The organism is Desulfovibrio faecalis, assembly GCF_053570625.1.
Genome location: NZ_JBRBQR010000001.1, coordinates 1,923,015 through 2,038,357, shown reverse-complemented (window position 1 = coordinate 2,038,357; position 115,343 = coordinate 1,923,015). Strand labels below are relative to the sequence as shown.

97 protein-coding genes and 1 tRNA gene (1 of these 98 only partly in view) are annotated in these 115,343 nt (G+C 58.7%); 50 read left to right on the top strand and 48 right to left on the bottom strand.

Going from position 1 to position 115,343, the window contains the following annotated elements; all coding sequences use genetic code 11:
• On the bottom strand, positions 1-1,489 hold the 5' portion of the coding sequence (locus ACUZ79_RS09050; RefSeq protein ID WP_449251375.1) for a homocysteine S-methyltransferase family protein. Its footprint begins 908 nt before the window's first position; only the first 1,489 of its 2,397 coding nucleotides appear in the window; its start codon is at positions 1,487-1,489; its stop codon lies off the left edge, out of view.
• Positions 1,490-1,786: 297 nt separating this feature from the next.
• On the opposite strand from ACUZ79_RS09050, the gene ACUZ79_RS09045 reads away from it, so the two are divergent.
• The 17 genes from ACUZ79_RS09045 to ACUZ79_RS08965 all read left to right on the top strand — a co-directional run bounded on the left by ACUZ79_RS09045 (position 1,787) and on the right by ACUZ79_RS08965 (position 17,168).
• A complete protein-coding gene (locus ACUZ79_RS09045; protein WP_449251374.1) occupies positions 1,787-3,049 on the top strand; it encodes an RNA polymerase factor sigma-32 in 1,263 nt (420 codons plus the stop codon).
• A gap of 1 nt (position 3,050) precedes the next feature.
• On the top strand, positions 3,051-4,835 hold the full coding sequence (locus ACUZ79_RS09040) for a tetratricopeptide repeat protein (protein ID WP_449251373.1): 1,785 nt from the start codon (positions 3,051-3,053) through the stop codon (positions 4,833-4,835).
• Positions 4,832-5,617, top strand: coding sequence for an outer membrane lipoprotein LolB (locus ACUZ79_RS09035; RefSeq protein WP_227117907.1), 786 nt, complete (start codon positions 4,832-4,834; stop codon positions 5,615-5,617). Before ACUZ79_RS09040 ends, ACUZ79_RS09035 begins: the two co-directional genes overlap by 4 nt.
• A gap of 142 nt (positions 5,618-5,759) precedes the next feature.
• Complete coding sequence (rpiB, locus tag ACUZ79_RS09030; protein ID WP_240824447.1) at positions 5,760-6,203, top strand: ribose 5-phosphate isomerase B; 444 nt, start codon at positions 5,760-5,762, stop codon at positions 6,201-6,203.
• 9 nt (positions 6,204-6,212) lie between these two features.
• Positions 6,213-7,664 carry a cysteine--tRNA ligase gene (gene cysS, locus ACUZ79_RS09025; protein WP_449251372.1) on the top strand — a complete coding sequence of 484 codons (1,452 nt, stop codon included), beginning with the start codon at positions 6,213-6,215 and terminating at the stop codon, positions 7,662-7,664.
• Positions 7,665-7,723: 59 nt separating this feature from the next.
• A complete protein-coding gene (locus tag ACUZ79_RS09020; RefSeq protein WP_240824449.1) occupies positions 7,724-9,133 on the top strand; it encodes a beta-barrel assembly-enhancing protease in 1,410 nt (469 codons plus the stop codon).
• Positions 9,133-9,669, top strand: coding sequence for an ATP-dependent protease subunit HslV (hslV, locus tag ACUZ79_RS09015; RefSeq protein WP_449251371.1), 537 nt, complete (start codon positions 9,133-9,135; stop codon positions 9,667-9,669). Before ACUZ79_RS09020 ends, hslV begins: the two co-directional genes overlap by 1 nt.
• Positions 9,670-9,698: 29 nt before the next feature.
• Entirely contained in the window at positions 9,699-10,577 is an 879-nt protein-coding gene (ispE, locus tag ACUZ79_RS09010; protein ID WP_449251370.1) for a 4-(cytidine 5'-diphospho)-2-C-methyl-D-erythritol kinase, read from the top strand.
• A gap of 5 nt (positions 10,578-10,582) precedes the next feature.
• Positions 10,583-10,657: transfer RNA gene (locus ACUZ79_RS09005), tRNA-Gln, on the top strand.
• Between the two features lie 147 nt (positions 10,658-10,804).
• Positions 10,805-11,752 carry a ribose-phosphate diphosphokinase gene (locus tag ACUZ79_RS09000; protein ID WP_240824451.1) on the top strand — a complete coding sequence of 316 codons (948 nt, stop codon included), beginning with the start codon at positions 10,805-10,807 and terminating at the stop codon, positions 11,750-11,752.
• Positions 11,753-11,861: 109 nt separating this feature from the next.
• Entirely contained in the window at positions 11,862-12,452 is a 591-nt protein-coding gene (locus ACUZ79_RS08995; RefSeq protein ID WP_240824452.1) for a 50S ribosomal protein L25/general stress protein Ctc, read from the top strand.
• A gap of 95 nt (positions 12,453-12,547) precedes the next feature.
• Positions 12,548-13,417: an alpha/beta hydrolase gene (locus ACUZ79_RS08990; RefSeq protein WP_449251369.1), complete on the top strand. Its 870-nt coding sequence runs from the start codon at positions 12,548-12,550 to the stop codon at positions 13,415-13,417.
• 21 nt (positions 13,418-13,438) lie between these two features.
• Complete coding sequence (pth, locus tag ACUZ79_RS08985; RefSeq protein ID WP_449251368.1) at positions 13,439-14,035, top strand: aminoacyl-tRNA hydrolase; 597 nt, start codon at positions 13,439-13,441, stop codon at positions 14,033-14,035.
• 307 nt (positions 14,036-14,342) lie between these two features.
• Positions 14,343-14,858, top strand: coding sequence for a CarD family transcriptional regulator (locus tag ACUZ79_RS08980; protein ID WP_240824455.1), 516 nt, complete (start codon positions 14,343-14,345; stop codon positions 14,856-14,858).
• Positions 14,859-15,041: 183 nt separating this feature from the next.
• The gene (rho, locus tag ACUZ79_RS08975; RefSeq protein ID WP_240824456.1) at positions 15,042-16,337 is read left to right on the top strand and encodes a transcription termination factor Rho; all 1,296 of its coding nucleotides are present in this window, start codon (positions 15,042-15,044) and stop codon (positions 16,335-16,337) included.
• Between the two features lie 160 nt (positions 16,338-16,497).
• Complete coding sequence (locus ACUZ79_RS08970) at positions 16,498-16,707, top strand: twin-arginine translocase TatA/TatE family subunit (RefSeq protein ID WP_022659359.1); 210 nt, start codon at positions 16,498-16,500, stop codon at positions 16,705-16,707.
• A 29-nt stretch (positions 16,708-16,736) separates the two neighbouring features.
• A complete protein-coding gene (locus tag ACUZ79_RS08965) occupies positions 16,737-17,168 on the top strand; it encodes an ACT domain-containing protein (protein WP_449251367.1) in 432 nt (143 codons plus the stop codon).
• Positions 17,169-17,342: 174 nt separating this feature from the next.
• On the opposite strand, the gene ACUZ79_RS08960 is transcribed toward ACUZ79_RS08965, so the two are convergent.
• The 5 genes from ACUZ79_RS08960 to ACUZ79_RS08940 all read right to left on the bottom strand — a co-directional run bounded on the left by ACUZ79_RS08960 (position 17,343) and on the right by ACUZ79_RS08940 (position 26,064).
• Entirely contained in the window at positions 17,343-18,716 is a 1,374-nt protein-coding gene (locus ACUZ79_RS08960; RefSeq protein WP_449251366.1) for a surface lipoprotein assembly modifier, read from the bottom strand.
• A 12-nt stretch (positions 18,717-18,728) separates the two neighbouring features.
• Positions 18,729-19,778 (bottom strand): FecR family protein, encoded by a 1,050-nt coding sequence (locus tag ACUZ79_RS08955; RefSeq protein WP_449251365.1) that lies wholly within the window; start codon positions 19,776-19,778, stop codon positions 18,729-18,731.
• 26 nt (positions 19,779-19,804) lie between these two features.
• Complete coding sequence (locus ACUZ79_RS08950) at positions 19,805-22,003, bottom strand: CHASE2 domain-containing protein (RefSeq protein ID WP_449251364.1); 2,199 nt, start codon at positions 22,001-22,003, stop codon at positions 19,805-19,807.
• Complete coding sequence (locus ACUZ79_RS08945) at positions 22,000-24,054, bottom strand: HD domain-containing phosphohydrolase (RefSeq protein ID WP_449251363.1); 2,055 nt, start codon at positions 24,052-24,054, stop codon at positions 22,000-22,002. Before ACUZ79_RS08945 ends, ACUZ79_RS08950 begins: the two co-directional genes overlap by 4 nt.
• A 231-nt stretch (positions 24,055-24,285) precedes the next feature.
• Positions 24,286-26,064 (bottom strand): formate--tetrahydrofolate ligase, encoded by a 1,779-nt coding sequence (locus ACUZ79_RS08940; protein WP_240824462.1) that lies wholly within the window; start codon positions 26,062-26,064, stop codon positions 24,286-24,288.
• Between the two features lie 255 nt (positions 26,065-26,319).
• Here ACUZ79_RS08940 and lpdD point away from each other — a divergent pair, with 255 nt between their 5' ends.
• Both lpdD and ACUZ79_RS08930 read left to right on the top strand, forming a co-directional pair.
• The gene (gene lpdD, locus ACUZ79_RS08935; RefSeq protein ID WP_449251362.1) at positions 26,320-26,688 is read left to right on the top strand and encodes a prenylated flavin chaperone LpdD; all 369 of its coding nucleotides are present in this window, start codon (positions 26,320-26,322) and stop codon (positions 26,686-26,688) included.
• Positions 26,676-26,885 carry a hypothetical protein gene (locus tag ACUZ79_RS08930; RefSeq protein ID WP_022659350.1) on the top strand — a complete coding sequence of 70 codons (210 nt, stop codon included), beginning with the start codon at positions 26,676-26,678 and terminating at the stop codon, positions 26,883-26,885. Before lpdD ends, ACUZ79_RS08930 begins: the two co-directional genes overlap by 13 nt.
• 51 nt (positions 26,886-26,936) lie before the next feature.
• Here ACUZ79_RS08930 and bioA read toward each other — a convergent pair whose 3' ends face one another.
• From bioA to ACUZ79_RS08900, 6 genes are all read right to left on the bottom strand, one after another.
• Entirely contained in the window at positions 26,937-29,030 is a 2,094-nt protein-coding gene (gene bioA / locus ACUZ79_RS08925; protein WP_449251361.1) for an adenosylmethionine--8-amino-7-oxononanoate transaminase, read from the bottom strand.
• Positions 29,017-29,967: a biotin synthase BioB gene (gene bioB, locus ACUZ79_RS08920; protein ID WP_240824465.1), complete on the bottom strand. Its 951-nt coding sequence runs from the start codon at positions 29,965-29,967 to the stop codon at positions 29,017-29,019. Before bioB ends, bioA begins: the two co-directional genes overlap by 14 nt.
• Positions 29,968-30,144: 177 nt before the next feature.
• Positions 30,145-30,555 carry a MucR family transcriptional regulator gene (locus ACUZ79_RS08915; RefSeq protein ID WP_240824580.1) on the bottom strand — a complete coding sequence of 137 codons (411 nt, stop codon included), beginning with the start codon at positions 30,553-30,555 and terminating at the stop codon, positions 30,145-30,147.
• A gap of 332 nt (positions 30,556-30,887) precedes the next feature.
• Positions 30,888-31,628 carry a DUF4851 domain-containing protein gene (locus ACUZ79_RS08910; RefSeq protein ID WP_449251360.1) on the bottom strand — a complete coding sequence of 247 codons (741 nt, stop codon included), beginning with the start codon at positions 31,626-31,628 and terminating at the stop codon, positions 30,888-30,890.
• Between the two features lie 281 nt (positions 31,629-31,909).
• Positions 31,910-35,188: a tetratricopeptide repeat protein gene (locus ACUZ79_RS08905; RefSeq protein WP_449251359.1), complete on the bottom strand. Its 3,279-nt coding sequence runs from the start codon at positions 35,186-35,188 to the stop codon at positions 31,910-31,912.
• Between the two features lie 211 nt (positions 35,189-35,399).
• Positions 35,400-36,518, bottom strand: a complete 1,119-nt coding sequence (locus tag ACUZ79_RS08900; protein WP_240824468.1) for a sigma-54 interaction domain-containing protein — start codon at positions 36,516-36,518, stop codon at positions 35,400-35,402.
• 116 nt (positions 36,519-36,634) lie between these two features.
• Between ACUZ79_RS08900 and hrpB the strand changes: the two genes are divergently transcribed.
• Positions 36,635-39,415 carry an ATP-dependent helicase HrpB gene (gene hrpB, locus ACUZ79_RS08895; protein ID WP_449251358.1) on the top strand — a complete coding sequence of 927 codons (2,781 nt, stop codon included), beginning with the start codon at positions 36,635-36,637 and terminating at the stop codon, positions 39,413-39,415.
• A gap of 64 nt (positions 39,416-39,479) precedes the next feature.
• Here the strand turns inward: hrpB and ACUZ79_RS08890 are convergent, their stop codons facing one another.
• Positions 39,480-40,481 (bottom strand): YheT family hydrolase, encoded by a 1,002-nt coding sequence (locus ACUZ79_RS08890; RefSeq protein WP_449251357.1) that lies wholly within the window; start codon positions 40,479-40,481, stop codon positions 39,480-39,482.
• Between the two features lie 111 nt (positions 40,482-40,592).
• On the opposite strand from ACUZ79_RS08890, the gene ACUZ79_RS08885 reads away from it, so the two are divergent.
• On the top strand, positions 40,593-42,035 hold the full coding sequence (locus ACUZ79_RS08885; protein WP_449251356.1) for an NAD(P)/FAD-dependent oxidoreductase: 1,443 nt from the start codon (positions 40,593-40,595) through the stop codon (positions 42,033-42,035).
• A 39-nt stretch (positions 42,036-42,074) separates the two neighbouring features.
• Here the strand turns inward: ACUZ79_RS08885 and ACUZ79_RS08880 are convergent, their stop codons facing one another.
• On the bottom strand, positions 42,075-42,278 hold the full coding sequence (locus ACUZ79_RS08880) for a dual CXXC motif small (seleno)protein (RefSeq protein ID WP_022659339.1): 204 nt from the start codon (positions 42,276-42,278) through the stop codon (positions 42,075-42,077).
• Between the two features lie 359 nt (positions 42,279-42,637).
• Between ACUZ79_RS08880 and ACUZ79_RS08875 the strand changes: the two genes are divergently transcribed.
• Together ACUZ79_RS08875 and ACUZ79_RS08870 are read left to right on the top strand one after the other, a co-directional pair.
• Positions 42,638-42,874, top strand: coding sequence for a hypothetical protein (locus ACUZ79_RS08875; protein WP_240824472.1), 237 nt, complete (start codon positions 42,638-42,640; stop codon positions 42,872-42,874).
• A 313-nt stretch (positions 42,875-43,187) separates the two neighbouring features.
• Positions 43,188-43,454 (top strand): RNA recognition motif domain-containing protein, encoded by a 267-nt coding sequence (locus ACUZ79_RS08870; RefSeq protein WP_192111928.1) that lies wholly within the window; start codon positions 43,188-43,190, stop codon positions 43,452-43,454.
• A 447-nt stretch (positions 43,455-43,901) separates the two neighbouring features.
• Here ACUZ79_RS08870 and ACUZ79_RS08865 read toward each other — a convergent pair whose 3' ends face one another.
• The 16 genes from ACUZ79_RS08865 to ACUZ79_RS08790 form a co-directional block, all read right to left on the bottom strand.
• Positions 43,902-44,249, bottom strand: a complete 348-nt coding sequence (locus tag ACUZ79_RS08865; RefSeq protein WP_240824473.1) for a DsrE family protein — start codon at positions 44,247-44,249, stop codon at positions 43,902-43,904.
• 604 nt (positions 44,250-44,853) lie between these two features.
• Entirely contained in the window at positions 44,854-46,167 is a 1,314-nt protein-coding gene (ftsZ, locus tag ACUZ79_RS08860) for a cell division protein FtsZ (protein WP_240824474.1), read from the bottom strand.
• Positions 46,168-46,212: 45 nt separating this feature from the next.
• Positions 46,213-47,448, bottom strand: coding sequence for a cell division protein FtsA (gene ftsA, locus ACUZ79_RS08855; protein WP_022659333.1), 1,236 nt, complete (start codon positions 47,446-47,448; stop codon positions 46,213-46,215).
• 69 nt (positions 47,449-47,517) lie between these two features.
• The gene (locus ACUZ79_RS08850; protein WP_240824475.1) at positions 47,518-48,402 is read right to left on the bottom strand and encodes a cell division protein FtsQ/DivIB; all 885 of its coding nucleotides are present in this window, start codon (positions 48,400-48,402) and stop codon (positions 47,518-47,520) included.
• Positions 48,387-49,277 carry a UDP-N-acetylmuramate dehydrogenase gene (gene murB, locus ACUZ79_RS08845; RefSeq protein WP_449251355.1) on the bottom strand — a complete coding sequence of 297 codons (891 nt, stop codon included), beginning with the start codon at positions 49,275-49,277 and terminating at the stop codon, positions 48,387-48,389. Before murB ends, ACUZ79_RS08850 begins: the two co-directional genes overlap by 16 nt.
• Entirely contained in the window at positions 49,270-50,643 is a 1,374-nt protein-coding gene (murC, locus tag ACUZ79_RS08840) for a UDP-N-acetylmuramate--L-alanine ligase (RefSeq protein WP_240824478.1), read from the bottom strand. The genes murB and murC overlap by 8 nt, the downstream gene beginning before the upstream one ends.
• Positions 50,644-50,718: 75 nt before the next feature.
• A complete protein-coding gene (murG, locus tag ACUZ79_RS08835; RefSeq protein WP_240824479.1) occupies positions 50,719-51,783 on the bottom strand; it encodes an undecaprenyldiphospho-muramoylpentapeptide beta-N-acetylglucosaminyltransferase in 1,065 nt (354 codons plus the stop codon).
• A complete protein-coding gene (ftsW, locus tag ACUZ79_RS08830; RefSeq protein ID WP_240824480.1) occupies positions 51,765-52,943 on the bottom strand; it encodes a putative lipid II flippase FtsW in 1,179 nt (392 codons plus the stop codon). Before ftsW ends, murG begins: the two co-directional genes overlap by 19 nt.
• Positions 52,940-54,244 carry a UDP-N-acetylmuramoyl-L-alanine--D-glutamate ligase gene (gene murD / locus ACUZ79_RS08825; RefSeq protein WP_449251354.1) on the bottom strand — a complete coding sequence of 435 codons (1,305 nt, stop codon included), beginning with the start codon at positions 54,242-54,244 and terminating at the stop codon, positions 52,940-52,942. Before murD ends, ftsW begins: the two co-directional genes overlap by 4 nt.
• 11 nt (positions 54,245-54,255) lie before the next feature.
• Positions 54,256-55,332, bottom strand: coding sequence for a phospho-N-acetylmuramoyl-pentapeptide-transferase (gene mraY, locus ACUZ79_RS08820; protein WP_240824482.1), 1,077 nt, complete (start codon positions 55,330-55,332; stop codon positions 54,256-54,258).
• A gap of 152 nt (positions 55,333-55,484) precedes the next feature.
• Positions 55,485-56,933: a UDP-N-acetylmuramoyl-tripeptide--D-alanyl-D-alanine ligase gene (locus ACUZ79_RS08815; protein ID WP_449251353.1), complete on the bottom strand. Its 1,449-nt coding sequence runs from the start codon at positions 56,931-56,933 to the stop codon at positions 55,485-55,487.
• Complete coding sequence (locus ACUZ79_RS08810) at positions 56,924-58,378, bottom strand: UDP-N-acetylmuramoyl-L-alanyl-D-glutamate--2,6-diaminopimelate ligase (RefSeq protein ID WP_449251352.1); 1,455 nt, start codon at positions 58,376-58,378, stop codon at positions 56,924-56,926. Before ACUZ79_RS08810 ends, ACUZ79_RS08815 begins: the two co-directional genes overlap by 10 nt.
• Positions 58,379-58,493: 115 nt before the next feature.
• The gene (locus tag ACUZ79_RS08805; protein ID WP_449251351.1) at positions 58,494-60,635 is read right to left on the bottom strand and encodes a penicillin-binding transpeptidase domain-containing protein; all 2,142 of its coding nucleotides are present in this window, start codon (positions 60,633-60,635) and stop codon (positions 58,494-58,496) included.
• 91 nt (positions 60,636-60,726) lie between these two features.
• Positions 60,727-61,032: a hypothetical protein gene (locus ACUZ79_RS08800; RefSeq protein WP_022659322.1), complete on the bottom strand. Its 306-nt coding sequence runs from the start codon at positions 61,030-61,032 to the stop codon at positions 60,727-60,729.
• Entirely contained in the window at positions 61,029-62,012 is a 984-nt protein-coding gene (rsmH, locus tag ACUZ79_RS08795) for a 16S rRNA (cytosine(1402)-N(4))-methyltransferase RsmH (RefSeq protein ID WP_449251350.1), read from the bottom strand. Before rsmH ends, ACUZ79_RS08800 begins: the two co-directional genes overlap by 4 nt.
• Before the next feature lie 8 nt (positions 62,013-62,020).
• Positions 62,021-62,467 carry a division/cell wall cluster transcriptional repressor MraZ gene (locus tag ACUZ79_RS08790; protein WP_240824487.1) on the bottom strand — a complete coding sequence of 149 codons (447 nt, stop codon included), beginning with the start codon at positions 62,465-62,467 and terminating at the stop codon, positions 62,021-62,023.
• Between ACUZ79_RS08790 and ACUZ79_RS08785 the strand changes: the two genes are divergently transcribed.
• From ACUZ79_RS08785 to ACUZ79_RS08775, 3 genes are all read left to right on the top strand, one after another.
• Positions 62,451-62,750: a hypothetical protein gene (locus ACUZ79_RS08785; protein ID WP_449251349.1), complete on the top strand. Its 300-nt coding sequence runs from the start codon at positions 62,451-62,453 to the stop codon at positions 62,748-62,750. The two genes, ACUZ79_RS08790 and ACUZ79_RS08785, sit on opposite strands and share 17 nt — an antisense overlap.
• A 99-nt stretch (positions 62,751-62,849) precedes the next feature.
• Positions 62,850-64,268, top strand: coding sequence for a pyruvate kinase (pyk, locus tag ACUZ79_RS08780; protein ID WP_240824488.1), 1,419 nt, complete (start codon positions 62,850-62,852; stop codon positions 64,266-64,268).
• A 3-nt stretch (positions 64,269-64,271) separates the two neighbouring features.
• Positions 64,272-65,321 (top strand): HD-GYP domain-containing protein, encoded by a 1,050-nt coding sequence (locus tag ACUZ79_RS08775; protein WP_240824489.1) that lies wholly within the window; start codon positions 64,272-64,274, stop codon positions 65,319-65,321.
• A 203-nt stretch (positions 65,322-65,524) separates the two neighbouring features.
• Here the strand turns inward: ACUZ79_RS08775 and ACUZ79_RS08770 are convergent, their stop codons facing one another.
• From ACUZ79_RS08770 to carB, 5 genes are all read right to left on the bottom strand, one after another.
• Positions 65,525-66,337, bottom strand: coding sequence for a 4Fe-4S binding protein (locus ACUZ79_RS08770; protein ID WP_449251348.1), 813 nt, complete (start codon positions 66,335-66,337; stop codon positions 65,525-65,527).
• A gap of 103 nt (positions 66,338-66,440) precedes the next feature.
• Positions 66,441-66,680, bottom strand: coding sequence for a glycine zipper domain-containing protein (locus tag ACUZ79_RS08765; RefSeq protein ID WP_240824491.1), 240 nt, complete (start codon positions 66,678-66,680; stop codon positions 66,441-66,443).
• Between the two features lie 39 nt (positions 66,681-66,719).
• The gene (locus tag ACUZ79_RS08760) at positions 66,720-67,154 is read right to left on the bottom strand and encodes a hypothetical protein (RefSeq protein ID WP_022659315.1); all 435 of its coding nucleotides are present in this window, start codon (positions 67,152-67,154) and stop codon (positions 66,720-66,722) included.
• Between the two features lie 250 nt (positions 67,155-67,404).
• Entirely contained in the window at positions 67,405-68,535 is a 1,131-nt protein-coding gene (gene carA / locus ACUZ79_RS08755; protein WP_449251347.1) for a glutamine-hydrolyzing carbamoyl-phosphate synthase small subunit, read from the bottom strand.
• Positions 68,536-68,538: 3 nt separating this feature from the next.
• On the bottom strand, positions 68,539-71,781 hold the full coding sequence (gene carB, locus ACUZ79_RS08750; protein WP_240824493.1) for a carbamoyl-phosphate synthase large subunit: 3,243 nt from the start codon (positions 71,779-71,781) through the stop codon (positions 68,539-68,541).
• A gap of 279 nt (positions 71,782-72,060) precedes the next feature.
• Between carB and ACUZ79_RS08745 the strand changes: the two genes are divergently transcribed.
• The 14 genes from ACUZ79_RS08745 to ACUZ79_RS08680 all read left to right on the top strand — a co-directional run bounded on the left by ACUZ79_RS08745 (position 72,061) and on the right by ACUZ79_RS08680 (position 88,680).
• Positions 72,061-73,266: an argininosuccinate synthase gene (locus ACUZ79_RS08745; protein WP_192111948.1), complete on the top strand. Its 1,206-nt coding sequence runs from the start codon at positions 72,061-72,063 to the stop codon at positions 73,264-73,266.
• A gap of 218 nt (positions 73,267-73,484) precedes the next feature.
• Entirely contained in the window at positions 73,485-74,885 is a 1,401-nt protein-coding gene (gene argH, locus ACUZ79_RS08740; protein ID WP_449251346.1) for an argininosuccinate lyase, read from the top strand.
• 17 nt (positions 74,886-74,902) lie between these two features.
• The gene (locus ACUZ79_RS08735) at positions 74,903-75,775 is read left to right on the top strand and encodes a hypothetical protein (RefSeq protein WP_449251345.1); all 873 of its coding nucleotides are present in this window, start codon (positions 74,903-74,905) and stop codon (positions 75,773-75,775) included.
• Positions 75,776-75,966: 191 nt separating this feature from the next.
• Positions 75,967-78,006, top strand: coding sequence for an elongation factor G (gene fusA, locus ACUZ79_RS08730; protein ID WP_449251344.1), 2,040 nt, complete (start codon positions 75,967-75,969; stop codon positions 78,004-78,006).
• A 6-nt stretch (positions 78,007-78,012) separates the two neighbouring features.
• Positions 78,013-78,834: a 16S rRNA (adenine(1518)-N(6)/adenine(1519)-N(6))-dimethyltransferase RsmA gene (gene rsmA, locus ACUZ79_RS08725; protein WP_449251343.1), complete on the top strand. Its 822-nt coding sequence runs from the start codon at positions 78,013-78,015 to the stop codon at positions 78,832-78,834.
• A 111-nt stretch (positions 78,835-78,945) separates the two neighbouring features.
• Positions 78,946-79,218 carry an HU family DNA-binding protein gene (locus ACUZ79_RS08720; RefSeq protein WP_022659306.1) on the top strand — a complete coding sequence of 91 codons (273 nt, stop codon included), beginning with the start codon at positions 78,946-78,948 and terminating at the stop codon, positions 79,216-79,218.
• A gap of 311 nt (positions 79,219-79,529) precedes the next feature.
• The gene (gene rpsU / locus ACUZ79_RS08715; RefSeq protein ID WP_183718206.1) at positions 79,530-79,733 is read left to right on the top strand and encodes a 30S ribosomal protein S21; all 204 of its coding nucleotides are present in this window, start codon (positions 79,530-79,532) and stop codon (positions 79,731-79,733) included.
• Between the two features lie 156 nt (positions 79,734-79,889).
• A complete protein-coding gene (locus tag ACUZ79_RS08710; RefSeq protein ID WP_240824581.1) occupies positions 79,890-80,357 on the top strand; it encodes a GatB/YqeY domain-containing protein in 468 nt (155 codons plus the stop codon).
• A gap of 281 nt (positions 80,358-80,638) precedes the next feature.
• On the top strand, positions 80,639-83,038 hold the full coding sequence (locus tag ACUZ79_RS08705) for an endonuclease MutS2 (RefSeq protein ID WP_449251342.1): 2,400 nt from the start codon (positions 80,639-80,641) through the stop codon (positions 83,036-83,038).
• A 17-nt stretch (positions 83,039-83,055) separates the two neighbouring features.
• Positions 83,056-84,789, top strand: coding sequence for a DNA primase (dnaG, locus tag ACUZ79_RS08700; protein ID WP_449251341.1), 1,734 nt, complete (start codon positions 83,056-83,058; stop codon positions 84,787-84,789).
• The gene (gene rpoD, locus ACUZ79_RS08695) at positions 84,776-86,545 is read left to right on the top strand and encodes an RNA polymerase sigma factor RpoD (protein ID WP_022659301.1); all 1,770 of its coding nucleotides are present in this window, start codon (positions 84,776-84,778) and stop codon (positions 86,543-86,545) included. The genes dnaG and rpoD overlap by 14 nt, the downstream gene beginning before the upstream one ends.
• A 112-nt stretch (positions 86,546-86,657) precedes the next feature.
• Positions 86,658-87,380, top strand: coding sequence for a thermonuclease family protein (locus ACUZ79_RS08690; RefSeq protein WP_449251340.1), 723 nt, complete (start codon positions 86,658-86,660; stop codon positions 87,378-87,380).
• Entirely contained in the window at positions 87,377-88,135 is a 759-nt protein-coding gene (gene queC, locus ACUZ79_RS08685; RefSeq protein ID WP_240824501.1) for a 7-cyano-7-deazaguanine synthase QueC, read from the top strand. Before ACUZ79_RS08690 ends, queC begins: the two co-directional genes overlap by 4 nt.
• Positions 88,135-88,680, top strand: a complete 546-nt coding sequence (locus tag ACUZ79_RS08680; protein ID WP_449251339.1) for a serine/threonine protein kinase — start codon at positions 88,135-88,137, stop codon at positions 88,678-88,680. The genes queC and ACUZ79_RS08680 overlap by 1 nt, the downstream gene beginning before the upstream one ends.
• Before the next feature lie 143 nt (positions 88,681-88,823).
• Here ACUZ79_RS08680 and dxs read toward each other — a convergent pair whose 3' ends face one another.
• The 7 genes from dxs to ispG form a co-directional block, all read right to left on the bottom strand.
• Entirely contained in the window at positions 88,824-90,725 is a 1,902-nt protein-coding gene (dxs, locus tag ACUZ79_RS08675) for a 1-deoxy-D-xylulose-5-phosphate synthase (RefSeq protein WP_449251338.1), read from the bottom strand.
• Positions 90,726-91,619: a polyprenyl synthetase family protein gene (locus tag ACUZ79_RS08670; protein WP_449251337.1), complete on the bottom strand. Its 894-nt coding sequence runs from the start codon at positions 91,617-91,619 to the stop codon at positions 90,726-90,728.
• 3 nt (positions 91,620-91,622) lie between these two features.
• On the bottom strand, positions 91,623-91,883 hold the full coding sequence (gene xseB, locus ACUZ79_RS08665) for an exodeoxyribonuclease VII small subunit (protein ID WP_240824504.1): 261 nt from the start codon (positions 91,881-91,883) through the stop codon (positions 91,623-91,625).
• Positions 91,880-92,812 carry a M23 family metallopeptidase gene (locus tag ACUZ79_RS08660; RefSeq protein ID WP_449251336.1) on the bottom strand — a complete coding sequence of 311 codons (933 nt, stop codon included), beginning with the start codon at positions 92,810-92,812 and terminating at the stop codon, positions 91,880-91,882. Before ACUZ79_RS08660 ends, xseB begins: the two co-directional genes overlap by 4 nt.
• A complete protein-coding gene (gene xseA / locus ACUZ79_RS08655) occupies positions 92,812-94,353 on the bottom strand; it encodes an exodeoxyribonuclease VII large subunit (protein ID WP_449251335.1) in 1,542 nt (513 codons plus the stop codon). The genes ACUZ79_RS08660 and xseA overlap by 1 nt, the downstream gene beginning before the upstream one ends.
• Positions 94,354-94,524: 171 nt before the next feature.
• Positions 94,525-96,255 carry a proline--tRNA ligase gene (locus ACUZ79_RS08650; protein WP_449251334.1) on the bottom strand — a complete coding sequence of 577 codons (1,731 nt, stop codon included), beginning with the start codon at positions 96,253-96,255 and terminating at the stop codon, positions 94,525-94,527.
• On the bottom strand, positions 96,255-97,328 hold the full coding sequence (ispG, locus tag ACUZ79_RS08645) for a flavodoxin-dependent (E)-4-hydroxy-3-methylbut-2-enyl-diphosphate synthase (protein ID WP_240824508.1): 1,074 nt from the start codon (positions 97,326-97,328) through the stop codon (positions 96,255-96,257). The genes ACUZ79_RS08650 and ispG overlap by 1 nt, the downstream gene beginning before the upstream one ends.
• A gap of 442 nt (positions 97,329-97,770) precedes the next feature.
• On the opposite strand from ispG, the gene ACUZ79_RS08640 reads away from it, so the two are divergent.
• The 4 genes from ACUZ79_RS08640 to ychF all read left to right on the top strand — a co-directional run bounded on the left by ACUZ79_RS08640 (position 97,771) and on the right by ychF (position 100,745).
• A complete protein-coding gene (locus ACUZ79_RS08640; protein ID WP_449251333.1) occupies positions 97,771-98,430 on the top strand; it encodes a FlgO family outer membrane protein in 660 nt (219 codons plus the stop codon).
• 12 nt (positions 98,431-98,442) lie between these two features.
• Complete coding sequence (locus ACUZ79_RS08635) at positions 98,443-98,796, top strand: hypothetical protein (RefSeq protein ID WP_192111967.1); 354 nt, start codon at positions 98,443-98,445, stop codon at positions 98,794-98,796.
• 8 nt (positions 98,797-98,804) lie between these two features.
• On the top strand, positions 98,805-99,413 hold the full coding sequence (locus ACUZ79_RS08630; protein ID WP_449251332.1) for a FlgO family outer membrane protein: 609 nt from the start codon (positions 98,805-98,807) through the stop codon (positions 99,411-99,413).
• A 231-nt stretch (positions 99,414-99,644) separates the two neighbouring features.
• Positions 99,645-100,745 (top strand): redox-regulated ATPase YchF, encoded by a 1,101-nt coding sequence (ychF, locus tag ACUZ79_RS08625; protein WP_215647852.1) that lies wholly within the window; start codon positions 99,645-99,647, stop codon positions 100,743-100,745.
• Positions 100,746-101,096: 351 nt separating this feature from the next.
• On the opposite strand, the gene ACUZ79_RS08620 is transcribed toward ychF, so the two are convergent.
• Positions 101,097-102,431, bottom strand: coding sequence for a UDP-glucose dehydrogenase family protein (locus ACUZ79_RS08620; protein ID WP_449251331.1), 1,335 nt, complete (start codon positions 102,429-102,431; stop codon positions 101,097-101,099).
• A 164-nt stretch (positions 102,432-102,595) separates the two neighbouring features.
• On the opposite strand from ACUZ79_RS08620, the gene ACUZ79_RS08615 reads away from it, so the two are divergent.
• The 4 genes from ACUZ79_RS08615 to ACUZ79_RS08600 all read left to right on the top strand — a co-directional run bounded on the left by ACUZ79_RS08615 (position 102,596) and on the right by ACUZ79_RS08600 (position 106,400).
• A complete protein-coding gene (locus ACUZ79_RS08615; protein ID WP_449251330.1) occupies positions 102,596-102,967 on the top strand; it encodes a holo-[acyl-carrier-protein] synthase in 372 nt (123 codons plus the stop codon).
• 1 nt (position 102,968) lies between these two features.
• Positions 102,969-104,636 (top strand): NAD(P)H-hydrate dehydratase, encoded by a 1,668-nt coding sequence (locus ACUZ79_RS08610; protein WP_449251329.1) that lies wholly within the window; start codon positions 102,969-102,971, stop codon positions 104,634-104,636.
• Positions 104,624-105,115 carry a tRNA (adenosine(37)-N6)-threonylcarbamoyltransferase complex ATPase subunit type 1 TsaE gene (tsaE, locus tag ACUZ79_RS08605; protein WP_240824513.1) on the top strand — a complete coding sequence of 164 codons (492 nt, stop codon included), beginning with the start codon at positions 104,624-104,626 and terminating at the stop codon, positions 105,113-105,115. Before ACUZ79_RS08610 ends, tsaE begins: the two co-directional genes overlap by 13 nt.
• 61 nt (positions 105,116-105,176) lie before the next feature.
• Positions 105,177-106,400: an aspartate kinase gene (locus tag ACUZ79_RS08600; RefSeq protein WP_027180909.1), complete on the top strand. Its 1,224-nt coding sequence runs from the start codon at positions 105,177-105,179 to the stop codon at positions 106,398-106,400.
• A 107-nt stretch (positions 106,401-106,507) separates the two neighbouring features.
• Here the strand turns inward: ACUZ79_RS08600 and ACUZ79_RS08595 are convergent, their stop codons facing one another.
• Both ACUZ79_RS08595 and ACUZ79_RS08590 read right to left on the bottom strand, forming a co-directional pair.
• Positions 106,508-107,152 (bottom strand): HAD-IA family hydrolase, encoded by a 645-nt coding sequence (locus tag ACUZ79_RS08595; protein ID WP_240824514.1) that lies wholly within the window; start codon positions 107,150-107,152, stop codon positions 106,508-106,510.
• A 36-nt stretch (positions 107,153-107,188) separates the two neighbouring features.
• The gene (locus ACUZ79_RS08590; RefSeq protein ID WP_240824515.1) at positions 107,189-108,226 is read right to left on the bottom strand and encodes a polysaccharide deacetylase family protein; all 1,038 of its coding nucleotides are present in this window, start codon (positions 108,224-108,226) and stop codon (positions 107,189-107,191) included.
• 338 nt (positions 108,227-108,564) lie between these two features.
• Here ACUZ79_RS08590 and ACUZ79_RS08585 point away from each other — a divergent pair, with 338 nt between their 5' ends.
• Entirely contained in the window at positions 108,565-109,716 is a 1,152-nt protein-coding gene (locus ACUZ79_RS08585; protein ID WP_276612849.1) for an HD-GYP domain-containing protein, read from the top strand.
• Positions 109,717-109,962: 246 nt separating this feature from the next.
• Positions 109,963-110,184 carry a hypothetical protein gene (locus tag ACUZ79_RS08580; protein ID WP_449251328.1) on the top strand — a complete coding sequence of 74 codons (222 nt, stop codon included), beginning with the start codon at positions 109,963-109,965 and terminating at the stop codon, positions 110,182-110,184.
• 139 nt (positions 110,185-110,323) lie between these two features.
• Here ACUZ79_RS08580 and ACUZ79_RS08575 read toward each other — a convergent pair whose 3' ends face one another.
• The 3 genes from ACUZ79_RS08575 to ACUZ79_RS08565 all read right to left on the bottom strand — a co-directional run bounded on the left by ACUZ79_RS08575 (position 110,324) and on the right by ACUZ79_RS08565 (position 114,824).
• Positions 110,324-112,864: a glycosyltransferase gene (locus tag ACUZ79_RS08575; RefSeq protein WP_449251327.1), complete on the bottom strand. Its 2,541-nt coding sequence runs from the start codon at positions 112,862-112,864 to the stop codon at positions 110,324-110,326.
• A 315-nt stretch (positions 112,865-113,179) separates the two neighbouring features.
• Entirely contained in the window at positions 113,180-113,326 is a 147-nt protein-coding gene (locus ACUZ79_RS08570) for a hypothetical protein (RefSeq protein ID WP_449251326.1), read from the bottom strand.
• A gap of 235 nt (positions 113,327-113,561) precedes the next feature.
• The gene (locus tag ACUZ79_RS08565) at positions 113,562-114,824 is read right to left on the bottom strand and encodes a diguanylate cyclase (protein ID WP_449251325.1); all 1,263 of its coding nucleotides are present in this window, start codon (positions 114,822-114,824) and stop codon (positions 113,562-113,564) included.
• Positions 114,825-115,343 lie beyond the last annotated feature (519 nt).

Here is a 115,343-nt window from a genome sequence, read left to right as displayed (position 1 = left end):
TTTCCAGGCACTGGAGGGCGCTGTCCGCGCTGGAGGATACAGCCAGCGCCAGAATATCCACCATCATCAGCCGCCGTGAAATGCCCATGCCCTCGGCCCTTTCGATCAGGCTCTCCACCGTGCTGATGCGCTCTGCGGCTTTTTCCGGCAGATGCGCCCCCTGGAGGGGCAGCAGAATAAAGGGCGCGCCAAAATCGCGGCACAAGGGGCCGAGCGCTTCCATGCGACCAGTCTCGCCGCTGATGGAATTCACCAGAAACGAACCGGGACAGTACGGCAATGCGTTGGCAATGGCATCCGCATTGGAAGAATCTATGGAGAGCGGCAGGGGCAGCCGCCCCACAAGACGCTGCACCAGTTCGGGCAAAAGCTGGGTTTCGTCCACCAGGGGCGCGCCCACGTTCACGTCAAGCACAGTGGCCCCGGCATCCACCTGAGCATCGGCAAGTTGCATGGCAACGTCAAAAGCTCCAGCCTGAAGCTCCTGCGTAAGAGCTTTTTTCCCCGTGGGGTTGATGCGTTCGCCAATGATGGTCAGGGGCTGGCCCACAGCGATGCGCACCATCTGGGAGCGGTTGGTCAGGCAGATGCCCTTGCGCGATACCGTGGGGGGCGTGACGCTGTCCATGCCGCGCAAGGCCTGCGCAAGCGCCGCCAGATGAGCGGGCGTTGTGCCGCAGCAGCCGCCAAGTATGCGCGCGCCAAGGTGGGCGAAGGGGGCGGTTTTTTGCGCAAAATCTTCCGGCCCAAGAGGGAACACGGTTTCGTTGCCGCGCAGCTCGGGCAAACCGGCATTGGGTTCGGCCATGACCGGGCATTCGCACACGCTGAGCAGTTCCTGCACCACTGGCAGCATCTGATCCGGCCCGAGGCTACAGTTGGTGCCGACCACATCCACGCCCATGTTCTGCATGGTTTCGGCAAAAATTGCGGGGGTAGAGCCGGTAAGGCTCACGCCCTGTTCAAAAGTCATGGAGACCATGACGGGCAGGTCGCATTCCTGCCGGGCAGCCACCACGGCAGCTCTTGCTTCGGCAAGGTCGAACTGTGTTTCAATAAATATGAGGTCGGCCCCGCCCGCCACAAGCCCGCGAATCTGATTGGCAAAAGCCGCGATAAGATCGCGCGGTTCCACCGGGCCGAGGGGCTTGGCAAAATGCCCAGTGGGGCCCACATTGCCCGCCACAAAGACAGGGCGGCCAGCCTGCGCGGCGGCTTCTTTGGCAATTTCGACCATGCGCCGGTTAAACGAAAAAACGTCCAGACTTTTTGGCAGCTTGTAAATATTGCCGCCAAAGGTGCACGACGTCAGCAGATCAACGCCCGCGTCCAGATAGGCCTTGTGGATGCCGCGCAGGGTGTCGGGGTTTGCCATGCAAAATTCTTCGGGAGTCGCGCCGGCGGGCATGCCCGAGGCCTGAAGCATGGTACCCATGGCACCGTCGAGCAAAAGAGGCCTGCCAAGGCCGAGGGCTTGTCGAAATGTCATCGTCGTCTCGCTCTGTTCCCAGCACAGTCGCCGCAAGCCAAAGTGCACCTTTGCCTTCCGCCTGCAATACCTGTATGCTGGGGCTTCCGTTGTTTGAGGCCGCTGATTCCGTAAGGATTTTGCGAACCGGAACATGCGGGCCGAACCGGGGCTGAACGCCGCCGGGGCCGCGAAACCGCGCCGCGCATTAAACCCGGCAGGCCTTTTACTACTGAAAAACACTGAAAAGAACAAACCAAAACTATAGCATTAAACATTGCGGCCCGTTGAAGGCAGCGATGCTCAGACATAAATATCATGAAAAAAGATAGTCCGATAGCTCCCAAAAACCCGCGCAGCGCGCAAAAAGCGGAAGAAACCGAGATTTCCTCGCCTGAGGTGGAAATTCTGGATGCTCCCCCTTCGCGCAAGCGGGCAGCCCCTGCCGGGGGGGGCACCCGTGGTGGTGCCGCCAAGACACGCGCCCGCGCGACCGAAGGCAAGGCCGCCAAGCAGAGCATCCTTGATGTGGATGGCTCCGCCGTGCGCGAGGTTCCAGCAGATTCCGTATCTGACGATCAGGACGATGATGACGCGATTGCTGATTCTGCGGAAGATGTGGACGTTGAGCTGGACGCCAGCGATCATGACCTCGACCCCATTGTTCTTGAAGACGACCATGAGGGCCTGCCTGCGCCGTCCACAACGCGCCTGCCTGCAGTTGGCCCGCGCGACAGCCTGCACCTTTACCTGCGCGAAGTAAGCCGCTTCCCCCTGCTCAAGCCGGATGAAGAACACGAGCTTGCCCTGCGTGTGCGCGACCACAACGATGCGGACGCGGCCTTTCGGCTTGTTTCATCGCATCTGCGGCTTGTGGTGCGCATTGCCATGGACTTTCAGCGCAGATGGATGCAGAACGTGCTCGACCTTGTACAGGAGGGCAATGTGGGGCTCATGCGTGCGGTCAACAAATTTGACCCCGACAAGGGCATCAAGTTTTCGTACTATGCTTCGTTCTGGATCAAGGCCTACATACTCAAGTTCATCATGGACAACTGGCGCATGGTCAAGATCGGCACCACCCAGGTGCAGCGCAAGCTGTTCTACAATCTGAACCGCGAGCGTCAAAAGCTGATCATGCAGGGCTTTGACCCCGATGCGGCCATGCTTTCCGAGCGCCTCGGCGTTACGGAAGACCAGATCAACGAGATGGATCAGCGCCTCGCCTCCACAGACATGTCGCTGAACGTGCCCGTGGGCGAGGATGCCGGCGGTGCAACGCGCATGGACTTTTTGCCCGCGCTCGGCCCCGGCATTGAAGACAGCCTTGCCAGCGATGAGATTGCCGGGCTTGTGCGCAGCAAGCTCAAGACCATACTGCCCAAGCTGAACGAAAAAGAGCTGTATATTCTGCAAAACCGCCTGCTCACGGATGAACCTGTAACCTTGCGCGAGATAGGCGAACGGTATAACGTCACGCGGGAACGAGTCCGCCAGCTTGAGGCGCGGTTGCTGGAAAAGATCCGGCAGCATCTAGCTGTGGATATCAAAGACTTTTCAGACACATGGATACAATCCTGATATGAAACGTAACCACGTTGCGCTGCTATGCGCCCTGGCCCTGACTGCCGCTACCTCCTTTTCATTGCTGGGATGCGGCGGCTGTTCCGGCGCCAGGCACCAGACTGCTGAAAAATCGGACACTTCCGCAGCGGAATCTACCGCGCCTTCTGCCACGGCAAAGGCCCAGCAGCACGACCTCAAGGGCGTATCGCTGCGACCGGTTGAGGCAGAGCTTACGCCCAATGCGCTCAACACATATGCCTTTCTTGTTTTTGCGCAGGCCATGAACAATGAGGACGACAACGCCCTTGCCGCCGCATCGCCACTGCTGGCCAAGGCGCACATGCCCGTCAACATCTGGCTTGAAGGCGGCGTGTGGCTGCTCAGCCGCAAGTCTCCCCATACCGCGATGGTCATGGAGCAGGCCTTGAGTGTCTGGCCCGATGATATTTCGCTCAATCTGCTTTACGCCGAAGCCCTCATGGAAAAAGGTTCGCCCGAGCTTGGCGTCAAGCTCATGCGCGAATACCTTAAAAAGCATCCCGATTCCGTAGATGCCCGCATGGAGCTGGCCCTGCTGCTGGTCAAAACCAAGCAGTATCCCGAAGCCGAAAAGCTGCTCAACAGCGTTACGGGCAAGCAGCGCACCCCGCTGGTGGACTATTACCACGCCCGGGCGCTCATTGGCATGGACAGGCCCAGCGAGGCCGTGGCCTACCTGCAGCGCGCCATCAAGGATACGCCCGATTTTGTGGAGGCCCTGGCGGAACTGGCCTTCATCTATGAGCAGAAGCCCGACCTCAAAGCCGCGCGCGGCGTTTATGAAAAGCTGCTCAAACTCAATTTTTCATCGCAGGATGTTCTGCTGAGGCTCATCAATATCTCGCTGCGCATGGGCCAGCCCGAACGGGCGCTCAAGTATATGCAGCAGGGGCCGGACAGTACGCCTTTCAAACTGACCGTCGCCAGCATGTTTATGGATTCACGCCACTTTTTGCAGGCGGAAAGCCTGCTCAAGCAGGTAGTGGCCCAGGGCGATGCGCCCCACGATGTGTATCTTCTGCTGGCCGAGCTGGCATACGACCAGCGCCGCGATCTGGATATGGCCTTCTCCTGGCTGGATAAAATCCCGGCCTCCAGCAAGGCTGCCGTGCGGGGCGTGCTGCTGCGCATCCAGCTGCTGGCAGAGGCTGGCCGTGATGCCGAGGCCCTTGACGCCGTGCGCAAAGCCACAAGCGCCAATCCCGACTCCTCCGAGCTTGTGGAGGTCGAGGTGCGCCTGCTTGCGCGGCAAAAGCAGATGAAGCAGGCCCTGGACGTTGCCCAGAATGCCATAAAGCGCTGGCCCAACAATGCGGAAATGTTCTTTCTGCTCGGCTCTCTTCAGGATGAAACCGGCGACAAAAAAGCCGCTTTCAAAACCATGGAGAAGCTTCTGGCTCTGCATCCTGACAATTATCAGGCGCTCAACTACGTGGGCTACACCCTGGCCGAAGAAGACCGCGACCTTGACCGCGCCCTGACGCTTCTTGTGCGGGCCAACGATCTGGCCCCCAACCAGTCCTATATTATAGATTCTCTGGCCTGGGCCTATTTCAAGGCTGGAAAACTCGATGACGCCCTGAAGGAAATCCGCCGCGCCGTTACGCTGGACGAGCATACGTATGCCTCCATATGGGAGCACTACGGCGATATCGCCGCGCGGGCTGGCCTTAAGGATGAAGCCCGCACTGCCTATCAAAAGGCCATGGAACTCAAACCCGACAATGCGGAAGCATTGCGGCAGCGGCTTTCACATCTATGAAAAAATTAGTTATTTTTTGTTGTCTGGCGCTGCTGTGCGCCTGCGCCCGTCAGCCTGTACTGGAAACATCGCCCGAAAACCGCGCGGTGCTTGAACAGCGCTGGCAAAAGTTTGCGGCTGTCAGCTCTGCCGACAAGTCTGAACCCTATCGCCTGCAACTGAGCCTGCGCTTTGGCACCGAGGGCGATACGCGGCGCGTCACGGCCCTGTTCTGGGGCAATAGCCAGCGTCAGCTGCGGCTGGACGTTATGGCGGGCGTGGGCACCACTGTTGCCAAGATACTTGAAGACGGGCAGCATTTTCTTGTGTACAGCCCCAGCGAAAACAAGGCCTACTTCTATCAGGGCGCTACCAAGCCCCTGCTTCAGGTTGGCGTGCCGGTTCCCTTCAACCTTGTGCACCTGGCCGACCTGCTCAATGGCCGTTACACGGCGGTATTTGGCAACCAGTTTGACAAAACCGCCTTTTCCGCCGACGGCAAGGCCCTGTACGACCTTCAGGGCCAGCCTGGAGGCCGCCTGATCATCAACGAGCAGGGGCTGCCCGTGGAATGGCAGGAACAGGCCAACGGCAAGGGCTGGAGCATGGAAATCCTGTATTCGGATGATCCCAAGCCGCTGCCCCGCCGTCTGAACCTTGCCCACAGCAACGGCAAACGCGCCATTGTGCTTATCAAGGAAAGAGAAAAGGTTTCCCAGCCCTTTACAAAAGAGCAAATGGCCTTAACCCTTCCTGATGACGCACCCCTGCTGCCGCTCGCCAAGTTCAAGCAGCAGCAATAGTTTTGGCCTGTCGGGCCGCGCCTGACGGCTGCGGCCCGGTATCGGGGCAACCCGCCTTAACCGCCACTACAGAAGTGTTAAATGCTCTAGCGGTGCGTCCGGCCAGTCCGGGCGCACCGTGCGTACCTTTGCAGGAGTATACATGCAGACCATTCACATTGCCTCAGACCACGCTGGCTATGCGCTGAAAGAACACCTTGTCCAGTTTCTTGCCCAGAAGGGCATAAACGTGGTGGACGACGGCACCCACTCCACCGAAAGCTGCGACTACCCCGTGCTGGCGCACAAGCTTTGCGCCGCTGTGGAAAAAGAGCAGGGCGCAGGCATTCTCATTTGCGGTACAGGCATTGGCATTTCCATTGCCGCCAACCGCCACGCCGGCATCCGCGCGGCCCTGTGCGCCACAGAGCTTCAGGCGCGCCTTTCGCGCCAGCACAACAACGCCAATGTGCTCTGCCTCGGCGCGCGCATCATCGGCGTGGAGCTGGCTCAGGCCATTGTGGAGGCATTTCTGGGCGCTTCCTTTGAAGGCGGCAGGCACCAGCGCCGCATCGACATGATCAATCTTCCCGGTCAGGCCGGGTAAGGGATATACATGCTGCTCTACAATACCCTGGGCCGTAAGAAGGAAGAGTTTGTTCCCGTTCATCCGGGCAAGGCAAACATGTATGTTTGCGGCATAACGGCCTATGATCTTTGTCATATCGGGCATGCGCGTTCCGCCCTTGTTTTTGATGTGCTCGTGCGGCAGTTGCGCCATACAGGGCTTGAGGTCCGCTTTGTGCGCAATTTTACGGACGTGGACGACAAGATCATCAACCGCGCCAACAAGGAAGGCCGGGACTGGCGCGAGGTTGCCCAGACCTACATAACAGCCTTCCACGAAGACATGGATCGGCTCGGCGTGCTGCGGGCCGATGAAGAACCCCGCGCCACCGACTTTATCCCGCAGATTCAGGCCATCTGCTCCACGCTTATTGATTCGGGCAAGGCCTACTCCACGCCCTCCGGGGACGTGTATTTTCGTGTGCGGGCTTACGAACCCTACGGCAAACTCTCTGGCCGCAGCCTCGACGATCTGCTCTCCGGCGCGCGCGTAGCGCCCGGCGAAGAAAAAGAAGACCCCCTGGATTTCGCCCTGTGGAAGGCCGCCAAGCCCGGTGAACCTTTCTGGGAAAGCCCCTGGGGCAAGGGCCGCCCCGGCTGGCATATTGAGTGCTCTGCCATGAGCCAGCCCTACCTGCCGCTGGACATTCACGGCGGCGGACAGGATCTTATCTTCCCGCACCACGAGAACGAGATCGCCCAGTCCGAAGCCGCCTGCGCCTGCTCGCTGGCCCGCTACTGGGTGCATAACGGCTTTGTGCAGGTAAATGCGGAAAAGATGTCCAAATCCCTGGGCAACTTCAAGACCATCCGCGATATTCTTGAAAACTATCTGCCTGAAACCCTGCGCTTTTTCCTGCTGGGCAAGCACTACCGCAGCCCCATCGACTTTACCGCCGACAGCATGGATGAAGCGGAAAAAGCCCAGCACCGCGTGTATACAGCCCTGCACGAGGCGGGCAAGGCCCTTGCCCGCGACAAGTGGAAAAAAACGCCCCTGCCGCAGGAAATGAACGAGGAATGGGCCGCGCTGCCCAAGGCTTTTGACGCCGCCCTTGAGGATGACATCAATACGGCGCAGGCTCTCGGACAGGTTTTTGCCCAGGTGCGCCTTGTGAACCGTCTGCTGGAAGACAAGGCCCTGCGCGCTGCCGAAGCCGGACGCGACCTCCTTCAGGAATTTCTTGCCCGCGCGCAGGAATGGGACAAGCGCCTTGGCCTCTTTGGGCAGGCTCCGCAGGATTTTCTGGCTGATTTGCGCGGTCAGCGCGCCACACGCGGCAAGATTGACGTGGCCCGAGTGGAAGAACTGATGCTCGCCCGTCAGGAAGCCCGCGCCAGCAAGGATTTTGCCCGCTCGGATTCGCTACGGCAGGAAATTCTTGATCTGGGCGTCAGCGTACGCGACACCCCCGAAGGTCAGGTTTGGGATCTGGAATAAGCCGCTGCCCGCGTCGGTCTCCGGCGCGGGCGCTTTTACTGCGGCATCATGAGGACGCCATGTTACATCGTGTTGCCCTGCGCCGTGTTATGGCGCTCTTTGTTCTGCTGGCATTTCTGTCAGCCCAGCTTGTGGCCGTACCGGCCCAGGCCTTCTTTTTCGGCGGCGTCACCATCAAGGACGAAAAGGAGATGGGCCACAAGTTTGACGTGATGATCCGCGCAAACATGCCCATTGTGGAAGACCCTGAGGTAAGCCAGTACGTCAACCAGATAGTGGATCGTCTGGTCAAAAAGATTCCGCCGCAGCCCTTCAGCTTCAAAGCCGCCGTTATCCTGCACAATTCGCTCAACGCCTTTGCCATTCCCGGCGGCTACGTCTACGTGTTCACCGGCCTCATCATGAACATGGAAAAGGAAGAAGAGCTCGCGGGCGTTCTTGCCCACGAACTGGCGCACGTAACCCAGCACCACGTGGCCTCACGCCTTGAGCGCGCGCAGTTTGTGACCCTTGGCTCCCTGCTGCTGGCCATTGCGGGCGTGGCGGTGGGCGGCTCCAGCGGCGGCGCCATTGCTGTGGGCGCGCTGGGGGCCGGGCAGTCGGCCATGCTCAACTACAGCCGCATGGACGAAACCGAGGCCGACCAGATTGGCCTGCAATACCTTGTGGCTGCGGGCTATCCTCCGCAGGGCATGGTGGGCGGCTTCAAGGTGCTGCGCCAGAAAAGCTGGATGAGCGGTACCAGCGTGCCGACCTACCTTTCTACCCACCCTGCCATCGGCGACCGCATCAACGGGCTTCAGGCCCGCATTGAGGGCATGGGCAAATCCGTTCAGGGGCGTACGCAGGACAACACCAAATTTGTCCGCGTCAAAACGCTCCTCTGGGCGCGCTATGGCGACGCGCAGGCTGCGCAGCAGCGTTTTTCGGGCAAGGACGGCCTTTCGTGCATGGGGCGCGGCATTGTGCTGGCCCGCACCAACCGCGTTAACGAGGCCAGCAAGGCTTTTGACGAAGCCCTCGCCGCTTCGCCCAACGACCCTCTGGTGCTGCGCGAGGCTGGCGCATTCCACTACCGCAAGGGCGACATGAGCCGTGCTGATGGCCTGCTGCGTCAGGCCATGCGCCTGGATCCGCGCGACTATATGGCCTCTTTTTTCTATGCCCGCATGCTTGACGAAACGGGCAGGCAGGCGCAGGCCGCGCAGTATTATAAAGATGTGCTGCGCTACGTGCCGGAAGACGCCGAAGTTCACGAGGCCTATGCCCGCTCGCTCGGTAAAACGGGCGACACTGCCGGGGCCTATATCCACATGGCGTACAGCGCCCTGTATTCCAACAACAAAAAACAGGCCGAGCGTTACTTTAATCAGGCCAAGGCCTTGTCGGGCAAATCTGCGAATCCGCGTGATTTTCAGAAGCTTGAGGCCGCCTATAAAGAACGCAAGGAAATATGGGAAAAGAACTGATGCTGGATACGCATGCCACAACCATACTGGCAGTAAGAAAGAATGGCCGCGTGGCCATTGCTGGCGATGGTCAGGTGACCCTGGGCCAGAATATGATCATGAAGCACGGTGCGCAGAAGGTGCGGCGGTTGTACGACGGCAAAATCCTGGCGGGTTTTGCCGGGGCCACAGCCGATGCCTTTACACTGTTTGAGCTTTTTGAAGCCAAGCTCAAGGAATTGCGCGGCAACATGGTTCGCGCCGCCGTCGAAATGACCAAGGAGTGGCGCAAGGACAAATACCTGCGCAAGCTTGAGGCCATGCTCCTGCTGGCGGACAGCGAACACATTCTCGTTCTGTCTGGCACGGGCGATGTCATTGAACCGGACGACGAGGTTGCAGCCATTGGCAGCGGCGGCCCCTATGCCCTAGCGGCAGCGCGGGCGCTTGCCCGGCACAGCAACATGGACGCGGAGGCCATTGCCCGCGAGGCCATGCGCATTGCCTCGGAAATCTGCGTGTACACCAACGGCAACCTTACGGTTGAAACGCTGTAGCCATCACTGCCACAGGAGCGGAAAAATTCATGAGCGTAGTTGTTGCCGGGTGCAAGGTTAACCTTGGTTTGCGCATCACGGGCGTGCGGGAAAACGGGTATCATGAGCTGGATTCTCTTTTCTGGCCCCTGCCCCGCCCCTGCGACCGTCTGCACATACGTGAAACCGGCACAGCCGGTCTGGTTGTACAGTGTGATACGCCCGGCATTGACCTTGAGAACAACACCCTCACCAAGGCCTACGCCGCCCTCGCCAAACGTGTGCCCAACCTGCCCGGGCTTGAAGTGCGCCTGAACAAGGGCATTCCCGCTGGTGCAGGGCTTGGCGGCGGCAGCAGCGATGCGGCGGCCCTGCTGCGCTGGCTCAACAGCAGGTTATCCAGCCCGCTTGACGATCAGGCGCTGGCAGAGGTTGCCCTCACAGTTGGCGCGGACACGCCGTTTTTTCTCATAAACAAACCCTGCCGGGTGCGTGGCATTGGCGAGATCATCGAGCCTTGCAGGGATGATGCGCTTGCAGGCATACACCTTGTTCTGGTATGCTCCCAAATTCATGCATCCACCCCCCAGGCATACGCCGATTATGACGCCGCGCTCAAGGCCTCAAACACGGTTTCTGGGCAAAATTGCTTGACAAAGACAGAAAGCAAGGCTAATGGAACTTTTCTCTCCGGGGTGCGGACAGAGTTGAGCATTCACAACGACCTTGAGGACGTTGTATTTTCTCGCCATCCACAGCTTGCAGAAATCAAGGCGAACTTGCTGCGCCTTGGGGCTGGAGCCGTAGCCATGAGTGGCAGCGGCTCAAGCATTGTGGCGCTTTTCGCACACGAATTCCATGTGGAATCGCAGGCGGCTGCCGCCATGCTGCAAGGAGAGAACAGGCGCGTATACGCGCACGTGCTGTGAAATACTGGGATGTAGCCAAGTGGTAAGGCAACGGGTTTTGGCTCCGTCATTCGAAGGTTCGAACCCTTCCATCCCAGCCACACGCTGCTGTATCGCGCCTGGGGCGTCTGACCGCGCCTTCCGTCGATTTGTCGGCGGCCTGGCAATAAAGCGCCGCCTTTCTTCCGGCGACGGCAGCAAGGATGTATAACCGTAAGTGCTCTTTGGCGCGCAAGGCAGGGCGGTTCATGTACAGCGATCTTAAGATCGTCACCGGGTCTTCCAATCCGGATTTGGCCAAGGCCATCTGCAACCATCTGGGGTGTCAACTCACGCCCACGCTGGCGACCACGTTCAGCGACGGCGAGTTGCGGATCGAAATAGGCGACAATGTTCGCGGTGATGACGTTTTTGTGGTGCAGCCCACCTGCCCCCCGACCATCAACCGCAATCTGGTGCAGCTCTGCCTCATGCTTGATGCCCTCAAAAGGGCCAGCGCAGGCAGGATTACCGCCGTTATTCCTTACTACGGCTATGCGCGCCAGGATCGCAAGGTCAGCCCCCGTGCGCCCATCAGCGCCAAAATGGTGGCCGATTTTATCAGCGTTGCCGGTGCGGAACGCGTGGTCACCATTGACCTGCACGCAGGACAGATTCAGGGCTACTTTGACTGCCCGGTGGACAACCTGTTTGCCGTGCCTGTCATGCTTGAATCGCTGCGGCGGCTGCACGACGACAACATCGTGATTGTGTCGCCCGATGCTGGCGGTGTTGAACGCGCCCGCGCCTATGCCAAAAGGCTCAACGCGCCGCTGGCCATTGTGGACAAGCGCCGCGACAAGCCCAATCAGGCTCAGGCCATGCATGTTATCGGCGATGTGAAAGGCCGCCTTGCCATTGTGGTGGACGACATGATCGACACCGCTGGCACATTGTGCGCCGGTGCGGAAGTGCTGCTCAAAAACGGCGCTACCAAGATTGTGGCCTGCGCCACCCACGCTGTTTTGTCCGGCCCCGCCATTGACCGCATCAACAGCACCGAGGCGCTTTCGCAGGTATTTGTCACAGACACCATCCCCATGGGCGACAAACTTGAACGTTGCCCCAAGCTGGAGGTTGTTTCTGTGGCTGCCCTTCTGGGCAAGACTATCCACAACATCCATACCGGTTCATCGGTAAGCGTGTTGTTTGTGTAACCCGCTTTATGCGGATTGCGTATAGACCCAAGCCTGCCCGCAAGGGCCGGTTCCATAATAACAGAACTTTTTCCGCACGCTTCGGCTGCGGTAAGCCAAGGAGCAGGACATGAATATTGAAAAGACTTTGAGCGTGCAGAAGCGCGATGGTAGCGGCAAAGGCGCCAGTGGCCGTCTGCGTACCCAGGATCTGATCCCCGGCGTGTTCTACACCGCCAAGGGTGACAACATCTCTGTGCAGGCTCCTGCCCTGCCGCTGGAAAAGATTTTTGCCGAAGCCGGTCGTACCTCGGTGTTCAACCTCGAGATTGACGACAACGGTCAGAAGTCCGTGCATCCTGTGATCATCTGGGACGTGCAGTACCATCCCTACAAGAAAGAATTCAGCCACATCGACTACTACGGCGTGGATCTGGAAAAGCCCGTCACCGTTGACGTGCCCGTGGAATTCGTGGGCGTGTCGCGAGGCGTGAAGCTCGGCGGCCAGCTTGAAACCTACCGCGAAATCGTGCGTCTGTGCAGCAAGCCCCTGGACATGCCCAAAAAGATCGTTGTTGATGTGACCCCCATGGACATCAACACCACCATCTGCGTGGGCGACCTGCCCCTGCCCGAAAACGTCAAGGCCGTTTACGACCAGAACTTCGCCATCGTCAGCGTTCTTTCCAAGGCCAAGGAAGCCGCTGAAGCCGCCGAATAAGACTGTTTGACGCAAAGCCCGGTCATCGGGCCTTTGTGCGACTGTATTGGCCGGTTCCTTGCGGGACCGGCCTCATTTTATGTACGCATGGCGCCATGAATAAACCAGCCTTTGTTACGCACAAGCTGTCTGCCCATAACCGGGAACTGCGGCTCGAACTCTGGCCCAATCATGGGGCCGGGGTCATGCTGTTTTATCCTGGCACCATGCTGTCGCCCATTCAGTATCGGCCCATGATTGCCGCCTTTCAGCAAGCTGGCTTTGCCGTTGCCGCAGTGCATTTTACCGGGCACGGTCTGAACCGCCACAGCGTGAGCTTCAGCTTTGACGACCTGCGGCAAAACTGCCTGGACGCCGAGGCATGGCTGCGTGGTGCAGGCCATGCCCACATTGCGGTGTGCGGGCACAGCCAGGGCGGCATACTCGCATTGGCGCACGCGGCTGCATCCCCCGGCCTTACAGCGGCATTTCCCATTACCGGGGTGCTGCCCCAGATGCGCGAAGCTGTCTATCTGACACGCTTTGCCGGGCTGGCTGACCGCAGAGCGGATATTGAACGTATTTTCTGTAGGCTGGCACGCTGGCTGCCGTGGCTGCCCATGCCCTTGCAGGCCTACCTTGATTCCTGGCGGATCATTTCCGGAGCGCGGCGAACTGTGAGCAACCGCCGCAAAACACGGCTGACATATCCCCTGAGTTTTCTGGCCAGCCTGTTTAGTACGCGTCTGCCCGAGAGCCTGCAGTGCCCCCTGTATTTTTTCAGCGCTCGAAATGATGCCCTGTTTACGCCAGCCATTATTCGGACCACCTTTGACTGCCTCAAGGCACCGTCCAAAAAACTGGTCTGGCTGCCCGGCGGCGGGCATCTGGCCGCCATGAATCCCCCGCTGTGCCATTTTATGGCACGCACCGCAGCAGCGACATGCGCGGGGCTTGGTCTGCCCCTGCACCTTGAGCGCATATAAATCGCCTCTGGAGGCGTACTGATGGACTATAAAGGCGTTATCGTAGGCCTGGGCAATCCCGGAGCCAAATACGACCACACACGTCATAATTGCGGCTTTGATTTTGTGAGCTATCTTGTGGAACTTGCCGCCAGAGACGGCGAAGCGAGCCAACAAAACGGCGGCAAATTTTCTTGCGAATTGTGGCGCTTGCGCCTGCCAAAGCTTGGGGGCTTATGGCTTGCGGCCAAGCCGCAGACATTCATGAACCTCAGCGGCCAGTGCGTGCAGCCGCTGCTCGCCTGGCACAAACTCAAGCCGCATGATCTTGTTGTTGTGCATGACGAGCTGGACATCCCCGCCGGGGAACTTCGCTTCAAGCTTGGCGGGGGCAATGCCGGGCACAATGGGCTGAAATCCATCACAGAACTCTTGGGAACGCCAGATTTTTACCGCTTGCGCATGGGCATTGGCCGGCCCCCTCACAAGGGTGACGTGACAAACTGGGTACTGGGCCGACCGGAAGGCGAAGATGCAAAAAACATTGAAGAATCGATGGAACTTGCCGCCGATACATTGTTTGCCTTTGCCGATAAAGGGCTCGACAGTGCTGTTCGTGCTGCGCGAAAGGCATCCTGAGCGGTACCGTGCAGTGCTGCCTTTTGATAATGGCTTTCTGTAACCGCCGGTTTTGCAATCAATTTGCATGGGGCCAATGCTGTAAACACGCTGCAACAGTACCTGCGCACTGCCTTGCTGGCCCGGTCAAATGCCCATTGCCCCAAATATGAGCAAAATACTTTTTCAACTGGACTCCTGCTCATTCTTGGACTAGGATATTTGAAGAGTCGGTTTCCGACCCTTCAATACTTCATTTAATTCGCGACTTCCAGCTATCGCTCCAGGTCTCGTTTATTTGCGCCTTTTGGGGCGTTTTGGTGGCATCATGTTCACTCCGGACGATCTCGTTGTATATCCTGCCCAAGGTGTGGGCCAAATAGAACGCATAGACAGCAAAACCGTTGGGGGGCTTGTCTGTGAGCTCTATATTGTGCGCATCCGGGCAAACAACGTAACGCTGATGGTTCCGGTGAATAATGCCGCGCATGTGGGCCTGCGCACCCTCACGCCCAAGGATGAAGCCTCCACGATTCTTGAATCGCTTCGCAATGATTCGGGCAAGGTTGTGTACACGGGCCAGAACTGGAACCGCCGCTTCCGCGAATACTCCGAGCGGCTCAAAAGCCCCAGCCTTGCTATTGTGGCCGAAGTGCTGCGCGAGCTGCTGCTTATTGGGCGCAGCAAGGAGCTTTCTTTTGGCGAACGGCGGCTTCAGGAGCAGGCCATGGGCCTTGTGACCGGAGAACTGTCAGAAGTTCTGGAAATCGCAGAAGACAAGGTGCGCGACGAACTGCTTGAAATTTATGCCCCCCCGCCAGCCCCTGAAGAAACAGCCAGCTAGCCCGCTCACACCCAGACCGAATTTTTTGTGAACAGCGACGTATTTTTTCCTTGCCATTACAGAAAAGATGGGCTAATCGCATTTTCACACATCTTTTTTGTTCCCAATATCATCCGCCTACCACGCTACAATATGCAAATGTTGTAAGCGTTACCCTGTGTCTTATCAAAATATCGGACTGTTATGCGCAAAAAGAAAGCTACTTCCACACTGTTGACCGACAGCGCCTTGAGCCTCACGGATCTGAAGACGCGTAGCATGCAGGAACTCATGGAGCTGGCTGAGCAGTATGAAATTGAAAATGCCAGTTCCATGCGTAAGCAGGAACTCATTTTCGCTCTGCTTTCCACCTGTGCTTCACAAAACGGCGCCATTTACGGTGATGGCGTGCTTGAAATTCTGCCCGATGGCTTTGGCTTTTTGCGGTCGCCGCTGTGCAGCTACATGCCCGGCCCGGACGACATCTACGTGTCGCCCTCGCAGATCAGGCGGTTTTCTTTGCGCAAGGGAGACATAGTTTCCGGCCAGATCCGCCCCCCCAAGGAGGGCGAACGCTACTTTGCCCTTCTCAAGGTCACCGAGATCGGCTTTGAACCGCCGGAACACGCCAAGAACCTCGTTCTGTTTGACAACCTCACGCCCATCTATCCCGACCGCCAGCTCGTCATGGAAAATGGCGAGAAGAACCTTTCCAACCGCGTTATCGACATCATGGCCCCCATTGGCTGCGGACAGCGCGGCCTTATCGTGGCCCCGCCGCGCACGGGTAAAACAATCCTGCTCCAGGCGCTGGCCAATGCCATTAATGCCAATAACCCCGATGTATACCTCATTGTGCTTTTGATTGACGAGCGCCCGGAAGAAGTTACCGACATGGAGCGCACAGTCAAAAAGGCCGAGGTCATCAGCTCCACCTTTGACGAACCGCCGCAGCGCCACGTGCAGGTGTGCGAGATGGTGCTTGAAAAAGCCAAGCGCCTTGTGGAACGCAAGCGCGACGTTGTCATCCTGCTGGACTCCATCACCCGTCTGGGGCGCGCGTATAACGCTGTAACCCCTTCTTCCGGGCGGGTGCTCTCCGGTGGTCTTGACGCCAACGCCCTGCAACGGCCAAAACGCTTTTTTGGTGCGGCCCGCAATATTGAAGAAGGCGGCAGCCTCACCATAATTGCTACGGCGCTTATCGACACGGGTTCCCGCATGGATGAAGTTATCTTTGAAGAATTCAAAGGTACCGGCAACATGGAAATCTACCTCGACCGCCACCTTTCGGAAAAACGCGTTTTCCCCGCCATCGACATCAACCGCACGGGCACCCGCAAGGAAGACCTGCTGCTGGCCGACGATGTGCTCAACCGCGTGTGGATTCTGCGCAAGATTCTTGCGCCCATGTCTTCCATCGACAGCATGGAATTTTTGCTGGACAAAATGCGCGCGACCAAATCCAACAAGGATTTCATGAACGCCATGGGCAAGTAAGGCACCGGCAGCCAATCAAGGCAAATGGCCGCTCTGCGGCGCGTGGATGGAGCTGGCAACCCGGTCGGCTCCAGGTTTCGCCTTGACCTTGGGTTTAGCAAGGCTTATCTTTTAGGGTGTAATTTGCATTATTGCCCAACTCTCAACGGAGGCTCCCCGCATGTTCGGCGTAAGCATGCCTGAATTATTGCTCTTACTTGTTGTGGTTCTGCTTGTTTTCGGGTCGAACAAACTGCCGGAAATCGGCGGCGGGCTGGGTCGGGCAATCCGCAACTTTCGCCGCTCTTCAACCGAGCCGGATGAAATTGACATAACCCCCAAGGATAAAAAGCAGCCCACGTCTACTGACGATCCCAATCACAAGGCATAGAACCGCCCGTCGAAACATAAGGATTTGTCATGAAAACGGAACAGCTTTCAGTTTTTCTGGAAAACCGGGCCGGGCGTCTGGCCGAGGTTACGCATACACTGGCAGAGGCTGGCATCAACATTCGCGCGCTCTCTCTGGCCGATACTTCTGATTTCGGCATTTTGCGCATGATTGTATGCGACCATGATAAAGCCAAGATTGTTTTGAAGGAAAAGGGATTTACCCTTGGCCGCACAAGCGTTGTGGCCGTGGAAGTTCCCGATGTTCCCGGCGGCCTTGATTCCGTGCTTCAGACGGTTTCCAAGAACGGCATCAACGTGGAATACATGTACGCATTTGTGCAGCGCGAAGCTGAAAGCGCCGTCATGATCTTCCGCTTTGACAAGGTCGATCAGGCCATTGAAGTGCTCAAGGCACACGACTTTGTCATTATCCCGGCTGAGCGCCTCTGCGCCCGCTAGGGCATTTACGCAGGCCACAGAATTTTCAAGCTGAAAGAGCCGCAGTAACCTGCGGCTCTTTTTATTCAAGCTCTTTGGCAGATTTTACGCAAAATGGCTTGTGGTTTTCCACAAGCCATTTTTTCTTGCGAATAACGTGCCCCTTGGGCGTCAATACCACTATTCTAACCGACCCTAAAACGACCAGGCAACTCCCAGCGAAACAAGGGACTGGTCGTATCTGTACAGCGGGCTTTCTGAATTATTGTGGGTATACTGGTACGAAGTTTCAACAGACCAGGCATCGGTAATATGCCACGTAAGGGCCGCGCCGGTGCGCCATTTCTGATCAAGCCTGTTGGACGTTTCAAGGGCCGTTGCCGGGCCGTTGTACCAATCGTTTTCAAAGGAAACAAAGGGGGCAAGCTCAAAGCCCTTGGGCAGTTTGAGTGAAAGCCGCGCGCTGGCTTCCCATCCGGTGTAGCAGTAATCAGCCTTTTCAGGCGTATTGCCGCCCACATAACTCAGCCCAACCATGATTTCATGGTTGCTCTCGCCAAAAAAACGCCGCACGTACTGGCCTAGTGTCCAGTACGCGCCGTTGCGGTCGCCATCTCTGGAGTATGCCCGCGAATCCAGGGTACCACGCGTAATGAGCTGCCATGACGGCGTGACCGCCCAAAGCCATGTGGCTTCCGGGCCGGATGCCGTGACATTCTGGTACCACTGATAATCAAAAACTTCGCTCTTTAGGCGCAGATCAAACATGGTTGTAGGCGTGAGATGGCGAAGGCCCACAGCCGCCCTGCCCCATTCGGATGTGCGGCTGTGCACATCATCCAGCGAGGAATCTCCATTACCGCGCGCCATGCCCTGCGCATCGCCTACGATCCACCATGGCGTATCCCGCTCGGACTTCCAGCCCACATCGAGATTTGCCCCAAGATACGCGCCAAAGGTGCTTTTGGCTTCCGCATCCGGCAGTGTTACGCGCCAAACCCCCATGTCCATTGTGGTACTTGAGGGGCCAAATGTCGCGTTTGAGTCATACAACAGCCCAGTACGGAGTTTGCCGTGCACCTGCCAGTGATCGTAGCGCTTTTCAAGCGAATCCAGAAGTCGGTCATTATCAGCCTTGCTGATGTTGGGATTCAGCGATCGCATGGTTGCCATGGCTTGCTCCGCGCTTACGCGGTCTTCAAGCGCCATGTAGGCCTGCGCCAGTTCGCTATAGAGTACTGGTTCCGAAGGATACTTTTCCGTGAGGCGTTCATAGGCCATTACAGCCTGATTGTACCGCCCGCTGCGCATGGAGCTACGCGCCAGGTTAAGGTTGATTTCATCATCGTCCGGTGCTTCACGCAGCAGGCGCATGTACATATCATATGCGGAAGCATATTTGCCCTGCTGCATGAGGGCAGCGGCATCTGCCTTGGCGGATCCCACCGCCGTGCGCAGTGCAGGGGAATCATCCGCAGCGATGGCCGCACTGACCAGTAAAAGCATGCACAGGGGCACAAGCGCGAACCTACAGCAGAGCTGCAACGGGTGGAATGGATTACGTATCATTGTTTGTTCCACCTATCGTTGTTTGCCAGAAAATGAACCAGATTCAAGAACTCCATCAGTATTGCTGATCTGGTACCCACCAGCAACAGACAGCCCCGAGGAGGAGCGCGCGGCAGTTCCGTTCATGGAGCCTGTCACTCCATCAGCAGCAAATCCCCCCACATTCAGGCTTGAACCGCTGATGCTGCCCGTACCTCCAGTAAGCGCATTGGGAATGTCAGAGTTGCCAGACCGCATGACCCCGTTGCTCACACCGCCGTTTGTCAGATTAACCTGAAAGCTGAACGAGCCGGAGTACATATCACTTGTCAGCCCGCCAGATACGTTGGCGTTGCCCGTTTGCCGGAATCCCTCGCCCAGCCCCTGCGCTACAATGGGCGTCTGCGCCAGGCTCGTTGGCGTAATTGGGTTCCCCATTGCGGGGAAAGGCGGCGCCAGCTGCGCGGTTCCGCCAGAGGCGGGTCTGTTGGCTGCCACGCTTTCAGATACCAGGTTGTGGTCTGCTGGCGTCATGGGGGCAACCGTACCCTGCGGCAGGGTGATCTTGAAACCGGACGGCACCCGCACACCGTTAACAAAAACCTCTTTGGAGGTATTGGCTACATACACGGTTGTGGCGGCGTTATCCACTTTAACGGAAAGCATGGTGCCCCGGATGCCTACGGTAGCATCCGGCGTAACCACAGAAAACCCGTCAGGATTCTTTTCCACAATTTTGCCCGTGATAAACCGGGCTATGCCCTGCCCCATTCTGGCCTTGAAGGCAGGATTTGCACCTTCTGCGACTACAGTTTCAAGGCTCAGTGACGTGTTGGAACCAAGCGACACTGTAGTGTCGTCGTCAAAAAGAATCTGCGCCCGGCCCGTGGCGTCTGTCGTCAGCGTATCCCGATCCCCGACCGGACTTTTCATGTCCAGCGGCACGGCCTGTCCATCCCTTTGGGCAGTAACGCCAGCCTTGAAGGAAATAACCTGTCCCACATCCTTGGCCGTGCATACGCCCCCAGCCAGCAAAGTTAGGCACAGGGCCAAAGCCCCGCGCCCCAGCATTGAACGAATCATGTTTCCCCCACAGCAACAGGATGTTTCTACTTGCCTTCCATTGTCCAGATGCCGTCCCACAGGGCAGGCGGATTCTGCGCAAGCATGAGCGATCGCTCATGGTACAGACCAAACAGGCGCACGGCTGGATACCTTTTTGCCAGCGCGGCAAAGCCAGCCGCAGCCTCTGCAAAATCCCCATTTTCATACAGCGCGCGCGCCGCGCTCCATTGCGGCATGGACTCCTGAAAAATTGCATCCGCGCCCGACCTCATGGGCCAGTAGATGCTGACAGGCTTCGTCTTGCCCTTGACCCGCAGCACGTCAAGATGAACAAAGGCAAAGGCGTCCCCGCAGCCTTCCCTGGTATCCCCACTCACCACCACGGGCGCGCCATAGCGTTTACACAGCCCCTCAAGGCGCGAGGCAAGATTCACATTATCGCCTATGAGGGTGTAGTTGATAAGGTCTTCTGACCCCATGTTTCCCACATAGGCCTGCCCGGTGTGAATGCCCGCGCCCATGGCAAGGCGTATTCCAAAGCTCGCCTCTATTTCGCCGTTCAGTGCCTCAAGCTGCTCCTGCATGCTCAATGCGGCGTCCACCGCCAGCGCGGGATGGCCAGGCACATCAAGGGGCGCGTTCCAGAAGGCCATGAGCGCATCACCGATGAACTTGTCCAGCGTTCCCTGCCGACTGCGCACAATGGCCGTCATGGGCGTAAAATAACGGTTCAGCAGTTGCACCACATCCTGCGGCGAAAGCGATTCAGAAAGGCTTGTAAAACCCCGAATATCCGTGAACAGGATGGAAAGCTCACGATTTTCACCCGCCAGCAGATCACCCTGCCGCCTGCTGATCCGTTTGACAACCTCCGGCGATACATAGCGCGAAAACGCACGGCGCAGAACGATCTTCTGCTTTTCCTCCTGCCAGAAGCGCACGCTCAGCAGCAATCCGCCGCACAGCATTGTGGTGAGCAGACCATACAGGGGCGAAAGAAACAGACCGCCCATAAACAGCTGCCGTGAGGCCGCGACCGTAGCGCCCATCAACGCCAGCGAGGACGGCACATATACGCGCGGCCCGGCAAAGCCAAAGGCAAGCGTTGCCGCACAGGTCATAAAGGCGATTATCAGCGCCTGCGCCCCCGGCCCCCAGGATGGCAACTGCACAAAATTTCCGCTGATCATGGCGTCTATGGCCGCCGCATGCACCTCCACCCCCGGCATCACCCTGTCAAAGGGCGTTGCGCGGATGTCGGCCAGACCGGGTGCAGACGTGCCCACAAAGGCGATACAACCATCAATATCAGCCCGTTTTGCACTGCCATCCAGCACCTTGGCGGCACTGATATACCGATAGGTATGCCGCCCCCCCTGAAAGGGAACCAGCATATAGCCTTCGCGCGAAACCGGAATCTTGAACTCCCCCGCCGCCACGCTGAAAAGCCCGTCTGGCCCGGTATACAGCCGCAGGGCATCTGTCCCCAGCGCGCGCATGAGGGCCTGCAAGGCCAGCGAGGGATAAACTGCATCCCCAAGCTTGAGGAGAAGTGGTACCTGCCGCACAAGGCCATCCGCATCGGGCGATACATTCACAAAACCCACGGGGGCCTCTGCAAAAAGCTGCGGCAGGGGCAACACAGCACCACGGGCTGTCGGCAAATAGGCATCGAATGGGGGGGCATCCTTGCCGCCCCGCGCTATCATGGCCGGAGGCTGCGGCATGGGGCCGGAATACGGCTCGCCCGCATAGCGGGCAAATGCGCCCAGCACCACAGGCGCGGCGCGCACTGAGGCGGCAAACAGCGTATCAAAATCCGCCAGAAAAGAAGGCAGGCCCACGATTTCGAGCGTTACGCCCCGCTCCAGATAAAGGCCCTCGCGTAGACGTGTCGGCGAGGTTCTGTCCGGCTCAGCAAACATGATATCCAGCCCGATGGATGCAGCGCCATTCTGCGCCAGTCTGTCCACCAGGTCGGCCACCAGATACCGGGGCCAGGGCCACTGCCCGTAACGGGTCAGGGATTCTTCGTCTATATCGACAACAAGAGGAACTGGAGAAGGCTCGCTTTGCCGCCGCAGGGGCAGCAGCGCATCGTAAATTCTCAGATCAAGGCGTTGCAGCGCCACTGGCTGCAGCACATACAGCGCCAGCATGGCAAGGCCACCGCACAGCCCCACAAGGGCTGTGAAAATCCACGGCTGCCGCAGCAGCCGTTTCAGGGCATCGGCAATGCTCATGAAGCAGTATCGCGGTTTGTCTGTTCCGGCTCCGCATCAGGAAATCGCTCATAAATCTTGGCCACAACGTCCATGATTTCTTCAAGGCATTCCACAAGCTGCGGGTCGAAATGACTGCCCGCCTCCTCGCGCAGGAGTGCAAGAGCCTTTTCGTGCGGCCATGCGGCCTTGTACGAACGGGGAGAAACCAGCGCGTCAAACACATCGGCAATGGCGGTTATACGCGCCGCTAGGGGGATATCCTCCCCTTCCAGCCTGCCCGCGTCGCTTGGGCCTGCATAGCCCTTGCCATTCCATTTCTGGTGGTGATGGTGGGCTATCTCGCGGGCAAAGGTCATGAATCCCCCGCTTTGGGCCTCTGCTTCCAGAATGCCCGCGCCAATAATCGTATGCGACCGCATGATAGCCATTTCATCATCTGAGAGTTTGCCCGGTTTTTTCAGCAGCAGATCGCTCACGCCTACCTTGCCTATGTCGTGCAGCATGGCGGCAAGGCGTATCTGGCTTTTGACGTGCAGGGTCACGTCCGGGTCAAGGCACAGGCGGTTGGCCCGCGCCTGATACATTTCTGCGGCGATGGCGCCCACGCGCTCGGCATGGGGGCCAGTTTCAAGCGGGTCATGCACGGAGGCCAGCCGCACAAGCCTGTTGATGCTTGCCCGCACCAGATGGCTGCGTTCAAGGATATTGGCGATTTCGCGGGCCAGCACCCGTATGTGCCGCTCCATGTCGTGGGTGAACTTGCGGGGCTTGCCCGTGCGCGGATCAAGGCTGTTGATGAGCTGCATCACACCGGATATACGCCCCGCGTGGTCATGAAACGGTACCACGAGCATGGATTCCGTATGATATCCCGTGGCCTTGTCAAAATCATCACGGAACGAAAACGGCAAATCCTTCGGCATGGCGCGCACATCCACAATATTGAGCATTTCGCCCGTACAGGCCGCATAGCCCGCAATGGAATGGGGATTGATGGGCAGCCGCGCCGAAGAATAGGCGAACTTTGAGGCAGTATTTACAGAAAACAGACTGTCGTTGTGCGTATAGGCAAAGAGCAGATCTTCCCCATCAACAAGAAAAATGGTTCCGGCATCTGCCCGCGTGATCTCTCGGGATTTGGCGAGTATGCGGTCGAGCAGCGTGTTCTCGTCCTGGTACTGCGAAAGGTCGTCCAGAAATCTGTCGAGCCAGTCGCTGAACTGAACCAGACCACATTCTCCACAGGCCTGCTGCCTGGGCATGGGCAGGCTGAACCGCATGCCCTCCCGCGCAAAGCACAGGCGCTGCCCGCTTGTCTGGCAACTGTGCAAGGCCTCGCGCTGTAGGGCGTCTATCTGCGCATCCGTCATATCCGGCGCATGGTGTGAAAGCACAATGCATCCTGACCCGGCAGCATGGCCCAGGTCACGCCAGTCTTCCCAGCGGGAATGCCCCCAGCCTTCGATATAGCTGGCATTGCTGTACATGCTGTCCACAACAGCCAGATCCGCGCCTTCAAGCAGTTCGCGGGCCGCCTGCTGCACTTCGGGGGCGCGGGTGATTTCATAATCGCCAGAGTACACAAAAACGGCTTTGTCGGCGCAAACCCTGTAGGCGAGCGCGCCTCCGGGATGATTGGCCGCTATGGCCGCAACCGCGACGCCATCGGCGGGATGCACCTCGTCACCGGGTTCAAGGCTGTGCCGCACAACGTTTCCGGCAAAGTCGCTGAAGGATATGGGGAACATGCCGTGGGCAAAGTGATTGTCCAGCACGTCTTCGAGCCAGGCGGGAATATAGATGTGGGTTGTCCAGCGTGGGGAATGCAGGGGCGGAAAGAACCCCAGTCCCTGAATATGGTCTGTATGCCCGTGCGAAATAAAAAGATGGCAGGTGCCGCTTTCCGGCAGGTTTTCGCCAGCCTGCCGCAGCCCTGTACCAGCATCAAAAAAAATAAGCGCCCCGTTGTCGGAGCGCAGCTCAACGCATGAGGTGTTGCCACCGTAAAATGACATGGCCGGAGCTGGCACAGCAATACTGCCGCGCACGCCTCTGAGCACTACTTCCATGTGATCCTCCTGATGGATCAATACGGTGTTTTTATAGCGCTAACCCTATGACTTTTGTGATTTTTTTCAAGTGCTAAAAACTGAAATATCTGATATTCGGTAAGACTATTAGCTATGAATAAAGCAGGTTGGAAAAATATTTCTGAAAAATTTTTTTTTGTTTATGAAAGGCAATAAAAGCGTTATCCGGCCAACCAACTGACCGGATAACGCTTTTATTGTATTGCTCATCTAGAACACGCCGGTTACGCGCCCGGTTGCCACATCCACATCGATGTTGCGGAAGGAGGGCCTGGAGCCAGTACCGGGCATAAGGCTGATATCGCCCGCCACCGGGGCCACAAGGCCAGCGCCGCCAAAAAGCAGCACATCGCGCACGTGCAGCCGCCAGGATGAAGGCACGCCCTTACGCTTGGCATCGTCCGAAAGCGAATACTGGGTTTTGACCATGCACACGCCAAGCTCGTCCGCATCGGGGCGTTCCTGAAGCGTCTTGAGCCGCTGGGCGGCCATGGGTTCAAAATCCACGCCGTCAGCGCCGTACACTTCACGGGCAATGCAGACAATGCGTTCGGCAATGGGCAGCTTCCAGTCGTAGAGCGGGCGGAAGTTCCGCTTGGGCGAATTGCAGGCGTCCATGACGGCATCTGCCAGTTCGAGCGCGCCTTCGCCGCCCTTTTCCCAGTGTTCCGAAACTGCCACGCTTGCCCCGGCCTTTTCGCAGATACGGCGGATAGCGGCAATTTCAGCGGGCTTGTCGGTATAAAACTTGTTGATGCACACCACAGAGGGCACGCCGGAACGGCGCACAATGCCGATATGGTGCAGCAGGTTGACGCAACCAGCCTCCACCAGACCCACATCTTCCCGCAGGTATTCTTCGGGCAGGGGCTGACCGGGGCGGGGCTGCGGCGCGCCGCCGTGGTGCTTGAGCGCCCGCACGGTGGCCACGATCACCGCCGCGTCAGGCGCAAGGCCGCTGTATCGACACTTGAGGTTCCAGAATTTCTCGTAGCCCATTTCTGCGGCAAAGCCGGATTCTGTCACATGGATGTCGCCAAGCTTCAGCCCAACCCTGTCGGCAATAACCGAACTCTGGCCCAGGGCGATATTGCCGAAGGGGCCAGTATGCACCAGCACGGGCTGGCCCTCGATGGTCTGGATAAGGTTGGGCTTGATGGCCTCCACCAGCCAGGCGGTCATGGCGCCGTCCACTTCAAGATCGGCTGTGGTCACGGGCCTGCCGTTGCGGTCAAGGGCAAGCACCATGCGGCCCATGCGCTGCCGCAGATCGGCGAGGTCGCGCGCCACGGAAAGAATGGACATGACCTCGGAAGCAACGGTGATGTCGAAGTGCGAGCGCATCATAAAACCGTCGTTGCGTCTGCCGTCGCCTTCCATGCCGATAATCACGTTGCGCAGGGCCTGGGCGCAAAAATCCATCACCCAGCCGGTGCTGACGCGCGTGGGGTCAATATCCAGACGGCGCATGCCCGAAAGCCGCTCAAGCGTTGCGTCGTCATAGTTGCGCTCATGCTGCATGCGGGACGTGAGGGCCGTCATGGCAAGATTGTGGGCCGCGCCCACGGCATGGATATCACCCGTAAAGTTGAGGGAATACGGCGTGAGCGGGATGCACTGCGAAAGGCCGCCGCCAGCGGCGGAACCCTTCATGCCCATGGTGGGGCCGCCCGAAGGCTGGCGGATGGCGGCAGAAGACCGCAAACCGCGCCGCGCAAGCCCCTGCACCAGACCAATGGTGGTGGTGGACTTGCCTTCGCCAAGGGGCGTGGGGGTGATGGCCGTAACGTCAACATACTTGCCGTTGGGCCGGTTCTCAAGCCTTTGCAGCACTTCCTGCTGCTCAATCTTGCCCATGTATCGGCCATAGGGCAGCACTTCTGAAGGTTCCAGCCCCATCTCGGCGGTCAGTGCTTCAAAAGTTTTCATATTCTGTTCGGCATCCAGGGCTATCTGCCAGTCCGGGTGCTTGGTGGGATCAAGAGTCATGCTGTCTCCATACAACAAAGAATTGGCAAAATGGTACGGGCCGCCCGCTGGGGCGTCAAGTCCGAGGCATCAGGCATAGTGGCGGCCTTGCGGCTGTAGACCGCATCATATATATACCACAACAATTCCGCCATGTTCATGGGCGGGTTTGCCTGCCGTAACTGGCAGGCTGGAAATTTCACCGGGCGCATGGCAAAAGGCCATAAAGCCCCAACGGCTCGGCACCCAATTTGCCGCCAAAGCACAGGAGCAGCCATGCGATTCACCGCCCAACAGGGCCGCCTGAGCGTACATCTGCGCGTTTTCCGCCAGGGGCGCGACTTGCAAGTGCTCTGCGGCGGCGGCGCAACCCATATCGGCGCTGTGGCTCTGGCCGCGCCCGCGCATGGTCAGGCAGAGGCCCAAAGCCATCTGGCAGGCCTGCCCGGCCACAAGGAAGCCGCCCTCGCCCAACGCATGGCCGAGCGCATGGCTCATGCCCTGAACTGCGCCGTGTGCGTCAGCGCGGGCATCCACTACGACAACATAACCCGCGAAGAAATCCGGCAGGTCGAGCAGATGGTCCACGACCTGACGGAGCGTTGCATCTCCGCGCTGCAAAAGGATTCTCCATGCTCACGGTAAAAGACCTTACAGAACTGGAAAACTACATACGCAGCGGCGAACTTGAAGCCGATTTCAAGGACGGCTGCGAAAACGACCGCTTCTACCTGCTTGAACTGCTGGAAAAGCTCATGGACGTCTCAGAACTGGCAGACGCCGCCGCCACACGGCTCATCTTCAAAGGGTTGCCCGTTCCGCCGCCGCCCACAGAAAAATAACCTGCGAGACTGACTTTAGAAGCCGCCAGCCGGAGGCCAGGGCGACAGCCTTTATCCTTGCAGATGCGCTCCAGATTCCAAGGCCCCTGTCACCACTGCGCAGAGCCGGGCCACATCCTCAGCCGGGGTAACATACGGCGGCATAAGGTAAACGAGGCGGTTAAATGGCCGCACCCAGACGCCGTGCTGCACAAAGTATTTCTGTAATGCCAATGTATTGACGGGTTCGCACGTTTCCACAACGCCTATGCCGCCCAGCACGCGCACATCGGCAACGCCTTGCAATTCCGCACAGGGGGCAAGCCCTGAGCGCAGTCCGCTTTCAAGATTTGCCACCTTCTGCCGCCAGTTTTCCTCCTGCAGCAGGTCAAGGCTGGCGCAGGCCACGGCGCAGGCCAGAGCATTGGCCATAAAGGTGGGGCCGTGCATAAACACATTGCCCCCGGCGCAGATGCTCTCCGCCACACTGGCTGTGCAGGCCGTGGCAGCCAGGGTGAGCACCCCGCCCGTGAGCGCCTTGCCGCAGCAGAGAATATCGGGCGAAACACCGGCCCATTCCGCAGCAAACATCTTGCCAGTGCGCCCAAAGCCCGTGGCGATTTCATCAAATATCAGCAGCGCGCCAGCCTCGCGGCACAGTTGCGCAAGGCCGCGCAGGTATTCGGGATGGTAAAACCACATGCCTCCCGCGCCCTGCACCACTGGTTCAAGAATCACCGCCGCGATCTCGTGCCCGCGCCCGGCAAAAACGCGCCGGGCATCGTTCAGGCTCGCGGGATCAAAGGGCTGGTCAAAGCGGCAACTTGGCCGTTCCATAAATATCTGTTGGGGCAGCATGGTTGTAAACAGGCTGTGCATGCCCGTCACCGGATCGCACACAGACATGGCGCCAAAGGTATCCCCATGATAACCGCCGCGCGGCGTTAGAAACTTGCTGCGCCCGGTCTGGCCCCTGCCCTGCTGGTATTGCAGAGCCATTTTCAGCGCAACCTCCACCGCCACCGAGCCAGAATCGGCAAAAAACACGCGCTCAAGCCCCGCAGGCATGAGGCGCAGCAGCCTTTCGGCCAAATTGACCGCCGGTTCGTGCGTCAGGCCGCCAAACATTACGTGGGGCATACGCCCGGCCTGTGCGTGCAGGGCATCCATGAGGCGCGGATGATTGTATCCATGGACGGCAGCCCACCAGGATGACATGCCGTCCACAAGTTCCCTGCCGTCTGCCAGCACAATACGGTTGGTTCTGGTGCATGCCACCGTGCTGAGCAAGGGCGGTTGCATGGCCGAGGCGTAGGGGTGCCAGATGGTCTGATGATCGCGGCGCACAACATCCGCGCCACAGTCGCAAGCAGCATCCTGTGAGGATTGCAGATGCAGCACCAGCGGCTCAAGCCCCTGAGCCAGCGTCTGCCAGCCCTGTGCATCCAGCTGTGCTACACGCGGCAATTCCACCAGAGGCGCAGTCAGGCCCTGTTGCGCCAGCCGCCCATGCAGCATGGCGGCATTGTCGGCCAGCATGGCGTCCACATCCACACCGGGGCAACCCGCTGCCGGATCGGCAGAGGGGACGAGCACCACTCCAGCCAGTTGCAGGCCGTTATGCCGCAGCGCATCCAGCGAAAGCAGAATATGGTTCAGCCCACCCAGATAGTTGCCGCCCACAAGCAGCACGGGCAGGCCCACCGAGGCCATGAGGTCGAGCATGTCCTCACGCTCGTTGAGCGGCACCCGCAAGCCTCCAGCGCCCTCAAGAAGCAGCATTTCAGCGGTGCTGGCGCGGCTGTGGCAAATCATGTCGTTGCGCAGCCCTGCGCAGGTCAGGCGAGCGCCTTCGCGGGCGGCGGCCAGATGCGGTGAAGCAGGCAGGCTGAAGCAATGCAGGGCCGTGGCAGGCAGCATGACGGCGCTTTGCGACATGCCCGCAACGGCGGCAGCGTACACGCGCGCATCGGCCAGGGGAGCCGTAGTGGCCTGCTCCGGCGCAACACCTGTCTGCACAGGCTTTACAGCCTGCGCATTGACTCCGGCCAACAGCAAGGCCCGCAGCAGGGCCGCCGTCACAACGGTCTTGCCCACATCAGTGCCGGAACCGGATACAAAAAGGCCCCTTAGCGGCCGATCAGTTTTTCCCTCAGCAGTTTGCATTGCAGCGAACCTCAAGCCCTTGCGCGGCGATCATTTCAAGATCATGCGCAAGGCTCTGCCCGTGGGTTGTAAGATAATCGCCCGTCATGAGGGCATTGGCCCCGGCGGCGAAAATTTCATTCTGGCGGTTGCCCAGCACCAGGGGCCTACCCCCGCAAATGCGCAAGGTCGCCTTGGGCAAAATGTGCCGGAACACGGCGATGAGCGTCAGCGCTTCATCAGCGGTGAGGGGCTTCTGCCCTGCCAGCGGCGTTTCCGGGTGCGGATGCAGAAAATTCATGGGCACATGGCCTACGCCCATCTTTTTAAGACTGAAGGCAAAATCCACGCGGTCTTCCCAGCTTTCACCCAGGCCGAACAGGCCGCCGGAACATACGCTCAGGCCCGCCTCGCTGGCTCGCAGCACAGTGTCGCGCCGCTGCTCCCAGGTTTGCGTGGTGCAGACGCTGGAGTAAAAACCCTGCGAGGTTTCCATATTATGATGAAACCGGGTAAGCCCGGCCCCGGACAAAAGCGCAAAATCTTCGGCAGTGAGTTTGCCCAGCGATGCGCAGACGCGCGGGCGCACGGCATCCGGCAGGCCGGAAATTACCGTGCGCAGGCGCTGCAATTCGCTGCCGCTCAGGGCCGAACCGCTGGTAACAACGCCAATGCGCGCCACAGGCAGGGCTGCGAGATGCAGAATGCGCTCGCGCAGTTCATCGTCCGGCAAGAGAGGAAAAACCTCAATGGGGGTGTGATTGTGCCTGCTCTGGGAGCAGAAACGGCAATCCATGGAGCAGTTGCCGCTTCTTGCATTGATGATGGCGCACAAAACAATACCGCGCCCAAAGGCCGCTTCGCGCAGCGCAGTGGCCCTGGCAAACAAGTGTTCCTGCGGCAGGGACAAAAGCGCGAGGGCTTCGGCGGGCGTTGCAGCCGCCTGTGATTCAATCATGATATAACCCTGAAAAAGAACAATGATGCAGAGCAAAAATCATTTGCTGCCCGTAACCGCCCTGAATGGCAGCCATGCCGTCATACAGGCAGGTACAATGCCATTTTTTGGCCTAAAAAAAAAGCCCGCCTCAGGGGCGGACTTTCAGACCAATGACAAAGCCTGCTATTGCGGGTTTTATGCCGGAGATTCTTGAACCTTGCGGCGCTTTTCCCACAGCTTCATGTCTTTCATCTTTTTGCGGCGTTCGCGCTGCAGGGCTTTGCACACCAGAGGTGCATCTTTCTTGAAGCCCCACTTTTCGCGGTATTCAGCCGAGGTCATGCCGTGGCTGGCCAGATGACGCTTGGTAAGGATCTTAAAACTCTTTCCACACTCAAGGCAGGTGACGGACTTTTCTTTGACCGACTTGCGTGCTTCAACGGCCATTTCGCCGCTGTCCAGTTCCACAGGCGTTTCGCCTTCAGCAACTGCTTTAATGCCCTGCGCCACTTTCTGTATAAAGGCGGCTATTTCTTCTTCGCTCATAACGCGAACGCCAGCTTGTGCTCTGGTAATTTCCAGCGCCTCTTTCAGATAATCATCCATAACTACCCCTTTATTGTCTTCAACATACTCAATCTGACGCGCTGCGTACCCGCCTGATCGGCTCATTGACAGAACAGTCGGTCCCCCTCCCATCCTGATGGTGAGAACATACACAGCAGCTATTGTTTCGTCAATGTACTATACCCTATAATATAAAATTGTGTTGCAAATTTTACATAACCATTAATCCAGAATGTATTAACTTGTTGCAGTTACTTAGTGTCGGTGCAGGCGCAACAAACGTAAAAAACAAGGAGGCCGCTTGAAAAAACTTTCCCAAGCGACCTCCCGGACGGAATCCCGGTGTAAAGTCAGATTACCGCGAGAACATGCTACTTTAAGACAAATGTGTCATACTTTGATGCAGTTCCCCAGAAGCGGTGATCCAGATACTGCCCACGAATGTTCTTTGCGTATCCTTGCGTAATTCCAGTCAGATCTTCGGATACAGAAGCAACGGCAAAGGCGGCGCTTGCACGCTGCTCAAAGGCACGGAGCTGGTCTGTCTGGCTTTCTGTCAGGCTTTCCTGCCCGGCAAGATTTTCAGGCAGGGGTTCTCTGTATTCCAGTATGACCTTGGTGTCATTAAAATTGTATCTGGCGGCAAAACCGCGCGTCAGCCAGCGCATGGGCTTTGCGTCGTCCGTCAGCCCTGCAATGGCTGAAAATGCATCCCTTTTGCTGTCCACAATATAGGTGCTGGCCGCAAAGCCGTCATTGTTGAAAATCTCCACACCCTTATCAACGCTAAAGGGGCGCTGCCCGTCGCTGTCCCAGTACCAGCCGCGCGGCACCTCAGCCAATCCCACAATGGCCAGGGGGCTTTGGGGATCGCCCTTGCCGTAAACAGCAACCCAGGCATGCAACGGCAAGCCGCCGATAATGCCCGCGTCATCAAGGCTGACGCTTGTCTCGCCGCCGGTAAGCAGGGGCATGTTCACGGCCTTGATGCTGATGGCCGGACGTGCTGTGGAAATATAGGCCGTGTTCTGCATTCCCCTTTGCAATGCGCCGGTGCATCCGGCCATCAAGGCAAGCAGGCCGAGTGTAACACAAAGAAGCACTCTGTTCATATGCCCTCCAAGGCTGACGGCGCACATTACGTCCTGCGTCATCGTGTGAAGCTTGCGGGACGTTCCATCGCACTTATCCATTAAAATTGCATCCGACAAACAATTCCACCCCACGGCGGAACTGCTGTCGTGCCTTATCATATTCCAAGGAGTGAACGCATGCAATGCGCCCTCCCATGCCTGACCGGCATATGGAAGGGTTCAGTGCCCTCATGCATGACGCGCCGGGGTCGGCAGCTGCAGGCAAGGGGCACAGACACAAAGGATGAAAACCGGGGAAGCTAGGGAGCAGCGGGCTTTGCGGCGGGCGCAGCCTGACTGCCCGCCCCGCCTGGCAGGTAGTTTTGCAAATCGCGCGAAACCTCAAAGGTGTGAAGTTCCGCCGTGGCTGCCCTGGCAAAAGGCGAATCGGCATAGTTGCGCACGATATCCTCAAGCAAAGCCTGAGCCCGCGTGGCATCGCCCAGCTTGCGATACAGCCGGGCCTCGCGGAAGCGCAAGCCCGGATATTCCGGCGATTCCTTGGGTACAAAGGCATTGTATCGTGCAAGCCATTCCAGGGCTTCCGGTACACGGTTGCCCACCTCGCAAATATCCATCAGTGAAAGAATGGCATCCTTGATGCGCTGCGGGTCGGCCTTGTCGGAACGCTCGTTCTGCAACTGGGTAAAGAGATCAATCACCTTGCGGTTCAGCGTGTAGGAATTGCGAATGTCCTTGCGCTGTTCGGCATCACGGGCAAGAAAGTATGTGGCGTAGGCCCGCTGATAGAGCGGGATATCCTGCCGCTCGGCAAGCTTTTGCCACATGGCAAGAGCAGCCCCGTTCAGATTGAGGTTCTGGGCCGAGAGCGCCATGGCGTAGTCAAGCTGGGTGCGCAATTGGGGGTTCAGCGGCCAGGTAGACACCAGTTTGCCAAGATCAAGAATCTTTGCCCAGGCCCCGGCCTGAAGATAGCGGTTGAAAAATTCCGTAAAAGTCGCTTCCCCATACTGGGGATCCATGGGCGACTTCAAAAATTCCGCAAGCATGCCAAGGGCCTGTTCCGTATCGCCCCGTTCAAGCAATCCCTGCGCCAAGGCATAGCGCATGCGCGGGTCTATAGCCCCGTAGCGCTCGCGCACCAGGGGAAAGCCATTCCACAAAATGAGAATGCGCCCATAATTTTTTTCAGCCATGGAATTGGCAAGTTCTTTTTGAAAAGCAAGCCAGATAATATCGCGGGCCTGCGCCACGTTGGCGTTTTCTGGGTAGCCATCAATAAAATCTGCGGCCTTGCCCATGGCCTCGGTATAACGCTTGCTCCAATAGAGCCACATGGCCTCCTTGAGCCGCGCAAGTACAGACTCCGGCGCAGTGCGCGAGGCCGCCGCAAGGTTGGCGTAAACCTTGGGCAGATTACCACTGGCGGCTCTGGCAAAAACCTGGGTCATGGCCTCGTAATTGATGGGCGAATCATAAATGCCGCCCTCGGCCAGACGCAGATTTGCCATATTTGCCGCATGAGTTCCCGCAAAGTGCCGCGTCAGATAGGAGTACAGAAATTCTGCCCCGCTCTTGTTGCCAAGGCGAGTGTACATGTCGCCCATTTTAAGGAGCAGGTCGTCATTGCCCTTTTGCCCGGGTACAAGGTTGTAATACAGCCAGTACAGGGTCAGGGCCGCAACGGGTTTGTCCAGAGCTTCATCATTGGCGCCCTGCAAAAACAGGAATGTAGGGTCTTCAATATAATAGCGGGGCCAACGTTTGCTTATAAAGTCGAGAATAACCTGGGCATTGGCGTACTTGCGCTGGTTGTTCAGCGCCTGGGCAAGCCCCACGGACGCCTCCTGCAAAAAGGAAGATTCAGGGTACTTGTCGAGCACGATGGCAAAGGACTGCTCCGCCTGGGCATCCATGTGTCGCTTGAGCTGCGCCTTGCCCAAGGCTGTAAAACCTTGTGCTACGCCAGGATAATCCGGATAGCGCCGATACATGGCCACAATGTAGCCCCCGGCGTCTACCAGATTGCCCACATTGACGTTTACCAGCCCCAGCCGCAGGAGGGCCTCCGGCACGCGGGGAGAACGCAGGTCAAAATTCATGGCTTCACTGGTGGCTGAAACAATAGGCTCAAAGCCAGCCAGCGGATTATCGGCATATCTGGCCCATACGCAATCGCTGATGTAATACAGCGTCTTGAGGCGCATTTCGGCGCTGATGGTGGGCATTTCCTTCAGTTTTTCCAACTGCGGCAAGGCCTCAACGAACTTGCGTTCCTTGATGAGCCTCTCTGCCTCTTCCATCATTTTTTCCGGGTCAGCAGGCTTGGCAACAGGATTGCCCTGTTCGTCCACATAGACCACGGGCCGGGGTTCTTCCTTGGGAGCAGCGGCCCCGTGACCGCCTTTTTCTTCGGCATGGGGCAGACCTACCACATTGTCCGAAACCTTGCCGGATACATTGCCGCCCGCGCCGTTCGGCTTTGCCTGACCGACCACGGGGACAGGCGCAGGTGCGGAAGCTGCGGCGGGCGCAGGTTGCTGAGCCGGTGCAGTTTTTACCTGCGGCGCTGGTTGCGGCGCTGGTTGGAGTACAGGCTGCGGTATGGCCTGCGGCACAACCTGCTGAACAGGTTGTGGAACGGGCTGAGCTTGCGGTTGTGCAATGGTCGGCGCTGCGGGCGCTGCCGCGCGCTGGACTCCATTTTGCGGGGCAGGCGCAGGCTGAGTTCCGGGTTGGCTCGCAGGCGCAACCGGAGCCGCTGGTGCCGTCGTTGCCGCTGTGGCCGGAGCCGCAACAGGAGCATTGCTGGGAATTGATGTAGAAAGCCCCTTACTGTCAGGCCAATTTTCCGGCCCGCCGGGGTTCACCCGGCTCATAAGGCTTTGGCCGTCCAGCGTCACGGCGAGGCTGCCCGCACCGCCTGCGGCTTGCGGCACCTCGGCGGCTTCGGCGGTTTTGGTCGAACCAAGGGCAGAAAATTTCTGGCTCAATTCCGCCAGCTTTGCCTTGCCCGCGTCAAACAGGTCAGCGGTAAACAGGCCAGCGATGGGCAAGGCCTTTACACCCTGCTGCACATCGGCCAGCAGCTTTTGGGTCTTTTGCAAAAAACCCACTGCGGCATCTGCAGGCAGGTTAACGGCAAAAGAAGCACCCTGCCCTTCTGAATCAGCAGAGGCGTTGCCCGCCGGCACACCCGCCGCATCCAGGCGAGAGGAATTTTCCCCTTTCTGGGTTCCGGCGGCAAAAATTTCTATATCCAGTTCAGAAGGAGAAGGCCGACGCATGACATGGTTAACGGCCTTGGGAGAAAGCGTAATGCGCAACTGGCCGTTGGAAAGCCCGATGCTGTCGAGCAGCGCGCCCGCAGAAGGCGCTGCACCGCTGCGTTCAAGCGTTGCGGAAGGATCGTCAAGGTAGAGAAGCAGGGTATTGCCGGTGCGCAAGAGCCTGTGCACCTGACCGGGGCTGTCGAGCGTGAGGCGCAGCCTTTCCCCAGCTGGCTGTGAACTTTTTGACTGTTGCCCGGCAGCAGCGGCTGCGTCAGTATCTGCAATGGGCGCCCAGTTCCAGCTCATGCTGTATGAAGGCTGGACGGGCAGCAAAAGACTCGCAATCAGCAGCAAAGCCCCAACACGTGAGCAGCGTTGGGGGATCGCACCCTTGCGGGCAGAAATATGAGGCCGTGGCGCGGCGGCGAAAAGTTGTGTGTTCACTTGCACTTCGCAGGATATGTCGTGGCGTCTGAGCCGCAAAATCCAACGCAAATTTTATGCAAATTTTATGCCGCTACATACTGCGTTTCTTGAGCTTTTCAATAAGCGTTGTCCGCTTGATGCCCAAAAGCTCGGCGGCCTGATTTTTTACTCCCTCTGCCTTGGCCAGAGCCTCATCAATAAGGCGGCTTTCCACAGCATCAAGAAAATCTTTCAGGTTCTGCCCCTGAGCCGCCAAAACCCCCAGATTGGGCCACACAAAAGCTCCGTTGGCTGCAACGGGCATTGCGGCTTCAGCCTGCGGCACTGGGGCGGGTGCCTGCTCCACGCCGTCATCAGCGGTGGGTTCGGCGAGAGGCTCCGCCTCAGGTTCGCACGCCGGGGCATCCTCCGCCACCGGGGGCAGCAGCGACACATCACCTACCTGATCCAGAATCTTGTGCGGCAGATCATCCATGCACACCGTGTCGCCATCCACAAGGATGCTCAGGCGCTCCATGAAGTTTTCAAGCTCGCGCACATTGCCGGGCCAGTTGTAGGCCGCCAGAATACGCCGCGTTGTTTCATCAAGCAGCATGGGATCGCGCGCTTTTTTGGTGCAGAAATGGTTGAGAAAATAGCGCGCAAGCAGCAGTACATCGTTACCGCGCTGGCGCAGCGGCGGCAAGTGCAGGGGAATGACGTTCAGGCGATAGTACAGATCCTCGCGGAAGCGCCCGGCGGCAACTTCCACCTCAAGATCGCGGTTGGTGGCGGCCACAATGCGCACATCCACCTTTTTGCAGCCAGTGCCGCCCACGCGCTCGATTTCCTTTTCTTGCAGCACACGCAGAATCTTGACCTGAAGACTTAACTCCATCTCGCCGATTTCATCCAGAAAGATGGTGCCGCCGTCAGCCATTTCAAAACGGCCTTGCCGCGAGCGTATGGCGTGCGTAAAGGCGCCCTTTTCGTGACCGAAAAGTTCGCTTTCAAGCAACTCTTTAGGGATGGCCCCACAGTTGATGGGTACAAAGGGCTTGTCAGCCCTGCGACTGTTGGCGTGAAGCGCGCGAACCAGCAATTCCTTGCCAGTTCCCGATTCACCAGTTACAAGCACAGTGCTGTCCGTGGGCGCAACCTTTCCGAGAACCTTGAAGACTTCGGCGAGGCTGGTGCTCTGGCCGATAATGCCGCTGGTATTCAACTCCATGTGTGCATTCTCCGCGTGCATATCCTTTCCTGTGTCAATACACTGACACGCATTGGATTACCAGTAAAAATGCGCCTATTCTACCGCATTTACCCTCAGCCATGCCGCATTTAGCCATGACCGATTTGCCGATACGCATTGCCGCCCCCTCAAATACCCTTGCCTGCTGCCCGGCCCTGCCACAGTGCCCACTCGACGCTTCGCGCGCAGAAGTTCTGGAATCACTGGCTCAGGGCCACAATCTGGTGCTCAGCGCCCTGCCGGGAGCGGGCAAAAGCAGCCGCGTCCCCCTCTGGCTCATGGGGCAGTCCTGGCTTGAGAATCGCCGCATTCTGCTGCTTGAGCCACGGCGCGTGGCGGCCCGTGCGCTGGCGCGCTATATGGCGGCCCTGCTGGGTGAGGAACCGGGCGGCACGGTGGGCTACCGCATGCGTGACGAAAGCCGCGTCAGCAGCCGCACCTGCGTGGAGGTTGTCACCGAGGGCGTGCTCACGCGCATGTTGCAGGAGGATCCCGAGCTGCCGGATATAGCCTGTGTGATTTTTGACGAGTTCCATGAACGCTCGCTCACTGCCGATACCGGCCTTGCCCTCTGCCTTGAGAGTCAGGCGGCACTGCGCCCAGACCTGCGGCTGATCGTCATGTCTGCCACTCTGGATGTGCAGGCCGTGGCAACACTCATGGGAAACTGCCCTTCTGTTGTGTGCGAAGGCAAGACCTTTCCCGTGCAGATGCGGCACCTGCCGCCTAAAATTCGCGCGGGGCAGATTGTGGGCGGCCCTCTGCCTGCTGCCGGAGCAGGGCCGCTGCTGTGGCGGCATATGGTTGATGTCATTTTGCATCTGCTGCGCACAGAACAGGGCAGTCTGCTGGCTTTTTTACCCGGCGCAGGCGAAATCCGCCATCTTGCCAGCCTGCTTGAGGGCGCTTTGCCCGCTGATGTGGCCCTTTGCCCGCTCTATGGCAATCTTAGCGCCAGAGAGCAGGATGCGGCCATCGCGCCCGCCCCGCAGGGGCACCGTAAGGTGGTGCTTGCCACATCCATTGCCGAAACCTCACTGACCATTGAGGGCGTGAGGCTCGTGGTGGACAGCGGCCTTGCGCGCCTGACGCGCTTTGATCCGGCCAGCGGCCTCACCCGCCTTGTGACAGAGCGCGTGTCGCTGGCTGGCGCTGCCCAGCGGGCCGGACGCGCCGGACGCATTGAACCTGGCATCTGTTGCCGACTTTGGGCAAAAGAGCAGGAAAACGGCATGCGCCCGCACATCCGCGCTGAAATTCTGGATGCCGACCTCACCGGGCTCGCCTTGCAACTGGCGGTCTGGGGCGTGACAGATCCGGCCTCGCTCGCCTGGCTCGACACGCCGCCCTCGGCCCATCTGGCTGTTGCCAGACAAAACCTTCTGGCATTGGGCGCGGTGGATGACCAGTTGCGGCCAACGGCTTTGGGCCGCAGCATGGCCGCATTGCCCCTTGCGCCGCGCACGGCGCGCCTGCTGCTGTGGGGACGCGACAAATCCCTTGCCGCATTGGCTGCCTGTATCGCCGCGCTACTGGAAGAACGCGACCCTCTGGCCTTTGCCGCTGGTAAAAGCAAGGGCGGCATGCCTGCCGCTGGTGCGGGATGCGATGTGCTGCGCCGCCTCGACTGGCTATGCCGCGATAACGCAGCGGGCAAGAATGCGGATGCCGCCCGCGAGCGGGTACGCCGTCTGGCGCAACGGCTCATGCGCCAGATTGATCGGCATGAGGAGAAAGGTTCCCGGTCTGCGGCACAGGGGCAATCCAACAAAACGGGCAACATTTTTTCCGCAGCTCTTGCTCTGGCCGCAAGCCTCGGGCAACTACTGGCTGTGGCGTGGCCGGAACAGGTCGCCATGCGGCAGACAGACGGTCAGCCGCAGAGCAGCAATGGAAATTTTGCGGGAGGGGCGGCTCCCATGACGCCCTATCTCCTGCGCAGCGGACGGGCCGCCCAGATAGCCAGCGAGGATCCCTTGGCGCGCCTGCCCTTTCTGGCCATTGCAGAAGTTGACGGCGCAGCGCCACGCGGGCGCATCCGCCTTGCCGCCGCACTTTCGCCCGATGATCTTGCAGCGCTTTTCAGCGCTGATATTTGCAACGAAGACAAACTCACGGTTTCGGATGCCGGGCTGGTCAGCGCCCGGCGGCAGCGAGTTCTGGGATCTCTGGTTCTTGAGGATGCCCCCCTGCCCCGACCTCTACCCGATCAATGCGCGGCTGCCCTGTGCGCCCATGTGCAGAACAAGGGGCTGGAATGTCTGCCGTGGGATGATGCCGCAAAGCAGTGGTGCGCGCGGGTAAGCCTGCTGCGCGAGCTGGAGGGCGAGGCATGGCCCGATGTTTCTGGCGCCGCGCTGCTGGCGACTCTTAGTGATTGGCTTGCGCCAGCCTTGCAGCAGGCACTCGAAAGGTCAGCCGGGCAAGGCAAACAGGGACGCGCCAATTCGCTGGCGGCGCTCGGGCCGGAGCAATTGCTGGATGCCCTGCGCCGTCTACTGCCGGGTAATCTTCACCGGATACTAGAACGGCAGGCCCCCACGGAGTGGCAGGTACCGTCAGGGGCCATGCGACCCATTGTGTATGGTGAAGACGGCGGCCCCTGGCTGGCCGCCAAGTTGCAGGAATTATTCGGCTGCGTGGACACGCCGCGCATAGCTGATGGACGCGTAGCTCTGGTGCTGCGTCTCAATTCGCCCGCAGGGCGCCCCTTGCAGGTTACACGCGATCTGGCCCACTTTTGGCGCAACGGCTACCCCGCAGTGCGCGCAGAAATGCGGGGCCGCTATCCCAAGCATCCCTGGCCGGAAGATCCGGTTAACGCCGTGGCCACGGTTCTGACCAAGAAACGGCTTGCCGAGCGGCAAAAAAGCTGACGCGCCCGCAAATTTCCATCGCAGCAAGCCCTTTGCTGTTGCGCCCGGTCGCGATACCAAGCGCCTAAAAAACATCGCGCTCTGTCAACTGGCGCACAAATTCGCGCGCGCGTTGCTCGCTGTAGTATTCCTGCTTCTGTTGCACAAAACCCACATGCCCGCCGTGCGGGGCAACCTCAAGATGCAGGTGCGCGCTCTGCTCCGCCGTCTGCCACGGATAACACGAAGGCGCGCAAAAAGGGTCGTCCGCTGCCATAAGCAACAGGGTCGGCACGTCTATGAAGGGCAGGTCGGGCAAAACCGTGTTCTTTTCCCAATAATCTTTGGCTGATGCAAAACCAAAGGCAGGCGCGGTAAAACGCTCGTCAAACTCCGCAAAAGTATGAATTTTTTCCACACCGTCAACTGAAGGATAGGAAGGAAAACGCTCGGCCTTCTCTCGGACTTTTTTACGTAGTGTGCGCAAAAAATAGCTCATGTAGATGCGGCAGGCAGGGCCGTCCATGACCGGTGCAGCGGCGGAAAGATCGCACGGCACAGACACAACCACAGCCGCCCGCACCAGTGGCGAAACCGGCCCACGTCCCAGATAACGGCAAATCTGGTTGCCCCCCATGCTAAAGCCAGCCAACAGCAGGGGGCGGTCAAACTGCTCGGCAAAGCGCACCACAGTTCCCAAATCTTCAATCTCACCCATATGATACAGGCGTGCAGTACGGTTGCTCTCACCCGAGCAGGAGCGCATGTTCCATGCCAGCACGTCAAAGCCTTCGGCCCGCAGGGCATTGGCCATGCCCAGTACATACTTGCGGCGGCTGTTGCCCTCGAGCCCGTGCGAAATAACAGCCATGCCCCTGCCCTGCCCAAAGGGGCGCTCCGCCCTGTCCTTTCCAAGCGAGGGATGCTGATCAACATCAAGAAAGTCGCCATCAGGCGTTTCCAGGCGCACCCGGCGCACAGAGGGCGACATTTGCGGCTTTTCACGAAAAAGCACGGGCCACATGGTGTTGGCGTGGCCGTTGCGCACAAACCACGGCGCAATGTATGTTGAAACAAGAACTGGCATGACAATCCCGGTAAAAGATGGCGGCGCAGCCGCGCTGGCAGATTCAGACAATGACGGTTTGACGGCATACAAGGGCTTGGCAGCCGCCAAGGCCTCGTATACCTTCGCCGCATGCACAACAAAGCTCCCCAAAATAGCGCCACGCGCAAAATTCTGTCAAATCCGGCACGTCAGGCCTTTACCCAGCAAATACCCAGCCCCAAGGCCGCACCCGCTGCGCCTGCGGCAGCGGCTGTAAGCGCGCAGCCAGCCCAGCCCAGAGGCAAGGATGCTGTACAATCCATGCACCCCAAAAGAAAAAGCGCGCCGCCCGTGCACAACGGCGGGCAACGCTGCCCGGATATGGCAGATGTGCTGATTTTAGGCGCTGGCGCTGCGGGGCTTATGTGCGCCCGCGAGGCGGCGTCAAAAGGCTTGAGCGTTGTATTGCTTGAGCGTGGGTCTGTGCCCGGGCGCAAGCTGGCTGTGAGCGGCGGCGGCAAGGCAAACTTTACCAACCGCACAGTCAGCCCCAAGGACTATCGGTGCGACGGAAGCAGGGGCAATGCATTTTGCGCCCCAGCACTCAAAGGCTTTACGCCGGAGCGCATGCTGCGTCTTGTGCAGGAATGGAACCTGCCCTTTGAAGAACGTACCCACGGACAGCTTTTTCTGACTGTTTCTGCGCAACGGCTGGTCAGAGCGCTGACAGACGACTGCCGCAAACACGGCTGCGTTATTGCCTGCGGCACTACAGTATCAGCAGTGGAGGCGCAGGGGGATAGCTTTTCTGTGCAGACGGAGGGCGGCTCATGGCGCGGCAAGGCTCTGGTGCTGGCGCTAGGCAGCCCGGCATGGCCTCAGGCTGGTGGAAGCGGTGCTGGCTATCGGCTGGCGGAAGAACTGGGGCACAGCATTGTTCTGCCACGCGCAGTGCTCACGCCGCTTCGCCTTAATTCGGATTCACCCCTGCTCGACCTGACGGGCATCAGCCTGCCTGCGGGAGTTACACTTGGGCAACGCCACTGGGAGGACGACCTGCTCTTCACCCATGAGGGACTCAGCGGGCCAGCAGCCCTCAAAGCATCCCTCTATTGGGCTGAAGGCGCTGCAATCACGCTGAATTTTTTACCGGAGCAGGATGTTGCCGCGCTTATGGATGCGCCGCAGGCGGGCAAGCAAACCCCGCGCGCCCTGCTGGCAAGGCTTCTGCCCCAAAGGCTTGTGGACGCCCTGCTACCGGAGGAAACCGCGAGGCGCAAAGTTGCGGAGCTTTCGCGCGCGGCCCGTTTGGCGATTGTGGAGGCAGTGCAACGGTACGCGGTGACGCCGCAGGCAACTGCGGGGCTAAAAAAGGCGGAGGCCTGCTCCGGCGGCGTAAATACCGACGAAATAGACCCCAAGACCATGCGCAGCCTGCTGCAAAAAAATCTGTTTGTGGTGGGCGAACTACTGGACGTTACAGGCCTGCTGGGCGGCTACAATCTGCATTGGGCATGGGCCAGCGGCATGGCGGCTGCCAGAGAACTGACCCGCAGCACTACCGCTCAGGCAGTTGCGCCTGTCACGGATTAAACGGCTGGCAGCTCACTGCATGCCCCTAGAGTGGCAACGCTAGATGCGGTTGCAGTAGACGTTTTCCAAAAAATGCTCCATGGCTTCATCCGCCTGACGAATGTAGTCCTGGAGCGGAAACTGGGCCTTGCAGGCCGGGCAGTACATATAGACTTCGTGGCAGGTGCGGGCGATATGCAGGGGCGCGCCGCAGGTCGGGCATACAAGCGTAGTCTTGACATCACGGGGTGCAAAAAAAGCCATGGCGATTCTTTGTGTTAGAAGTATTGTTTGAAGTGCTGGCCTGTCTGAGGCTGGCGCTGTAAGGGCTGCTTTTATCCCCCAGCAGGGCCATTGGTCATGAAACTGGGGCAAACCGCATCTGCCCTTCAAATCCGGTGGCGCAGCGTAGCTTATCCTTAGAGCATTTGCCCCATATTTTTGTCAACATGGGCCAGATGCAGCAACCCCCCTGCCACCATGTTGGGCAGGCCATAAAAAATGCCCGCAAATGCCCGGCTCCCTAGGCTCAAATTTGTTATTGCGTCCGCCGTCCGCTCATGCCATAGACGTACAGCCATATTGTTGTAGATGTGGCATAACCAGAAGAAACGGATACGAACATGAAAAAGCTCCTTATGGCTGCCGTGGCCCTTTCGCTGATGACTGCTCCCTGCCTCTTCAGCACTGAAGCCAACGCCGCTAACACCGCTCCGGCAACTGTTGCAAGTGGAACCAAGGCACCCAAAGCCAGCAAGGCCAGCAAGGCAAAGGCTCCCGCCAAAGCAAAAAAAGTTTCTGCCAAGGCTCCCGCCAAGGCAAAGAAAGCTCCTACAAAGAAAAAGACGCAGGCAATCTAGTTCTTGCTGTCAAAAAGGCCGGTTAAACCGGCCTTTTACAGTTTATATTAATGCGCTATTGAGTGCATAATCAGCTAACAGCAGAATAATGCACGCGCGGGAATGTAAAAATACCACCTAATGCGGAGCAATTTAGTCAAAGTTCATCGTTTGGCAATCATTTTTGAAGCCAATGCAGATAATACTTGACGATTTTTTTGCTTAACAGTACTGTTCGCCCTTATTCATAGGGTGCAGTATTTCTTTTTGCCAGAGACTTTGCGTGGGTAAGGCTTCAAGCGGAAAGTTTACCCACCTCAACAACGGAGTCGTTATGGCTGTTTCCATTTATGTCGGCAATCTGCCTTTTTCCGCCACCCAGGAAGGCGTTGAAGCCCTGTTCGCCCCCTACGGCGAAGCCCTTTCCGTCAAGCTCATCATGGATCGCGAAACCGGTCGCCCCCGTGGTTTCGGTTTTGTTGAAATGGACGAAGCCGATGCCCACAAGGCCATTGAAGCCCTGAACGGCGTTGACTTTGGCGGTCGCACCCTGCGCATCAACCAGGCCGAAGAACGTCGCCCCGCGCCCCGCCGCTGGTAGACCACAAATTTCCTTGAAAAAAAGCCGCTGCTCACGCAGCGGCTTTTTTTATTTGTAGCAACGAACCACTTCTAGCCTTTCTTGCCCTCGCTCTGGGCAGGCACGTTCTGTTTTTTGCTCTCTTGCCCAACCACAGCGCCAGAATCAGAAGCGTTGAACTGACATGCGCCGATACAACGGATGCCGCCGCAGTGCGGACAAGCATTGCGCCGCTGCGGCAAAAACATACACCGCAAAATTGTCAAAATATGCTTGATTGCCATGCAACCACCAAGAGCATCCTTTTGTAATGAAAGCCACACGGTTTAATCCATACGCTGCAAAAATCCGCACCTAGCATAATGAGGTTCTGTCTCCCAGACCTGCCACGCCGCAAAAACAAATATAGACCTGCCAGCCTGATCAATGGAACCCTTTCCATGGACAGGCCTTAATTATATGGCTGAGCTAAATGGTAATAAGCTTTTCATCATCCTTAAGGATTTTCGTAAACGCCTCCCCAATGTAAAAGACTTCATCAACACCTTCCAGCGTTTCTAGTTGCTCAAAGAGGCCGAGGTTTTCAGCGCACTTTCTGCATGCTGAAACATGCCCGCCAGCATCATGAAATTTTTTTAGAAGACCCTGCAGCTTCACGTCTTCACAAATCAATTGAACGGTTGCACCCCAGAGAATCAGATGCACTTCTCCCCACCAGCCTTGCAGCAAGGAATTTGTGGCATACATGAAGACCATATTCTCAGCGGTGACAGGATTATCGTTAATCCATAGTATATGCAGACACTTTTTACTCATGAATATACCCCATCGGTCAAGGGGTTGGGCGAGGAGTGTCAGAAGGACCACTCCCAAGAAGAAACACATACCTCACAATACCAGCTAAATATGGCAAGCACGACAGGTGCACAAGCGCATTTTTGCTAACGCACAAAAACAGTCCAATATTTAGCCAGGTGTAAAAAGGAATGCTGTGCCTACGTTGTGGATTTTACCGCTCTACATGCCCGCAGCTTTTCCATGCAACGCTCAGGCTGGCGGCCGTGCAAATCTACGCTTTGCGACGCGCAAATGTCTGTCTGGTACATGACAATGCCAATCATGCTGCGCAAGGACGGTGTTATTAGCACTGATTCCCGTCCTTCTTTGGCAAATCATGTATCCTGAGAGCAACACGAGTCCAGTCTATTTTAAATGGTGGACGGAATCCCGTGGACAGCTCCCCAACAAAAAAGTCCGTGAAACCTAGGTCTCACGGACTATAGCGGACATTTACGCCCAGCTCTGGGAGGCCCCCAATGGGCCTCCCGGCGGGCATTTCAGGGCCGAAGAGGCAAGCCCTGAAAATCATGGGCCTTCATGGCAGAAAGCATTCTGCCATGGCGCTCAGGCAACAACAGTATTAGTCTGCCTGGGTGCGGATGAAGGTAGGAATTTCAAAATCATCCTCATCGTAGGTGAAGTCTTCGTGGCCGGGATTATGCGCACGGCGGCGCGGCTGGCCCACAACTTCACGCTTGAGCAGATAGGGAGGACGGTTACTGTTTTCATCGTACCAGCGCTCCACTTCAGTGCGGCGGGCAGACTGCGGCAAACGTGACTCGGCGCGTTCCTGCTCGTCCATCATGCTCTGCTGGGCTGCGCGGGAATTCATGCGGCGCGGTTCGGCAACCACGGCGTCAGGGCCGGGCTTGCGGAAGTTGGTGACAGTGGCCGCAGGAGCCTGCACGGGCTGAATAACCTGAGGAGAATCAATGCCGGTGGCAATAACGGTGAGGCGGATTTCGTCGCCGATATTGTCGTCAAACACAACACCAAAGATGATGTTGGCTTCTTCAGGCGTAGCGTCGCCGATGATGTCGCCGATTTCGGCAATTTCCTCGGCCGTGATGTCTGTGGGGGCGGTGATGTTGTACAGAACCGCCTTGGCGCTCTCGAGCGAAACATCTTCAAGCAGCGGGCTCATGATGGCGCGCTGGGCTGCCTCGCGGGCGCGGTTTTCGCCAGAGGCGATGCCCGTGCCCATCAGGGCCATACCGGCTTCGGCCATCGTGGTGCGCACGTCTGCAAAGTCGAGATTGATAAGGCCTTCACCCACAATGACGTCAGAAATACCCTTGACGGCGTAGTACAGCACATCGTTAGCCTTCTGAAGCATTTCGGAGAAAGGAGCCTTCTTGGGGGCAAAGGCGAGCAAACGGTCGTTGGGGATGGTGATCAGGCAATCCACATGCTGCTTGAACTCTTCAAGCCCGGCTTCAGCAGCGCGCTTGCGCTTGGCGCCTTCAAAGCTGAAGGGCTTGGTCACAACACCCACGGTGAGGACGCCCATTTCCTTGGCAGCCTGAGCAACCACAGGAGCAGCGCCGGTACCGGTGCCGCCGCCCATGCCAGCAGTAACAAAGACCATATCGGCATCGCCGATGGCTTCACGAATGCTGCCAACGCTTTCCACCGCCGCCTCGCGGCCAATGGCGGGATTGGCGCCAGCGCCAAGCCCCTTGGTGAGTTTTTCACCAAGCTGCACCTTAACGGAGGCACCGTTCTTGTTCAGCGCCTGCACATCGGTGTTGGCGCAAACAAACTGCACTCCGCGCAGGCCAGAGGCAATCATGTTCTGCACTGCGTTACCGCCGCCACCACCTACGCCAATAACTTTGATCTTGGCATTGCTGGCCAACGAGGTATCGATATCATCAACGATAGACTGAGCCATTACACCTCTCCTCTGTGCTATCCTCAAAATGCCCGCTTGAGGTTGTTATGAAATGTCCGCAAACCACTTTTTCATTCGCGAAAGCACGCCGTCAAAAACGCCGCTTTCACTACGTGTGGTAAATTTTTTCTGGCCGGAAAGTTCCTTTTCCGCGCCGTAACGCAACAGTCCGACCGCTGTGGAAAACTTGGGGCTGTTGACCACGTCTTTCAGACCCCCGATGTTGCGCGGGTAGCCAATGCGCGTGGGCAGATTGAAAATCTGTTCGCCCAGTTCCTGGCAACCCTCAATCAGCGCCGTACCGCCCGTAAGTACCACGCCAGCACCGATCATGTCCTTGTAGCCGGAGCGCACAAGGGTCTGATCCACAAGGTAAAGAATTTCTTCCATGCGGGGTTCGCATATTTCGGCCAGCACCTGGCGCGAAAGCCTGCGCGGCTCGCGCCCCCCCACGCTGGGAACTTCAATAAATTCATCGTTGCGCACAAGGTCGGCAAGGGCGCAACCATACTTGAGCTTGATTTTTTCGGCAGAGGCTATGGGAGTACGCAGACCAAAGGCAATGTCGTTGGAAAGGTTCTGCCCGCCAAGCGCCAGAACAGCCGTATGTTTGATGGCATCGTTGGCAAAAACGGCGATATCAGTGGTGCCGCCGCCCAGATCAACAAGAGCCACGCCGATTTCGCGTTCTTCTTCGGTCAGCACGGCTTTGGCCGATGCCAGCGATTCAAGGGCAATATCGGCAACTTCAAGCTGGCTGCGGTGGCACGAGCGCACAATGTTCTGGGCCGAAGAAACAGCACCGGTAACAATGTGCACCTTCACTTCAAGGCGCACACCTGCCATGCCGAGCGGGTCGGCAATGCCGCGCTGGTTATCAACAATGTATTCCTGAGGCAGAATGTGGATGACCTCGCGGTCGGCAGGAATGGCCACAGCCCTGGCTGCGTCAAGTGCGCGTTCAATATCGCGCTGTGCAACCTCGCCGCCCTTGACGGCAATGACGCCGTGGCTGTTGATGCCCATGATGTGACTGCCCGCAATCCCCACGTATACCGAGTGGATTTCGCAGCCTGCCATAAGTTCCGCATCTTCCACAGCTTTGCGGATGGACTGGACGGTCTGTTCAATGTTGACCACTACGCCCTTGCGCAACCCTGTGGAAACACTGGTGCCGATGCCCACCACATCTACAAGACCCGACTCCGACAGCTCGCCCACCACAGCGCATATCTTTGTGGTGCCGATGTCGAGGCCAACGATGAGCTCGGACTTATTCATGCCATTCTCCTCAAAACGCCTGTCTCCGGGTCGCAACGGCATACCACTCTGGCGCATGCCGCAAGTTTCTTACGCTGGCTGGTTAAGTAAAACCCAAACATTGCCGTTAACAGACCGAATTTCGCGAACATTGCGCAGTTCGTGTCTGCGGGCCAGATCGCCCAGGGTCAGACTCAACCGGGAAAGATTGCCCTCCCAATCGTCAGTTGCGATGGAAAGCCGCATCTCCCTGTCTTCAAGATAAATTTCGATGCCCTTGCCGGGGCTCACGCTGACGGACGAAACCGCCCCCGCCTCTATGGGAAGCAAACCGCTTTGCATGCCCTTCATCAGGCGCGTCAGGTACGGCAGGGCGTCTTCTGCCCCCTGATCAACACGCAAGGTGGGCAGCGAGAGAAAGTTCTTGCTCTCAACCGGCGCTATAATTTCTCCAAGCTCGTTGGCGTAATACAGCACCCCGTCCTTATGCACCCAAAAAGAAGGCAACCGCTCTTTCAGCCGTATAACAAACCTGTCCGGCAGAAGGCGCTTAACAGAAACTTCCTCAACCCAGGGTGTCTTGCGCAGGTTTCTTTCAACCTTGGCAATACTGACCGCAAGGCTGTTGTCGCCCTCGCGTATGCCGCCGTATTGCAGCACCATATCGTGCGAGAGGCGCACATTGCCGGTCACGTCAACATGGCGTGTGGTGAAAAAATCGCTGGTTATGGCCTTGTTGTAGAGCCAGAGCGATGAATAACACACACCCGCAAGGATCATCCCCAGGCAGGCCAGCAGCACTGTCAGTGCGGCAAGGCTTTTCAGCCCGCTAAAGCCCTTGAGCTTCTTGAAAATCCCCGCAATAACACCGCCCCCACGCACTTTTGATCCACCGCCGCTTTTCTTTACTGGGGCAGATGCTCGTGTGTAGGAGTTACGGGCCTTGCGTCCGCTTTTTTTCAGGGCAAGGGGCATGGCACTATCCTGACCTCCGGCTCAAGCTCAATGCCAAACCGTTGCCGCACAGCTTGCCGGGCCTCTTGCAACAAGGCCAAGGCCGCAGTGGCGCTGCCCTTGCCTTCATTAATCAAAAAATTTGCATGCAGGCTTGAAAAAGCCATTCCCCCAAGCTGTCTGCCCTTGAAACCAGCCTCGTCAAGAAGCCTCCCGGCAGACATTTCCGGCGTGGGATTTTTGAATACGCACCCCGCGCTCCAGGCCGTCACAGGTTGTTTAGACTTTTTCTTAAAAAAGTTGTGACGCATGCAATTACAGATGCCATCCCTTTCAGCAACGGTCAAGCCAAATGTGGCTTCCAAGACGATAAAATCATTCTTTTTCCCGTTAATTTTGAGGGTACGATAGCCGTACTGCAGTGCATTTCCGTTGATGCGCTCAATGGTGTTGTCAGCAAATATCTGAATGTTATAAATATTTTTACATGTTTCCGCGCCATGCGAGCCAGCATTCATGGCAACAGCCCCGCCCACGCTGCCGGGTATTCCCACCAGCCCCTCAAGGCCGGAAAGCCCGTTTACAGCGCAGAAACGCAGCAGCCGGGCCATGGGAACGCCCGCTCCTGCACGAACCAGAACCTTGCCTTCGTGCTCGCCCACAATGACCGGGCCGTCATTGAAAAAAGGACGAATCAGAACCAGCGGCAATTCGCCGTCCTGTGCAAGAATATTGCTGCCCGCACCCAGTACCAGAGGCGTGCCGCCAAGGGCCTTGAGTTTATCGGGCAGCAGATAAAGATCTTCACTCCGCTCGAGTATTATCTCCGCAATGGCGGTACCCCCCACTCTCAGCGTGGTGCGGGGGGCAAGAAAAGGAGCGGGCATCTCACGCATGGTCTTGTCCCTCCAGCCACGCGGGGCCAAGGCGGGTGATGCTGCCAGCGCCAAGGGTCAGCAGCACATCACCCTCGCGCAACACATTGGGCAGGGCTGCGGCAAGGTCATTAAGGGTCTGGTAGTATTCCACCGGAGTTGTGGAAACCTGACGGATGCCCTGAGCGAGACTCTGGCCTGAAACGCCGGGAATGGGCTTTTCAGACGCGGCGTAAATTTCGGTGAGAAGCAGCTGATCCACACTGTCAAAGACTTTGCAGAACTCGCCAAAATGGGCCTGTGTGCGGCTGAAACGGTGCGGCTGAAAAGCCGCCACAATGCGCCGACCGGGAAAAACCTGCCGCGCTGTCGCAAGAGTAGCCGCAATTTCCGCCGGGTGATGACCGTAATCGTCAACCACGGTCACACCGCCCTTTTCTCCCTTGAATTCAAAGCGCCGCCCCACGCCGCCAAAACCATTCAGGCCCTCGGCGCATTTTTCAAAGCTGATGTCCACTTCCATAGCCGCGCCAATGGCGGCCAGAGCGTTGAGCATATTGTGGCGGCCTGGCTGCGGCAGGCTGACCTGACCGAGCTTGACGCCATTGCGCCACACTTCAAAGTTGTTGCGCACGCCGCAGTCAAGAGGCACGGCGCGCAGCACGTTGTCTTCCGCAAAGCCATAGGTAAGCACAGGGCGCTTCACACGGGCAAGCAGGGCACGCACGCCAGGGTCGTCGCCGCAGACGATATTCAGGCCATAAAAGGGCACGTTGTTCATGAATTGCACAAAGGCATCATCAATGCCCTGCCGGGTTTTGTAGTGGTCCAGATGGTCTTCGTCCACGTTGGTCACAACATTGATGATGGGCAGAAGGCACAAAAAAGAGCCGTCTGATTCGTCAGCTTCGGCTATCAGATATTCGCCGTGCCCAAGATGCGCGTTGGTACCATACGCATTGAGCCTGCCGCCAATAATAACTGTAGGATCAAGCCCCGCAGTATCAAAGATTGATGCCGTAAGCGATGTTGTAGTGGTCTTGCCATGCGTACCGGCAATGGCGATGCCCTGCCGCAAACGCATCAGCTCGGCCAGCATTTCGGCACGGGGGATTATGGCAATATTACGGCGGCGGGCTTCCACAAGCTCTGGATTTTCATCGTTGATGGCGGTGGACTTTACCAGTACCTGAACATCCCCCACGTTTTCCGCTGCATGGCCCACGGCAACGTGTGCGCCAAGGTCGCGCAAATGACGCACAACGGCAGAATCACTCATGTCAGAGCCGGAAACTTCGTAGCCCTGATTAAGAAGAACCTCGGCAATGCCGCTCATGCCCGCGCCGCCAATGCCCACCATATGAATACGCCGAATCTTGCTGTTCATGCTCTACCTTTAAAGAAAGTCTAGATAATTTAAAGGGTTGAGTCCACCCTTGGATATTGAAAGCTGAAGCCCTGTTTACGCTGTTTGTTCCAGAACGGCGACCACGCGCTCTGCCGCGTCAGGCCGGGCTGCGGCAAGCGCGGCTGCGGCCATGGGTTCGCGTTCGCCGGGCATGGTCAGGAGCCGCAGCAGGATGTCAGACATCCCCTGTACGGCCATGCGCCCTTCCGGCACCAGTACGGCAGCACCGCTGCGGGTCAGCACTTCGGCGTTGCGGGTCTGGTGATCGTGAATGGCATAGGGAAAAGGCACAAGAACCGAGGGCAGGCCTGCGGCGCAAAGCTCCGCCACCGTGCTAGCTCCGGCGCGGCACAGGGCCACGTCGGCCCAGGCATAGGCCCCGGCCATGTCGTCAATAAAGGCGGAAACGCATTCGGGCGCATACCCCGCCGCCACATAGGCCGCGCGCGCACTCCCCTCATCGGTTATGCCGGTCTGGTGGCGAATCTCCACCCCGGCACCGCGAAATTCCGCCAGATTTTCAAGCATAAAGGCATTGAGCGCATGTGCGCCCTGCGAACCGCCCACGACCAGCAGACGGCGCGTCTGCCGGTGGCGATCCACCTGCCCCACCGCGCTTACGGCCGCCCTCACAGGGTTGCCCGTAAACACGCATTTTTTCATATCAAAGCCGCTTGTGTTGGGCAGAGAAATACACACGCGCCGCGCAAGCCGCGCCAGAAAACGATTGCTGGCACCGGCTATGGCGTTCTGCTCGTGCAGCACGCCGGGCACGCCAAGAATACGTGCGGCCAGCATGGGCGCAAATGCGGCATACCCGCCGAATCCAGCCACAACATCGGGCTTGAAGCGGCGCAGAATGCCCACGGCCTTGCCCACGGCAAGGGCCATCTGCGCGCCTGCGCCCACAGCTTTGAAGCCGCGCCCCAAAAGCCCGCGCACAGGCAGCCCCTCAAATGGAATGCCCGCCTGACGCATCAGCCGTTCTTCCGGCCCGTAGAGCGAGCCAACAAACAGCAAGTTGGCATTGGGATTGCGACGCCGCAATTCCTCTGCCACAGCCAATGCCGGAAAGATATGCCCGCCCGTGCCGCCGGTCGTCAGGATGATGTTGTCCATGTGTCCGCCGTCCTTGAAAAATTCATAAGCAGGCCCACGCACAGCATGGTGGCCAAAAGGTTACTGCCGCCGTAACTCATGAGGGGCATGGGCACGCCCTTGGGCGGCGCAACCCCCATGACCACGGCCAGATTCATGACCGAACCCATTGCAAGAATGGTGGTAATGCCGAATGCGGTAAAGCGGTCGCGCAGATTGCGCTGGCCCATGATGATTTTGTAGCAGCGCCAAAAAAGCAGAGCAAACAGAATCATCACTGCGCTTACGCCCACAAAGCCCATTTCTTCGGCAAGCACGGCCATGATAAAGTCGTTGTGCGCTTCAGGCAGATAAAACATCTTCTGCTTGCTTGCGCCAACGCCTACGCCAAAGAAGCTGCCCGAACCAATGGCAAGCAGCGACTGCACAAGCTGGTAGCCTGTGTTGTGCGCATCCTGAAAAGGATCAAGAAAGGCCAGCAGACGGCGCAGACGATACGGAGAAGAAATGGCCAGCGCCATAGCGCCGCCGCATGCGAGCGCCACCGAAAAGAACAGATAGACAAAGCGGGTGCCGCCCGCCACGCACATGAAAAACAGAATACTTGCCAGAACGACGGCGCTGCCGAAGTCAGGCTGCAAAAGCAGCAAAAAGCAAAACAGCCCCGTAACGGCAAAGGGAGGAATGACGCCCCGGCTGAACGTCTTGATAAGTTCCTGTTTGGAACTCATAAAGTACGCAAGGTACAGCGCCAGCGCAATTTTGACGAATTCCATGGGCTGAATGGAGATAAAACCCAGCGGGATCCAGCGTTTTGCACCGTTGATGGCAGGGGTAAGGGGCGAGAGCGTCACCAGCAGCAGGAGCAGCGCAAGAAAGAGCGCAGGATACTGCATGCGGTACAGCCAGTGCCTTGGCAGGAGTGCGGCGCTCCACAGCGCAACGCCGCCGCCGAGGGCAAAAATGACCTGACGCTTGAAGAAAAAGTATTTGTCGCCGTTGACCTGCTCCGCCACGATGCCGCTGGCCGAAAGCACCATCACAAGACCAATGGAAAGGATAATCAGCATGATGGTGAAAAGCCACCAGTCAAAGGGCGCGAACGGCCCCTCCTCCGTGGCTCTCGCCATGGCGCTGTTTACCTTGGGCGCTTTTTCCTTACCGCTGAAGATGTTCTTCATGACAGCTTACCCACAATCTGTTTGAAGTCTTCACCGCGCTGTTCATAATTTTTGTACAGGTCATAGCTGGAGGTGGCGGGCGCAAGCAGCACCACGTCGCCGCTTTTGGCATTTGCCGAGGCAAAACGCACTGCCGGTTCCATTGTTTCGTGCCAGCTTATGGGTACAATCCCCTGCCAGGCCTTTTCAAAATGCTCGCGGCTGGCGCCAAAAAGCACAACTTCCTGCACCTTCGCGCGCAACAGGTCGGCAAGCCCGGCCAGATCGCCGCCCTTGAACTTGCCGCCGCAGAGCAGCCGCACTGGGCGGTTAAAAGCCTCCAGCGCCACCTGAAGGGCGGAAACCGTGGTGCATTTGGAATCATTGACGTACAGCACGCCGCCAAGCTCGCGCACGCGTTCAAGGCGGTGCGGCAAAGGCTGAAAGCGCTCAACGGCCTTGGTGGCGCTGGCTTCCGTCACGCCGAAAAGGCGGCAGGCCTGCCATGCGGCTTCTTCATTGATGCGGTTGTGTGCGCCCATGAGGCAGCTTGTGGGAAAACGGTCTGTGGCTTTTACAAAAACCTTGCGCGCCTTGAGGCGGTGAGCCTCAGCCAGCCCTTGCAGGTCTTCGCCCAGCACGGCCAGATCGCCTTCGTCCTGGCAGCGGAAGAGGCGGAACTTCGCCTCGGTGTATTCCGCCATGTCCTTATGGTAATCAAGATGGTTGGGCGTGATGTTGAGCAGGATGCCCGCGCGCGGACAAAAAGTAGTGCAGGCCTGCAACTGGAAGCTGGAGATCTCAAGCACAAGCACATCGGCTTTTTTGCCGCCGAGAACATATTCCGAAAGCGGCGTCCCGATGTTGCCGCCCAAAAACACGGAATAGCCCTGCTCATGCAGCATGGCGGCAGCCAGAGAGGCCGTGGTGGTTTTGCCGCTGGTGCCGGTAATGGCCAGCACTGGCTCATCATCAAGGTAGCGCCAGGCCAGTTCCATTTCGGCCAGAATTTCAGAAACCTGCGTGTCCACCAGCCCTGCAAGCCTGGCTACAGGCATGCCGGGGCTGGGCACCACAAAGGCTGCGCCTGCAAACTGCGCGGCAGAATGCTCGCCAAGCTGCACGTCAATACCAAGGGCAGCAAGTTCAGCGGCGAGCACCTCCCTTCCGGCCAGCGCCTTGAGGTTGCTGTCCAGTAGCCGAACCCTCGCCCCGGCGCGCCGCAACAGTCTGGCGGCAGCAAGGCCTGAACGGCCCGCCCCCACAACAACTGCCAGTTCGCCGGATTCAATACGTCTGCCGCGATTTTTCTCCAGTGCCATATCCCCTCTCCTCAGCGCAGCTTCAGAACAGAAAGCGCCACAAGGCCCAACAGGATGGAAGTTATCCAGAACCGGATGATGATCTTGGATTCAGGCACGCCCTTGAGCTCAAAATGATGATGCAAGGGTGCCATGCGGAAAATACGTTTGCCGCCTGTCCAGCGGAAGTAGCCGACCTGTAGAATGACCGAAAGCGTTTCGGCTACAAAAAGGCCGCCCACCACTGAAAGAACAAGTTCCTGCTTGCACAGCAGGGCCAGATAGCCCAGCACGCCGCCGAGCGAAAGCGAACCCACATCGCCCATGAATACCTGGGCCGGATAGGCGTTGAACCACAAAAAGCCAAGGCCCGCGCCCACAAGCGCCGCGCAGAACACTGTGACCTCGCCCACGCCGGGCATGTAGGGCAGCAGCAGGTATCCGGCAAAGCGGGCGTTGCCCGTGATATAGATAAAGATGGAAAAAACAAGGCAAGCCACAATGGAAGGCCCGATTGCAAGGCCGTCCAGACCGTCCGTCAGATTAACGGCGTTGGAAGAGGCCACCATGACAAACACGCCAAAGGGCAAATAAAACCAGCCCAGATCAAAGGTAACTTCTTTCAGAAAAGGTATGGTCAGTTTGCTGCTGTAATCGGGGTTAATGTAGAGCAGCACCATTGCCGCGCAGGCAATGACCAGTTGCCCCGCCATCTTGGACCTGCCGGAAATCCCTTTGTTCTTGTGGTGACGCAACTTGGTAATGTCGTCCCAGAAGCCAACGGCTCCGAAACCCGCAAAAACAAGAAAAGCCTGCCAGATATAGGGATTTGTCAAATCAGACCACAACAGCAGGCTGACAGTGAGCGTAAACAGCATGAGCAGGCCGCCCATGGTGGGGGTGCCGGCCTTGCAGGCGTGGGCGGCAACGTCTTCGTGAATATACTGGCCGCATTTGAGGCTGCGGAGCCAGCCGATAAAACGGGGACCAATGAGAATCGAAAGCACAAGAGCAGTAATGAGCGCGGCCAACGAGCGGAAGCTGATGTACCGAAAAACGTTGAATACCGTCCATTCGGACGCAAGGGGGACAAAGAGATTATAGAACATGCAGCGTAATCCGTTCTTTTGGTCGTGTGCAGACCGTTTTATGCCCGTTCTTTAAAGCAGTTAAACCCTGAAACCGGGCTTGAGCGGAGTAATCCGCCAATGCCTGTTTCAAATAGCAACGCTCCAGCAGGCGGCGTTTTTGATCATGGCCCTCAGCCCCGCACGGCCTCCGGCTCTGTGAGAGTCTGGAGCAGACATTCCAGCCTGTTGCCGCGTGATCCCTTGAACAGGGCTACGCCGCCGGTCTTGTTTTCGGCAAATGCACTGGCCGTCAATTGGGCCCATGCAGCAGCAAAAGCCGCAGCGTCATACACCTCGAACCATGGCCCTGTATAGCCCCCACAGGTCAGCCCGGCGCGGATATTTTCGCCGTGGCCGCCTTTCCAGAATACTGCCGCAGGTTTAAGTTCAGCCAGGTGTTTGCCGAGGGCTTCGTGCTCTGCCGCAGCCTGCGCCCCTAGCTCGAGCATTTCGCCAAGCACAGGCACAAAAAGCCTGCCAGCGGCGCGCTCTGCCGCTGCATCAAGCATACGACGCATGGAAAGCGGGTTGGCATTATAGGTATCGTCAATAAGCAGCCACTTGCCCACGCGCGTCTGATTGAACCGCTGCACGGGCAGTTCGCTCTGGGCCAGACCCTGCGCAATTTCCGCAGTGCTCAGGCCCAGCAGATGGGCGGCGGCGGCAACGGCTATAACATTTTCCGCGCCGTACTCACCCCTGAAAGGGGCGGTAACGTCGCACCGCGCGCCGTCAAGCCAGAGGTGGTACAGGCCGCGCCTGTCGTCCGGCGCATCAATGCCAGTTGCGGCATCATCGCGGCTGTCGGCCTGTGCAGGCGCTGGCCCTGCGTATGAGGCACGGTATTCCACGGCCCGGCCTGTGGCGCTGAAAAAATGCAGTTCCGCGCCGGTGGCTCTGGCCTCGCGTACAAGTTCGGGATAATCGGCGCACACAAGGCCTATGCCCTTGGGGGCAAGGTTGGTGAGCAGGCGCGATTTGTGCCAGGCCACGCCCTTGCTGCCGAGGCCTTCGGTATGGCCTGCGCCGACGTTAAGTATAAGGCCAATGTCGGGGCGCATAACGGACGACAGTTCTTCCATGTCGCCCTCATGGCTGATGCCAGCCTCCATGACCCAAAAATCTTCATCGCCGTCAGTGGCGAGCATGGCGCGGGGCATGCCGATCTGGTTGTTGTTGTTCAGAGCATTCTTGGCGGTTTTGCCGCGCACGGAAAGAACCTGAGCCAGCACTTCCTTGAGCGTTGTCTTGCCCGCTGTGCCGGTAACGCCCACAACTCTGGCGGTTGTTTTGTCGCGCCACATGGCGGCGATGCTGCCAAGGGCCTTGACCGTATCTTCCACCACCAGCACTGGCACACCCGCACCGGGCAGAGCCCGTGAGGCCAACACGGCAGAAGCCCCAAGCTCCACGGCGGCAGGCACAAAGTCATGCCCGTCCACCCTGCTGCCGGGGATGCAGACAAAGAGAGCCCCGGTCGCGGCCTCGCGGCTGTCCGTCACTGTGGCGGTCAGCGCAATGTCGCTCTCAAGGGCGCTCAGGCCCAGATGGGCCGCTATTTCATTGTAGGTCAGTCGCAATGAAGAAACTCCCTAACTACTTCCTGGTCGCTATAGTGGTGTTTGACACCCTGGATGATCTGATAATCCTCATGGCCCTTGCCTGCAATAAGCAATGCATCGTCCTTGCCGAGCATTTTCAGCGCCTTGATGGTAGCCGCGCGGCGGTCAACCTCAACCACGACTTCGCGGGCGGATTTCAAACCGGGCAGAACATCCTGCAAAATAGCTTCCGGCTCTTCAAAACGCGGATTGTCGGAGGTCAGCACTGCCACGTCAGACCAGCGGGCGACAGCCTCGCCCATGAGGGGACGTTTGGTGCGGTCGCGATTGCCGCCGCAGCCAAATACAGTAACAACGCGTTTGAATCCAGCCCCCCGCAGGGCCTGCAAAACGTTTTCCAGCGCGTCCGGCGTGTGGGCATAATCTACAAATACATTTAATCCTTGGGGATTTTCCACACGTTCAAGCCGTCCGCTCACGCCCGTAAAACTTTCAAGAGATTTGAAGGCCTCAGGCTCAATACCCATTTCAAGGGCAACGGCCTGTACGGCCAGCAGGTTGGAAGCGTTGAACGCGCCCACCAGAGGCGAGCGAAGTTCCCACTTGCTGCCCTCAAGATGCATACGCATGTGGCAGCCGTCTGTTCCGGCAGAAAGCAGTTCACCCCAGAGGTGACGCTTGTTCAGCGCGCCTTTTTGCAAACCAAAGGAAAGCGCCGTGGGACACAGCTCCAGCAGGCGACGGCCCCAGGGGTCATCTGCGTTGACAGCCATGGCTTTGTCAGGCCGGGGCAGTTCCAGGAATAGACGGGCCTTGACCTGGAAGTAGCTTTCCATGCTCTTGTGATAATCCAGATGATCCTGCGTCAGATTGGTAAAGGCTGCGCCGGAAAAAGGCACGCCGCAGACGCGCTGCTGGTCAATGGCGTGGGAGGACACTTCCATCACCGCCACATCCACGCCCGCCTTGGCCATGGCGGCCAGCATGGCGTGCACGCTCAGGGCATCGGGCGTGGTGAGGGGCGCGGCTTCCGCATGACCGGGCCAGCGGTAGCTGACCGTGCCCATGACGCCAAGCTTGTGCCCGGCCTGCGCAAAGAGCTGTTCGAGCAGATAGGAGCAGGTGGTCTTGCCGTTGGTGCCAGTGACGCCCACGATCTTGAGCGGCAGTTCACTGGTGCGCCAGCGGGCCTCCGCCAGACGCCACAGCGCCTCGCGCGGGTCGGAATGGTGCACAACGCGGCAACCGCCAGCAAGTGCTGCGGCTTCCTCCGCTCCGCCGGGGCGGCAAACAACAATGGAAGCCCCTGCGGCTACTGCGGCGGGAATAAAACGCGCCCCGTCTTCGTTAACGCCAGGCACGGCAACAAAGATATCGCCGGAATTGACCTGACGAGAATCGACGCGCACTTCAATACCGCCGCGTCTGCACTGTTCAAGAAGGGCTGCAAATTCCCGTTCCATATCAACCTCACTGCATAACCGGGGCAAATACCCCAATTTAGTCCCGGCGGCGCGCGCAATTCAACCCGCAACCCCGCGCGCGATGCGTGCGCCAGCCGGAAGCAACCTGCCGTTCTTACCGTTCGGAAAGCCAGAGAATATATTCGATGTCCTTGCCTTCTTCAGGCCAGGCAACACCAGGGGCAGGGGTCTGCTTGACCACCCTGCTGCCCGATCCTTTGAGTTCAGGCACAACGCCCGCGCGGGCAAAAAGTTCAACCGCATTGCGCACAGATTTTCCCATCACGTCCGGCACCCGGCTGCTGGCCTTGGCCAGATGCCCCGGCAAACGCATGCCTTCGGCCTGCTGCGGCGGGGCCAGCTTTCTGGTGTCGGTGGCATAGGGCACCTCCAGCGCGGCAAGCTTGAGACCACGCTGACGGGTCTTGTTGACCGGGCCTTCGCCAGTTGCTGCCTTTGTATCCGCTTCCGCCACCTTGGTTTCGTTAAACATGCCCGTATACGACACCATGCGGGAGGCAACTTCCTTGAACACGGGCGCTGCCACCACGCCGCCGTACTGGTTGCGCGAAGGTTCATCGACCATGACCATTACAAAATACTTGGGCTTGTCTGCCGGGAAAAAGCCCACGAACGAAGCAAGACGCTTGCTGCCGTAGGTGCCCGACCTGTGGTCGGCCTTCTGGGCCGTACCGGTCTTGCCGCCCACGTCAATGCCGTCCACACGGGCGCGTTTGCCTGTACCATCCGGTTCTTCAACAACATCACGCATCATGTGCATGACTTCGCGCACGGCGGTTTCAGAATAAATGCGGGGACGCACCTCATCCACTGCGCCGTCTTCGCGCGTGAGGCGCAGGGGCTTGTACACGCCGTTGTTGAGCAGGGTCAGGTAGCCCTGCGCCATCTGGAGGCCTGTCACCGAAATACTCTGACCAAACGATGTGGACATGATGTCCACTTCGCTCCAGTCGCGCGGTGCGCGCAGGATGCCCCGGCTTTCAGATACAGGTACGCCGGTGCGCTGTCCAAAACCCAACGCATGCATATACTTGTAGAAGGTAGGAGCGCCCATAGACAGGCCGATTTTTGCCATGCCGATGTTGGACGAATAGCGCAGCACCTTTGCAGCGGGCAATATTCCCTGCCGCGAGGTGTCGCGGATGGTGAAGTTCTTGGTCACCCACTTGCCGCCTTCGCAGTCGATAAGGGTATTGGGCGTGACCTTGCGTTCCTGAATGGCGGCGGCCATCACAAAAGGCTTGAATGTGGAACCCGGTTCCAGAGCATCGGCAGCCAGCCTGTTGCGGTAAACGAGCGGCGAAAAATCCTTGTAGTTGTTGGGATTGAAGAAAGGATACTGCGCCCAGGCCATGATTTCGCCCGAGGCCACATCCACCACCAGCGCCCCGCCCCAGCGGGCATCATATTCCCGCACGGTACGCGCCACGGCTTCTTCAACAAAAAACTGGATCTGCATATCGATGGTGAGGGTCAGATCCTGCCCCACCGGCTCGCTCTGCCCTTCCTCGTGCAGATAAAAACGGCGGCCCATGGCATCCCGCTGCACAATCTGGCGCGTGGGAATGCAGCCAAGGCGTGAATCGAGCGAGCGCTCGATACCCTCAAGGCCCTTGTCGTCAAGGCCCACAAAGCCAAGAAGCTGCCCGGCCATGTGCTTGAAGGGATAAACCCGGTCATATTCCTTACTCAGGCCTATGCCGGTAATGTTGGCCTTGCGCACGGCCTCGGCGGTATAGTCGTCCACCTTGCGCTTCAGCCAGACAAAGCGGCGTTTGGTCTGCGCCAGGTCGTCATAAAGCTTCTGCGGCTCCATGCCCAGAATGGGGCCGAGGGTGTTGGCCATGGCCTGAAAATCGGTGATGTCCTGCGGGCGGGCGTAAATGGACTTTGCTTCCACACTGCGGGCCAGCACCTGACCGTTGCGGTCAAAGATCATGCCTCGACGCCCGGTGACCAGCTCCGTTGCCGTATGCTGCCGACGGGCGCGCTCTGCAAGGCGCGGTCCCTCCATCATCTGAAGGTACCATGCGCGCCCCCACAGCCCGACCCACAGCAAGCAGAAGATGCATACAACTATCTTGATGCGGGCGCGGCCCCAGTCCACATTACCCATCCAGGCCGGAGAACTCGTGCCCTTGCCCGAAGAGACAAGGTTGCGGGTGGTCTGCGGCTTGGTGGCACGGGCAGGGCCAGCGCTGGACACATTGCGTTTGCGAGAGCTGAGTTTGAACATGGCGTTTCCAAACTGGGCGTCGCCGTGATGACGCCGGGCTTTTTCCGGGCCTGAGCATTGACTGGTCAGGCATTGGAGCGTTCCGGAGTTTTTACTGTAGTTCCATACGTCGAATTTGGCCGGGCTTGGGTTCGCGCATACCGAACTCATCTGCCTTGCGCCGCAGTTCATAGGGAGAAAGCAGCCGTTCGCGCTCAACTTCAAGCTTGGCCCTCAGGGCGCGCCGTTCGCGAACGGTATTTTGCTGAATATTGATGAAATAGGTTGTGTCCATGCGCTCAATGTTGCTCCACACCAGCACAAGGCCCATGACCATACAGCTCAGAAGCCCCAGAACCAGCGCCAGAAGCCATCCCCTGCCCCCGTGTTGCTGGTTCATGGTTGTATTGCGCTTCATGATCCGGTGGCCTCGGCTATTTTTTCCACAGCGCGCAACTTGGCGCTGCTGGAGCGAGGGTTGACGGCCAGCTCTTCGGGCGTGGCGGTCACGGGCTTTTTAAACAGAATGCGCACTTCTGGCTGATGATGGCACACGCATACCGGCACATGGCGCGGGCAGCGGCAGCCTTCTGCCCAATGTCGCATGGCCTGCTTGACCATGCGGTCTTCAAGCGAATGAAACGTTATGATGGCAAGCCTGCCGCCAATGGGCAGATATGCCAGGATGTTATCAAGAAAACGCCGTAGTTCGCCCAGCTCATCGTTGACGGCCATGCGCAAGGCCTGAAAGGTGCGCGTGGCCGGATGCCGCCTGGCCTTGGCCCGCCAAGCGGCGGGATAGGCCTTTTCCACCAGGGCCGCCAGTTCTGCGGTGGTGTCTATGCTGGCCTTCTGACGCGATTCCACAATTACGCGGGCAATGCGCCCGGCCTGTGGTTCTTCGCCCAGCATGGCGATACATTCCTTAAGCCTTGCAAAGCTCTCGCGGTTGACCCAGTGCCAGGCCGATGGCTGGCCGGAATTCTGATCCATACGCATATCAAGCGGGCCATCGCCGTGAAAGCTGAAACCGCGTTCGGCCTCATCAAGCTGGAGCGAAGACACGCCGATATCCAGCAGCGCGCCGTCCACCTTGTTCCAGCCCAGTTCTGCCAGCGCATCGGGAAAATTGCTGTAATTGCAATGAAAAATGTGAGCGCGGTCGCCAAAGGGGGCCAACCGCTGACGCGCAAGAGCCATGGCGTCTTCGTCCCGGTCGAGGCCGCACAGTTCGATGTCGCTGGCGGCGCCGAGCACTGCCGAGGCATGGCCGCCCATCCCCAGGGTGCCGTCCAGATAACGGCCCCCGGCGCGGGGCGAAAGAGCCTCCAGCGTTTCCGCCGGAAGCACCGGCACGTGCCGCACGGGTTCTGCGATGTTATCCAAAATTTCCGTCATGGTGCGGCCTATAGACTGAGAGTTATGCCAAGCCCGGAAAGCTCGTCGGACACATCCTCAAGCTGGAGGGCATTGAAGCGTTCCTGATCCCAGATTTCAAATTTGTTCAGCATGCCCACAAGCATTGCATCCTTGTGCAAACCAGCCTCGCGCATCAGCACCTGCGGAATACGCACCCGCCCTTGGGCATCGGGTTCAAGTTCCTGGGCAAGGCCCATAACCTTTGTTTTGAAGTGCGAAAGCCTGGGTGAGGGCATGGGAATACTGCCAAGCTGTTCTGTAACCATGTCCCAGTCGGCGGGCAGATATGCCACCAGGCGTCCGTAAAAAGCGGTAAGCCAAAACGTCCCAGAGCCGCCGTCCGCGTAGAGTCCTTCGCGGTATTCCGGCGGCAGCATGAGTCGCCCCTTGGGGTCTAGGCTGCGGGAAAGGCTTTTTGTGAACAGTTTTTTCACTTTTTCCCACTTCTTACTACTTGTTACCACTTTTTCCCACTTATGCCCCAAGCCCCACACCGTGTCAAGCAATGTCGCAAAATTGGCTTTATCTGCGAATTATCTGGCGATCAGCCAGCCAGTTTCCGCCCATTTTTGCGGTGGTAAAAAATGGCAAGTTACCACTGCCAACCCTTCAGGGATGCAGGGCAAAAAAATAACGCCCATCATTTCCGCAGAAGCAAAAAGCCACCAGGCGGACAACATGGGCGCAGTTTCAACGCGTTTGCGCCGAATGCCTTGACAATATGCGGGAAAACCAAGACTATTTGGACCAAGCCGGAACTGTAAATTTTGTACTTTTGCGCCCTTGCGCCACCGGTTTCAGCCAAAAGGAACAGATATGAGAACGAAAATTGTCGCTACTATCGGTCCCGCCTCCAACAGCAAAGAAAAACTGCACGAACTGGCAGAGGCCGGTGTCAGTGTATTTCGCCTTAATTTTTCGCACGGCGGCGCGGCGGACTTTGTTGCCATCATCCAGAGCATCCGAGAGGTGGAAGCGGCCATCGGGCGGCCCATCACCATCATGCAGGATCTTTCCGGCCCCAAAATCCGTCTTGGAGTGCTGCCCGAAACCAGCATAACCGTCACCAAGGGCATGGAGCTGCTGCTCGGCCCCAGCGACCGCCATGTGGACGATTTCCCCTATCTGCCCTTTGACCACGATGTGATCCTTGAAAGCCTCGAGCCCGGCGACCGCATGGTGCTGGCTGACGGCGGACTTCAGTTTGTGGTTACTGAGTGCCGCGCGGACGGCCTCGTGATGCTCAAGGCGGACAACTCCGGCATCGTCACCTCGCGCAAGGGGCTGGCCCTGCCCGGCAAGGCCACCAAGGTTCGCGCCCTGACGGAAAAGGACAAAAAAGACCTTGCGGACGGCCTCAAACTTGGCGTGGACGCAGTGGCAATCTCCTATGTGCAGACTGCGGACGACGTGCGTGAAGCCAAGGAGCTTATCGCCGCTGCCGGCAAAAACCTGCCAGTGGTCGTCAAGCTTGAACGGCAGAGCGCCGTGGACAACCTTGCAGAAATTCTGCACGAGACTGACGTCGTCATGGTGGCTCGCGGCGACCTTGGCGTGGAATGCCCCCTGCCCCTTCTGCCCGCGCTGCAAAAACGCATCATCAGCGCATGCAACAAGGCCTCCAAGCCGGTGATTGTTGCCACGCAGATGCTGCTCTCCATGGTCAACAGCCCTGCCCCCACGCGCGCGGAGACCACAGACGTGGCCAATGCCGTGCTTGACGGCGCGGACTGCGTGATGCTTTCGGAAGAAACCGCCATGGGCAACTTCCCCGTTGAAACGGTGCGCTACATGCGCCGCATCACGGACGAAGCTGAACGCCTGCTGCTGCTCAACCGCAAGCTTGAAGAGCCGGACAGCGACAAGGGCATACCGGAATTCCTGGCCTACTCCGCCTGCCTGCTGGCAGACAAGGCTTCGGCCAAGGCCATTGTGTCGCACAGTCTTTCGGGCAGTTCGGCCCGGCAGGTCTCTGCCCGCCGCCCCCCGCAAAGCATCTATGCGCTCACGCCTGACCCGGTTTCCATCAAGGCGCTCAACTTCGTCTGGGGCGTGAGGCCGGTTTTTGTGGAAAATCCGCAGGAAGAACCAAGCCACCTTATCCGGGCCGAGAGCTTTATTCACAACAGCCCGGATTTTGAACCTGACGACTGCGCGGTTATTACCGCTGGTCAGGTCAAGGGGTCTTCCGCCACGCCCCGTGGCACAAACCTTGTCAAAATTTACTGGAAGTAGCTCATGGCCGCAGAGCAAAGGAAAGTTCTTGATGTTCCCATGAACATCAACGAGGAATATTATCAGATCAGCGGCGAAATCCTGTCGAGCTTTCCCAAGTTCCGGCCTCCGGTAGATCTGTTCAGGTTTCGTGAAGACATCGCGGTGCTGGCTCCATACTGCGTCAAGGGGAGCCGCCTGACCAGCGATCAGGTGGACGAAGTTGCGCAGTTGTGCGCGGAGGGCGACCTTTTTGTTTCCCGCTCCGACCACCACATTTATTCACGCCACATCGTCAAGCAGCTTGACCTTGTGTTGCAGGACAACAACCTCAAGGAAGCGGAAATCGCAGATATCTGCATCCGCGCCCTGCTTATGCGTTGCAGCGACTTTTTTGAGCAGCCTGTCAAAACGCTCTTTGAACCGCTGTACCGCGATGTTATGGTTGTTACTGAGTACTTGTGGAGCGACAAACACCACATCAACACATTCATGCGCCGTCTGTTTCGCAAAAACAATCTTGCACGGCATTCCATCAACAGCATGATTGTGGGCCTGTGGATATGGTTGCAGGGCACGGGTGAATTCCGCCGCAAAGATATGGATCGCATTGCAGTTGCCATGCTGCTGCACGATGTGGGCATGTGCAAGGTTCCCCCTTTCCTGCTCAGCAAGGCTGGCCCTCTGAAGCAGGAAGAAAGGGAAAAAATCATTCCCCATCCCATTGTGGGCGTTCGGTTGATGCAAAAGATGGAAGTGTCTTTTGACGAACTGCTGCGCGCCTGCTTTGAGCACCACGAGCGGCTTGACGGTTCGGGCTATCCCCAGCACACCAAGGGCAACCAGACCACCAAGGTCGGACGCCTTGCAGCGGTAGCCGACTCTTTTGCCGCCATGATTTGCGATCGGCCTTTTAGAAAGGGCAAGGATATTGTGCAGTCTGCCAAGGAGCTTGCCAACGACCCGCGCTATGATCAGGAAATGGCCAACGCGCTGTTCGGCGGTTTTGCCGCAGGCACCATCGGGCAAATGGTCGATATGGACGCAGTGGTGGATACACCGCAGCCGGAATAGATAACTCCAGGCGCAGGCCAGCAAGAGAACAAGAAAAATTCATTTGGTCGCAGATCCAACGCCCCAAGGGAGTTTGTCCTGCTGCCAGCAGATACATAAAAAGCCAGTTCAGAACGCATGGTTCTGAACTGGCTTTTTATGTGAGCTTCCACGACCCGCGCAGCGAGTCGGGCAATCACCCTGCCCGGCTCGGGCAGGCCTGCTTACATTTTGCCCGCTGCGGCAAAAAACACTTCTGGCTCACGCCGTTCACGGCACTTGCTTTCAAGCATGTCAACGATTTTGTCCACCTGCGGATTGTCAAAATACTTTGCCTGTTCCGGGCAGATTTTTACGCAGGCGCAACAGCGCAAACAGCCCTGCGCCACCTGCGCGGCATTGTCGGCATCAATCACGCGCACAGGGCACACTCTGGCGCACAAGCCGCACTGCGTACATGAATCAAGGGTCTGAGGCCGAATATCCGCCGCTGGGGGCAGCGCCTTGTAAGGGCGGTTGCCGGGCACAGCCACAGTTGCGCTTTTTCCGCTGGAGATGACGCTGGCTGCATTGCGGGCAAATTCCGCTATAGCGGCCATATCTTCTGCATCGGGCCTGCCAGTCCCTACCTTTGCCGTCATGCTGTGCTCTGCCACAAAGGCCCCTGCCGCAGGAACGGAAAACCCGTTGGCTACAAAAAGATCAACCGCTTCAAGCAGGGCGTCGTCATAGTGCCTGTTGCCATACACAGCAAGCGGAACCGCTCGCGCGCCATGCCCTGCCAACCTTGCCAGCGGCTCCATCAGCAATGGGGGAATACGCCCGGCATAGACCGGAAAGGCAAAAACCAGCACATCCTCCGCCCCAAGCGTGTGGGCTGCCGCCCGCCCTTCAGGAAACGTCCAGTCACAGTCAACGCCGCGCGCCAGCGGCATATGCGGCGTCAGTTCCTGCTCCAGAACACGGGCAGTCTCTTGCGCCATGCTGCGGCTGCTGCCAGTTGGGCTGAAAAAGACAGTATGAAGCCTTGGGGTCATGACAATATCCTTTGTTCATGAAAAAGCGGGCCGTTGATACAGCCCGCCTGAAGAGTGCATTCTCATACGGCCCAGGCCGCAAATGCCGTTACGCAAACAGACCTTACCAGGCTTTCTTGCTCTGCTCGTGCCCGACTATGCCGCCAGCCAGAGCGCCCACGCCCGCGCCAGCCAGAGCGCCCCAGGCAGCGGATCCACCGGCAATGGCGGCAACGCCAGCACCGCCAAGCGCGCCAAGGGCCGCGCCACTGGCAACACCCTGCTGGGTCTTGCTCATATTGGTGCAACCAATGCCGCTGACAAACAAGGCGGCCAGCAACGTGATTATCAACAAATTTTTCATATTTTCTCTCCTGAAAAAACCGCGTAGCGGATTTTGCTGTTACTTGGCGTTCAGGCGGGGTTCAATGATTTCGCGCCAGATCACGCTCATGACAGGGCGGTCAAGCTGCTGCGGATTTGCCGTGTACCACGCGTCCACCATCTTGGCGACTTCCGCGCGGTTCACACCCTTGAAGGCCTTCATCCAGCCCTTTTCAAAGGGTGAAAGCGTGTACACCGGGCGCTTGCCTTCCTTGGTCGCTTTTTCCGCGATTTTTCCGTTTACAAAATACTCAACGGTGATCGCTGTTTCCACACCGAAAAGAAAGGCGAGCTTTTCAGCTTCAGGCGTTTTTTGCCACGCGGCACCCGTAAACTGATCCACAGGGTTCGCCTTGGAATTTTCGGCCTCGGGCGTATTTTCGGCAGCGCGAACCGGAGCGAATGCCAGAACAAGTGCAAGGCTCAAGGCCAGACACAAAACCGACTTTTTCACGATATGCTCCTTGAGTTGAAGAACCCTCTGCAATACCGCTTGCGCGGCAGCCAGCCGCGTGGAGGGTATACACCAGCGGCAAGAATTTTCGGGGCATGGCCCTTAGCTTGTCTTGCAGTTTACCCAAAACACCACCGAGATATCAAGTACGAAAAGCCCGGCTGTCTTACACAGGCAGCCGGGCTTTCATTCACTGTGGCGCACGGTGCGCCTTTGTATCTTATATGCCTTGGTGGCAGGGCAATCTGCCCTACGCTCCTGCGGCCTCGCCTATAAGCTGACGGAAGCGGCCAAAGAGGTACTGTCCATCGCGGGGGCCAGCCGCCGCTTCGGGGTGGTACTGCACGCTCATGACAGGCAAGGTCTTGTGACGCAGCCCTTCAAGCGTATTGTCGTTCAGGTTGATATGCGTGGCTTCCACATCGTTCACGCCGTCCAGCACCACATGGAAACCGTGGTTCTGCGACGAAATTTCGATGCGTCCTGTGGTCAAATCCTTGACCGGGTGATTGCAGCCGTGGTGGCCGAACTTGAGCTTGTCGGTGGTGCCGCCAAGGGCGTGACCGATAAGCTGATGCCCTAGGCAGATGCCCGTGACCGGGAACGAACCCACAAGTTCGCGCACCAGAGCGATTTCGGCAGTCAGGGTGGCCGGGTCGCCGGGGCCGTTGGAAAGGAACACGCCCTTGGCCCCGCTGGCCTTGGCCTGCGCAGCGCTGAAGTTCGGCGGCACCGCCAGAGGCTCAAACCCAGCCTCGCACAGGCGGCGCAGAATGTTCCACTTGATGCCATAATCATACACAAGCAGGGGCAGGCCCGTTCCGCGCCAGACGTAGGCGCCGTCTGCGCCGAGAGCGACCTTTTGCGGCTGGTTTTCAAACCATGCGTAGGGTTCCTGCGCTGCCACAAAGGGCACGAGGTTACGACCCTTCATGGTGGGCTGGGCAAGCACTTTTTCCTTGAGGGCAGCGGGGTTCAGCTCCCTGGTGGAAATCATGCCGCGCATGGCCCCGTTGATGCGCAGGTGGCGCGTCAGGGCGCGGGTATCCAGCCCTTCCATGCCAGGCGTATCGAACTTCTGCAAAAAGGCGGGCAATGCCATGACAGACTGCCAGTTGGAGGGCTGCTTGCAGCATTCCTTTACCAGAAAGGCGCTGCAATGCACGCGGGCCGATTCCATATCAGCCTCGGAAATGCCGTAGTTGCCCACCAGCGGATAGGTCATGCAGACCATCTGCCCATAGTAAGAGGGGTCGGTGAGCACTTCCTGATAGCCAGTCATGCCCGTGGTGAAAATCACTTCACCGCCGGTTTCAAAGTCTCCGGTAAAGGATTTGCCTTCCAACGTGAATCCGTCTTCCAGCACCAGCAATGCTTTCATAACTTACCCCCGCGCTTCCCGCGCGTAGTATTCCTGCAAACTTTCCACATGGGTCTCTGCCCGCCGCGAACCGATGGCCGTGGCCGTGGCGCGCGCTGCGGCGATGGTGGTGCAGTAAGGAACCTTGTATGTCAGGGCCGCGTGGCGAATGGCCTTGGAGTCCCTGGCCGTATGCTTGCCCGAAGCCGTGTTGATGACCAGAGCCACCTCATGATTGATGAGCAGATCCACAATGTTGGGCCGCCCTTCGTAAACCTTGAGCACCTCTTCCACTTCAAGCCCGTGCTCACGCAGCACGGCAGCAGTGCCGCGCGTTGCCAGCAGGTGGAAGCCAAGCTTGGCAAACATATCCGCCACTTCGGGCAGATAGGGTTTGTCGCGGTCGTTGACCGACAGGAAAAGCTTGCCCCCCTGCGGCAGTACCTGACCAGCGCCCAGCTGGCTCTTGAGGAAGGCCTCGCCGAAGTTGGAACCCATGCCCATGACTTCGCCGGTAGAGTGCATTTCGGGTCCGAGAATCACGTCCACGCCGGGGAAGCGCTGGAAAGGCAGCACAGCTTCCTTGACGCAGGTGAATCCGCCCTTGCGCATGCTCCAGGGATCCAGTTCCTCAAGCGTTTTGCCCAGCATGACCTGGGTTGCCAGGTACGGCAGGGGAACGCCCGTGGCCTTGGACACAAAGGGTGCGGTGCGCGAAGCACGCGGGTTTACTTCCAGTATATAGATATCATCGCCCTTGATGGCAAACTGGATGTTCATCAGGCCCACGACCTTGAGTTCGCGGGCAAGGGCCTCGGCCTGAACCGCAATGCGGGCCACGTGGTCGTAAGAAAGCGAATACGAGGGCAGCACGCAGGCCGAGTCGCCGGAGTGGATGCCGGCTTCCTCGATGTGTTCCATGATGCCCGCCACGTACACTTCCTTGCCGTCCGAAAGGGCGTCCACGTCCACTTCCACCGCATGTTCAAGGAACTTGTCGATAAGAATGGGGTGTTCCGGCTTTTGCGGCACCTGAACATGGAAGTAATCTTTCAGTTCGGCGGCATCGTACACCACGGCCATGGCGCGGCCGCCGAGCACGTAGCTTGGCCGCACAACCACTGGGTAGGTGATGCGCTCGGCAACTTCAAGCGCGTCTTCAAGGCTCATGGCCGTACCGTTCGGCGGCTGGAGCAGCTCAAGCTTTTCAATGAGCGCCTGGAAGCGTTCGCGGTCTTCGGCGCGGTCAATGGCGTCCGGGCTGGTGCCAAGAATGGGCACGCCAGCGCGCATGAGCGGCACGGCAAGGTTCAGCGGGGTCTGGCCGCCGAACTGCACAATGACGCCCTCGGGCTTTTCCTTTTCCACAATATTCATCACGTCCTCGAAGGTCAGCGGCTCAAAATAGAGCCTGTCCGAGGTGTCGTAGTCTGTGGAAACGGTTTCGGGGTTGGAGTTCGCCATGATGGCCATCACGCCCGCATCGCGCAGGGCGAAGGAGGCGTGGCAGCAGCAGTAGTCAAACTCGATGCCCTGACCGATACGGTTGGGGCCGCCACCAAGAATGAGCACCTTGCGGCGGTCTTCCACCTTGATTTCTTCGCCCCGTTCGTAGGTGGAGTAGAAATAGGGGGTGTAGGCCTCAAATTCCGCCGCGCAGGTATCCACCAGATAGTAGGTGGGTTCCACGTGCATTTCCTTGCGCATGCGGCGTATGTCGGCCTCGGGCATCTTCCACATTTCCGCCAGCTGGCGGTCGGAGAAGCCGTATTCCTTGGCTTCGCGCAGCATGTCGGCAAGAGCGGCGTTGGCCGTGGTCATGTCGTTGGCAAGGCCAAAGTTGCTGATGCGCTTTTCCATCTCCACGATGTCGCGCACCTGGCGGATAAACCAGGGATCAATGGCGGAAACCGCAAAGATTTCTTCTTCGCTGATGCCAGCCACAATGGCCTGCCGCAGCGAAAAAATACGCTTGGAGTTGGGGCGGTGCAGGGATTCCAGAATGGTTTCGCGGTCGGGCAGCTCGGAGCGGAAGCTGTAGCCCAGGCCCGTTGCGCCGATTTCCATGGAGCGCAGGCCCTTCTGCAAGGCTTCCTTGAAGGTGCGGCCAATGCTCATGGCCTCGCCCACGCTCTTCATGGCGGTGGTGAGCTCGTCCTTGGCGCCGGGGAATTTTTCAAAGGTGAAGCGCGGGATTTTCACCACGCAGTAGTCGATGGCGGGCTCAAAACTCGCCACGGTCTCGCGGGTGATATCGTTGCGCAGCTCGTCAAGGGTGTAGCCCACGGCCAGCTTGGCGGCGATTTTGGCGATGGGGAAGCCCGTGGCCTTGGAGGCCAGCGCGGACGAACGCGACACGCGGGGGTTCATTTCGATAACCACAATCTCGCCGTTGGCCGGATTGAGGCCGAACTGCACGTTACTGCCGCCCGTTTCCACGCCGATTTCGCGCATGATGGCAATGGAGGCATCGCGCAGGTTCTGGTATTCGGCATCGGAGAGGGTCTGCACCGGGGCCACGGTGATGGAGTCGCCCGTGTGCACACCCATGGGATCAAAGTTTTCAATGGCGCAGATGATGACGCAGTTGTCCTTGGCGTCACGCATCACTTCCATTTCGATTTCTTTCCAGCCAAGCACGCTCTGCTCGATCATGACTTCAGAGGTGGGGCTGGCCGAAAGGCCGCTGGCGGCAATGGCTTCCAGGTCTTCCATGTTGTAGGCCACGCCGCCGCCGGTGCCGCCAAGCGTAAAGGCCGGGCGGATGATCAGCGGGAAGGGCAGCACGTTGCCGAGCTGGCGGGCTTCTTCAATGGTGCGGGCAATGCCGCTGGCGGGCATTTTAAGGCCGATCTTTTCCATGGCTTCGCGGAAAAGCTCGCGGCTTTCTGCCTTTTCAATCACGTCGGCGCGCGCGCCGATGAGCTCAACGCCGCATTCCGCCAAAACGCCGCTCTTGGCAAGCCCAAGAGCGGCGTTCAAAGCCGTCTGACCGCCAAGCGTAGGCAAGAGCGCATCGGGGCGTTCTTTTCGGATGATTGCGGCAAGGGTCTCCTGCTCGATGGGTTCCACATAGGTGGCGTCAGCCATATGCGGATCGGTCATGATGGTAGCCGGATTGGAATTGACCAGCACCACCTCGTACCCTTCTTCCTTGAGGGCCTTCACGGCCTGGGAACCGGAGTAGTCAAACTCGCAGCCCTGGCCGATGATGATGGGGCCCGCGCCGATGACAAGAATTTTGTGTAAATCCGAACGCTTGGGCATTGAACTTTCCTGCGGATTTTGGAGATCAGAGGTAATGACGCGGCACAGGCGCGCCGATTTGCATAAAACGATTGTTTTTATTCCACAGCTGGTATAAAAGTCAAGTTTTTCCTTCGGCCAAATGAATACACACCCTTGCAGGCATGCCGCCGCGCGCCCGCCAAGCCTGAATCAGAGGGTTTTACCCTGCCCGGCCGGCATGCCGTGGGCACAAAGCCCTTGCCTCGCAGTTTTTTTTGCGCAATAATTTTTCCTTTGAATCCACAAGGGGAGCACCACATGCAGAATGTAAAAAAAGTCGTCCTCGCCTATTCGGGCGGGCTTGATACTTCCGTTATCCTTAAATGGCTCATTGAGACCTACAAGTGTGAGGTCATTGCAGTTACCGCCGATCTGGGCCAGCCCGAAGACCTCACGGGCGTGGAAGAAAAAGCGCTCAAGACCGGCGCTTCCAAGGCCTACGTGCTTGATCTGCGCGAAGAAATGGCCAAGGACTTTGTATTCCCCATGATGCGCGGCGCTGCCCGCTACGAAAACCGCTATCTGCTGGGCACCTCCATCGCCCGCCCGCTCATCGCCAAGGCCCTTGTGGACATCGCCCGCAAGGAAGGCGCGGACGCCGTGGCCCACGGCGCTACCGGCAAGGGCAACGATCAGGTGCGTTTTGAATTTGCCGTCAGCGCTCTTGCGCCCGACCTCAAGGTCATCGCCCCCTGGCGCGAATGGGATCTCATGTCGCGCACGGCCCTCACGGCCTTTGCCGCAAAGCACGGCATCCATATCTCCAGCGAAGCCAAGCGCTACAGCATGGACGCCAACATGATGCACACGAGCTTTGAAGGCAGCGAGCTGGAAAATCCCGGCAGCGCGCCCGATGCCTCGTGCCATCAGCGCTGCGTGCCCGTGGAAGAAGCGCCCGACACCCCCGAGATCATCAGCGTGGATTTCGAGCAGGGCAACCCTGTGGCCGTCAACGGTCAGCGCCTCTCCCCCGCCGCCATCATCAAGACCCTCAGCGAAATGGCCGGACGTAACGGCATTGGTCGCGACGACATGGTCGAAAACCGCTTTGTGGGCATGAAGTGCCGTGGCGTGTACGAAAACCCCGCAGGCACCCTGCTGTTTGCCCTGCACCGCGACCTTGAAGGCATCTGCATGGACCGCGAACTGCTCGGCATCCGCGACATGCTGGCCGTGCGCTACTCGCAGTGCGTGTACAATGGCTTCTGGTATTCGCCCGAACGCGAAACCATGCAGGCCTTTATGGACAAGTCGCAGGAATGCGTCACCGGCACCGTGCGCGCCAAACTCTACAAGGGCGGCGTGTGGCCCCTGGCCCGCACCTCCCCCAACTCGCTCTTCTCCGAAGATCTGGCCACCTTTGAAGGCGGCAACTACGATCACAAGGATGCCGCTGGCTTTATCCGCCTCAACAGCCTGCGCCTGCGCCTGCACGCCGCAGTGCAGAGCAAGCTCGGCAAGTAGACTGAAACACCCCGCATGCCAGCGTATTCGCAAGGCTGCATGCGGGGGTGTTGAATATCGGGCGCTTTCTCCGGAGCCTGCGCCATCCCGGGCTCGGCCATTGGCGGCATTGCCGCATATTTTGCAGAGATTTGACGGGACAGGTTCCGGGGGAAGCGGCGTTCGCCACGAGCAACGCGGCTTCCCCCGATTCATTTTTTACAGAAAACGGACAGACCATGAAGACCAACCAGAGCTGGGGCGGCCGCTTTGCCGAAGGCCCCAAGGAAGCCGTGGCCCAGTATACGGATTCACAATCCTACGACAGGGCGCTCTACGCCCAGGATATCCGCGCGTCACAGGCGCATGCCCGCATGCTGGGCCGTCAGGGCGTCATCAGCCAGAACGAGGCGCGGATTCTGGTCAACGGTCTGGACCGTGTGCGCGAAGAAATAGAAGCCGGCAACTTTGTGTGGAAGCCCGAGCTGGAAGACGTGCACATGAATATTGAAGCGCGCCTCACCGAGCTTGTGGGAGATGTGGGCAAAAAACTGCACACGGGCCGCAGCCGCAACGATCAGGTTGGCCTGACATTCCGCCTCTTTGTGGCCGACCGCCTCGAAACCTGGCGTCAGCGCGCGGCCCTGCTGTGCTCCGTGCTGGCCGACAAGGCCGCTGCGCACAAGACGGACATCCTGCCAGGCTGCACCCATCTGCAACCGGCCCAGCCCGTAAGCCTTGCCCACCACCTGCTGGCCTATGCCTGGATGTTCCGCCGCGACGCCATGCGGCTCGAAGACACCCTCGAACGCGTGCGCATTTCCCCCCTTGGCGCGGCTGCTCTGGCTGGAACAACCTACCCTCTCGACCCGCAGAGCGTGGCGGACGAAGTGGGTTTTGCAGAAATTTACGGCAACTCCATGGACGCCGTTTCTGACCGCGATTTTGTGCTTGAAGCCCTTTTTGACGGCTCGACCATCATGATGCACCTCTCGCGCCTGTGCGAAGAGATCATCCTCTGGGCCAACCCCGCCTTTGGTTTTGTGCGCCTTTCTGACGGCTATTCCACTGGCTCGTCCATCATGCCGCAAAAGAAAAACCCTGACGTTGCCGAACTCATGCGCGGCAAGACCGGGCGCGTCTACGGGGCCCTGACGGGCCTGCTCACGGTCATGAAGGGTCTGCCCCTGGCCTACAACCGCGACATGCAGGAAGACAAGGAAGGTTTCCTTGACGCCGACCGCACCGTTGAAGCCTCGCTGCGCCTCATGGCGGGCATGCTGGAAGAACTGACCTTCCGCACTGACCGCATGCGCGAGGCCTGCAAGGCTGGCTTCCTCAACGCCACCGAACTGGCGGACTACCTCGTGGGCAAGGGTATTCCCTTCCGCGAGGCGCACCACATCACAGGCCAGGCCGTGGCTATGGCCGAGAAGGCTGGCAAAGGCCTTGAAGACCTCAGCCTTAGCGAACTCCAGAGCCTTGAACCGCGCATTGAGGACTCGGTTTTTGCCATTCTGGAATATGCCGCAGCCGTGAGCCGCCGCGAAACCCCCGGCGGCACCGGGCCCCGCTCTGTGGAAACACAGCTTGAACAGATCCACCAGTGGCTTGGGCAGAATCTGGGCGAGGAAAACTGAGCACGGAGCCGAACGCCATGTCCATTTTTGATATCGAAAACCGACAAGATATGGGGGCGGAAGCCCCCTCAGCCGTGAGCTGGCCCCAGTGGGCCGAAGACGCGCGGCTGGACGACGACCTCGCCGCAACGGCCTATGAGGCCACGCCTGCTCCCCTGCGCGCCGCTGTCAAGACAGGGCTGGCTCTGGCCCACATGCACTTTGGCGAGTCCACCACCAGCCAGCGTAACGAGGTGCGCAACGCGCATCTGGGCTTCTGGCGGCGTTCCATCGCGCACCCCGCGCCCTGGGCGGTCATTGCCTTTACGCCCGCATACGCCGCTGCGGCCCGTCTTGCCGCAGCCTGCATGCCCGCCCTGCTTGGCGGCGTGCCCCTTGTGGGGGCCGTGTGCGTGGGCGGCGCGCCCGGCAGGAATGCTCTGGTCACGTTGGAGCTGGCAGGCGTGGAAGATATTTTTGTCATGGACAGCGCAAACCTCTGCACCCTGCTGGAAGAAACCCAGCCAGGGCCGGGGCGGCTGGTGCTGCTGCACAGGGGCGAGCTTGACGGCGTGGCCGGAGCCGCACGGGCGCTGGAACTGCCCTGCTACGAGGAACGGCGTTCGCCCATCCTGTGCCTGCCCAAGCCCGAAGCCTTTGACCTTGAAGCGCTGGCCTTTGCGCAGGCCGAGGCTCTGGAAACTGCGCTCGACACCTCCTTGCGCCTCACCCCTGACGCCACCTACCTTGCACCCGTGGCAGCCCTTGGGCATTGCCGCGAGCGCCGCACCGGGCCATTCCCCTATAGTGGCGCGCCCGCGCTCACGCCGGGCTGCGAGGGCTTCTGGCTGCACCCCGGCCTCACGCCCGATTTCTTCCGCGTGCAGCGGCAGGCATTCGGGCTGCTGTAATCCGGCTCTATGCAACATTTGCGCGGCGCACAGTTCATCAGCCGCCCTCAATTGATTCTTCGCATAAAGGCTCTTTGCAAGCTGGCTGCCCAGCCTCCCCGCACAGCATGGGGATGCTGCGGCGGCCAGCCTTGCCCTGCGCCTGAAAAAGCCGTAATCATTCAGAAACACCTCTCCTTGGGAGCAAAGCCATGCCCAGCATCAAGCATATCCGCAACATAGGCATTATTGCCCATATCGACGCGGGCAAGACCACGCTTTCCGAGCGCATGCTGTTCTACAGCCGCAAAATCCACCGCATGGGCGAGGTGCACAACGGCTCGGCCACCATGGACTACATGCCGGAGGAGCAGGAACGCGGCATCACCATCATGTCTGCCTGCACCACCTGCCAGTGGGGCGAAAATACCATCAACCTCATCGACACGCCCGGTCATGTGGACTTTACCATTGAGGTGGAGCGCGCCCTGCGCGTGCTGGACGGGGCCGTGGGCGTGTTCTGCGCCGTGGGCGGGGTTGAGCCGCAGTCGGAAACCGTGTGGCGGCAGTCGGAAGATTTCAACGTTCCCAAGATCGCCTTTATCAACAAGATAGACCGGCTGGGCGCGGATTTTGAGGCCGTACTCGAGGCCATGCGCCAGCGCCTGCAAACCAACGCCGTTGCCGTGACCATCCCCCTTGGGCAGGGCGAGGATTTCCGCGCCGTGCTTGACCTTGTGAACGAGCAAAGCCTGACGTTTGATCCGGCGGATCAGGGCCAGACCATGCACCGCGCGCCCTTCACCGAAGAAGAAGCCGCCATCGCCGCCCCCTGGCGCGAAATTCTGCTGGAAAAGCTTGGCGAAGCCGACGACGCCTTTGTGGAACCCTATCTTGAAGGCACCTTCACCCTGGCCGACATCAACGCGGCCCTGCGGCGCGCCACGCTGGCCCGCACGCTCACACCCGTTTTCTGCGGCTCTGCCCTGCGCAACATGGGTGTACAGCCCGTACTTGATGCCGTGTGCGCCCTGCTGCCCTCGCCCGCCGATGTCCCGGCCCCGGTGGGGCATGATGCCGATGGTCGGGAAATCATTGTGGAAGCAACGCCCGATGCCCCTGCTGCGGCGCTGGTTTTTAAAGTGCTCATGGAAAATGGCCGCAAGCTGGCCTTTGTACGCATGTACGCGGGCCGCATCCGCGAGGGCGAAAGCCTGCGCAATACCGCCAGCGGCAAGGATGACCGCCTGGGCCGCATCTACCGCCCCCATGCCGACAGGCGGGAACAGGTGGAAAGCGCCGAAGCGGGCGAAATCGTGGTCGTGGTGGGCCTGCGCGGGCATACGGGCGAAACCTATACTGCCCGGGAGCGGCAGCTTGCGCTGGAAAGCATAGATGCCTACGCGCCCGTCATCACCCTTGCGCTGGAACCCCGCAATGCGGACGAAGGCAAGATTCTGGACGAAGCGCTGGCGCGCTATACGGAAGAAGACCCCACCCTGCTGGCGCGGCTGGATGACGACACAGGCTCCCGCATGGTTTCCGGCATGGGCGAGCTGCATCTGGACGTTCTGCTGGAGCGCATGCAGCGCGAATACGGCATCAGCCCCCGCGCGGGCAATCCGCAGGTTGTGCTGCGCGAAACAGTGCGCAAGGAGGGCGAGGCGGCTTCTGTTTTTGACCGCGAAATGGGCAAGGAGCGCCATCAGGGTTCTGCGGCCCTGCGCGTTGCGCCCCGCACCCGAGGCACGGGCAACGTGGTTGAAGTGGGCGACTTTTTACCGCAGGATGCCGCCGAAGCCCGCAAAATTCTGCCCAGGGTCTATCTGGACGCTGCCCTTGAAGGTGTGCGCGATGCCCTGCAATGCGGTGATCTGACAGGCTACCCCATTGAAGATGTGGCAGTGACTCTTACCGCAGTGGGCAGGCAGGAAGGCCTGACAACGGTTCCCGGTTGCCGCATGGCCGCCGGGCAAGCCCTGCGCGAGGCGCTGGCGGCGGCAACTCCCGTGGTACTTGAGCCTGTGATGCGCGTGGAAATTACCGTGCCGGAAGACTTCCTCGGCGCGTCCATCACATTGTTCACCACCTGCGGCGGCAAGGTTGAGGACATGGAAGACCACGGCGGGCGCAAAACCCTGCGTGGCACCGCCCCCCTGCGCCGCCTGTTCGGCTTTTCCACCGCCCTGCGCTCGGCCACACAGGGCCGCGCCGGGCTGGTAATGACCTTTGACCGCTTTGACCTGCCCTGAGGAACCATGCAGCACCAAGAATCTACACACGGCCAGCCCCGCGCAAAAAAAAGCCTCGGCCAGCACTTTTTGAAGCGCGAGGACATCTGCCGCCGTATTGCCACGCTGCTGCTGCCCAAGCCCGAAGATTTGGTGCTTGAGATCGGCCCCGGCCCAGGCGCGCTGACCCGCGCCATTGAGGAACAGCCCCACGCCCGCCTGCTGCTGCTTGAAAAAGACCGCCACTGGGCGGCTGAGCGCCAGCGCCTTGGCGAGGCCCGCACCCAGGCGGTGCTGACAGATGCCCTGCGTTTTGACTGGCGGCGCATCACGCCCGATAAACCGTGGAAGGTCATAGGCAACCTGCCCTACAACGTGGCTTCGCCCCTCATATGGGACATTGTTTCGCGCGCAACGGGCTGGCAGCGCGCGGCCTTTATGGTGCAAAAAGAGGTGGGCCAGAGGTTGGCTGCACAGCCCAATACCAATCACTATGGTGCGCTTTCGGTCTGGGTGCAAAGCTACGCCCGCCCGCGCATGGAATTTATTGTGGGGCCGGGGGCCTTCAGCCCGCCGCCCAAGGTGGATTCTGCCGTGCTCTCTTTTGATCCTCTGCCACCAGAGCGCAGGCCAGCTCACCCCGAAATTCTGTCTCGCCTCTTGCGCGTGTGCTTCCAACAGCGCCGCAAACAGCTTGGCGGCGTTTTCAGACGCAGCGGTCAGCCGGGGCTTGAAGCCGCGCTGGAAAAGACAGGCATCGACCCAAGCTTGCGCCCGGAAGCCCTCGCCAATAAAGATTTTCAGGCTCTTGCCGCTTTTTGGGCCGAGCAGCTTGACAATAATGCATAAAAAGTTTTGAGTTTACGCACTGTCTTTTAGAACGTAACGCTTGGCGGCTTTTGCCGCCTGAGCTTGCTGGCAGAACAACTCAAGCCGGGGAATTTTCAGGAGGATGTGCTGATGACTAAAGCTGATCTGGTTGAAAAAATCGCCGCCAAGGCAAACCTGACCAAGGCTGCCGCCGAGCGTGCCCTCAATGCTTTTCTTGCTTCTGTGGAAGACGCTCTTGTAAAAGAGTCCAAACTGACCCTTACGGGTTTTGGCACCTTTGCGGTAGAAACCCGCAAAGCTCGTCAGGGGCGCAACCCGCGCACCGGCGATACGCTGACCATTCCCGCCTGCAAAATTCTCAAATTCCGTCCCGGCAAAATGCTCAAGGACTCCCTGAATTAAGCTTGAGCCGTTATGCCCTGGCATAGCGGCTTTTGATTTGCGCCAGCAGCCGCAAGGCTGTTGTCGACTGCTTTTGCCCAGCGCAAGGCAGAGAAGCGCTTCGCCAACGGTGCACCCGGTGCCCCCTGCAAGATGCCTCTTTGCCTTGCCGCTGGGAATCAGCAATTTGAAAAGCTGCCACCTTTTGCGGAAAATATTCATTTTCCCGCACTTGAGGCTTGCCTTTTTCTAAAGTGCGGGCTAAAAGAGCAGTTCATATTTTGCGGGCCATGGTCTAGAGCCGTGCCCCACCGCCGAAGGGGGTGATTTTCTTGCCCGGAGTTTTTCTTAACGACGACGACTATAACTTCGATATCGCACTGCGCCGCTTTAAGAAGCAGGTAGAAAAGGCGGGCGTTCTTTCTGAAATGAAGAAGCGCCAGCACTACGAAAAGCCCAGCGTTATGCGTAAAAAGAAGAAGGCCGCCGCCCGGAAGCGGCTGATGAAAAAGATCAGGAAGATGAACATGGCCTAGGCAACAATGCCTTGCGCCGCTTTGCAGGGCATTGCCCGGTAAACGGCAGGCCGCGCGATGCAAAGCCATCGCTCCGTTCATTCGGCCAGTTATGCGGGAGGCCCCTCGGGCTTCCCGCGTTTTCTGCTTTTCTCCACCCTCCACCCCACCACCGCCATGACTGTCACCACCACGCTTTTTGAGCAGATCGACGTTGACTATATCAAAGCCTACAAAGCCAAGGACAGTGTGCGCCTTACCGTGCTGCGCCTTCTCAAGACGGCGGTGAAGAATCGCCTGGTGGAACTCAAGCGCCCCGGCGGCAGCCTTGCCGACGAAGAAATGCTTGATATCATCATCAAGGAAGGCAAGCAGCGGCAGGATTCCATCGACCAGTTCACGGCAGCAGGCCGCACCGATCTGGCCGACAAAGAAGCGGCGGAGCTTGTCATTCTCAAGGAATACCTGCCCAAGCCTCTTTCGCCAGAAGAACTTGCAGCCCTTATTGACGCCACCGTGGCTGAAGTGGGCGCAACTTCCCCCAAGGATATGGGCAAGGTCATTTCTGCCATCATGGCGGGCCACAAAGGCCGTGTAGACGGCAAGGCTCTTTCGGAAGCCGTCAAAAAACGCCTCCAGCCGTAGCTTCAGGCGCATTCCACCTGGGGAAAACCCCCGTTTCAGTGTCCCGTTTTGAGTTGGCATGCAATCTTGCGGGAGTCGCCTCGTTTTGGAGCAAACAGCCTTGAGCAGCTCACTTCCGCCCCTTGGGCGACTGCCCGAAAGCTCCGCAGCTACAGCTGCGTTTGCCGGGTAATTTTGCTGCTGCGCAAGGGCAGACTGCCCGATGGCTCACGATTTTTTTCCGCACCACGGGCAAGCGCCGTTTTTTGCGCGCAAACCCAATGCTTTAAGGCAGTTCACGCATGATTCACGCCCGCACGCTCAACGCCCTTGAATTTCACCGCATTGCAGACCACCTTTCGGAATTGTGCCTTTCCGGCGTTGGCCGGGAACGCGCCGGGGCCATTGCCCCCCTTGAAGATGCAGAGGCTGTAACGCTTGCCGCGCGCATCTATGAGGAAGCCGCCGACTGGGCCAGCCGCCCAGCCGCAGGCGGCGCTGTTTTCTGCGTCTGTTCCTTCCCCGATGTCAGCGGCATGCTGCGCGCTGCGGCCACCAGCCGCGCCCACGCCTTTCAGCCCGATGTAGATGCTTTCTGGGCGTTACGCGAGGTGCTGCGCCTTGCCAGGGACGCCCACGCTTCCATTGCCCAGCCAGAAGCCGCCACCCGCTGGCCGCATCTTATGGCCATGGCCGATGGCTCTCCTCTGCCGGTTCAGCTCACTGCGGCCCTTTTGCGCTGTATTTCTGACGACGGCCTGCTGCGTGATGAAAGCTCGCCCGAGCTGTACCGCCTGCGCGGCGAACTGCGCCGCCTGCACCAAAGCTGCATGCGCAAGGTCAAGGACTTTGCCCAGCAGTACAACATGCTGGCATACCTGCAAGACGAGTTCATGACCCTCTCGTCCGACCGTTACGTGCTGCCCCTCAAGGCCAACTTCAAGGGCCGCATGCAGGGCATCATCCACGACTGGTCGCAAACGGGCGAGACCTGCTACTTTGAGCCCATGTTCTTGGTGGAGATCAACAACCGCCTTCAGGAACTGAAGCGCGAAGAACGCGAAGAAGAACGCAAGGTTCTGGTCTATTTGCGCAGCCTGCTTGAAGCGGAGCTGCCCGGTGCGCGCGCAGCCCTTGAACTGCTGGCCCAACTTGATGTTTTGCAGGCCAAGCGCAGGCTTGCCGCCCTCTTTGACGGCCGCTCGCTGCCCCTCACCCCTGTGGCGGAGGGCATTCAGCTTCTTGATGCCCGCCACCCCCTGCTCATGCTCAACCGCGTGGCAGAATCAGGCAAGGACGGCTCCAAGGCCGCCGCCGCTGCCCACAGCAAGGTGCGACCTCTGGATATCGTGCTGCGCCCCGGCGAGCGCGCCCTGGTCATCACCGGCGGCAATGCGGGCGGCAAAACCGTATGCCTCAAGACGCTTGGCCTCATTGCGGCCATGACCCTGAGCGGCCTGCCCGTGCCTGTGGGCGCGGGTTCGCACCTGCCTTGGTTCAGCAGGCTGGATGCCTTTATCGGTGACGAGCAGAGCCTTGCGGACAATGTTTCTACCTTCACCGCCCAGATCGAGCACCTCGCCAAGGCCTGGAAGCACCTGGACGCCAGCAGCCTTGTGCTGCTTGACGAATTTGGCGCAGGCACCGACCCGGCCCAGGGCGCTGCCCTTGCGCAGGCCGTACTTGACGAATTGCTGGACAAACATACCTTTGTTCTGTCGGCAACGCATTTCCCCGCGCTCAAAAGCTATGCCCTCACGCGCGAAGGCGCACGGGCGGCCTCCATGCTCTTTGATCCCCAAAGCAAAAAGCCTTTGTTCCGGCTTGCTTACGATCAGGTCGGGGCCAGTCAGGCACTGGATGTGGCGCGCGAACACGGCCTTGCCGAAAGCATTGTGCGCAGGGCGGAGCATTACCTTTTGCAGGACGGGCAAGACGCCACGGCCCTGCTTGGCAGGCTCAACGATCTGGCCGCAAAGCGGGAGGAAGAACTGGCGGAGCTCAAGCGCGAGCAGGATAAAACCCGCCGCCAGACGCAGGATCTGCGCGAAAAGCTTGAAAAGGAGCGCCTCCGTCTGCACGACGAGGTTCGCGCCCAGGCTGGCGACCTCATGCGCGCCTGGAAGGAAGGCCGCGCCACCCACAAGCAGGCGCTCAAGGAAATGTCGCGCCTGCGGGCCTCGCTGGCTCCCGCGCAGGATGAAACTGCGGATGGCGCGTCCGTGCTGCCCCAGCCCCAGACATTTGCGGCCGGGCAGGAAGTGTTGCACACCGTATTCAACAAGCGCGGCGTCATCACCGATGTGGACGAACGGCGCGGGCGGGTGCGGCTGGAAATGAACGGCGTGAACCTCTGGGCCGAAATGAAGGCCCTGCGCGTGCCGGGGCAGACAGCGCAAAGCCCCTCCAAAAGCGCCCTCAGGGGAGTTGTGGGCCGCACTTCCGCCAATGACGAGGCCGCATCCCTGCGCCTTGATATGCGCGGCATGCGCGCGGATGTGGCGCTGGCAGAGCTGGAACGCTTTATGGACAAGGCCTTGCTGGCCGGATTTTCAGAGGTGGAAGTGGTACACGGCAGGGGTACGGGCGCGCTGCGCCGTCAGGTACATGATTTTTTGCGGAGTTTCCCCGCTGTGGGGCAGTTTGCCCTTGCGCCGGAAGACCGGGGCGGCGATGGAATGACCATAGTAACCTTTCGCTAATTACGGGCGTGTGACCCATGCAGTCCAAGGACGCAATCCGCGCCATTAAAGAGCGCCTGAATATCGTTGACGTGGTGCGCCGCTATGTTGAACTCAAGCGCAACGGGCCGCGCTGGGTAGCGCCCTGCCCATTCCACCAGGAAACCAAGCCGTCCTTTTCCGTCAACGAGGATCAGGGGCTTTTTTACTGTTTCGGCTGCCACGCCTCAGGCGATGTGTTTGATTTTTACAGCCGCATCAACGGGCTGGAGTTTAAGGAAACGCTCGAACAGCTGGCTGCGGAAGCTGGCATTACCATTGACCGAGGCCCGCGAGATCCCCAACGGGACGGGCAGGAACGCAAGCAGCGCTCTGCGCGGCAGCAGATGCTGCGCATGTACGAGCTCGCGGCAGGCCATTTTGCCTCGGCCCTGCAAAGTCCCGAGGCGGAAGAATGCAGGCGGTATATAGAAAAACGCGGTTTGAGCGATGAGATAGTGCAGCGCTTTGGTCTTGGCTGGGCCAGGCGCGAATGGCAGTCGCTGGCTGATGCCCTGCGCCGTGCGGGCTTTGACATGCGCATGGCCGCAGAGGCCGGCCTTGTGGGGCAGGCAAGCAGCGGGCGTCCCTACGACAGGTTTCGCGGGCGGCTCATTTTTCCCATCAAGAGTCTTTCCAACCAGATAATCGCCTTTGGCGGGCGCATTATCGCCGATGAGGAAGAAGCCAAGTATATCAACAGCGCCGACACGCCCCTCTACAAGAAGGGCGAGCACCTTTACGGGCTGGCGCAGGCGCGGCGCGGCATTGTGACCAAAGGCCGAGCCATGTTGACAGAAGGCTACATGGACGTGCTCACCCTGCACCAGTTCGGCTACGACAATGCCGTTGGCGTGCTTGGCACGGCTCTGACGCCAGAACAGATAAAACGCCTTTCGGGCTTTGCATCGCAAATGACCCTGCTGTTTGACGGCGACCGCGCCGGACGCAAGGCAGCCTTGCGCTCGTGCGAAATGCTGCTCACGCGCGGCCTTTCGTGCAATGTGGTGATCATGCCCGAAGGTGAAGACATAGACAGTTTGCTGCGCGGAGCTGGCCCCGAGGCCTTTGAGGCCTTGCAGGCACAGGCCCCGGATGGTCTGCGCTTTTGCGTGGACGTGCTCAAGGCCCTGGCCCCGCGCGAAACAGTGGAATGGGCGCGCAATTTTTTGCGCCAACTGGATATTCCAGAGCTGATCAGCCCCTATATTTCACGGCTGGCGGCTCATTTGCAGCTTTCGGAAGCCGACCTGCGCGAGGGCATAGCCGGGGCGCGGGGGCAACGCAAAGACGGCCAGCCACAGGGGGGCTCCGCCTCGCGGACGCGCCAGAACATACGCGACCGCGAAATAATGATGTTTGCCGTGCGGTATCCCCACCGCCTGCGTGCTATGCAGGAAATGGGGGCAGACCTTGCCTTGAGGTCTGAAATAGCCCGGAGGCTGTGGGACAAGATTGAAACTCACGGCCCGGAAGAAGTGTTCCATCAGCTTGACGAACGGGAAAAAAACTTCTGGTGCAAATGTCGCGGCCCGGAAGCCGCGCCATGCGACAGCGGCGAAAAAGAACTCGAATTATTGCGACAGTCGCTAGATCAATACTACGCCTCAGCTCAGGCCTCCTCCCTGTCCGCTGCCATGCGGGCCAATACAGGCATAGGTGACTTTGAAGCTGATTTGGATTATCTTCGCGCACTTAAGGAAACCTTGGAGAAAGGGCATGAGCAATCTTAAAGATATCCAGCAGATACAATCCCTTATTGCCAAAGGCAAGGGCGCGGGCTTTCTGACCTTTGAAGAGGTCAACAAGGCTCTGCCTGTTGAAATGAGCACGCCGGAGCAATTTGAGGAAATCATCGGCATCTTTGAACAGCTCGAAATCGTCATTGTGGATTCGGAAAAGGACGGAAAAAAGATTTCCGCCGCCGCCACCGAGACTGACGAAGATATTACCGAAGGTTCGCTGGATCTGACTGAAGACGAGGACACAGCGGACTATTCCTCGCGCAGCACCGACCCCGTGCGCATGTACCTGCGCGAAATGGGCGCCGTGCCCCTGCTCGACCGCGATGGCGAAGTTGTCATCGCCAAAAAGATCGAAATGGGTGAACAGGACGTGCTCTACGCCCTGGTTGAAGTGCCTGTGGCCGTTGAAGAACTCATCAATGTGGGCGAAGACCTGCGCCAGAACCGCGTCAAACTGAAGGACGTGGTCAAAACCATTGAAGAAGACGACCCCAGCGAAGACGAAATGAACCAGCGCACCCGCGTTATTCTGCTGCTGGACGAAATCAAGCAGACCTTCAAGAAAAAACGCAAGATTTACAAAAAGCTGGACGCATGCGCCTGCATGGATCGCCGCGTTACCGCAGTGCAGAAAGAAATCATCAGCTTCAAGGATGAAATCGTCACCCGCCTGCGCGACATCAAACTGGAAAAGACGCTCATTGACCGCATCATTGAAACGGTCGAGGACTACGTGCGCCAGATGCACAACTGCCAGCGCGACCTGTCGGCCTACATTCTTTCCACCGGGCGCACCCAGGCGGAAATTCAGGCCATGTTTGACGGCCTTGAAAAGCGCGAGGTCAACCCCAACGATGCGGCCCGCGACCTCAAGCTGAGCGTGGACGAGCTGTTTTCGTTCAAGGAAATGATCATCGGCAAGATCGAAATTCTCAGCCGCCTCCAGGAAAAGTGCTGCCATAACGTCACTGATCTTGAAGAAGTGCTGTGGCGCATCAAGCGCGGCAACACCGCCGCCATGCGCGCCAAGCAGGAGCTGATTCGCTCCAACCTGCGCCTGGTTGTTTCCATTGCCAAAAAGTACACCAACCGTGGCCTCCAGTTCCTTGACCTTATTCAGGAAGGCAACATCGGCCTGATGAAGGCCGTGGACAAGTTTGAATACCAACGCGGTTACAAGTTTTCGACCTACGCCACGTGGTGGATCCGTCAGGCCATTACCCGCGCCATCGCGGATCAGGCACGCACCATCCGTATTCCCGTGCACATGATCGAAACCATCAACAAGCTTATCCGCACCTCGCGTTACCTTGTGCAGGAACTGGGCCGCGACCCCACGCCCGAGGAAATCGCCGAGCGTATGGAATACCCGGTGGAAAAGGTCAAAAAAGTGCTCAAGATCGCCAAGGAGCCCATTTCGCTTGAGACGCCCATTGGCGATGAAGAAGATTCGAGCCTCGGCGACTTTATTGAAGACAAAAAGGCCGTTGCACCGGCTGAAGAAGTCATCAATACCAAGCTGTCCGAACAGCTGGCCGCCGTGCTGGCCGACCTTACCCCGCGTGAAGAACAGGTGCTGCGCAAGCGCTTTGGCATTGCAGAAAAGAGCGACCACACCCTTGAAGAAGTGGGCAAGCTCTTCAATGTCACGCGCGAACGCATCCGGCAGATCGAGGCCAAGGCCCTGCGCAAGCTCCGCCACCCCGTTCGCAGCCAGCCCCTGCGTTCCTACTACGAAAACTGATTCATTGCGCAAGCCCGGCGGGTTGACCTGCCGGGCTTGCACGGTCATTATCCCATTGACCCTTACGCCACTCTGACAGCAACGGACGAGCACCGCACCCATGCTGAGCCACATGCAACAGCTTTTCCGCTGGCCCCATTTTTCGGGCGGCAAAAATCATACTATAGCGCAAGCCTTTGCGCTTATTCTTCTGTGCCTGCTGGCACTGACAAGTGCTGCTGGCGCTGCGCCTGCGGCAGAATCCCTGCCCAATCCACAGGGCAAGGTCGCCAAATGTTTTGACGGCGACACGTTAAAGCTCACGGACAGGCGCACCGTACGCCTTGCAGGCATTGATGCCCCTGAAATGGACCGGGGCAAGCATAAACCCCAGTACTACGCCCGCGAAGCCTTTGACCAGCTTACCAAGCTGGCTCAGGGCAAGGATGTGCGCCTTGTGGCCGTGGATGCCAAGGGCAAGGATCATTACGGACGCGTGGTGGCCGATGTTATCCTGCCTGACGGGCATTCCCTGTCCGACACGATGGTTCGCAACGGCGCGGCCTTTGTGTACCCGCACAACGACCTCAATCCCCATTTTCAGGAAAGGCTGCGCAAGCTCCAGCACGAGGCCATTGCCGCCCGGCGCGGCATGTGGGCGCAAGTGCTCACCCTGCCCGCCGCCAAAAAAACCTATCTGGGCAACCGCGAATCCATGCGCTTTTTCCCTACCGACTGCGCTGAAGTACAGCACATAAAGCCCCGCAATCGCGTGTTTTTCGGCACGCTCATGGATGCCTTTATGGCTGGCTACGCCCCGGCGCGTCCCTGCAACTTCTGGCCGCAAGTAAAATGAACACCACTTCTCCCCTGCTTGAGCAACAGGCTCTTGTCATATTTTCCGGCGGGCAGGATTCCGCCACTTGCCTCGCTTGGGCGCTCAGCCGATTCAAACAGGTGCTGACGCTGGGCTTTGACTACGGCCAGCGTCACTCTGTGGAGCTTGCCTGCCGCAAACGTGTCCGCGAGGGCATTGCCGCCCTCAATCCGCAGTGGGCGCAACGCCTGGGGCCGGACACCCTGCTTGGTCTAGATATTTTCCGCCAGCTGGCAGATACGGCCCTGACCTCTGACGCGCCCATTGAAGAACACGGCGCCAACGGCCTGCCCAACACCTTTGTACCTGGCCGTAACCTCATATTTATTCTGCACGCCGCTGCATGGGCTTACGCCAAGGAAATCCGCCACATGGTGCTGGGCGTCTGCCAGAGCGATTACTCCGGCTATCCCGACTGCCGGGACGACAGCATCAAGTCCATGCAGGTTGCCATAAACAGCGGCATGGACGCCAGTTTTACGCTGCACACGCCGCTCATGTGGCGCAGCAAAAAAGACGCCTGGATGCTGGCCCGCAGCCTTGGCGGCGATGCGCTGGTCAACCTGATTGTGGAAGAAAGCCACACCTGCTACATGGGCCAGCGCGGGCAGCGTTACCCCTGGGGTTATGGCTGCGGCGACTGCCCGGCCTGCCGTCTGCGCGCTGCGGGTTATACCGCCTATGCCGAGGCGCAGGCAGCCTGCGCGCAAAACCCGCTGGAGGATGAGGCCTGATGTCCAAAAAACTGCTCAGCGCGGATCAGGGTGTGGAAGCAGCCTGTATTCTGTTTCAGCTCAACAGCAAGACTGCCGACATCATCAATATGGCCAGCGGCGCGCAGATGCCGGATGAATATCTGTCAGGCCCCGGTGCGGATATGTTCTGCGCGGAGTGGCGGGCCTTTGTGCATGCGGTGGTTACTGCCGCCATCATGCATCATGCGCCCAATACCGTATTTTTGGCCTATCTGCGCCAGACGGGCAATCTGCTGGCAGCCGCCAGCAATGACTTTGACGGCGCGGACGAGAAAGCTGTCAACGCTGCCCTCAACGCCTTTGTGGACGGCCCCTTTGCCGAATACATGCCCCTGCTCGCGCAGGAACAGCAGGTTCGCTGCCCGGAACTGTTCTGCCAGCGCCTTGCGGTGCAGGCCGCAAACCTGCGCGGTCAGGCCACCCCGCCGGACGACCACGCCAAGGCCCGCCTCGCTGCTGTTATGGCCCTGATTATCAGCGCCGTGTGGGACAAACTGGAACAGTACGACATTCAGCCAGACTAGACGCGTAGGGCGGAATACTTTGATTTTGATTCAAAAGTCATAGGGTGTAGCACCGCAAAATAATTTTCCGCCCAGGATACAAAAGCGCCGGGATTTTGATCCAACAAAATCCCGGCGCTTTCTTTTTTAGAACGACTTTTGACTTATTTCTTTCCCAAAAGTTCCAGCATTGACTCGGCGATATTATTGGTGCGCAGGCCCACAAGCTCGCGCAGGCGCAACTGGCTGCCGTGCTCCACAAAGTGGTCGGGCAGGCCAAGGCGTTTGATGCGCTGGCCGCGCATAAGGCCACGGTCATTCCAGAATTCCAGCACTGCGGACGAAAAACCGCCAGCCAGCACGCCTTCTTCCACCATAAGGATACGATCAAAGTTCTGAGCGATTTCAACCAGTTGTTCTTCCGGCAAGGGTTTGATCCAGACAGGGTCAAACACAAAGGGTTTTACGCCTGTCTGACGCTCCACCATGGCCGCAGCTTCCAGCGCCGGATGCGCGCGGTTGCCCAGGGCTATCACTGCAAGGCCTTCGCCCTGTTGCAGCACTTCGCCCCTGCCGGGGGTCAGCAGGCGGGGCGCGCCGTCGGGGGCAACGCCAAAGGCGCTGCCACGCGGGTACCGCAGGGCACACGGGCCGGAATGGCACAGGGCTGTATGCAGGCAGTGCCGCAACAGATTTTCATCGCGTGGGGCCAGCATGGTAATGTTAGGAATATGCCGTAAATAGGCAATATCAAAGGCTCCGTGGTGGGTCGCGCCGTCCTCGCCCACAAGGCCCGCACGGTCTACGCAGAAGGTAACGGGCAGGTTTTGCAGGCAGACATCGTGCACAACCTGATCGTACGAACGCTGCAAAAAGGTGGAATACACGGCCAGTGCGGGCCGATAGCCCTGGCTGGCAAGGCCCGCCGCAAAGGTCACGGCGTGCTGCTCGCAAATGCCCACATCCACAAAGCGGTCGGGGAAGCGAGCGCGGAACTTGTCCGTGCCGGTGCCTTCGGGCATGGCTGCCGTAATGGCGATAATCTTGTCGTTATGCTCGGCAAGCTCGGTCAGCGTATTGCTGAACACCGTGGTGAACGAGGGCAGCTTGGCTGTGGAAGCCACAGGTTGCCCGGTTTCGGGCGTGAACAGGCCGATGCCGTGGTACAGTGTGGGATTTTTCTCCGCTGGGCCGTAGCCCTTGCCCTTCTGGGTGCGCACGTGCAGCAGCACCGGGCCATCCTCAATGGCGGCAGCCATTTCCAGATGGCGGCGCAGGCTTGTGATGTCGTGCCCGTCCACCGGGCCGATGTAGTTGAAGCGAAAAGCCTCAAACAGCATACCCGGCGTAAAGAAGGACTTGAAGCTCCACTCGCCGCGCATGGCGTACACTGCCAGCTTCTGGCCGATGCGCGGGATGGAACGCAGGAAATTGAGCACTTCCTTACGGGTTTGCCGCACCCAGCGCTGCGACAGTGTGCGGCTCAAAAACAGCGAAAGCGCGCCCACATTGGGGGAAATGGACATTTCATTGTCATTGAGCACCACAATAAGCCGCCGCCCCATGTGACCCGCGAGATTCAGCCCTTCAAAGGCCTCGCCCGCCGTCAGCGAGCCATCGCCGATGACAGCCAGCACGTGGTGCTTGAGACAGGAAAGATCACGGGCCAAAGCCATGCCCAGGGCCGCAGAAATGGACGTGGAAGAATGCCCCACGCCAAAATGGTCGTACGGGCTTTCTGCCATGCGCGGGAAGCCGGAAATGCCGCCAAATGACCGCAGGGTGTGAAAATCCTTGGCGCGCCCGGTCAGCAGCTTGTAGGCGTAGGCCTGATGGCCCACGTCCCAGATGAGCTTGTCGTGCTCCACATTAAAGGTCGCCAGCAGGGCCAGCGTCAGCTCAACCACGCCCAGCGAGGGCGCAAGATGCCCGCCGTTGCGGGAGACGGTTTCAATGATGCGGCTGCGCACCTCGCCAGCCAGTTGGACAAGCTGCGCGTCAGAAAACTTGTTCAGTTGCGCCGGGCTGCTCACAGCGTCCAGCAATGCGCTCTCTGTGGTGTCCATTTAGGCCGCCCTCGTTACCGTGTAGTCGGCCAATGCGCGCAGAAAATCCGCTTCCTGTCCGTCAAACGGGGCCAGCGCGTCCTGCGCGGCCTGTGCTTGCGCGCGCGCCAGTTCACGGCTTTTTTCAAGCCCCAGCAGGGCGGGATAGGTGCTCTTGCCCTGTTCCTCGTCGCTGCCCGCAGGTTTGCCCAGAGTTTCAGTGTCGGAAACCACATCAAGGATGTCGTCCGCAATCTGAAAGGCCACGCCAAGCGCAGCGCCGTAGGCGGCAATTGCATCGCGCGCGGGCGTTTCAGCCCCGGCAAGGATGGCCCCGCATACGCACGATGCCCGCAGCAGCGCCCCTGTTTTCATGGCGTGCACGGCGCGCATCTGCTCAAGCGTAATAGAAGACGCGCCCGTATAGATCATGTCCCATTCCTGCCCGCCCACCATGCCGGAAGACCCCGCCGCAAACGAAAGCTCGGCCACGGCGTCCAGCACACGGTCCGGGGATTCCGCAGTGCGGCACATGACCATGAAGGCGTCCGTCAGCAGACCATCGCCCGCCAGTATGGCCGTGGCTTCATCAAATGCCTTGTGATTCGAGGGCTTGCCCCGGCGCAGATCATCATTGTCCATGGCGGGGAGGTCGTCATGGATGAGAGAATAGGTGTGGATCATCTCGATAGCGGCAGCAAAGGGCATGCTGCGCTGTGGCGAAAGCCCGCACAGGGCGGCAGTGCTCAGGCACAAAACAGGGCGCAAACGCTTGCCCCCGGCTTGCAGACTGTACAGCATGGAATCCTTGAGCCTTTGCGGCACATCACGGCCGTCAAGACAGGTGGCCAGATAGGCTTCCACATCCTTGCCCCGTGCGTGCAGCAGGGCCTTCATGTCAGCAACGCTCATCATCGCCTATTCCGCCTCCTCTTCTGCGTTCAGCCCGCTTGACGCCACAGGGCGTGACTCAAGGGGACGAGCCTGACCATCCTGCCAGATTTCAAGCTCATGCCGGGCTTTGTCGAGCTGCTCGCGGCAATAGCGCGAACACGCCGCTCCTTCCTTATACAGGGCCATGCCCTTTTCCAGAGGCAGGTCGCCGCTTTCAAGCGCCGCAACGATCTCCTGAAGCCGGGCCATCTTTTTTTCAAACGTATTGTCTGTCTTGGCGCTCATGGATTGTTTCCCTTGGCGTTCCCGGTTGTCAAAAAAGGCTGCGGATCAACCGACTCGCCCTGAACCAGAAGCGAAAGATGCAGATGCGGCCCGGTAACACGGCCCGTGGCCCCCACCAGACCAATAACCTGCCCCTTGCGCACCTGATCGCCATTTTGCACCAGTATTTCAGAGAGGTGCAGATACGCGGTGAACACCCCTTCGCCGTGATTGATGTACACTACATTACCAGAGAAGTACAAATTCCCCGTAAGGCCCACCTGCCCGTCAGCGCAGGCAAGTACAGGCTGCCCCTGCGGGCCGCGCAGATCAAGGCCCTTGTGCACCCCGCGAGGCTGCCCGTTGAACACGCGCTTGAGGCCGTACAGGCTTGAAACATCGCCAGGCACAGGCCGCACAAAGGGCAGCACCCAGAAGCGTTCGGGCAGGCGTTGGGCCAGGGCCTGGCGCACCAACTCCCTGTCGGCCTTGATGCGCGCCATCTCCGCCGCCGGGGGATCAACATATTTTTTATCCACGTTCAGCTTCTGCACCGGACGGTCTTTGTCAAAAAAAACAATTTTGCGCGCTACAGCGGGGGCATCCTTGCCATTGCCCGTGAAGACGGCAAGATCGCACGCGGATTCCTTTTCTTCCAGCGGCACGGGCAGCAGCATGACGGCCTGCCAGCGCGTTGCAGCACCCGCAGCGGTGTTGGCGCTCACCTGCTCCGCCCTGGCCTCGTAGGTCTTGCCCAGCCAGCTGAACGTAAAGGACTTTGCGGGCGCGTCGCTCACCGCCAGGGCGGGAAAAGCATCCCCTCTGGCTACGGATTCGGGCGCGTCAAGCGCAAGGGCTGATGTGGGGGATGGCGCAGCAGGAACGGCTGAAGGAACAAAAAGAAAAGCCCCCGCCAACAGAACCATGAGCATGCGCGTGAGCACAAACATCAGCTATTCCGTCCTTGTTTTTTGGCAACCGGCACCGCGCCTGTATCCGAGTCAGGCGCACAGTCAGTTACAGCGTCTGGCGCAACATCTGGCAGCACATTGCTGACCACGGCAGCAAGGCTGCCATCCGCCAGCCGCACCGTGATGGCACTGCCCGCGGGGGCCGCCGTCACCGTGCGCAGCAGGCCGCCATCCGCACCACGCACAAGGGCATAGCCGCGCTTGAGGGGCGCGAGGGGATTGGCGGCTGCCAGAGCAAATTCGCATTTTTCCAGTTCCCGCCCTGTGCGGGCAAGCATTTCCTGCCCTGCCGACTGCAGGCGCTGCCGCACGGCATCATACCGCTGCTCCTGCGCGGCCAGCATGCGCGGCATGGCCGCAGCCAGACTGGCGGAAAGCGACTCGACCCTGCTGCCCAGCACATCCAGCCGCGAGAGGTTGAAGGCATTTTGCAGAGCGCGCTCAAACCTGTCGCGCCGGGCCTCCGTGGCATCGAGCCACTGCCGCGCGGCCCTGTGCAAGGAGCGGTGCAAGCCGTCAAGCTGCTCCGCAAGGCGGGCCTGATGCCGCATGGGCGAAAACCAGCGCAAGGCGTTTTCAAACTGGGCAAGGCTTTGCCCCGCTGTTTCCAGCCGCCGCCGCGCCGCCCGCACAAGAGCGGCCTCCGCCTCGTCAACCTTTTGCATCAGCTCGGCCCGCGCAGGCCAGAGCAACTGGGCCGCATGCGAGGGCGTTGCCGCGCGCAGGTCTGCTGTCATGTCGGCAAGGGTAACATCCACCTCATGCCCAATGCCCGCAAGCACTGGCAGACGCGACTCAAACACGGCCTCAGCCACGGCTTCTTCATTAAAAGCCCACAAATCTTCCAGCGAACCGCCGCCGCGCACCAGCACCACGGCCTGTGCCCAACCCTGCGCGTTGGCCTCGTGCAAGGCCCGCACAATTGAAGGCGCGGCTTCGGCACCTTGCACCAGAGCCGGGAACAGACGAATGCGCGCCCCGCTGCCCCGGCTGGCCGCAAGCTCCATAAAATCATGGAGAGCCGCGCCCGTTGGGGAAGTGATAAGGGCCACGCGCTGCGGATCGTACGGCAAGGGCCGTTTACGCTCGTGGCTAAAGTAGCCCAGAGCCGCCAGCTTGCGCTTGCTGGCCTCAAAGGCCTGCGCAAGCAACCCCTCGCCTGCTGGCTGCACCAGCTCCACGGCAAGCTGATACTGCCCGCGCGGCGCATACAGGGTGATGCGCCCTGCGCAGAGCACATCCAGCCCGTTGCGCAAAAGTTCCAGCGGCGAAGGACGCGGCGCGTCAAAAACTTCGCCTGTCAGCGGATCAAAACCCTGACTGTTCTGCCGCTGCATGTGCCTGAACCACACGCACTGCAACTGCGCATCGGCATCCTTGAGGGTAAAATAGACATGCCCCGAGCCGGGACGGGTAAGGTTCGTCACCTCGCCCCGCACCCAGACAAAGGGAAAACGTCCCTCAAGGGTTTTGCGCAGCTGTTCCGTGAGTTCACGGACAGACAGTATGGCTTCCTGCATGGTGCTCCGTGTGCGGCAGTATATCAGAAAACGTCGTTGAGATTTTGTTGCTGAAGGGGCGCTAAAAGCGCCCCTTCTACCAAAACCAGCAGCTCTCCCCCTGCTGCGTGCGTCATGTTCTGCATCACGCCCAATACAAAGGGGAAGGCTTGTTTTTCGTCAGTACAGCCCCTAGGCCTGCTGCTGCGCCCACCCCTCGCGAACCTTGGCGGCCCAGGCGGAAAAGGCTTCAGCCATGGCATCGGCGGGCAGTTCGCCCTTTTCGCCGCTGCGGCGATCCTTGCATTCCACAATGCCCTTGGCAAGGCCCTTGCCGCCAACCACAAGCTGCATGGGAATACCCAGCAAATCAGCATCCTTGAACTTGACGCCGGGGCGTTCGTCGCGGTCGTCCATGAGCACGTCCACGCCCATATCCTTGAGCATGGCGTAAATCTGCTCGACCTTGGCGTTGACTTCTTCATTGCGCGGGTCAAGGTTCAAAAGGATGCAGTCGTAAGGAGCCAGCGGCGGCGGGAACACAATGCCGTGCTCATCGTTGTTCTGCTCGATGGCTGCGGCGGCCACGCGGGAAACGCCGATGCCGTAGCAGCCCATGATCATGATCTGTTCCTTGCCGTTTTCGTCAAGGAAGGCGGCATGCATGGCATCGCTGTATTTGCGGCCAAGCATGAACACGTGGCCCACTTCAATGCCGCGCGTCAGCTCAATGCGGCCACCGCAGCGGGGGCATGTGTCTTCTGGCGTGATGGCTCGCAGGTCGGCCCAGGCGGTCACCGTGGCGTCGCGCTTGAGGTCAACATGCACAAGGTGGGCATCGCCGGCGTTGGCACCTACCACGTAATCTGTAGCGCCTTGCAGCTCGGCATCGGCGTAGACCGGAATTTCCAGCCCCACAGGCCCGGCAAAGCCCACCGGTGCCTTGGTGATTTGCTGCACGGTGGCAGCGTCGGCCATGACCACATCCTGCGCGTTGAGCAGGTTCTTGAGCTTGATGTCGTTCACTTCGCGGTCGCCGCGCACAAGCACGGCAACGGGCTTGCCGTCCACCTTGAAGAGCATGGTTTTGACAACGGAGGAGGCAGGCACCCCCAGCAGGGCCGCCACTTCTTCCACCGTGTGGGCATTGGGGGTGGCGACCTTTTCCGCCGGAGCGCAGGTCTCCGTGCAGGGCTTGCCGTTCCAGGCCACTTCGGCGCGCTCCACGTTGGCCGCGTAATCGCAGTGATGGCAGAAAGCGATGGTGTCTTCGCCCGTTTCAGCCAGCACCATGAATTCGTGCGAGAAGTTGCCGCCGATGGAGCCGGAGTCGGCCTCAACTGGGCGGAACTTGAGGCCAAGGCGCTGGAAAATACGCTTGTAGGCCGCGTGGCAGGCCCAGTAATTCTGCTGTGCGCCTTCTTCCGTGGCGTCAAAGGAATAGCCGTCCTTCATGATAAATTCGCGCCCACGCATGAGGCCGAAACGGGGGCGGATTTCATCGCGGAACTTGGTCTGAATCTGGTACAGACGCACAGGAAGCTGACGGTAGGAGCGCACTTCGCCGCGCACGAGGTCGGTGATGACTTCTTCGTGCGTGGGGCCAAGGCAGTATTCGCGCTCGTTGCGATCCTTGAAGCGCAGCAGTTCCTTGCCGTAATGCTCCCAGCGGCCCGATTCTTTCCACAGGTCGGCGGGCTGCACCATGGGCATGAGCAGTTCTTCAAAGTAGGCGGCGGCCATTTCTTCGCGCACGACGCGGCTTATTTTTTCAATCACCTTCAGGCCCAGCGGCAGATAGGTGTACATGCCCGAGGTAAGCCTGCGCACCATACCGGCGCGCAGCAAAAGCTTGTGGCTGATTACCTCGGCATCCGCCGGAGATTCCTTGAGGGTGGGAATATAGCAGTTGCTGAAACGCATTACTGTGATTCCTTTTCGTTGAGCAGTTGTTGCAGTTCTTCCATAAAAGCCGCCAGCAGGGCCTCCTGCCCTTTGACCGAGCGGATGACCTCGCCCTTGCGAAATATGATGCCCTTGTCGCGCCCGCCCGCAACGCCCAGATCGGCCTCGCGGGCCTCGCCCGGCCCGTTGACCACGCAACCCATGACCGCCACCTTGATGTCGGCCTTGGAGGTGGCTAAACGGTCTTCCACCGCACGGGCCAGCGAAAACAGGTCAATCTCCGTGCGCCCGCATGTGGGGCACGAGATTATTTCCGGCCCGCGCGAGCGCAGGCCAAGGGCGCGCAATATTTCCCACGCCACGGTTACTTCTTCCACCGGGTCGGCGGTGAGCGAAACGCGCAGGGTGTCGCCAATGCCCTCGTGCAGCAGAATACCAAGCCCCACGGCAGATTTTACCGTGCCGCGCATGAGGCCCCCGGCCTCGGTAACGCCGATGTGCAGGGGGTAGTCGCAAGCTTCGGCAAGCTTGCGGTAGGAGGCAATGGTATCAAGCACAGAGGAGGACTTGAGCGAAATTTTGGTATTGTAAAAGCCGCGCGCCTCAAGCATGCGCACATGGGTGAGAGCACTTTCCACCAGCGCCTCGGGGCAGGGGCCGCCGTACTGCTGGAGCAGGCGCTTTTCTACCGAGCCGGAGTTTACCCCCACGCGAATGACCGCCCCGTGGGCCTTGGCGGCATCCACCACGCGGTCCACGTGCTCCTTGGGGCCGATATTGCCGGGGTTGATGCGCAGGCCTTCAAGCCCGGCCTCCAGCGAGGCCACAGCAAGGCGGTAATCAAAATGTATGTCCGCTATGAGCGGCAGGCGCGTACCCGCGCGGATGGCTGGCAGGGCCGCAACGGCGGCCTCGTCCGGCACAGCGACGCGCACGGCCTCGCAGCCGCGTGCCTCAAGCCGCGCAATCTGCGCAAGCGTTGCCTCGGCATCGCGGGTGTCTGTATTGGTCATGCTCTGCACCATAACAGGCGCACCGCCGCCAATGGAAAGCCCGCCCAGACGGATGGCGCGGGTTGTGTGCTTTTGCATGCTTCCCTCACAAAAACGAGTGGAGCCACGGCCTAAAGCCACGTCACTCCGTAAACGAGTCTTCTATGCTATTTCCCCCTGCAAGCCAAGTGCGCGCAGCACGGGCCTCGCTGCGGCCTTTGCGGCAAGCCTTGCCGCATGCATGGAGTTTATGTGCCGCATAAAACCCCATTTGGACAGCATGGCAGTAAGCGACCGTGGGGCAAATACGATGTATGGAACGTGTCTTGCAAAGTTCTGAAAAAAGGCCTCAGGCTGACGTTTTTTCCGTCAGCACTCAAGTTGACGGCCATTGTGACGATAAGACTATGGTAAGAGCAGTTCCGCTGGGCTGTGGGCAATAGCCCCCGGCAAGCGAGGAATTATCCCGCCTGGGATCCATCGGGATCACGGCGCGAGGAGCTGCATCAGAGCAATTTCACTCGGGGTTTGTATGCATATAATGCCGCGTCTTCTTATGCTTTGCGCACTTTTGCTGCCGCTCTTTTCCGGCTGTAGCAAAAGCGGGCCTTCCGCGCTTTCGCCCGGCTATACGGACGCCGTGGAGCTGAAGCTCAAAAGCCGCGAACTGGCCGAGCAGATGCTTGCCACCATGCCCAACGACGCCATTCAGGGCTTTGTGGCCATGCCCACGGCCTTTGTGAACCAGAACAACACCTCGCAAAGCTCGCCCATGGGCCGGTTCATGGCTGAATCTCTGTTTTATGAATTCAACCAGCGGGGCTTTCCCACGCGCGAATACAGGCTGAACGGGGCCATCAACGTGCAGGGCGGGCGTGATGACCTTGCACTTGCCGCCAACCAGATGGTTTCAACCACAGGACAAAAATGGGCCGCCCTTGTTGTGGGCACCTATTATGTGGACAAGGACGCAACCTTTATCAACGCCCGGCTGGTGCGCGCCAGCGATGGCCTTGTGATGCGTACGGGCCAGCTTGTGCTGGTGAATACGCCCATTGTGACGCGCATGGCCGAGGCCGACGCGCCACCGCCAGTAAAGGCCACAGCCAGCAGCGCCCCAGCCAAACCGGCCCCAACTTCGCTCTATACGCCTGCCAGCAGCATCAGCAGCGGCACGCTTGTAATCAAACAAGGCCGGTAAGCCGGAATTGCCATGAAAAAAACGTTGAACAACATCTGCGCACTTTGCCTTATGGCCGCATGCGCCCTGCCCCTTGCGGCACTGCCAGCCAGCGCGCTGGCCGACAGCATGTCGTCTTACAACGGACAGGCCAATGATGCCCAGGCAAAGCGCGAGGCAAAGGAACGGGCCAACTATCTTTCTGATGCCAACGAGCACAGCATGGTCTATCTTGGTCAGGCCCGTCAGTTCCGCGAACAGGGACGCTATGAGCTTGCGCGGCAGCGCTATCTTCAGGCTCTTTCCATCTGTGCCGACGACCAGACCCTTTATGTCATAAAAAGGGAGCTGAACGGCGTTGAACTGCTTTTGCGCACCATGCGCTGAGGATCACCATGAACCGCTTTTTCATTACCATTCTTGTGCTTGCGGCCCTGCTTTTTCCGCTCACGGCGGCGGCAGCCGGAAACGTGCCCACTGCTGCCGTGAGCATTGCCAAGCAGCTTGACGAACAGATCATGATGCGCTTTTCGGGCGACAGTCAGGACATGAGCCGTAAAGACCGCGAATCCTTGGCCCGCGCCCGCATCATGATCATGGGCACCACCCCGGTCAACATCAACAACCTTGATGAAGCATCCCCGCTGGCGCGCCAGATGACGGAAGAAATCTCCCGCTGGCTCATCAATGCGGGCTACCGCTTTCAGGAACTGCGCAAGGGGCGCGATATCCGCTTTGACAAGCTCAAGGGCGAATTTATCCTGACGCGCGATGTGCGCCAGCTTGCCAGCCCCAGCGGCACCAGTCAGGCAATACTGGCGGGCACCTATGTGACCACCAGCGATCAGGTGCGCTTCAGCATCCGGCTTATCCACACCTCAAGCAATGAGGTACTGGCCATGGGCACGGCCACTGTGCCCATTACAGACGACCTGCGGCCCCTCGTGCGCGAACCCCGCCCCGGCGACGGGCTTGCACCCTCCGTGAGCACACGGCTTCAGTAGCGTCCTTGCCTCATACGCGCTTTGCGTCTATAACATGCCCGCGCCTGTCTGTTTGACGGCGCGGGTTGCCTTTGTGGCAGCCGCTGTTTTCAAAAATTCCGTTTTGCCCGCCGGGGCAATTGCGTAAACGATCCGTGAACCCGGGCCGCTGATTTTGCAGGCGGCCAATCCCGCGCGGGCACGCCGCCCACTGCGGGCTATACGCCTTTTTGCGCGCAGCAAGGAGACAACATGTCGCTCAGTATTGGTATTGTGGGCCTGCCCAACGTTGGCAAATCCACCCTTTTCAACGCCCTGACCAAGGCCCAGAATGCCCAGGCCGCCAATTACCCTTTCTGCACCATCGAACCCAACAAAGCCACGGTGGCGGTGCCGGACAAACGGGTGGATGCCCTGACCGCCAAGGCCAAGCCCAAGAAGACCATCTACGCCAGCGTGGATTTTATCGACATTGCAGGTCTGGTGCGCGGCGCAAGCAAGGGTGAAGGGCTGGGCAATCAGTTTTTGGGCAACATTCGCGAATGCGCGGCCATTGTGCATGTGGTGCGCTGCTTTGAGGATGAAAACATCACCCACGTGGACGGCGGCGTTGACCCCCTGCGCGATGTGGACACCATTGAAACCGAACTGCTGCTGGCCGACCTGCAAAGCGTTGAAAAGCGTCTGGACAAGCTGCAAAAGCTTGCCAAGTTTGACAAAAACGCCAAGGCGTCTGCAGAAATCATGCAGACCCTGCTGGCTCAGCTTAACGACGGCAAGCCCGCGCGGGGATTTGACCTGCCTGATAACGAAAGCTTCCTGACCACATGGCGCGAACTTGGCCTGCTCACGGCCAAGCCCGTTATTTATTGCGCCAATGTGGATGAAGCCGCTGTTGCCGAAGGCAATGAATTTTCCGCAAAACTTGAAGCCTTTGCCAAGGAACGCCAGTCGGGCTTTGCGCGCATCTGCGCCAAGCTTGAGGAAGAACTGCAAGGCCTGCCCGATGAGGAACAGGCGGAACTGCTCTCCTCCTACGGCATTGATGAAAGCGGCCTTGTACGCATCATCCACACCGGCTACGCAACCCTTGGCCTGTACAGCTACTTTACCGCCGGGCCGGACGAAGTCCGCGCCTGGACCATCCACAAGGGCTGGAAGGCCCCGCAGGCCGCTGGCGTTATCCATACCGACTTTGAACGGGGCTTTATCCGGGCCGAAGTTATTTCCTACGCCGACTACATGAGCCACGAAAGCGAAGCCGCTTGCCGCGCCGACGGAGTCTTGCGCGTGGAAGGCAAGGAATACGTGGTTAACGACGGCGATGTCATGCACTTCCTGTTTAACGTGTAGGGGCTGTTTCTAAATAATTCTTTTGGCCGATCACTGCGTCATCCAGCATTTTTTACTCCTGTCATGGACAAAAAGCGCTGCTGTCTTTATCCGTAGCTTCCTTCGTCGCAACGGCAAAAGCGAGTCCACTCCTGTCGTAAAAAATACTGTTTTCCTTGTCCTCGGCGCAAAATCTTTTATTTAGAAACAGCCCCTAGAGCAGATTAACTTTGAAATACTTCTCATTTCAAAGTGCTCATTATATAAGGCCAAAAGGCTCTGTTCCTGTGGAACAGAGCCTTTTTTATGACAAAAGCCGCCCGGAGCTGACGCTCCGGGCGGCTGTATTGTCTCATGGTCTGGGGGCTGTTCCTAGTTGGCGCGGCGGCCAATGCAGAAGTACGCAAACCCACGCTGCGCCATGAAGTTGGGCGAGTACAGGTTGCGGCCGTCAAACAGCAGGGGGGCGGTCAGCAGGCCCTTGATCTTGTCGAAATCGGGGTTGCGGAACTGGTTCCACTCCGTAACCACCAGCAGGGCCTGAGCGCCTTCGCATGCGCCGTACTGGCTGTCCACAATTTCAACCAGCTTATTATCTTTGAAGATTTCGCGGGCATTATCGGCGGCAACCGGGTCAAAGGCGCGAACCTTCATGCCGGCGGCGGTAAGCTCGTTGACAATGCTGATTGCAGCGGCTTCGCGCATGTCATCGGTATTGGCCTTGAAAGCCAGCCCCCACAGCGCAAGGGTTTTGCCCTTCACGCCGCCCTGCGGAGCAAAATATTCCATGATGCGGCCAGCCATGTGCTTTTTCTGCCGGGCGTTGACGTCTTCCACAGCGTTGAGCAGCTTGGGTTCCACGCCAGCCTTTTCAGCGGTGTGGATGAGCGCCTTTACGTCCTTGGGGAAGCACGAACCGCCGTACCCCACGCCGGGGTAGATGAACTGATAGCCAATGCGGGTGTCGGAGCCGATACCGGTGCGCACGTCACGCACATCCGCGCCCACTTTCTCGCAAATGGTGGCGATTTCGTTGATAAAGGAAATTTTGGTGGCAAGCATGCAGTTGGCCGCATACTTGGTCATTTCTGCGCTGCGCACGCCCATGACGATGATCTTGTCGCGGGTGCGGGCAAAGGGCGAATACAGTTCGCGCATCAGCGAAGCAGCACGGTCGGAATCCGTACCAAGCACAACGCGGTCGGGCTTCATGAAGTCGGAGATGGCGTCGCCTTCCTTGAGGAACTCAGGGTTGGAAACCACGTCCACCTTGTAGGACACGCCGCGCGCGGCAAGCTCTTTTTCCACGAGCGCGCGCACTTCGTCAGCGGTACCCACGGGAACCGTGGATTTGTCCACAACCACGAGGTCGTTCTGCATGTGGCGGCCAATTTCGCCAGCCACCTGACGCACATAGCTCAGATCGCACGAGCCGTCGGGCTGGGGCGGGGTGCCAACGCAGATAAAGGCGCAGTCGGCATCCGCAATGCCATCTTCAAGACGGGTAGTAAACTTGAGGCGGCCATCAGTACGGCTGTGGCGAACCATGGGTTCAAGACCGGGTTCAAAAATATGCACGGAACCGGCATTGAGCTTTTCCACCACAGCCGGGTTAACATCCACGCAGGTCACGGTATTACCCATTTCAGCAAAGCACGCGGCGCTGACCAAGCCAACATAGCCGGTCCCGATAATGCACAACTTCATACAAAATTTCTCCGTACGTTCCCACAGCCAGCGCGCTTGACGTTACAGCGGGGAACGGGTCAGAATAGTTTAGGTTGAAAGGCAACCAATACGCTAATTTTTTTTAATGGGCAACAGCCCTATTTGCAGTACATTCCGCCCGTACTGCATATGGTGGATAACTGATGATCATAGGCATTGGGACAGACATTACGGAACTGGCACGTATCAAGGCAAGTTACGACAGGTTTGGGGAGCGCTTTTTGCAAAAGATCCTTACCCCAGATGAACTGAAACTCGTGCCGGAAAGCCCTATTGCCTACATTTCCGGTCGGTTTGCCGCCAAAGAGGCAGCGGTCAAGGCGCTCGGCACTGGCTTTAACGAGGGAATTGGCCCTCACCATATAGAAGTGCTGCGCGGCCCTGCGGGGCAACCCCAACTCCATTTGCACGGCCCTGCACTTGTGCGGGCTGAAGCTCTGGGCATGCGCGCCGCCCACATTTCCATAAGTCATGACCGCAACGCCGCCGTGGCGGTTGTGGTGCTGGAGGCATAGCATGCCCACCTCATTTGACGATCTGCTCCCTCCCCTTCCCCTGCCTGCTGAAATGCGCCAATGGGATGCGGAAGCCATAGCCCTTGGCCTGCCCGAAGAACTGCTGATGGAAAATGCCGCCAGAGCGGCCTTTGACGTTCTGCGTGAATACCAGCCACGGCTGGCGGGTCTGCGCGTCTGGCTGCTTATGGGCAGCGGCAACAACGGCGGCGATGCCGCATGCCTTGCGCGGCATTTGCTGGACGTGGGCGCGGAACCGCTGGTGCTGCACACGCGGCCCCTTGCCTCCTGCAAGGGAGCCTGCGGTAAACATGTGCGCATTGCCAGAGCCGCAGGCGTTGCCTTTGAACGCTGCCGCCCGGCGGTCTTCCGAAGAGCGGAGCTCCCCCATATTTTTGTGGACGGCCTGCTGGGTACAGGCTTCAGTGGTCAACTGCGACCAGATGCGCTGGAGCTTGTGCGCTCGGTCAATACGCTGCAAAACCGTGCCTTTGTGCTGGCGCTCGACATTCCCTCGGGGCTTGACGGACGCACCGGGCAGCCCATGCCGGAGGCTGTGCGCGCCACAGCCACAGTCAGCTTTGCGGCCGCCAAGCCGGGGCTGGCCTTGCCCGAGGCGCGCCCCTGGACGGGCGCACTGCACGTGCGCAGCATTGGCATTCCCCTTGCCGCCCGGCGCAAGGCCCCCTGCTCTTTTTACGTGGCTGACGGGCATTGCCTCGCCCCACTTGCGGCGATTCAGCCCGGAGGCTTCAAAAACTCCTACGGGCATGTGCTGGTGGTTGGTGGCGCGCCCGGTCTTGGCGGAGCAGCGCATCTTGCCGCCCGTGCGGCCCTGCGCGCAGGCGCAGGCCTTGTAACCGCCGCCGCGCCCGGTGCTGGCATTGCGGATATCAAGAACGGCTGGCCCGAAATAATGACCCTGCCGCTGGGCGAGAGCGAACGCCAGTGGCCCGCCAGCCTGCCGCAAAACTTTTTGGAACTGGCCCAACGCTGCGCCGCCCTTGTGGTCGGCCCCGGCATGGGCCGGGGGCAGGACGCTGCGGCCATTATTGAAACTCTTTTGGCCCTGCCCCACAGGCCGCCAACAGTATTTGACGCCGATGCCCTGGTGCTGCTGGCCGGGCGGCAAGACCTGCTCAAGCGCATAACCGCAGATGATATTCTGACGCCCCACCCTGGCGAAGCGGCAACCCTGCTCGGCTGTTCCGCAGCGGATGTTCAGGCCGACCGGCAAGGCGCGCTTGAGCGCCTGCGCGGCCTCTGCCGTGGCGTAATTATTCTTAAAGGAGCGGCAAGCCTCATAGGGCAGGCTGACGCGCCAACACTGCTCTGCCCCTACGATGTGCCGCAGCTTGCGGTGGGCGGCTCCGGCGATGTGCTGGCGGGCTGCGCTGGCGGGCTGCTTGCCAGAATGTTGCCAGGTATGCAGACCGCAATAGAGCAAGCGCAAGTACACAACAATACCGCAAATCAGCCCTTAACCCCATCCCACATGCTGGCCGGGCAGGCAGCGGCCCTGCACGCCCTCGCGGGCAAAAACCTTGCCGAACAATGGCCCCTCAGGGGCAATACGCCTTCGGCAGTGGCGGATGCATTGCCGCAAACCCTCTCTGCCTGCATGGCAGCCTGCGAATCAAAGGACGACATTCTGCCATGGCCCAGATAATCCTGCGCAATCTTTCTGATACCGACCGCCTTGGACACATGCTTGCCGAGGCTGTCGCCACCTGCGGCATTGCGGCATTGTTGCTGCGCGGCCCGCTTGGCAGCGGCAAAACCACGCTCACACGCGCCCTTGTGGAAGCCATGCCCGGCGGGGATCAGGCCGAGGTGGGCAGCCCCTCGTTCACGCTCTGCAACTACTACCCCACCAAGCCGCCTATTATACACAGCGATCTGTACCGCAGCCCCGGCAGCCTGCCCGATGAAATTGCCGAAGGTCTGGACGATCCGCAAATCCTGTCTGTGCTGGAATGGTCGGAATACCTGCCCGAGGCGGAAATGCCGCAAGATTATCTGGACATCTCGTTGCAACCGTGCGAAGAAGGTCGCCTACTGACGCTGCAAGCTCATGGCCCTATTGCTGCTGAGCTTTTGCGCCACCTGCGCCGAAATTGGCCTGTGGACAGTCCTGACCACGGGTAACCAGTTCCGGGGTGGGCTGACCTGTTGTACCCATCAAGGATTGAGGACAATGGATACAGGCATGAAAATTTTGGTCCAGAAATTTGGCGGCACTTCCGTTGCCAAGCTGGAGTGCATGAAGCAGGTACGCGAGAAAGTGCTGGGAGGCCTTGCCAAGGGGTATAAGGTCATTGCGGTGCTTTCGGCGCGGGCTGGCGACACCAACAAGCTGCTTGCCCTTGCTGATGAATGGTCTTCCACGCCTGACCGCGCGGAAGTTGATTCTCTCGTTTCCACTGGCGAACAGGTTTCCATCAGCCTGTTCACCATGCTGCTCAAAGATGCGGGCATTCGCGCCCGCTCGCTGCTCGGCTGGCAGATTCCCATCACCACGGACAACGATTTTGGACGTGCGCGCATTCGCTCCATCGACAGCAATTCCCTGCGCAAATACCTCAACGACTACGATGTGCTTGTGGTCGCCGGGTTCCAGGGTTGCACCGAAGATGGCCGCATCACCACGCTCGGGCGCGGCGGTTCGGACACCTCGGCGGTGGCGCTGGCCGCCTCCCTCGGCTCTGTGGAATGCGACATTTACACCGACGTTGACGGCGTTTACACCACCGACCCCAACATTTGCTCCACGGCCCGTAAAATGGACCGCGTCGCCTATGAGGAAATGCTTGAAATGGCAAGCATGGGGGCCAAGGTGCTGCATATCCGCTCGGTAGAATTTGCCAAAAAATATAAGGTTCCCGTGCGCGTGCGCTCTACGTTCAGCGATGATCCAGGCACGCTTGTCACTCAGGAGGACTCCACCATGGAAGCCGTACTCGTTTCCGGCATTGCATATGACAAAGATCAGGCCCGCGTGACCCTGCGCGACCTTCCCGACGTGCCCGGTACGGCTGCGGCGGTGTTTGGCCCTCTCTCCGAAAAGGGCATTCTGGTCGACATGATCGTGCAGAACACCAGCCAGGACGGCCACACCGACATGACCTTCACCATCTCGCGCAAGGATCTCAAGCAGACCTTGCAAATGATGGAAGAAGTTGCCCAAAAGACCGGCGCGCGCGAAGTGCTGCACGACGTGAGCGTTGCCAAGGTTTCCGCCATCGGCGTGGGCATGCGCAACCATTCCGGAGTTGCCGCGCGGGCATTTGCCGCGCTGACTCAGGAAGGCATCAATATCCTCATGATCAGCACCTCTGAAATCAAGATCACCATCCTGATTCAGGAAAAATACGTTGAGCTTGCCGTGCGTATTCTGCACGACACCTTCGGGCTGGACTGGGATCTGGGCTAAACGCCCGCAGACAAGTTTGCTGACATATTGAACAAAAAAACTCCCCGCTTCGGGGAGTTTTTTTGTTATCGTTTATTATCCAAGGCCGATGCTGGCCGTGGCAACAATCAGGTAAGGAGCAGTTGCCGCAGCGCGGGAACATCCTCACACAACTTGTCCGCCCCGGCTTCTTCAAGCTCGCCGCGCGAGCCGTATCCATAGAGTACGCCCACGCCGTCCATACCTACGGCATGCGCCCCCAGGATGTCATATTTTCGGTCGCCCACCATCAGGCATTGCGCCATATCCGCAACACCGCACAGGCCGCAGGCATGCCGCAGCACGGACGTTTTGCTGTTGCGCGGGCCGGTCAGCTCCGCGCCCGCCACATGGTCAAACAGGCCCGCAATGCCAAAATGCTCCAGGATACGCTGGGCAAAGGGTTCCGGCTTTGACGTTGCCAGCGACAGCACCCGGCCCTCGCGCCGCAGATCGGCCAGCATGTCTGCCACGCCGTCGTAAAGCGCATTTTCAAATATGCCCGTGACTGAATAATATTCACGGTATTTCTGCACGGCCAGTTCAGCCTTGGCTGTGTCGCCCCCAAACAGCTTGCCGAACGAATCCTTCAGCGGGGGGCCGATAAAATACAGCAGTTCATCGTCAGCCCGGGCAACATCAAAATACTTCAGGGCATGCTGCACAGAGCGGATGATACCGATCTTGGAGTCTGTCACCGTGCCGTCAAGATCAAAAAAAAGGTATTGCTTCACGAAGGGGATTCCTTGCTTCGGGTTTCAGACGAAGGACTACTCGCCGTTAAAGGGCGTATGCCGCCCGGTGCCGTCAACACCAAACTTGCTGTCCAGCGCCTTGTTGTCGCCCGGCGAGGTAAAGTAGCCGTTCATGGTGCGTTGCGGGACGCCCATGCCAAGCAGGGTACTCACAGAAACGAAATTGTAGCCTCTGCGGCGCAGTTCCGCCACAGTCTCGCGCAACAATTGCGCCGATCCCTTGGGCACGAGATTGGCGTGGAACAGCAAAATGGAGCCCGGTTTGGCCTGCGAGGCAACCAGATGGGCCTCGCGCCGCGCATGTTCGATATTGGTATTGTCTGCGCCGGATTCCGCCACCACATCCCACTGCACAACCTGCATGCCCAACTTCGCCAGCGCCTGCAAAGACTCGTCGCTGCAACGCCCGTAGGGCAAACGAAACAGTGTGGGTACAGGCTGAATGACCGGTTCCGGGCGACCCTGCGCCCTGGCATCGCGCAAGGCCTCCTCGCGCAGCAACTCATACTGCGCCTGCGTCCACAAAACCTGGGCGCGCAGGCCTGCCGGAGAAAGCAGGGCAAAATTGCCGTGCGACCACGCATGGTTGGCTATTTCAAACTGCGGCTCGGTCATAATTTGCAGCACACGTCGGGAATGGGTACGCATCCACTTGCCGCCCATAAAGAGCGTGGCCGGGATATGCTCGGCCCGCAAAAAGCCCAGAATATCCATATCGCAGCCGGTGGTGACGGTGTCCAGCTCGCAAAGATCAAAGGTAAGGGCAACCACCTTGTCCCCACCTGCCAGCGCTACCCGCCGGATGGTACCCACCGCATCGGGCCCGAGCGGAGGAAGCACCACGGCAGGCTCGCGTTTGACGGGCGGGGTTGCATCGTTGCGCAAAGCCTTGCGGGCATCCTGCGCATCGGGCGCCCATGAGGGGGACGAAGCAGCAGACACCGCATCAGCCGCAACAGAGGCAGTGCATATGCCCGCAAAAAAAAAGATAACGCCTGCCGAAAGAGCAACAATAAGCCGCAACCGCAAAACCGGGCTGACTGAGCTGAACATAGAGGGAAACTCCTGCGCCGCGCTACGGCGTCAAACAGCAACTATTGGGAACAATAGCCCACGGATTAGTGCGTTGTACACACAGTGAAGCCTTTTTCTGCCAAGCAGGTCTATATCCTTTACACAATCGGCGTACAAGCGTGGGGAGTGGCATCTATACCCACCTGTAATCACAAGAATTAATTCCCCAGCAAATTGCGTGTTGAATTTATTTTTCAAATATCGCATAATTTCAAAATCTATTTGCGGCGGCGTGTTGGCCTTGCGTGGGCATTACTGCGGGGTTTGCTATCTGCGAAGATCAAGGCAAAAACTTATATCCAGGCGATCAAGACCACATGTCCCACATCAAAATACCCGTTTCAACCCTACGTCCGGGGATGTATATTGTTGACCCCGGAATATCATGGCTGAAAGCCCCCCTGCTGTATATGCAGGAGGGAATTTTGGCGTCGGACGATGAGATCAACGGCATAATCCTTCAGGGATTTGCCGAAGCATACTACGACCCGGAACGGTCACGCGACGAAAATTCCGCAGCTCCCCAGCCAAACACCCCGCTTGCCATAGAACTACAGACCGCCAACAGAATTTATGAAGACGCCTACGAGAACGTAAAAAACTTTCTCGAAACCGCCAGAGGCGGCGCGCTTGATCTTACCTTTGCGCGCCCGCTGGTGGGCGACATCATCAAAAGCCTTTCGCGCAATGTTGACGCTCTGGTGACGCTTTCCCTGCTCAAAAAAACAGACGAATACACCTACGCCCACAGCGTTAACGTGACCATTTTTGCCGTTGCCTTTGCCAATTTTCTGGGTATGCCCGATGACCGCCTGCACAACGTGGGGCTGGCCGGGCTGCTGCACGATTACGGCAAGGCGCTGATTCCCAATGAAATTCTCACCGCGCCCCGCTCCCTGACGTTTCAGGAATTTGAGGTCATGCGGTCGCACGTGCTGCTTGGCGTTGAAAAAATCAAGCAGTTTTCAAGCGTTGAGCAAGAAGCCATTGAAGGCATTGCGCAGCACCATGAAAAGCACAATGGTACGGGCTATCCCAATCGGCTATCCGGCAAGCAGATTGGCGTTTTTGGTCGTATTCTTTCGCTCAGCGACGTGTATGACGCGCTTTCGTCCAGGCGAGCCTACAAGGGCGCACTCGCCCCCAACAAGGCGCTGGGCATGATGTATAAAATGCGCGGTCAGGCCTGGGCCCCCGGCTATGTGGAACGCTTTATCAAGATGGTGGGCATTTTCCCCGTGGGTACTGCAGTGGAGCTTTCAAACGAACACCAGGGCATTGTATGCCGCTCCAACCCCAATTTTCCCGCGCAGCCCTGCGTTCTTGTGGCGCGCGACCCTGATGGACGCGCCATTCAGCCCCAGTTTGTTGACCTCACGCGCTACATAGGCCTGCGTATCACGCGCTCTCTATCTGCGGCTGAAGCGGCGCATTTTGATATTCCGATGTTGCTTGGCGGCCCTGCGTAGGCCAGTTCACTGGTCCTCAGACAAGCACTATTCAGTACGCTCAGCCAGCAATCCACGGCATTTTCTGCCGCAAATACGCAATGTCCACATTTCTTTTACACATCCAGGCTTGCCCTCAGGTGCTGTAAACGCTATATACCGAGTAAGGGATAAACCTTTTATTTCAGCATGTTCACCATCTGGAATGCGGCAACGCTGCCCCAGAATTTGAAATGTCAAAACGCATCAGGCTTAAGGATAATTTTCATGCGCAGAGTTGATGTTTTGATCGGTGCCCTCAGCCAGCTGACTGGCCGGGATGAGGAAGCTGTAGCCCAGACCTTTGAAGCCATCATTTCCAGCAATCCAGATAAAGGCAAAGACCTGCTTGCGGAAATTACCTTCAGCGAGGCTTCGGCCATGCGCGAAAGACTCCTCAAGGACGGCCCCGATGTGCTGGCCCGCCTTGTGAGCAGAGTCAGCGACTAAAACCGCCCCGGGCATTCTGCCAAGGGCGGTCAGGCTCATATCAAACCCAGTCTTGCGGTATTTTGCTGCCAGAGCGGTTAGTTAGCGCGCCTGAGCTGTGCAGAACGTGCCAGGCTGGCCTTGCGGTATGCCGCAAAGGCTACCAGCATGCTTGGGGCGTCAGGGTTTCAATGAGCTTCCACTGAGCGGCAAAGGCCTTCTGCGAGCTGCGCGATTCTGCATAGCAGCGGGCCTCGCGCTTCATGGCAAACAGCGTGGCCTCGTCGCTTGCCAGAGCCACCATGGCCGAGGCATAGGCCTCTGCCGTTTCCTGCCGCACCACTATACCGCTTTTATCCGGCACCACGTTTTCTCTGGGGCCGCCCTGCCCGCTGACCACCACTGCCAACCCCGCAGCCTGCGCCTCCAGTACAACCTTGCCATACGTATCTGTGGTTGAAGGGAAAACAAAGATGTCGGCTTCTTCATAGGCCTGCACAAGTGCTGCCCCGCTCAGATAGCCCGTAAAGGTCACGGGCATGTCCGCAGCCCGCGCCTGAAGTTCCCCAGCCTGCGGGCCATCGCCCACAATGGTCAGCTGCGCTCCGGGGATATGCTCCAGCACCATCCTGAAGGCATCCACAAGACGGTTGACGCTTTTTTCTCTTGAGAGCCGCCCCACATACAGAAAACGTGTACCCTGAGCACTTTCCCGTCCGCTGTTGCGCCAGGCAGGCGTGTAGCGCGAGGCGTCCACCCCACGGGGATAGAGGCGGATTTTCTCCTCTGGCAGACCGTGGGCGATCAGTTCCTTCATGGTGGCAGCCGAGGGCGCAAAGACCACATCCATCTGGTTATAGTACCAGTACACATACCGCCAGGTGGCTTCCTCCAGGGAGGGGTCGCCCGTCAGCTCCAGAATATACTGCGGAAATGCCGTGTGGTAGGTGGCGTGGATGGGCAGTTTGAGCATTTTTGCCGTCAGCAGGGCCGCAAGCCCCATGGGGCCGGGCGTTGCGGAGTGCAGCAGGGTGTAACCGCTCTCATAGCAGTGCTGTACGATTTTAAGTGCTGGCGGATAGTGCAGCGTCAGCTCGGGATATTCAGGAATTGAAAAACTGCCCGTGGGGCTGAAATTTATGGGGCCAAGGCCGTCGGAGTGGCTGCCTTTCACATTTTCTGGCCGCACGCAGGTGAGAATATCCATTTTCTTGCCCTGCTCCCGCGCGAGGGGCAACATGGATTGCAGGGTTTTGGCAACACCGTTCACTTCAAGATAGGTATCCGTAAAATGGGCAATGGCGGCCCTGTCCGCCGCCGTGCCGGATCTGGCATCCCTTGGGAGAAAACGGCGCAGGCATTCACGCGCAAACATTTTATCCTGCGCAAAAAGCGAATAACCGATGCCGTAAGGGGCAAGCATGGCGTAAAGCGATCCCATGGCTCCCACCAGCTTGAATACATTGAAAAAATTCCCCTTGAGCACGTCAGACAAAACAGAATTGGCGCAGGCAAGCTGCACATTTTCCGCCACATCGCCTACAAAGCGGGCCAGCAGCGCCTCACGCCGGGGCATGCGCTCCTGCGGCACAATGACGTTGACGCTGTCCGCCGCCACGGCAAGCTCCGGAGATTGGGCAATGGCCCTGCCTGCCGCCTCAAGTATACTTTCCTGCATGCTTTTTTCAGAACGGGACACCCATCTACCGCAGTTGAGCAAAAATCCGCCAATGGACATAACCCGCGTCTTGATGGTGTGGGTGCGCGTATCTGGCTTGCCCGTGAGCATGTTTTCGGCAAAGCGCAGCACGTTGCTGTTGTTGATATCCTGCGCGAGCCCCGTGGAGTTTTTGTAGAACTGGTAGCCAATGGCATACAGATTATGGGCAAAACCCAACGGCGTTGCAGGTATGACCCTGGGCGTGGTGCCACCTGCCATGACAGCCCGCAACAGGGCCGAAGCCGGGGCGTGGCCCGAGCAGCCAAGTTCCGCGCGGGGAACTTCTATCACTGTGGAACTTCTGGCGATATTGCAGGAGGAATGGTCGTCTGACCCGGCCACAAAACTCTTGCGCCAGGGCTGGGCAACAAGCGCGTCAAGACCGTGTCTTTCTTCCATTCTAGCTGTGGATTCCGGGGTCAGGTCGGCCACAATCTGGCGCAGCGCGTCATTCTGCACATTATTGCGCGCGCCGTTAAGCTCAAAAATTGAAAACAGCAGTATGAGCTGCTCCACATGGCCCAGAGTCAACCGGTTATTGGCTGCGCACAGGGGGTGCGCGCAAGCATGGGCAATGCCCTGACCCATCAGGTAGGGAACAAGCTCAAAGATGTTGCCCCTGAGCCGGGTTATCTCCCGGTGCTGCGCTTCCGTGATATCCCAGGCGAGCACATGAATTTCGCACTTGTCTTCAGGAAAGTAGGCCGAAATTTCTTCGCTGATGAAGGTCTGCGGCAAGTGGGCGATTTCCAGCGCGCCAGCAATGGTGTCGTGATCTGTAATCGTAACGTAGTCCATGCCCCTGGCTCGGGCTATGTCGTAAATCTTGCGGGGAGGGGTGTAACTTTCGCCGCAGCCGATCTTTTGCAAAATCCACTGCGAGGGGCAGGTTGAATGGCGGGAATGGACGTGCAGATCTACGCAGAACGTGGCATTGAACGGGCTGGAATTTCTCGGCTTTCCGTCTGGGCTTGGGAACATGCGGCTTCCTCCTGAATGTGCTGTGACCATTCGCGATTCCGCCATCATCACGCCGTCAGCAACTACGTTGCCGTAACGGCGCGACACATCCGCCGTTTACAGCGTTGCCTGAAATGATGCGGATGCGTACTGGGTATTGCATGGCCTGCACTATAGAAAAAATCCAGAGGGATTGTGTTCTGGCAGCGTGAAGGTTATCGGGCTTTTTTGCTATGCCGTAACATGGCTAACAGGCTGAAATCAAAATTTTAAACAGACATGTACCATGCAACTGTAACAATCAGCGCTCAAAAAGCGGCGCTTTGCGCGCTGCCCTCAGTCCACAAGTCCTTGCGCCAGCAGCACCACGCCGGCCTGTTGCCCCCATGGCGCGCGCGTGAACTGCCTGCCCATGTGGTTTACCCGGTGCAAAAAGGTTTGCCCTTGCGAGTGCGGGCTTTGGTGGATTTTATGACGGAACACGTTAAGGAGCTGCTGGCGCGGCCCTGGGTGTGTCCAGGCGCAGGTAGCAATCAAAGCAAGGGTTAGGTCTCGGCAAATGGTGTGCCAGGCAGCCCAGAAGCGCTAAAACGGTTCCAGACTGGAGGGGATTGGAAGGGAAAGGTGAACTAGCACAACAAGCCCACAAAAAAATCCTGCCCTCCCGGAATGGGATGCGGCAGGAAAACATAACCAGGGGCAGCGGCAGATAAAAGGCTTACACGGTGCTGGTTTTCACTCTGTTGCGCCCGGAATTTTTGGCCTCGTAAAGCGCCTTATCGGCGGCTTCAAGGATTTTGGCCGCGAGTTGGGAAGGCGACACTTTTTCAAACCGGCTTTGCACCGTGGCCACCCCGGCGCTTATGGTCACATAGTTGCGATCGCTGCCCGCATGGGGTGTTTTGAGATCACACACCGCTGCCCGCAAAGTTTCGCATACTTCATGGGCGTTGCGGTCATCGCATTCGGGCAGCACCACGGCAAACTCTTCGCCGCCATAGCGGAACAGCTCGCCCCCCATATCTTCCAGCGAGTCCCTCATGGCTCTGGCGACCTGAGCCAGACATTCATCGCCTGCCAGATGCCCGTACTTGTCGTTATAAAACTTGAAGAAGTCTATATCTATAAGGATCACTGAAAGGTTGCCCGCGCGGCGGTTGCACACGGCAGCCTCCCGGCGCAGGATGGCGTCAAAAAATCTTCTGTTATACGCGCCCGTGAGATGGTCGTGAATGGACATATGGCGCAGACGCTCGTTGGCTTCCTTGAGTTTGCGTTCCAGCGATTTGCGCTCAGTAATATCAAAATACGCCAGTGACAGCGCCGTGATGGCGCCTGACGCATTGCGAACCGGCGTGACGGAAACAGCGTAATCCCTGTTGTCGATTCTTACTTCGTGGTCAGAAACCCGCCCCCCCGCATCAAGATTGCAAAAGTCACTCTGGATGTTTGCTTCCAGCTCCGGGTGCAACAAAGAAATGTGCGCGCCGCTTGTGTCAAACAATGACCGCCCAGAGAGTTGCACATGGTGCTCGTTGGCAGAAATAAGCACGCCATCGCGGTCAACAACGCACATGGCAATGGGGGCGGTGGCGTAGATGGTGTCTAGGTCAATGGAGGTGGAAATTCCCGCAGAATACAGGGCAATGTTGGCAATAACCCGTTCTACGCCTTTATATCCCATCAGGCCGTAACCATCGTCAAACAGAGGCTCTCCGCTCATTTCAAGCAGAAACAGCACCCCATCGCTTTTCCGCACATAATGACCGATCACGTTTGAAAAGGCGCGCGGCTCGCCATATTCATCCATGAGGCTTTCCATGGCCATCTGCTGGTCAACGGCATCCATGCCGAAAAACAGGGACTGCCCTTTTACCGTTGGAATGCCAAGAATTGCGGACTTGAAGGGGACATCGTCGCAATAACACAAATCTGGCCCGGCTACCCATTCCCAGGACTGATGATTACTACTACGCTGCATTGGCGACTCGGGGATTTACCCAAAAAAGAAAAGAGATTTTGACAATGGTCTGCTGGCTGGCAGGCCCATCCAAACTTGGGGGATATCTCTATACCGATTTTCTCCGCTCAGGTACAGATGTTTTAAGACACATTTTATTTATATAATTTCATATATATTCAATATGTTTTTATTAAAAAAATAATATTTATATAAAAAATTACTGCATCTTTCGCATTAATACAGATATAAACTAACAAACGAAAAACTCTCTAAGCAATATTTATTTAAAAATATTCTATTTCATTTAATAGCTACACAAAATTATCATAATTACTTGTGATAATAAATTATTGCTGCAGTATATTATCTACAGCACACACCCAAGCGGTAAAAACATAATGCATGGCATATCTATCAACTTTGTGTCGTATTGATACCAACGTACGGCAATCTCTGAAAATTCACAGCCCTGAATGCGCTGTACTGCCCACCATCCTGATTGCCTCTGGGTCCACCAGTTGCTGCCCAATAAATTTG

Bases quoted from the DNA above. Each gene is read 5' to 3' on its own strand.
- ACUZ79_RS09045 (WP_449251374.1), top strand. From the start codon at position 1,787: ATGAAAAAAGATAGTCCGATAGCTCCCAAAAACCCGCGCAGCGCGCAA.
- ACUZ79_RS09040 (WP_449251373.1), top strand. From the start codon at position 3,051: ATGAAACGTAACCACGTTGCGCTGCTATGCGCCCTGGCCCTGACTGCC.
- ACUZ79_RS09035 (WP_227117907.1), top strand. From the start codon at position 4,832: ATGAAAAAATTAGTTATTTTTTGTTGTCTGGCGCTGCTGTGCGCCTGC.
- rpiB (WP_240824447.1), top strand. From the start codon at position 5,760: ATGCAGACCATTCACATTGCCTCAGACCACGCTGGCTATGCGCTGAAA.
- cysS (WP_449251372.1), top strand. From the start codon at position 6,213: ATGCTGCTCTACAATACCCTGGGCCGTAAGAAGGAAGAGTTTGTTCCC.
- ACUZ79_RS09020 (WP_240824449.1), top strand. From the start codon at position 7,724: ATGTTACATCGTGTTGCCCTGCGCCGTGTTATGGCGCTCTTTGTTCTG.
- hslV (WP_449251371.1), top strand. From the start codon at position 9,133: ATGCTGGATACGCATGCCACAACCATACTGGCAGTAAGAAAGAATGGC.
- ispE (WP_449251370.1), top strand. From the start codon at position 9,699: ATGAGCGTAGTTGTTGCCGGGTGCAAGGTTAACCTTGGTTTGCGCATC.
- ACUZ79_RS09000 (WP_240824451.1), top strand. From the start codon at position 10,805: ATGTACAGCGATCTTAAGATCGTCACCGGGTCTTCCAATCCGGATTTG.
- ACUZ79_RS08995 (WP_240824452.1), top strand. From the start codon at position 11,862: ATGAATATTGAAAAGACTTTGAGCGTGCAGAAGCGCGATGGTAGCGGC.
- ACUZ79_RS08990 (WP_449251369.1), top strand. From the start codon at position 12,548: ATGAATAAACCAGCCTTTGTTACGCACAAGCTGTCTGCCCATAACCGG.
- pth (WP_449251368.1), top strand. From the start codon at position 13,439: ATGGACTATAAAGGCGTTATCGTAGGCCTGGGCAATCCCGGAGCCAAA.
- ACUZ79_RS08980 (WP_240824455.1), top strand. From the start codon at position 14,343: ATGTTCACTCCGGACGATCTCGTTGTATATCCTGCCCAAGGTGTGGGC.
- rho (WP_240824456.1), top strand. From the start codon at position 15,042: ATGCGCAAAAAGAAAGCTACTTCCACACTGTTGACCGACAGCGCCTTG.
- ACUZ79_RS08970 (WP_022659359.1), top strand. From the start codon at position 16,498: ATGTTCGGCGTAAGCATGCCTGAATTATTGCTCTTACTTGTTGTGGTT.
- ACUZ79_RS08965 (WP_449251367.1), top strand. From the start codon at position 16,737: ATGAAAACGGAACAGCTTTCAGTTTTTCTGGAAAACCGGGCCGGGCGT.
- ACUZ79_RS08960 (WP_449251366.1), bottom strand. From the start codon at position 18,716: ATGATACGTAATCCATTCCACCCGTTGCAGCTCTGCTGTAGGTTCGCG.
- ACUZ79_RS08955 (WP_449251365.1), bottom strand. From the start codon at position 19,778: ATGATTCGTTCAATGCTGGGGCGCGGGGCTTTGGCCCTGTGCCTAACT.
- ACUZ79_RS08950 (WP_449251364.1), bottom strand. From the start codon at position 22,003: ATGAGCATTGCCGATGCCCTGAAACGGCTGCTGCGGCAGCCGTGGATT.
- ACUZ79_RS08945 (WP_449251363.1), bottom strand. From the start codon at position 24,054: ATGGAAGTAGTGCTCAGAGGCGTGCGCGGCAGTATTGCTGTGCCAGCT.
- ACUZ79_RS08940 (WP_240824462.1), bottom strand. From the start codon at position 26,064: ATGACTCTTGATCCCACCAAGCACCCGGACTGGCAGATAGCCCTGGAT.
- lpdD (WP_449251362.1), top strand. From the start codon at position 26,320: ATGCGATTCACCGCCCAACAGGGCCGCCTGAGCGTACATCTGCGCGTT.
- ACUZ79_RS08930 (WP_022659350.1), top strand. From the start codon at position 26,676: ATGCTCACGGTAAAAGACCTTACAGAACTGGAAAACTACATACGCAGC.
- bioA (WP_449251361.1), bottom strand. From the start codon at position 29,030: ATGCAAACTGCTGAGGGAAAAACTGATCGGCCGCTAAGGGGCCTTTTT.
- bioB (WP_240824465.1), bottom strand. From the start codon at position 29,967: ATGATTGAATCACAGGCGGCTGCAACGCCCGCCGAAGCCCTCGCGCTT.
- ACUZ79_RS08915 (WP_240824580.1), bottom strand. From the start codon at position 30,555: ATGGATGATTATCTGAAAGAGGCGCTGGAAATTACCAGAGCACAAGCT.
- ACUZ79_RS08910 (WP_449251360.1), bottom strand. From the start codon at position 31,628: ATGAACAGAGTGCTTCTTTGTGTTACACTCGGCCTGCTTGCCTTGATG.
- ACUZ79_RS08905 (WP_449251359.1), bottom strand. From the start codon at position 35,188: ATGAGCTGGAACTGGGCGCCCATTGCAGATACTGACGCAGCCGCTGCT.
- ACUZ79_RS08900 (WP_240824468.1), bottom strand. From the start codon at position 36,518: ATGGAGTTGAATACCAGCGGCATTATCGGCCAGAGCACCAGCCTCGCC.
- hrpB (WP_449251358.1), top strand. From the start codon at position 36,635: ATGACCGATTTGCCGATACGCATTGCCGCCCCCTCAAATACCCTTGCC.
- ACUZ79_RS08890 (WP_449251357.1), bottom strand. From the start codon at position 40,481: ATGCCAGTTCTTGTTTCAACATACATTGCGCCGTGGTTTGTGCGCAAC.
- ACUZ79_RS08885 (WP_449251356.1), top strand. From the start codon at position 40,593: ATGCACAACAAAGCTCCCCAAAATAGCGCCACGCGCAAAATTCTGTCA.
- ACUZ79_RS08880 (WP_022659339.1), bottom strand. From the start codon at position 42,278: ATGGCTTTTTTTGCACCCCGTGATGTCAAGACTACGCTTGTATGCCCG.
- ACUZ79_RS08875 (WP_240824472.1), top strand. From the start codon at position 42,638: ATGAAAAAGCTCCTTATGGCTGCCGTGGCCCTTTCGCTGATGACTGCT.
- ACUZ79_RS08870 (WP_192111928.1), top strand. From the start codon at position 43,188: ATGGCTGTTTCCATTTATGTCGGCAATCTGCCTTTTTCCGCCACCCAG.
- ACUZ79_RS08865 (WP_240824473.1), bottom strand. From the start codon at position 44,249: ATGAGTAAAAAGTGTCTGCATATACTATGGATTAACGATAATCCTGTC.
- ftsZ (WP_240824474.1), bottom strand. From the start codon at position 46,167: ATGGCTCAGTCTATCGTTGATGATATCGATACCTCGTTGGCCAGCAAT.
- ftsA (WP_022659333.1), bottom strand. From the start codon at position 47,448: ATGAATAAGTCCGAGCTCATCGTTGGCCTCGACATCGGCACCACAAAG.
- ACUZ79_RS08850 (WP_240824475.1), bottom strand. From the start codon at position 48,402: ATGCCCCTTGCCCTGAAAAAAAGCGGACGCAAGGCCCGTAACTCCTAC.
- murB (WP_449251355.1), bottom strand. From the start codon at position 49,277: ATGCGTGAGATGCCCGCTCCTTTTCTTGCCCCCCGCACCACGCTGAGA.
- murC (WP_240824478.1), bottom strand. From the start codon at position 50,643: ATGAACAGCAAGATTCGGCGTATTCATATGGTGGGCATTGGCGGCGCG.
- murG (WP_240824479.1), bottom strand. From the start codon at position 51,783: ATGGACAACATCATCCTGACGACCGGCGGCACGGGCGGGCATATCTTT.
- ftsW (WP_240824480.1), bottom strand. From the start codon at position 52,943: ATGAAGAACATCTTCAGCGGTAAGGAAAAAGCGCCCAAGGTAAACAGC.
- murD (WP_449251354.1), bottom strand. From the start codon at position 54,244: ATGGCACTGGAGAAAAATCGCGGCAGACGTATTGAATCCGGCGAACTG.
- mraY (WP_240824482.1), bottom strand. From the start codon at position 55,332: ATGTTCTATAATCTCTTTGTCCCCCTTGCGTCCGAATGGACGGTATTC.
- ACUZ79_RS08810 (WP_449251352.1), bottom strand. From the start codon at position 58,378: ATGGAACGGGAATTTGCAGCCCTTCTTGAACAGTGCAGACGCGGCGGT.
- ACUZ79_RS08805 (WP_449251351.1), bottom strand. From the start codon at position 60,635: ATGTTCAAACTCAGCTCTCGCAAACGCAATGTGTCCAGCGCTGGCCCT.
- ACUZ79_RS08800 (WP_022659322.1), bottom strand. From the start codon at position 61,032: ATGAAGCGCAATACAACCATGAACCAGCAACACGGGGGCAGGGGATGG.
- rsmH (WP_449251350.1), bottom strand. From the start codon at position 62,012: ATGACGGAAATTTTGGATAACATCGCAGAACCCGTGCGGCACGTGCCG.
- pyk (WP_240824488.1), top strand. From the start codon at position 62,850: ATGAGAACGAAAATTGTCGCTACTATCGGTCCCGCCTCCAACAGCAAA.
- ACUZ79_RS08775 (WP_240824489.1), top strand. From the start codon at position 64,272: ATGGCCGCAGAGCAAAGGAAAGTTCTTGATGTTCCCATGAACATCAAC.
- ACUZ79_RS08770 (WP_449251348.1), bottom strand. From the start codon at position 66,337: ATGACCCCAAGGCTTCATACTGTCTTTTTCAGCCCAACTGGCAGCAGC.
- ACUZ79_RS08765 (WP_240824491.1), bottom strand. From the start codon at position 66,680: ATGAAAAATTTGTTGATAATCACGTTGCTGGCCGCCTTGTTTGTCAGC.
- carA (WP_449251347.1), bottom strand. From the start codon at position 68,535: ATGAAAGCATTGCTGGTGCTGGAAGACGGATTCACGTTGGAAGGCAAA.
- carB (WP_240824493.1), bottom strand. From the start codon at position 71,781: ATGCCCAAGCGTTCGGATTTACACAAAATTCTTGTCATCGGCGCGGGC.
- ACUZ79_RS08745 (WP_192111948.1), top strand. From the start codon at position 72,061: ATGCAGAATGTAAAAAAAGTCGTCCTCGCCTATTCGGGCGGGCTTGAT.
- argH (WP_449251346.1), top strand. From the start codon at position 73,485: ATGAAGACCAACCAGAGCTGGGGCGGCCGCTTTGCCGAAGGCCCCAAG.
- ACUZ79_RS08735 (WP_449251345.1), top strand. From the start codon at position 74,903: ATGTCCATTTTTGATATCGAAAACCGACAAGATATGGGGGCGGAAGCC.
- fusA (WP_449251344.1), top strand. From the start codon at position 75,967: ATGCCCAGCATCAAGCATATCCGCAACATAGGCATTATTGCCCATATC.
- rsmA (WP_449251343.1), top strand. From the start codon at position 78,013: ATGCAGCACCAAGAATCTACACACGGCCAGCCCCGCGCAAAAAAAAGC.
- ACUZ79_RS08720 (WP_022659306.1), top strand. From the start codon at position 78,946: ATGACTAAAGCTGATCTGGTTGAAAAAATCGCCGCCAAGGCAAACCTG.
- ACUZ79_RS08710 (WP_240824581.1), top strand. From the start codon at position 79,890: ATGACTGTCACCACCACGCTTTTTGAGCAGATCGACGTTGACTATATC.
- ACUZ79_RS08705 (WP_449251342.1), top strand. From the start codon at position 80,639: ATGATTCACGCCCGCACGCTCAACGCCCTTGAATTTCACCGCATTGCA.
- dnaG (WP_449251341.1), top strand. From the start codon at position 83,056: ATGCAGTCCAAGGACGCAATCCGCGCCATTAAAGAGCGCCTGAATATC.
- rpoD (WP_022659301.1), top strand. From the start codon at position 84,776: ATGAGCAATCTTAAAGATATCCAGCAGATACAATCCCTTATTGCCAAA.
- ACUZ79_RS08690 (WP_449251340.1), top strand. From the start codon at position 86,658: ATGCAACAGCTTTTCCGCTGGCCCCATTTTTCGGGCGGCAAAAATCAT.
- queC (WP_240824501.1), top strand. From the start codon at position 87,377: ATGAACACCACTTCTCCCCTGCTTGAGCAACAGGCTCTTGTCATATTT.
- ACUZ79_RS08680 (WP_449251339.1), top strand. From the start codon at position 88,135: ATGTCCAAAAAACTGCTCAGCGCGGATCAGGGTGTGGAAGCAGCCTGT.
- dxs (WP_449251338.1), bottom strand. From the start codon at position 90,725: ATGGACACCACAGAGAGCGCATTGCTGGACGCTGTGAGCAGCCCGGCG.
- ACUZ79_RS08670 (WP_449251337.1), bottom strand. From the start codon at position 91,619: ATGATGAGCGTTGCTGACATGAAGGCCCTGCTGCACGCACGGGGCAAG.
- xseB (WP_240824504.1), bottom strand. From the start codon at position 91,883: ATGAGCGCCAAGACAGACAATACGTTTGAAAAAAAGATGGCCCGGCTT.
- ACUZ79_RS08660 (WP_449251336.1), bottom strand. From the start codon at position 92,812: ATGTTTGTGCTCACGCGCATGCTCATGGTTCTGTTGGCGGGGGCTTTT.
- xseA (WP_449251335.1), bottom strand. From the start codon at position 94,353: ATGCAGGAAGCCATACTGTCTGTCCGTGAACTCACGGAACAGCTGCGC.
- ACUZ79_RS08650 (WP_449251334.1), bottom strand. From the start codon at position 96,255: ATGCGTTTCAGCAACTGCTATATTCCCACCCTCAAGGAATCTCCGGCG.
- ispG (WP_240824508.1), bottom strand. From the start codon at position 97,328: ATGCAAAAGCACACAACCCGCGCCATCCGTCTGGGCGGGCTTTCCATT.
- ACUZ79_RS08640 (WP_449251333.1), top strand. From the start codon at position 97,771: ATGCCGCGTCTTCTTATGCTTTGCGCACTTTTGCTGCCGCTCTTTTCC.
- ACUZ79_RS08635 (WP_192111967.1), top strand. From the start codon at position 98,443: ATGAAAAAAACGTTGAACAACATCTGCGCACTTTGCCTTATGGCCGCA.
- ACUZ79_RS08630 (WP_449251332.1), top strand. From the start codon at position 98,805: ATGAACCGCTTTTTCATTACCATTCTTGTGCTTGCGGCCCTGCTTTTT.
- ychF (WP_215647852.1), top strand. From the start codon at position 99,645: ATGTCGCTCAGTATTGGTATTGTGGGCCTGCCCAACGTTGGCAAATCC.
- ACUZ79_RS08620 (WP_449251331.1), bottom strand. From the start codon at position 102,431: ATGAAGTTGTGCATTATCGGGACCGGCTATGTTGGCTTGGTCAGCGCC.
- ACUZ79_RS08615 (WP_449251330.1), top strand. From the start codon at position 102,596: ATGATCATAGGCATTGGGACAGACATTACGGAACTGGCACGTATCAAG.
- ACUZ79_RS08610 (WP_449251329.1), top strand. From the start codon at position 102,969: ATGCCCACCTCATTTGACGATCTGCTCCCTCCCCTTCCCCTGCCTGCT.
- tsaE (WP_240824513.1), top strand. From the start codon at position 104,624: ATGGCCCAGATAATCCTGCGCAATCTTTCTGATACCGACCGCCTTGGA.
- ACUZ79_RS08600 (WP_027180909.1), top strand. From the start codon at position 105,177: ATGAAAATTTTGGTCCAGAAATTTGGCGGCACTTCCGTTGCCAAGCTG.
- ACUZ79_RS08590 (WP_240824515.1), bottom strand. From the start codon at position 108,226: ATGTTCAGCTCAGTCAGCCCGGTTTTGCGGTTGCGGCTTATTGTTGCT.
- ACUZ79_RS08585 (WP_276612849.1), top strand. From the start codon at position 108,565: ATGTCCCACATCAAAATACCCGTTTCAACCCTACGTCCGGGGATGTAT.
- ACUZ79_RS08580 (WP_449251328.1), top strand. From the start codon at position 109,963: ATGCGCAGAGTTGATGTTTTGATCGGTGCCCTCAGCCAGCTGACTGGC.
- ACUZ79_RS08575 (WP_449251327.1), bottom strand. From the start codon at position 112,864: ATGTTCCCAAGCCCAGACGGAAAGCCGAGAAATTCCAGCCCGTTCAAT.
- ACUZ79_RS08565 (WP_449251325.1), bottom strand. From the start codon at position 114,824: ATGCAGCGTAGTAGTAATCATCAGTCCTGGGAATGGGTAGCCGGGCCA.